This window comes from Litoribacillus peritrichatus (assembly GCF_039537985.1).
In the GTDB taxonomy this organism is placed as follows: domain Bacteria; phylum Pseudomonadota; class Gammaproteobacteria; order Pseudomonadales; family Litoribrevibacteraceae; genus Litoribacillus; species Litoribacillus peritrichatus.
In genome coordinates this window covers 57,672-173,014 of the sequence record NZ_BAABBN010000012.1, presented here as the reverse complement: position 1 = coordinate 173,014, position 115,343 = coordinate 57,672, and the positions used below count along the sequence as shown (strand labels likewise).

The following is a 115,343-nucleotide window of genomic DNA, read 5'->3' as shown; positions in this document are numbered from 1 at the left end:
TTCTGAAGAAGCGTCTTATGTAACGGGTCAGGTGATGCAGGTGAATGGCGGAATGTATATGAGTTGATTGCTCATTGACATATCCAAAGATTAAACCTATAAAAATATCCTGGAATTTATACTTGCGGTTGCTGGATTGCTTTCGTTAAACTAGCAGCCACTAAACAAATGACATTAGGAGAAAGTTCGCTCATGAGTACGATTGAAGAGCGCGTCAAAAAGATTGTCTGTGAACAATTAGGTGTGAAAGAAGAAGATGTTAACCCTTCTTCATCTTTTGTAGATGATCTTGGTGCTGACTCACTGGATACTGTAGAGTTGGTAATGGCTTTGGAAGAGGAATTCGAAACAGAAATTCCTGATGAAGAAGCAGAGAAGTTGACTGCTGTACAAGACGCGATTGATTACATCGTAGCGAACCTCTGATTTTTTGATCGGGTTTGACAAGGGCCGCCTATTAGGCGGCTTTTGTGTATTTGGAATTTATAAGTTGTTTTTATTATTGGAATAAATGTATGCAAGGCCGTCGTGTTGTTATCACGGGTATGGGGTGTGTTTCACCGCTTGGGAATTCTGTTGAGTCTACATGGAAGGCAGCACTGCAAGGGCGCAGTGGGATATCTTCTATTTCACAGTTTGATGCCTCTCAATATCCGGTGACATTTGGCGGTACGATTAAGGAATTTGATTCTGAGGCTTTGTTTGGGAAAAAAGAAAGCCGAAAGATGGATGTTTTCATTCAGTATGGTCTTGCTTCAGCGATAGAGGCGTTTACTGACGCAGGCCTTGATGGTGTAGAGTTTGATGTGTTTCGTGCCGGAGTTGCATTTGGCTCAGGCATAGGGGGCATTGAAACCATCGAAAAAAACCATGATGTGTTGAGAAAGTCAGGTCATCGCCGTGTTTCTCCGTTTTTTATTCCGTCCGTTATTGTAAATATGCTGGCTGGGCATGTATCAATGCATTTGGCTTTGAAGGGGCCAAATATTGCCATTTCTACGGCGTGTGCCACAGGTATTCATAACTTAGGTTTCGCAGCCAGGAGTATTGCCTATGGTGATGCAGATGTCATGCTGGCCGGAGCTGGTGAAATGTGTACTACTGAGTTAGGGTTGGCAGGTTTCACTTCTGCCAGGGCGTTATCAACGCGTAATGAATCTCCGGAGCAGGCTTCCAGACCCTGGGATGCTGACAGAGATGGTTTTGTATTGGGCGATGGCGCGGCCACTTTGGTTCTTGAGGACTATGAGCATGCTAAAGCCCGGGGTGCAAAAATATATGCGGAGGTTCTTGGTTTTGGTATGAGCGGTGATGCGCATCATATTACCGCGCCGAGTGAGGATGGTGAAGGTGCTCAGCGAGCTATGCTTGCGGCACTCGGTGATGCTCAGCTTGTTCCGGGCGACATCAGCTACATTAATGCTCATGCGACTTCTACGGTTTTGGGTGATCAAGCTGAACTTAATGCAATAACAGCCGTGTTTTCAGGACCAGGTTCGTTAAGGGGTGGTTCGCTCAAGATGAGTTCAACGAAGAGCATGACCGGACATTTGTTAGGTGCAGCAGGTGCCCTAGAAGCAATTTTTTGTGTTAAGGCATTGGAGGAGCAGATAGCTCCGCCTACGATCAATTTGCATCGCTTTGATGATGTGGGCATTGACCTGGTTCCTAATCGTGCTAAAGCATTTCAAGGTCGTTATGTAATGAATAACTCTTTTGGTTTTGGCGGTACTAACGCTTCTATGGTGTTTGGGGCTTGCAGTTAATTCAATGATCATTCATACCTCTTCTGATTCGATAGATTTTTCAAACAGGGCTTTTTCATACGGTGATGGTTTGTTTGAAACTATGTTGGTTGTGAGCTCAAAAATTACTTTGCTCAAATATCACTTGGCTCGACTTTGTAATGGTGCAGCTCGTCTTGGAATTCACTTCGATAAAGATGATGCAGCAGAACTGGCAAAGCGTATTCAGGCTTTGGTTGCAAATGAGGATGTTGCTGTCGTTAAGGTGGTTTTAACGCGTGTAGCCGGTGGAAGAGGTTATCGCTCATTGGAAGAGGCTGATTCAGAGGTTTTTTTGCAAGTTTTCTCAGGCTTTGAGCGGCTGGAAGAGGCATTTGTGAAGCAGGGGGTTGCGGTTCGCGAGTGTAAAACACGGCTTGCTTGCCAACCGCTTCTGGCGGGTTTAAAGCACTTAAATCGGCTGGAAAATGTACTTGCACGAAACGAGTGGTATGACGAGCAGTTTTATGAAGGATTAATGCTCGATACAAACGGTCTGTTGATTGAGGCCACTCAATCAAATGTGTTTTTTTTAATTGGTGAGCGTTGGTTAACACCAGAGTTGAATTATAGTGGCGTAAATGGTGTTTTTAGGACTTGGTTACTGGAAAAATCTGCTGACTTGGGTATAAATACGGCGGTTTCTACATTGAGTCTCGATGACTTGAGTAAGGCTGAGGGCTGTTTTGTATGCAACTCAGTGAACGGTATTCTACCTGTGCGCTCGGTTACGACGCTAAAAGGGCAAACTTATCAATTTTCTGTAGAAGCGGCATTTTCATTTTCTCATTTGGCTCGAAGTGTACTTAATTAATGTCTTTATCTCTTTTTAAACGTTTAATTGTAATTTCCATTCTGATTGGCGTCGTCGTAGTTGCTGGTTACTCCTGGTACTTAAATAAAAGCTTTAATTCTCCTTATGGTGAGCATGCCGGAAAGGTTCAATTCATTGATGTTCATTCTGGGGAGGGGCTGTATAAAGTCTGTCGAAGAATGAAGTCTTTGGAATTGGTTGAGCATGTTCGGCCGTTTTGTAGGGTTGTGCTTTGGGCGGGTTATGATCATCTCATAAAAGGCCGCTATGCCGTTGAACCCGTTGATACGCCGTTGACTCTGTTGAAAAAAATGGTTCGGGGTGATGTTACTACATTTAATATTTCGTTTATTGAGGGTCAGAACTTCAAACAAATGATGGCCAGAGTTCAACAGAATGCCAATGTGACTCATAAATTGGCGGGACTGTCGGAAGATCAAATCATGGAGAAGGTCGCTGGCAAGAAGATACACCCTGAAGGCCAGTTTTATCCTGACACATATACATTCTCTTATGGTGTCAGTGATTTAGAAATACTGGTCCGTGCTCATAAGAAGCTCCAGGCGGTGCTTGCGAAAGAGTGGGAAAATAAGGCGAAAGACTTGCCTTATGCGTCGCCTTATGAAGCATTGATCATGGCTTCTATAGTGGAGAAAGAAACGGCTGTAGCAGAGGAAAGACCACAGATCGCACAAGTCTTTGTCAATAGGCTGAACCTGGGTATGAGGTTGCAGACAGATCCTACGGTTATTTATGGCATGGGTGATGACTACAAAGGAAACATTACTCGACGGGATTTAAGAACTAAAACAGCATATAATACTTATCAAATCAAAGGGTTGCCTCCCACGCCTATTGCTATGGTTGGCTCTGAGGCGATTAAGGCAGCGCTTAACCCTAAAGGGGATGATTCCATTTTCTTTGTGGCTCGGGGCGATGGTTCGCACCATTTCTCTAAAACTTTGCGAGGACACAATAAGGCTGTTAGAAAATACCAGTTAAGAAGAAGTCAGAACTATCGTTCTACTCCAGATAAGCCTTGATGCGAGGACTTAAAGCAGTGCCTAAAGCGTTATTTATCACTTTTGAAGGTGGCGAAGGGGTCGGGAAGACCACGAATATCGAGTATTTTAAGCGCCTGATGGCAGATGCATGCTTGGATTATGTGGCCACGCGGGAGCCGGGTGGTACGCCTTTGGCGGAAGAGATCAGAAATCTTTTGTTGGCTCCCAGGGATGAGAAAGTGTGTTCGAATGCTGAATTACTTTTAATGTTCGCAGCAAGAGCACAGCATTTATCTCAGTTTATTGAGCCGTCGCTGCAACGTGGTGAACATGTCGTGTGTGATCGGTTCACAGATGCAACCTACGCTTATCAAGGCTATGGTCGTGAACTGGGCGTTGAGGCAATTTCTGTACTGGAAAACCTGGTTCATGGTAATCGACAGCCTGACCTGACCGTTATTCTGGATGCACCTGTTGAGGTGGGAATGGCACGAGCAAGAGCTCGGGGGGATCTAGATCGTTTTGAACAAGAGAACTTATCTTTCTTTGAGCGAGTCCGAGAGGGTTACTTGCTTCGAGCTAGCCAGAACCCGGACCGTTACGCTGTCGTTGATGCCAGTTTATCGCTGGATAAAGTGCAGAATCAGGTTAAGCAGGTATTCGAAGACAGGGTTTTGCGCGTTATTTCTCAAGCTGGGGAAGCGTCTTGATTGAGCATGAATCCCAAGAGCTGAATAGACCGCTTGCGTGGCATACTTCCGCTTGGCAGTCGTTACTGGGTGCGTTGAATAAAAATCATCTGGCTCATGGCTTATTAATCTATGGCCATAACGGTGTTGGGAAGCTCCACTTTGCGAAAGCGTTAGCCCAGTTTCTGTTGTGTCAGTCGCCTTTGGATGGGGATGTTTGTGGTCGTTGCTCTTCCTGTTTATTAAATAAGGCGGGGACGCACCCTGATTTGTTCTATGCTCAGCCAGAACAAGCAGGTAAAGCCATTAAGGTCGATTTGATTCGAGAATTGAACACTTTTGTTTCTCAGACGTCTCAAATGTCCGGAAAGAAAGTGGTCATTATCGAGCCGGCAGATGCAATGAATATTAATAGTTCGAATGCGCTGTTGAAGACACTGGAAGAGCCGGCCGGAGACACACATTTGATTTTAGTTGTGGACTCGCTAAGTTCATTGATGCCCACAATACGAAGTCGTTGTCAGTATTATGAAATTCCGACGCCCTCGCTGGAAGAAACGAATGAATTCTTGAAGAATTTGTATCCGGAAAGGTCGGATCATCATTTGTTGTCTAGTATTTCTGAAGGCGGTCCGTTTTATGCGGTCGAGCTGGTAGAACAGGGTAAACTTGAGTGGCGCAGTTTGCTAAGCCAGGGGCTGGTCGAAGCGGTAAAAGGAAAATCTACCGTTGAGGTTGCTGAGTCCTGGCGAGCGATCGAGTTGTTAGAAGCTGTTCATTGGCTGGATCACTGGTTGAAGGATATGGTTGTCCTGGTGATGACTAAAGATGAAGCCAGAATTAAAAATAAGGATTTGTCTGAGTTAATGGGATTGGTGTTGGCTAAACCCGTCGATCCTCGTTTTTTGCATCGGTATCGTGAAATATTAAAAGATATAGAGCGTGCCGCGATTGAAAGTCACCCAAATAAGCAGTTGGTCTTTGATCGGTTGTTGATTGACTGGCAGAAAATGTTATCCGCTTAAATCTTATTTGATTGCTTGAAATAATACTATTGACGTAATCCAGACTATCAATCATATTTTGTAAGTCGTAGAATTAAAAAGAAAAACATATATTGGTTTTTTAAGGAGTTAGGCAACCTATGTTGCAGCTTACTATTAAAGATAAAAGTGTTCTCTATGCTGCGTATATGCCTTTTGTAGATAAGGGTGGTTTGTTTATTCCGACGCCTAAAAAATACAAACTGGGCGATGAGGTTTTTATTCTCCTGAATTTAATGGACGAGCCTGAACGAATTCCAATCTCCGGTAAGGTGGTATGGATTACACCTCAGGGGTCGCAAGGCAATAGGGCAGCGGGTATTGGAATTCAGTTTACAATGAAAGATGAATCCGCAAAGCACATGATTGAGAAAATCTTAACTGGGTCTCTGGATTCTGATCGGCCAAATCATACTATGTGATATTATCTCTCTCTTATTTTTTAATCTTTCAGAAAGCCTGGTTAAGAACTTAGGCTTTTTTGCTTTCTGGTTTGTATAAATTATGTATTTGGTTGATTCGCACTGTCATTTAGATCGTTTAAAGCTTGATGTTTATGATGGTAACTTAGAGAAAGCCCTGGATGCAGCTCGCCAGCGTGGTGTTGGTCGATTTTTGTGTGTCGGGATTGATATGCAAAATGCCGATGCGGTGATTGCTTTGTCGGAAAAGTATGACGATGTCTATGCTTCTGTTGGGGTTCATCCGCTGTCGTTGGAGCACCCGGCGCCTAAGCCGCAGGAATTATTGGCGCTTGCCCAGCACCCAAAAGTGATTGCTGTTGGTGAGATGGGGTTGGATTTCTTTTATGACAAAGACAATCATGAAGAACAAGAGCGTCGCTTTATTTCTCAGCTGGAAGTGGCGGCAGAATGTAGAAAGCCGGTTATTATTCATACCCGGGATGCCCGTCAGAAAACTTTAGAGTTGTTGGAGGCTCATTGTAATCTGGAGGTTGGCGGTATTTTGCATTGCTTTACTGAGAGCCTGGAAATGGCTCAGGCCGCTCTGGAAATGAATTTCTATGTCTCGATATCAGGCATTGTTACCTTCAGGAATGCCAGTGAATTGCGTGATACCGTTAAAGCGTTGCCTTTGGATCGCTTGCTGGTTGAGACGGATGCGCCGTATCTGGCGCCAGTACCTCATCGGGGAAAGCCAAACGAGCCTGCGTTTGTGCGTGACGTTGCAGAATTTGTTGCTGAACTAAAGGGCGTTAGCTACGAAGAACTAATGGTTGCGACTACTGAAAACTTTAATCGATTGATGCATCTGCCGGAATAGCCGGCAGATGTGAATTTGTGGCTTATAAAAGCGTTTTGTTTCTCTGAGCCCATAAGTCCTTAGCCCACTCCAGGCACTCCTCCTGGTTCTTTTGATGGTGGTGAATCAGTCTCAGAGCAAAAGCGGCGGTGCCTATGACTGCCATTTCAGCGTACTCATCCTGATGTTTACCTCGCCATAGCGAAGGCAGAAGATCTATGTCCAGTTCGTCGGGTCGGACGTGACGCTGGCTAAATAGGGGAGGCCATACCTCTTCGATTAATTCGTTGTCTATTGATGATCGAACTTCTACTTTAGAGTCCGGGTTTCGCTCAATTTCTCCGCCTTCGCCTTTGATGACTGCCAGTCTTTGGTAGCCAAGCAGCTGACCGGCGATTTGGTGTACCGGGTTATAGCTTGGGTGGAAAATGCCTTGCACCACACAAGGGGCATTGAGAGGGTTGATCAATCTGGACAGGCTATGGACCGGAGACCTCAAACCCAAAGTATTTCTCAGTTCTATAATTCGGTGCAGCGTTGGCGAAAATTTGGAAAGTGGCATGTAGCAGAAACTGTTTTTTGCGAGAGCTGTTTCTGCAGCTTTGAATGAGTCGACGATTGGTAAATTCAGATAGCTGAGAACATTCTCTGTATAGATGCGACCGATGGTATGGCCGGAAGCTCCGTGCATGAATATTTTGAAGTTATTGTCAGAGAGGAGCAGGGCGCTCAATACAAACCATGGCAAGTGGCGTCGTTTGCCTGCGTATGACGACCAATCAAGATCAGGAATGATCGTCGATTCTACAGTCAGATGTTGTTTTACTGCCTGTACAAACCCTGCGATTTCTTCAGGACTTTCTTCTTTAACGCGAAGCAGCATCAGAAAGGCGCCCAGTTGAACTTCCTCAACTTCGCCTTTTAAAATCATGCTCATGGCGTCACGGGCTTCGTCCTGAGTGAATGAGCGGCTACCGCGCTTTCCTTTGCCCAGGATTCGTACGTATTGCGCGAAAGGGTGTTCGTCTCGTTCTATGGGGAAGGGTTTTTTGCTCATGGGTTATTCCATTGGTTTGAAGTTTGATTCTTTAGAAACAATTTGCTGGCCGGGGCAGACCTGCGATTTTGGCGGCTTGCTTGGCCGGACTTTCTGGAAACAGGCTCATGAGGTAGATGCTGCTGCTCTTTTCAGGGCCTAAAGCGGCTTTGACGGCCTTTGCCAGTGGTCGGGCAGAAGGCGATGTTTCATAAGTCTCATAGAAGTTTTTTAAAACCTCGATGATTTCCCAGTGTGCAGTCGTCAGCTCGATGCCTTCGTTGCTGGCGATGGCGAGTGCAACGTCGGATGACCAATCGTTTAGGTTGGTCAGGTATCCTTCTGTGTCGGTGTCTATTTCAATGTTGTTGACTAAAAGCATTTTAACGCCAGCTTACTGTTTTTGAATACTTTAATGTGAGTGCTACGAAATCATCGTAGTTGATTGTTTGAAACGAAGCGTTTGCTTCAAGGCCTCTTGCGATACAATCTTCGTGCAGCATATAAAGCTCATTTTGGCTGGTCAGATCTTGGCTGTGTTGGTTTGCATAAACTCCATCTTCAAGAAACAATATTCCATCGGTAGGGGCGACGCAGGCCAGGCACTCTTTAAGTGCGTTGCTGTTGAATGGTGAGCTAAAAACAAGATGAAGTGTCATGTCGGGTGCTTAGCCTAAAAAGTTAAAACGGTATCTGCTTGATGAATCAGCGATTGGATTTCAGTGCTTTTTTCTATCAAGACTGGCTGGATTATCAGTTGTTCTTCGCTGAGGCTTCTTTCTGTGAGGCTTTGGCGTTCACAGTAAATATTGTCGATGTCGTACATTTCAAAAGCAGAAATCAGTGAAGATGTGTTTTTGGCTGGTATTTGGCTTGGGTCTTGGTTGTTGAGCAGCAGGAAAACGCCGTCGCTTTGAAAGACTACGTGGATGTCCTGATCGTATGCTGCGGCAGTTAAAATGAAATCAATGGCGTCACGCGCTTTTGATGAACCGTAGGGCGCAGAACGAAGGATAAGTAAGATGTTTTTTTTCATTGTCAGCCCCTAAAAAGAAATCACACGATCAGAGTGAATGATGGCATCGACCAGTTGACCTAAGCCGGATAAACTGAATTCTTCACTTAGGTTGTGCGTTTCTGCAGCATATCGATTTTGCTCGGTTTCATCCAAAATACCGCGTTTGATCGCTGCTGAGATACAGGTGACTAAATCAATCTTGTGTTCTTTAGCCAAGCGGACCCATTCCAGAGGAATGTTCAGTTCATCCTGCGGTGCCACTGTGGAGTTGTTCGCGCATAGGGTTGCGTCACTGTAGAAAAATACTCGATAAATTGAGTGGTTTGCTTTGAGCGCGCTTTGAGCAAAATTTAACGCCGAACTGTGAGCTTGGGAAGACCAAGCGGAAGGGCTGATAAATAAACTGAAGGTTTTTTGTTGGTTCATAAGTCTGCCGTAATGAAAAAGCCCCGGTATTGTATAATATCGGGGCCTTTTGAAACAGCGTGTTAATCTTGGGTTTTGATCAGTCGTCGCTGCTCATCACACCTAAGATCTGAAGTAAGCTCAGGAATAGATTGTAGATAGACACATACAGGGTAACGGTGGCAGAGATATAGTTTGTTTCGCCGCCGTTAACAATCTCACCGGTTTGCCATAAAATCAGTGCGCAAGACAGAAGAACGATGCCCACAGATAAAGCAAGAGCAAGAGACGGTAGCTCAAAAATCCACGCAGCCAAAACGCCTACAAGTATTACGACAGTGCCAACCATGATGAAACTGCTTAGGAAGCTGAAATCTTTCTTGGTTGTTACTGCAAATGCAGACAGGCTAAGAAACGCGATGGCTGTCATGCTAAATGCTGATGTAATCAACTCGCTTCCGTTGGGAATAGAGAGGTACATGTTCAGGATAGGGCCAAGGTTGAAGCCCATGTAACCTGTGAAAAGAAATGTGAGAGCAACGCCGGCGCCACTGTTCTTTGTTTTTTCAATGCCGAAAAGTAAAGCAAAAAATACTACAATGTGGAGCAGAAACGGCACGCGAGGTGCATTTACCTGCATAGCAACAAAAGCAGCAAGTGCACTGAAAGCGAGGGTGATAGCCAAAAAGGTATAAGTGTTCTTAAGAACCTTATTTTTGACTTCCGTGGACGGATAGGCGCGGTCTATCGTCTGATAGTCGTTATTCATTAACAAAATCTCCGTAGTATTAAGAATCACAGCTATTATTAAAGCAGTTCGACCCTATAGTATGACAAGAGTTCCCAAAATCAAGTAAAACTCTTTGTTCTTGAGTATTATTTAGAGGTAATATCGACGTAGGTTTGGATGTATCGTAGTGCTTTTGGCTAATAATTATAAAGGCGCTGAATTAATCAATGGAAGATTTGTCCTGATGCATTTAATTTCTTATGCAAAAAGGATGATTAGGAGGGGAAAGTGATTGATGTACTTGTAGTGGACGATCATGATCTGGTTAGAGCCGGTATCAGTCGCATGTTGGAAGATGTGAATGGTATAAAAGTCATAGGTGAAGCGTCTTCGGGCGAAGATGCAATTTTAAAGTGTCGTGAGCTTCATCCTAATGTTGTATTGATGGACATTAAGATGCCTGGCATTGGTGGTCTGGAAGCAACTCGAAAGTTGTATCGTATGGACCCTGATATACGCGTTATTGCTGTTACTGTGTGTGGTGATGATCCGTTTCCGTCTCGCTTGTTACAGGCTGGTGCTGCTGGTTATGTAACTAAAGGCGCGGATTTAGATGAAATGGTTCAGGCGATTCGTGTGGTTAAAGCCGGTCAAAGATATATTAGTCCTGAAATCGCTCAGAAATTGGCATTAAAGCCGTTCAGTAGTGAGCCGGATGAGTCCCCGTTTGACTTGTTGTCGGAGCGAGAGATTCAAATCGCTATGATGATTGTGAACTGCTACAAGGTGCAGGAAATTTCCGATAAGTTGTGTTTGAGTCCTAAGACGGTGAACAGTTATCGGTACCGAATCTTTGATAAGTTACAAATCAGTAGTGATGTTGAGTTGACGCTTTTGGCGGTCAGGCATGGAATGATTGACGCTGAACAGCCGAGCAAACAAGGCGTTTCTGCTTAATTTGAATTAAATTATTTAAATTGCGTTCGAAACACATAAAAAACCAGCTGCTTGCTGGTTTTTTATGTTTCAGTGGTGCGACAGGAAAAAAGAATTAAACTATTTCAGCTTGTCTTTCGGTCTGCGTATTGGTGCTTTCTGGGGCGTCAGGAACGCGGATGTTAATGGCGTGAAGGCCTTTATCACCCGGTGTGGTGTCGAACTCGACATCTTGTCCTGCTTTTAGCGTTTTGTACCCCTCCATCTGGATGGAAGAATAGTGTGCAAATAAATCTTCGTCGTGTGAATCTGAAACAATAAAGCCGTAGCCTTTTGCATTATTGAACCATTTTACCTTACCCGTCGCCATAGGAGACCCTCTCATTCCCTGTGATCATACTTCCAAGGCATGGTAACTGACTCTTGTTACAGCATTGTTTTAGATCACCGAGATGACCCATCAAAAAGAGCGCTTCCATGTTCTTGCTGTTTGTTTACAATTCTTAACATATATCACCATCTGTCAAGTTGTCATTTGTTAAAAAATAATAAAATGTGCGGAATCCCCGTTTTTTCTGTGTTTTACTGCGTAAGAAAATGTGTATAGGCTTGTTTTTTGACGGTCTGGCCCAATAAAGATTAGTCTCAATGAATAAAAGACGATGAAATCTCCGTACTATCCCGATTTTTCATCTAAGCTAAATATTATGGAGGGAGTAAGACATGTCTAGTGGGTTTGGTGATGATCAAGAGTTCGGCTTCGGTACCGGGCTGGCGACAGCGCCTTCGGAGACTGAGTTAAAACCACCTCCAATGTATAGAGTCGTTTTGATGAATGATGACTATACTCCAATGGACTTCGTAGTTGAGATTCTCATGGTCTTTTTTAATATGAATGACCAGCAAGCCACGGAAGTAATGTTAACTGTTCATACCAAAGGGAAGGGGGTTTGTGGCGTATTCAGTAAGGATGTTGCAGAAACTAAAGCTCTAATGGTGAATGACTACTCAAGACAGTGCCAACATCCTCTTCTTTGTGAAGTTGAAGTTGCAGAATAATTAAGCTTTTTCAATACCAGATGTTATTTGAGGTGATTGTGTATGCTCAGTAAAGATTTAGAGCTGACTCTGAATGTTGCGTTTAAAGAAGCCCGTAGTAAGCGTCATGAATTTATGACGGTGGAACATTTACTATTGGCGCTCCTCGATAATGAAGCTGCGTCCGGTGTGTTGAAGGCATGTGGTACAGACATTTCAAAGTTACGGTCTGATTTGCTGGAGTTTGTAGACTCCACGACACCGCTGATCCCTGAGGCGGATGAAGAAAGAGAGACGCAACCTACGTTAGGTTTTCAACGAGTTTTACAACGAGCGGTATTTCATGTCCAATCTTCTGGTAAGTCAGAAGTTACGGGCGCAAATGTATTGGTAGCTATCTTTAGTGAGCAGGAAAGTCAGGCTGTTTATTATCTTAAACAGCAAAATGTTGCTCGGATTGATGTGGTTAATTACATATCTCACGGCATTTCCAAGGTGTCTGATGGGGATCATCAGGAAGATATTGGTGCAGGTGAGGGACAGGAAGAAGGCGCAGGTGCGGATGCGTCTGAGAGTCCGCTGGAGGCGTATGCGACTAACTTGAATCAGCAGGCGAAAGAAGGGCGGATTGATCCTTTGATTGGCCGTGACAAAGAAGTAGAACGTGTTATTCAGGTTCTGTCTCGTCGTCGAAAAAATAACCCGCTGCTGGTTGGTGAAAGTGGTGTAGGTAAAACAGCTATTGCGGAAGGCTTGGCCGGATTGATTGTAGAAGGAAATGTTCCTGATGTGATCAAGGATGGTGTTGTGTTTTCGCTGGATTTAGGTGCTTTACTTGCCGGAACTAAATATCGTGGGGATTTTGAAAAACGTTTCAAAGCGTTGTTAGCTGAACTAAAGAAGAAGTCTCACGCAATTTTGTTTATTGATGAAATTCATACCATCATTGGTGCCGGAGCGGCGTCAGGTGGGGTAATGGATGCGTCGAATTTACTCAAGCCGTTGTTGAGTGGCGGCGAAATTCGTTGTGTGGGCTCAACTACCTTTACTGAATTTCGTGGGATTTTTGAGAAGGACAGTGCTTTGGCTCGTCGCTTCCAGAAAATTGATGTGGCTCAGCCTTCAGTGGAGGATACCTTCGAAATACTGAAGGGGCTGAAGGATCGCTTCGAAGAGTACCATCACGTCAAGTACGATGAAGAAGCGCTTCATGCAGCAGCAGAACTCTCAGAGCGCTACATTAATGATCGTCATTTGCCTGATAAAGCCATTGATGTGATTGATGAGGTCGGTGCATATCAGAAATTATTACCGGCAGAGCTAAGAAAGAATCGCATTGAGGTGGCTGATATAGAGTCTATTGTTGCCAATATTGCTCGTATACCACCAAAGAGCGTTTCTTCGTCTGACAAGGATCAGTTGAGGACTTTGGATACGGATCTTAAGGCTCAGGTGTATGGTCAGGATGAAGCGATCGATACTTTGGCTTCTGCGATTAAGTTATCTCGCGCAGGCTTGAAAGAGCCTGAAAAACCGATGGGATCGTTCATTTTTGCTGGCCCAACGGGTGTGGGTAAAACTGAGGTGACACGTAAACTGGCAGAGACTCTGGGTATTGAGCTGATCCGTTTTGATATGTCTGAATACATGGAGAGCCATACGGTTTCCCGCTTGATTGGTGCACCCCCAGGGTACGTTGGTTACGATCAGGGTGGTTTATTGACAGAAGCGGTGAATAAAACTCCACACTGTGTGTTGTTGTTGGATGAGATTGAGAAAGCGCATCCTGAAGTCTTTAATTTGCTATTGCAGGTGATGGATCATGGTACGTTAACCGACAATAACGGCCGTAAGGCGGACTTCCGTAATGTTGTGCTGATTATGACGACAAATGCGGGGGCTGAGGTGATCAGCCGGCGCTCGATTGGCTTTGCAAATCAGGATCACTCGACTGATGGCATGGAAGAGCTGAAGAAAACGTTTACACCGGAATTCAGAAACCGGTTGGATGCGATCATTCAGTTTGGTGCGCTCAGTGTTGATGTGATTCGCAATGTCGTTGATAAGTTTGTGGAAGAGCTTCAGCATCAGTTGGATGATAAGGACGTTGTTCTTCACTTGGATGACTCCGCTAAGAACTGGTTGGCTGAGAATGGCTATGACGAGAAAATGGGTGCAAGACCGATGGCTCGTTTAATTCAGGATCAACTGAAAAAACCATTGGCTGAAAGTATTCTGTTTGGTGATTTATCTGAGTCAGGTGGTGATGTGTTTATTACTGCGGATGAGGATGGGATCAAACTGGAGATGGAAGCTCACGAAGCGGTATAACCGCTCCGTGTGTCCTGTTCTTCTTTTAATAGGTTTTTGAGCAAGAATTTGCTGTATAAAGCACTGTTAAAAGAGGAGCGGGATGTACTTAGCGAGCGCGGTACACGATACGGCCTTTGCTAAGGTCGTAAGGCGTTAACTCTACTTTTACTTTGTCGCCAGTAAGAATACGGATGTAGTTCTTACGCATTTTTCCAGAGATATGCGCAATAACTACGTGACCGTTTTCTAGCTCAACACGGAACATAGTATTAGGCAAGGTATCAACGATCGTACCTTCCATCTCAAAATGGTCTTCTTTTGCCATTCAAGCTCTACCTTAAAAATGATTGCCAAATTAATGGGTGCGAATTGTGCACTAATTTCCTGCAATGTGCAAAACCTGATCGATCTAAATCCAATAAAAACTAAAATTAATTGCCTGTGTACTGTTGCCAGTCGTTGCGATCGAAAATTTCTATCGGTTGGTATTTGGTTTTATAGCTCATTTTTTTACAGTCTTTGATCCAGTAACCTAAATACACGTAGGGCAGGTTGGCTTGCTTGGCAAGATCAATGAGTTTGAGGACACTAAACACGCCGGGGCTTAGAAAATCGAATTCAGGATCAAAAAAAGTATAGACAGCGGATAGCCCATCGTCCAATAAATCAAAGACAGAAACTGAAATGATTTTCTCATCTATTTTGGTCAGTAAGAAGTAGTTGAAGCCATAGTTTTTGCATAAAAAACTCTGATATTGGTCTTTGGAAGGCGGGAACATTTCACCGTCAGAGTGCCTGAGAGAAATGTACTTCTCAAACAATGCGTATTCTTCGATTGAGAATGCCGCTTCACGAACCACTGAGTTAGCTATCTTGCATTTATTTCGTATGCGCTTTTGACTTGAGCTGGCTTTGAATTCATTGACTCTGACTCTGCAGGACTTGCATGCGTTGCAATGTTGGCAGGTGGGTTTATAGACCATATCACCACTTCGTCTGAATCCATTGCAGCTGAACCAGGAGACCAGCTCTTGGTTTAATGGGATTTCAGGGTCTACGACAAGCGACGAACTTATGCGGTCTTCCAGGTATCCGCAGGATGTGTCTGTTGTCTGAAAAAGCTTTATTTCCATAGCGTACCGACAAAATATGGTTGTATTGCTAGTGAGAATATTTACTCAGACAGTGTGAGTCTGGGCGGTAACTCTAATGGAGTTAGGCCCGTACTATTTAGATTAGCGCATAAAATGGATTCAAACGCCTCTCTTGAAATTTCTTTCGCACCTAAGCTTAGCAAATGTTCGCTGGTTACCTGGCAGTCAATGAGCTTATATTTGTTGGTGACGAAATGATTGGATAAGTGGTAGAGCGCAAGCTTTGAGGCGTTTGCCTCTAAAGAGAACATGGACTCGCCATAGAAGACTTTTCCAATACCTATTCCGTAGAGTCCTCCGACCAGGTTGTCTTCCCGGTAAACTTCAACAGAATGAGCAAAACCTAAGTGATGAAGGTTGTGATAGGCTTCTTTCATGTCTTCGGTGATCCATGTGCCATCCTGGGTTGCTCGCTCCTTGCTGCAATGTTCAATAACTTCCGGGAAGTTGACATTGCACCGAACCTGATAGGTATTTTTTCTACTAAGTTTCCTGAGGCTTTTTGATGCATGGAACTCGTTAGGGTTCAGAATGCACCTTGGGTCAGGAGTCCACCACAACACAGGTTCGTCCTCTGAGAACCAAGGGAAAATTCCTTGAGCGTAGGCCCGGATAAGTCTTTCAGGGGATAGATCACCGCCAGCGGCTAACAAACCGTTGGGGGTTGTTAGCGCTTCTTCGGTAGGAGGAAACAGGTAATCGTCTTCTTCGAGCCAGGGTAAATGCATATGAAATTTTTATTCCGATACCGCAAAGTTGTTAAATATTATTTTAAAATGAGCGAAATATATAAAATAGTCAGCGTAAATCTTTGATTACTGAGTGCAATTGTACTTAGAATGGGCGCTTAATTTTTCAGGTAAATATTACTTTATGCAGGCGATGATTAAAATCATAAGTCTTTTGATGACGGTTCTTTTATTTTCCGGGTGTGCCTCAGAAAGCACTTTGACGCCTTTGTTGGGCTATAACGCGGAGGTGTTGGACTCCTCTTCAAGTCGGTTGGTTATTTATCGCGAACCAGTGCAAGAAGTGGAGGATAAGTCTCCTTATCTCTATATTAATAATAGTGACTATGGCGCACTTAAGAACAATCAGTACGTTATTGTTCCTATGGAGCCGGGTCGCCACCGCTTGTTGGTAAAAGAGATTGATTCATATACTAATCTTTATGGCGAAGATGACTGGCCTGTACGACCGAAAACCACATTTGTAAACCTGGAGCCAGGCCAGGAAAAGTTTATCCGCTACACCGTTCGTATTAATACGTCTGTTTTTGATTGGTATGACGCGTACTTTGAAGAAGTTCCAAGAAATAAAGCCTTAATTGATTTGGATTTTATGAGAAAGCAACCTGCTGAGTAATACACAGGCAGAACATATCCAGATGTATTTGGATTCATGAAAAAATAAAGAGTAAATAATCAGTATGACCACAGGCAGTTCTTTTAAATTACTTTCATCGCGTGAAATCGATAGCTTGCATGTCACGCTTGAAACTTATGAGCACACCAAAACGGGTGCTCGCCATTATCACTTGGCGACTGAAAACAAAGAAAATGTCTTTTTGGTTGCACTGAAAACGGTACCAACGGATTCCACTGGGGTGGCTCATATCCTTGAGCATACATCCTTGTGTGGCAGTGAACGTTTCCCGGTTCGCGACCCGTTTTTTATGATGATCCGGCGCTCGCTGAACAGTTTCATGAATGCCTTTACCAGCAGTGACTGGACTGCGTACCCATTTGCTTCTCAGAACCGTAAAGATTTTGATAACTTATTGGAAGTGTATCTGGACGCCGTTTTCTTCGCGAATTTACATCCGCTTGATTTTGCTCAAGAAGGGTGTCGTGTTGAAGTCAAAGACCCTAAAAACCCCAAAGACAGTGAGCTGGAGTTTAAAGGGGTTGTATTTAATGAAATGAAAGGTGCGATGAGTTCTTCGGTCAGTCGCTTATGGCATACCATGAGTTCACACCTTTACCAAACAACGACGTATCACCACAACAGCGGTGGTGAACCTGAAAATATCCCAGACTTAACTTACGATGAGCTGAAGCTGTTCTACAAGAAACATTATCATCCGAGTAACGCTGTGTTTATGACGTTTGGCGATATTCCAGCGACAGAGCATCAGCAGAAGTTTGAAACCTTGGTGCTCTCCCGGTTTGATCGTAGCGAAGAAAGTATTCATGTGGGTTCAGAAACCCGCTTTACTCAGCCTGTGCATGTAGAGGGGACTTATGGTTCGGCTGATCCAAATGATCAGACATCCGTGGTCATCGGTTGGCTACTTGGTGCCTCAACAGACCTTGAAGAACTGCTTTCTGCGCAGTTTGTATCTAATTTGTTGTTGGATAACAGTTCGTCCCCATTAAGAAAATACCTTGAAACATCTAAGATTGCAGAAACGCCTTCGCCATTGTGTGGCCTGGAAGACAGCAATCAGGAAATGGCATTCTTATGCGGCATGGAAGGGATTGACCCCTCCAATGCTCAGCAGTTTGAATCAGAGGTGATGGCGCTGTTCGAGCGTTTGGCCGATCAGGGCGTGCCGCTTGAACAACAGGAAGCCGTGCTTCATCAGCTGGAAGTATCTCAGCGTGAAGTGGGTGGCGATGGTTATCCCTACGGTTTGCAATTGATTCTGTCCAGTTTGGCTGCCTCCATGCACGGGGTAAATCCGGCCGATATTTTGGATATTGATCCCGTGTTAACCGAGTTAAGAGAAAAGATTCAAGACCCGGATTACATTAAGGGATTGATTCGCCACTTCTTCCTGGACAATAAACATCGCGTTACCTTAACCATGAAGCCGAGCGAAGATGATTTATTGAGAGCCAAGCAGCTAGAAAAAGCCCGTCTGGCCGAGCTTAAATCCACCTTGAGTGACGATCAGCTGCAAGCGTTAATTGATACGGCCCAGCAGTTAAAGGAAAGGCAGGAACAGGAAGATGATATTTCGATTCTTCCGAAGGTGGAACTGTCGGACATTCATTCAGATATTCCGCGTCACGACCCAGAGGTCGATCCGGACATCGCTCTGAGTAGTTATGTCTGTGGTACGAACGGCATTGCTTATCATCAAGTGGTCTTCGATTTACCTGAGTTGAATGAAGAGGAGCAGAGTTGGTTATCACTTTATACCTCCATGATCACTGAGGTTGGATATGGTGAGTACGCCTACGATGAGGCGCAGCTTAGACAGTCTCAGACAGTAGGGAGCTTGTCTGCGTATTCATCGCTTATGGCTAACACTGGCTCCGAGTTCAGTGTTCAGGGGTATATTCACTTCTCGGGTAAAGCACTTAATACCAAAGTGGATGACTTTGTTAAACTGTTGAATCAAGTCGTTCATAATGCCCGTTTCGACGAAGCTGAGCGTGTTTGGGAACTGCTGCTTCAGATGAAGCACCGCAAACATCAATCGGTGACTGGCTCAGGTCATTCGTATGCGATGTTGGCGGCTTCAGCTGCCTGGAGTCCTCTGTCTGCTATTAATCATCGTCTAGGTGGTCTTACTGGCGTTCATCAGTTGATGGAAGATGTAAAAGACATATCTTGTCTTGAACGGGTATTGCCAATCCTTCAATCCATACACCAAAAAGTAATTGCCAGTCCGATGAGAATTGCGGCCATGTCTGACGGTCAAGGCTTGCCGTTATTACAGGAAGCGATTAAGTCTGAGTGGCAAGCAGGTTCCAACTTTAATCAAGGTGTGACAGACATTACGCTGAATGTTCAGCCTGCGTCGCGTAAGCAATTATGGGCGACCAATACGCAAGTGAACTTTGTTTCGCGGGCTTATAAGTCAGCAATGCATACAGATGATGATGCAGCGGCGCTGACGGTCTTATCCAGTGTGTTAAGAAACGGTTATCTGCATCGGGCCATCAGAGAGCAGGGTGGTGCTTATGGTGGTGGTGCCAGTCAAGACAGTGCCTCTGGCGTTTTCCGGTTCTATTCTTATCGTGATCCTCGTTTGGCAGAAACACTGGATGACTTCACAAAAGCTGTTGAATGGTTCTTATCGAAAGAGCACGGCTTCGAACCGATCGAAGAAGCGATTCTTGGGGTGATTGGTTCCATCGATAAGCCTGGTTCACCAGCAGGTGAAGCGCGCCAGGATTTCCATAATCGTTTAATGGGACGCTCTTACAAAGACAGACATGAATTTCGGGATCGTGTTTTGGCCATTGATGAAGCTGAGCTGAAGCGCGTGGCGAAAAAGTACTTGTTGGGTGCTGAGTATTCCGAAGCGGTGATTACCAGTGAAGAAAACGCCAAAGCACTGAATCAGGCTGAATGGGATGTGTTTACGGTCTGATTACGTTCATTAGCGTAAGTGACTTACTCTGCCTGATGAGCCGGGCAGAGTAAGTGACAGGTGTAAATCACTTTACGTCATTTTAATCCAAGTCGAACGAAGCCCACACTGGCGCATGATCTGAAGGCTTTTCCATGGCTCTGATGTCGTAATCCACATCGGCAGCGGTAAGTTTTGAACAAAGATTTTCTGTGGCCAGCAGAGTATCAATGCGCAAGCCTCGTTTGGGTTCGTCAGCAAAGCCTTTGCTGCGGTAATCAAACCAGCTGTATCTGTCGGTTGTGTCCGGGTGCAGAATTCGAAAAGTATCTTTGAATCCCCAGTCTTTTAAACGGTTGAACCACTCGCGCTCTTCCGGTTGAAATGAGCATTTTCCCGTTCTGAGCCAACGTTTACGGTTTGGTTCACCAATACCAATGTCTTTGTCTTCCGGTGAAATATTGAAGTCACCCATAACAATGATGTTTTGGTTTGTATTGAACTCGTTGTTAAGCTGATTCATCAAGTCCTTATAAAACTTACGTTTAGCGGGGAACTTAATGGGGTGATCAATGGCTTCTCCCTGCGGAAAGTAGCCGTTGCATACAAATACGCTTTCGCCGTTTTTGGCTTTGAATTCACCAATGATCCAGCGTTTTTGATCTTCCTCGGAATCACCAGGAAATCCTTTTTGGATGGAGATAGGGTCTTCTTTGTAAATCAGTGCGACGCCGTAGTGTGATTTTTGCCCGAAGTAGCTGACTTTGTATCCAAGTTCTTCAATCATAGAAACCGGAAATTGTGGATCGTCTACCTTAGTTTCCTGAAGGCCAATGACATCGGGCTGATGCGTGTCGATGAGCTCTTTGATTTGATGAGGACGGGCTCTTACGCCATTGATGTTGAATGAAATAACTTTCATGAATTAATAACTCAAAGGTGGTTGAACTGAATAGAGGCTACGAATGATGCAGGAATAATGACTGTGTGTTCAAGTGAAAGCGGTCAAAACATTTGAGTAATTCATGTTTCTGACTAAACGGTGCTGGCAACCCTGAGCTAGATTTTTTATGATGACGGACGATTGAAAAGACCACAGGAAGACGGTTTGAAACCACAAAATGCTGAAGCAGTGCGAACAGCGATTCCAAAAGAGCTCTCTCAACGCTTAATTAAAGAGGGGATTTTAATTCTCTTAATTGCGGTGTGCGCTTTTTTATTCATATCTCTGATTACTTACAATGTAACGGACCCGGGCTGGAGTACCTCTGCCACGCATGAAATCGTGACGAACTCCGGGGGGAAAGTTGGTGCACTGTTTGCCGATGTGTTGCTTTCTTTCTTCGGTTATATGGCGTATCTGTTGCCGTTAATCATCAGTTGGCGCGCGGTTAAAATAATCAAAGACAAACAATATGCTTTGATAAACCCTTTCATGTTTGTTTTGCGTTTCAGTGGTTTGGTGATTTTTCTTTTGTCGGGAGCCAGTCTTACAGCATTGCATTTCTATGTTTCTGAAAGCGTTTTGTTGCATGGTGCGGGGGGGATTGTCGGGCGCGCATTGTCTGATGCGTTGTTTGAACGATTTAATTTGCTGGGCTCAACGCTCATTCTGCTCTCACTGTTTTGTATCAGCACCACAATGTTTACAGGCGTTTCCTGGATTAAGTTTTTTGAAAACGTGGGTCGTTTCAGCCTGATGTTGGTCGGACTGTTTGTTCGGCAATCCAAGAGTGCGGCAAGTTATGGTAATTCTCGGTTGCAGGCGCGTGCAGCTAAGAAGTCTGATCATCAAAAAATACTTTCTGATCAGAAGCGTGAGCCGGTGATGATTTCTACTGTCCATGAAGAGGTAAGGGCGGAGCCTGCTATCGGCGATATAGAACGTATTGCTGATGTGGTTGAGCGTTCCAGTGCTAAGAAAGCTGCAGACTCTGCTCTGCGTAAAGAAGTAGCCCTTGAGTTACCTTATGATGAAGAACAGAACTCCCGACCTAAGAAAAACAAGGTCAGCCTGAAAGATAAATTACTGAATCGTAAAAACTCGAAAAAGAAAACAGACGATCTGGAAGACCTGCCAGTGCTGGAGGACTTTGTTAGCCCTGTACCGGCGCAAAGTGGCGGGGTTAAGGGGCAGGTTAAAGGTGCAGTAAAAACCGCGCCCGGTATTGGTGAGGATGAATCCAAAGCCCCTAAGATTACGCCACTGAAAACTGAGCAAAAACAAAGTGATCGAACCGAAAAAGAGAAACAGGGGAATTTGTTTCCGGCGGATACCGTCAGTTTGCCACCAATATCCTTATTAACACCGGCGGATAAAAACCAGGAAACCGGTTATTCACCAGAATCGCTCGAAGCCTTATCTCGTTTGATTGAACATAAACTCAAAGATTTTGGTGTCATTGCTGAAGTGGTGGAAGTGTGCCCTGGGCCAGTAATTACGCGATTTGAAATTCAGCCTGCGCCGGGTGTCAAGGCGTCTAAAATCTCGAACTTAGCACGTGACCTTGCTCGTTCAATGGCGGTGGTCAGCGTTCGTGTGGTCGAGGTGATCTCAGGAAAAACCGTTGTCGGCATTGAGATTCCTAATGAAAACCGTCAGATGGTGCGTTTAAGCGAAGTGTTAAGCTCGCAGCGCTTTGATGATTCCGCTTCTCCGCTGACACTAGGGCTGGGCAATGACATTGCAGGCGAGCCGGTGGTTGCTGATTTGGCGAAGATGCCTCACTTGCTGGTGGCTGGTACGACCGGTTCTGGTAAGTCAGTCGGTGTGAACTCCATGCTGGCCAGTATTTTGTTTAAGTCGACCCCAGATGAAGTTCGTTTGATTTTGATTGACCCGAAAATGTTGGAACTTTCCATTTATGATGGCATCCCGCATTTGCTTACGCCGGTCATTACCGACATGAAAGACGCTGCTAATGGTCTGCGTTGGTGTGTGGCTGAAATGGAACGTCGTTACAAGCTGATGTCCAAAATGGGGGTGCGAAATGTTGCGGGTTATAACAAGAAAGTAGCGGAAGCGATCGCGGCAGGCGAACCGATTCTTGACCCGATCTGGACGCCAGATGAACTTTCCTTAACGCCTGTAGACGAACAAGAGCAGCCGTATTTGGAAAAATTGCCGTTCATTGTGGTTGTGATTGACGAATTTGCTGACATGATGATGATTGTTGGTAAAAAAGTGGAAGAGTTGATCGCTCGAATTGCTCAAAAGGCGCGTGCAGCGGGTATTCACCTGATTCTGGCAACCCAGCGACCTTCTGTGGATGTGATAACCGGCCTGATTAAGGCCAATGTGCCAACCCGAATGGCGTTTCAGGTTTCCTCAAAAATTGATTCTCGTACGATTCTGGATCAGGGTGGGGCAGAACAGCTTTTAGGACACGGTGATATGTTGTACATGCCGCCGGGTTTAAATACATTAATGCGTGTTCATGGTGCCTTTATTGACGATGACGAAGTTCATGCCTTGGTTGAAGAATGGAAGCTGCGTGGTGAACCGGTTTATATCGATTCTGTGACCGTGGGTGTGGAAGAAGGCATGCTTCCGGGTGAAAAACCTGCAAATAACGGTGATGATGAATCAGACCCGCTATTTGATGAGGCGGTCGCTTTTGTCACAGAAACACGTAAAGCTTCTATTTCTTCCGTTCAACGAAAGTTGAAAGTCGGTTATAACCGCGCAGCCCGAATGATTGAAACGATGGAGGCTGCGGGTATTGTCTCTTCTATGGGCAGTAACGGCGGTCGTGAAGTATTAGCCCCGCCACCTCCGCCAAGATAGTTGTACGGAATGATTTTCAGATTGGATTGTCGAATGGCAATTAATTATTAATAAAACAGGATGTATTTGTGTATAGAGCGTTAGTGTCTTTTGTGGGTTTATTAGTTTTATTTACTTCTTTAAATGCGGCTGCAGATGGCGGTGATCGTTTGAAGTTTTTGCTGGATAAGATGAGTGCTTATTCGGCCGTGTTTGATCAAACCACGATGGATGGTAAAGGTTTTCAGTCTCAAAAAGGCAAGGGTGAGTTTGTGCTCAAGCAGCCGGGTCAATTCCGCTGGATGGTGAAAGAACCCTTCCCGCAAACGATTGTGTCGGATGGCAAATCGGTTTGGGTTTATGACCCAGACCTGGAGCAGGTTTCTATTGATTATCTGGATGAGCGTGCATCTAAAACTCCGGCGGTATTGTTGACTGGTTCCACCGAAGAAATTCGGAAGCATTATCGAATTTCTGCGAGTCGGGACAGTTTGAAAGAAACATTTGTATTAACACCCAAAGATGAAGGCAGTTTATTTACCTTGTTGTCGATGAACTTCGTTGATGAACAGTTGGTTGAGATGCAGATTGAAGACAGTTTGGGCCAATACACGAAAATAGTGTTCACTCATGTTCAAATTAATCCTGAACTGGCCAGCGATGCTTTCAGTGTTACTTATCCTGATTACGTGGATGTTCTGGATAATAGGGCGCAAGCCCAGTAACCCGGGCTGTTCTCTATGAGTGATTTATTTTCTGAGTCTGAACAGGCGTTAAGAGCCAGTTTTCAACCACTGGCCTCCCGTTGTCGTCCTTCCTCTTTAGATGGGTATATTGGCCAACAGCACTTGCTCGGTGAAGGCAAACCGCTTCGTAAAGCCATTTCCTCGAACCAACTGCACTCCATGTTGCTTTGGGGGCCTCCGGGTGTGGGTAAAACCACCCTGGCGCGAATCATTGCCAATAGCTGCAATGCCGAGTTCATCGAAATTTCAGCGGTGATGTCTGGCGTTAAGGAAATACGTGCTGCGGTAGACCAGGCGAAAATGCATTTATCTCAAGGCAAACGCACCTTGGTGTTTGTGGATGAGGTTCATCGGTTTAATAAAACCCAGCAAGATGCGTTTTTACCCTATGTCGAGGATGGCACCATTGTTTTTATTGGTGCGACCACTGAAAACCCGTCTTTTGAAGTGAATAACGCGCTTTTATCTCGGGCAAGAGTTTATCGTTTACAATCGCTGAACGATGCTGAGATAGAGCAGTTGATTACGCTTGCGGTCACGACCGACAAAGAGCTATCAGGCTTGAATGTAAATGTCTCTGATGAGGCGGTTGCTCTGCTGGCCGCGACTGCTATGGGCGATGCCAGAAGAGCTTATAACTTATTGGAAGTTTCTGTTCAGATTGCCCAGGCCAGTGATTCAGAGTTTGAAAATTCCAGGTTAATGATTTCGAAAGACATTGCTGAACTAGCATTAGCCAATGAAGTAAAACGGTTCGATAAGCAAGGCGATGCTTTTTACGATCAGATTTCAGCACTTCATAAGTCGGTACGCGGTTCTTCGGTGGATGGTGCCCTCTATTGGTTTTGCCGCATGCTGGATGGTGGTTGTGACCCTCTCTACATTGCTCGCAGAGTTGTGAGAATGGCCAGTGAAGAAATCGGCAATGCGGACCCAAGAGCTCTGGAGGTTTCGTTGAATGCCTGGCAGGTACAAGAGCGGTTGGGCAGCCCGGAAGGCGAGTTGGCCGTTGCTCAAGCCATAACTTACATCGCATCAGCACCTAAGAGCAATGCGGTTTATTCGGCTTACAATAAAATGAGGGCCATTGTTGCAGAGACTAAAGATTATGAAGTGCCTATGCACATTCGCAACGCACCCACCAAATTAATGAAAGATTCGGGCTTTGGCGATGGCTATCGCTATGCACACGATGAACCCAATGCCTATGCCGCAGGTGAAAATTATTTACCCGAAGCCTTGAAAGACTTAACCGTTTATCAACCTGTGGATCGTGGTCTTGAAAAAAAGATCAGTGAAAAACTTCAGTGGCTGAAGTCTCAGGATGAAGTGAGCAGTAAAAAACGATATGAATAAATGTTAATGAGAAACGCAATGGCCAGGAGGGCGTAGGTTCATGTTTAGCAATATGCTTTGGGTGTCTTTGGGGGCAATCATTGGCGCTAACGCCCGATACCTGGTATCCGTGCTGATGGTACAGTATTTGGGTAAGCCTGGTTATTTCGCCACCTTATCTGTGAACATAGTGGGATCGTTTTTGTTGGGCTTGGTGGCTGGCTTTATCCTTGGCAAACTGGATAATACTCACCACTATTGGTTTTTGATTGCGGTGGGTGGACTGGGTTCGTTCACCACTTTCTCGACTTTTTCACTGGATATGCTGTTTTTAATTCAACAACAGCAAGTTCTCTATTCAATTCTGTACGCTGCCGTGAGTATAATTGCAGGATTATTTTTTGTGTATTTAGGCTGGATGGTTTCCCGCCTGATTTAAGTAAGGACGTCTAAGTAGGCTGATCATGTTAGATCCAAAAGAACTTCGTAAGGACCCGGCACTCGTTGCTACCAAATTGGCAAAAAAATACTTTGAACTCGATCTTTCTAAATATGAAGAGCTAGAGTCTAAGCGCAAGTCTTTGCAGACTGAAACCGAATCCCTTCAGGCTGAGCGTAAGACACGTTCAAAAGAAATTGGTTTGGCCGCTCGGGAAGGCAAAGATATTGCTCCCTTGAAAGAAGCGGTTTCCGAACTGGGTGCAAAGCTGGACAGCAATAAAGAAGAGCTTCGTGTGGTTCAAGAAGAGTTTAATCACTTCCTGATGAGTATTCCAAACATCCCGAATGAATTGGTGCCAGAAGGCAAAGACGAAGACGAGAATGAGGAAATCCTTAAATGGGGCACACCTCGTGAGTTCGACTTTGAACCAAAAGACCACGTAGATGTAGGTGTAGGTACCGGTGGTTTGGATTTTGAATCTGGCACTAAAATCACGGGCTCTCGTTTCGCGGTAATGCGAGGCAAAATTGCCGGTTTACACCGTGCTTTAACTCAGTTCATGTTGAATACCCACCTGAACGAGCATGGCTACGAAGAAATCTACATTCCTTACATCGTTAATAGCGATAGCTTAAAAGGAACGGGTCAGCTGCCAAAGTTTGAAGAAGACTTATTTAAGTTGCGTGCGGATAACGAGTTTTATCTGACGCCAACAGCAGAAGTACCTGTAACCAACATGGCGCGCGATGAAATTCTTGAAGCCAAAGACCTGCCTCGCAAGTTTGCTTGCCACTCGCCTTGTTTCCGCAGTGAAGCCGGCAGCTATGGTCGTGACACGCGTGGCATGATCCGTCAGCACCAGTTTGAAAAGGTTGAACTGGTTCAGATGGTGAAGCCTGAAGATTCAGCGCAAGCGCTTGAAGAGTTAACTGGCCATGCAGAAAAGATTCTACAGCTGTTGAATCTGCCGTATCGTAAAGTTCGTCTGTGCGGTGGTGATTTAGGTTTCTCTGCTGCAATGACATATGACTTGGAAGTTTGGTTACCAGGTCAGCAGAAGTACCGTGAAATTTCATCTTGCAGTAATTGTGAAGATTTCCAGGGTCGTCGTATGCAGGCGCGTTACCGTAACCCTGAAACAAACAAACCTGAATTGCTTCACACTTTGAATGGTTCCGGTTTGGCCGTTGGTCGTACTTTGGTTGCTGTATTGGAAAACTATCAGAATGAAGATGGTTCTGTGACGGTACCAGACGTACTTCGTCCATACATGGGCGGCCTTGAAACAATCTCTGCGTGCTAATTTTTTAGAGACGAATGTTTTTAGAAACTGACGTTTTGTAGAGACGAATAGCAGCGAACCACTCGGAGCGCTGCTATTTTTATTAAGAACCTGTTTATTATACGGAGTCTTCACTCTGAGGTTCTGAATCTTGCCTATTTTGTTCGACTAAAGTAGTTCGACTGACGAATTGCCGTTTCGACTTTGTTGATCGAGGAAACTTCATGGAATTCCTGCCTTTATTTCACAAACTGTCTGATCATCCTTGTTTGGTTGTTGGTGGTGGTGTCATTGCCTCCCGTCGCGCTCATATTCTGCTCCAGGCGGGTGCCGATGTGACCGTGATTTCGCCTGAAATTGACAGCACACTTCAGGCGTCCGTTGATGACGATAAAATTAAATGGATTCGTTCGTTGTTTGATGTGGATGCGCTTGCGCCGATGCAGCCTAAGCTCAGGCTTATTGTTGCGGCGACAGATAATGACACTGTGAATCAAGTCGTCGCTGATTACGCAGCCGATCACAACATCCCGGTGAATGTCGCCAGTGATGCAAGCAAAGGGGACGTGATTTTTCCGTCCATTATTGATCGCTCACCGGTGATTGCAGCCGTGGCCAGTGGTTCGAAATCTCCGGTGATCAGCCGTTTGTTGCGCGGCACCATTGAAGCCGCTTTGCCAGCTCATATCGGTAAGTTGACCGATTTGGCAGGAGAGTACCGCGCTAAAGTGAAATCCGTTATTGGTGATATGAACCGTCGTCGGGCTTTTTGGGAGCGTTTTTTCCAAGGCCCAGCGGGTGCTGCTGCGTTAGCGAATGACAGTGATACAGCGCGTTCAATGCTTGAGGAATCACTGGAAAACTTTGATGCCGACAAACATCCCGGTGAAGTGTATTTGATTGGAGCAGGCCCGGGAGACCCGGATTTGCTGACGCTAAAAGCGCTTCGCCTGATTCAGCAAGCGGACGTGGTTTTTTATGATCGGCTGGTTTCTAAGCCTATTTTGGATCTTTGTCGCCGGGACGCCAAGTTGGTGGACGTGGGCAAAGCCCGCAGTAACCACACCGTGCCTCAGGATCAAATTAACCTTAAATTGGTTGAGTTTGCTCAAAAAGGGCATCGCGTGTTACGTTTGAAAGGCGGCGACCCGTTCATTTTTGGTCGTGGTGGTGAAGAACTGGAAGAACTGGCCAAAAGCGATGTGCCTTTCCAGATCGTACCGGGAATTACGGCGGCATCGGGTTGTGCTGCTTATTCCGGGATTCCATTAACGCACAGGGATTATTCGCAGTCCGTTCGCTTTATTACCGGCCACTTGAAAAACAACACCTGTGATTTGCCTTGGCATGAATATGCGCATGAAAACCAGACACTGGTTTTCTATATGGGGCTGGTCGGACTTCCTCTCATCTGTAACAGCTTGATTGAGCATGGGATGAAGGCTGAGATGCCGATAGCATTGGTACAGAAGGGCACCACGCCTGAACAGCGTGTGCTAGTGGGAACACTGGAAACTATGCCTGAGCTTGTGAAGCAAAATGAAATTAAAGCCCCAACACTGATCATTATTGGTGAAGTGGTCAATCTTCACGATAAATTGGCTTGGTATCGTTCTGCTGAATAACAAGTCTACATAAACCCCATAAAAGACGAGGCACGTTAACGCCTCGTTTTTTGTCCCCCTCCGATTTAGACCGACTTGATTTAAATCGACTCAATCGCGGCTTTTAATTGCACTAATGAATGCGCTGAGTTTTGTTCAATTTTCTTTTTAGCGTAGAGCGCATTGGCGGCCACCAGAGCAAAGTTAGGCAACGTATATTTAAGGGTTCGCTCAAACTCGGTTTGGCGTTCTGAGGTAGCACTGACTCGGTAAATCAATGAGATAACGCTGCCATTGGTGAGGTTTTCTGCCTTCGCAGACCATTCCTGGCCGGGTTGATAGTCGGTTATGTTCCACTTTAAATCGTTCGGACCAATCGGCGTTTCGATCTTCTCCGTAAACGTATCACCTGCATGCAAAGCGCTTAATTGAATTGTGTTTGAACTAGAGGCGCTATTATTAGTGGCTCCTGTCTGAGAGGTTACCACGTGCTTGGATGAAGGGTGCCATTTCGGCCAATGGTTCACGTCACCTGCGTAATTCAACGCCTCATAGCCGGGTTTGTTAATGACGATTTTATTTACGACGGTTGTGGTTACGGGGAACGACCATAGTGCATAGATAAAACCCAGCATTAAGGGCAGTCTAATGGCTTCGAACGGGATCAACTTGGTTTTATTTTCGAGTAAATGGGTGGCAACGATGACGCCCGATACTAAGATCAATGCGCCTGCGATTTTATAGAGCGCATCCAGTTGTGGAGATAAGAAAATGAACATGGTGCCTGCAAGAAAGGTCAGAAGGGTGGAAAAGCCCGCGTAAACTTTCTTCGGCAAGGTTGAATAAGGGTCGTACTTGGGGCGATTCGCTGTGCCTTCTTTTTGTAGGTGATGATTTACATCGACGCAATCCGCCGGACGCCAGCCCGTCGGTTTAAACCAGACTGCGATTTTATCGGACATTTTTTTCGTTGCGATGGTGTCGTGAAATAGGTTGTGCCAGTGGCGAAAGTTCAGTTTAAGCGGGCTCAGGGTATTAGGGACGTTGGTGGTGCCGTAATGGCACGCTTCTTCTCGTAACTCGGGCTGCCAGGAACCAAAGAAGCGATCCCATATCACCAGTGTGCCGCCGTAGTTACGATCTATGTACATCGGATTTTTAGCGTGATGAACGCGATGGCTTGACGGAGTAGATAAGATACCCTCAATGAATGGCACGCGATCTATGCCTTGGGTATGAATCCAGAACTGGTAAGCCTTCAGAATTAAGAATTGGCCGAGATACACTTCCGGCGGGCAACCGAGCACGGCTAACGGTAGGTAGAAGACCCAAGAGAAAGCGTACTGGAACGCGCTTTGACGAACCGCCGTTGTGTAGTTGAATTCCTCGCCTTGGTGATGGCCTTCGTGGGCACCCCATAAGATATTGCGTTCATGGGCGATTCGGTGGAACCAGTAATAACAAAAATCCACACCAAAGAAGAAGACCACCCAAGTCACAAGGCTAGCCGAACTGAATTCGAGTACTCGGTAATTTTCCCAAACCCAGATAAATACACCAAAGGTGAAGACTTTCAGGAGGGCTTCAGAAATAAGCAGACAAGCGCCCATCGAACCACTCGTCACTGAATCACTGTAAGTGTGCAGGTTTCTACCTTTCAACTTTAACGCAATGTACTCAAACAACATGAAGATAAGAAACAGAGGGATACCTACGGCCCCAAAATTGTATTCAAATTCCACGATATACCACCTCTTATTATTTATGCGAATGCTCAGGTTTATTAGTTCTCAGATTAATTAGTTATAAGTGGCCAGTGTGGAACGATGGCGAATCAATGTCTTTGACGTTTTACGATTAAAACTGGATCTATGCGATTGTTTTTTGTGGGTCATGTAGGCGTAAATTAATAATTGATGTTTAATGAATGATCGCTCGGTTACTTATATCTTTAGTGCAGTTGTGGAATGTCAGTAATAGAGAGCTGAACCAGTAATTTTTCCGTAGAAAGGTCGCTTGATGAAACATTTATGGATCGCCAGCACTTGGATTAACACATTATTAAGAGAATTTGATGCAGCGAGTTTAAACCGCAGAGAGTTAACCCGCGATTTACCCGGGTTTGTGGACGGAGGCTTTACAGAGGGTGATCGCCTGGATTTGTTATCCGCCCGGCTGCTTTGGCATCGCGCGGATAAATTATCCGGTGATCCCTTGCTCGGTTGTAAGATTGGTCTCAGCGCTGATTACCGGAGCATTGGGGTGTTAGCGCCCATTATTTGGCATTCACAAAGCATTGCGTTAGCGCTGCAAAACATCGCCCGCTTTCAGAACTTGATCAGTGAGAATGGCGCCTTTCGCTATGAAACTGATGAAAATAAGCAGCTAATTTACTGTTATTACGAAGAAACACCGGCGGCGGTCAGATCCTCATCGCAGCAAATATTGTCTGTTACGGTAGGCGTATTAAACGCTATCAAAACGTTATCGTCAGGCCGGATGAGCGCTCAAAGCTTAATAATACCGGAACGATGCTCTGTGGAGAGTATCAGTAACTTTCTTCAAATGGAGGTAATAAATCAGGGGGAACTGTTTGGGTTCACCATTGCGAAGGCAGGCCTACAAACGCCCATCTCCGGCTGTGATATCACCCTTTACAACACATGCCTGGAATACGCCAATTCGCTGTTGAATGAGAAAAAACAAGGAATAGAGCTTATTCAGCGGGTTCGGCGTTATATCGCCCATAACGGTATGCTGGTGGCAGGCATCACTGATTGTGCAGATCAACTGAACAGTTATCCGCGCAGCCTGCAGCGGCAACTGGCGGATTACGGCACGAGCTTTAGAAAAATTAAAGAAGAAGTGTTGAAGGAGCGAGCACTGCAAGAACTCAATATCGGGACGGAGGTTAAAGACATAGCACTGGTTCTTGGCTATTCGGAACTCAGTGGTTTTTATCGTTCGTTTAAAATCTGGTTTGGGATCACACCGAAAAAGGCGTTGAAGGAAGGGGTGTTCTAATATTAGATGCACCTCAATGCTGTTTAAGCGTCATCATTAACGTTTGTTACCGAATAAATAATGGGCCATTCAGAGCTCGGAAAAATAGAATAAGTACAAGGGGGAATCATGGGTGTAAGGATGTTTACTGATAAAACGATTGTCATTACAGGCGCTTCCAGCGGCATTGGTAAAGCGGCGGCGATTCAGTTAGCGAAGAAAGGCGCTACCGTCATTCTTGTGGCAAGAAGAGAAGCGCTGTTAAAAGACGTTGCGGATGAAATCAACGCAGCGGGCGGAATAGCCCACTGGTATGCGGGGGATTTATCCAAGGTCGAAGCGATCGACCAGCTGACGGAGTCCATCCTTGCTGATCATTCCGTCATCGATGTCCTGGTTAATAATGCAGGGCGATCCATTCGACGCCCGATGGAGGAATCCCTGGATCGTTACCATGATTTTCAACGGTGCATGGACATTAACTATTTTGCGCCCGTGCGTTTAATTCGTAACTTTCTCCCAGCGTTAACTCGGTCAGGCTCCGGACATATCATTAACTCCACCACCTGGGGCACGCTTTTACCCGTAGCGGGTTTTGGGCCGTACAACGCCAGTAAAATTGCTTTAGACAGCATGGCCAACACCTTAAGAATGGAGATGGAAGATCAGGGGCATTCAGTCACTCAGGTTCATTTTCCCTTGGTGCATACCGCCATGAGTGACGCCACCACAAGCTTTAAAAAGCTACCGGGCATGACACCGGAAGAAGCGGGCGGGTGGATTGTAAAAGCAGTTCAGCAGAAACCTCGCGCCATCATGGATATGAAAACCCGCGTCGCCAGTGGTCTTTATTTTTGTTTTCCTGGTGTTGTGGAGAAGATATCTAAGTTTTCGCCGTTTTCGGTTAAGAAAAGGCAAAGAGCGGTTGAGTGATTAACAGGCTTTATCTCATTATTTGATTTATGTTGATATTTGATTGCTCAAGTTACTTGCATCTCTTAACATTAATATTCAAATTAATTTACTGAAATATAGCCAGTCAGGCTGGCCCTATCGTCCATTGTTGAAGAATATCGTTTACTTCACAACTGCTTTTAGTGATTAATAAATTATGGGCGCACCAATTTTTTACGAAGATAATATGGATCTATGGGTAAGCAATGGAGCGAAAGATTGGTTCTGTGAAATCGTTGTTTCTGGCGCAAAATTGAGAAATAGAGATATTTCTAGCGTTTTTGATAGTGAACCTTTGATAGCAGGCTGTTATGGCATATCTGGCTTAGGCATAAATATGTCGGCATTTTTTCCTTACTTTGGTGGAAAAGAAGATTTTATTGAACATTTAGAATTCTGCATTTCCAACTCGGAGGGACTCTGTGAGTCAGGGCAGTCAGAAACTTCTTTGGTGCACATACTTAGCTGGGCGAAATATATTTTGCCGGGTGGTCGTATAAGAGACGACATCAATGTGTATAGCACATTACCTGCGTTTAAATTGTAATAATCGAGATTCTTGTTAAGTATGATTTTTACGAATAATCCAATTAAAAAAGACATAGAGCTTTACCAGGAGATTCTTAATCTCCCGAGTAAATATAGATGCATTCAATCTAGGGCGGGAGAGTGGAACCTCCCGAAGAATGAAATATTATTGGGGGTAAAGGAAAGTCAATTCTTTGGTTGGTCTGAGTTCTCAAAAATAGAAAAATGCCCATCTGGTGTTCAATTCTATATAGGTTCTGCTCACTTAAATATTTTTAAATCTTATGTAAATTCAAGCTTTCCTTCAAAGGTCTACGATTTATTTGTTGGTAGTTCCACTGAATCCTACCAGCCGGAAGACTCTACAGTATTTGCTAATCTCGATTACTCAATAGTCACTGAAATACTTTCTAGGGCATCTTATCCAAAACTTAAAGTTTTTAGGTATGGAGTTACTGAGTTATTTTGTAATGCTGAAGGGGTAAATGGCGCTGTTGGAGATATCACAGAGCTTTTAGAAAAAATGCCTAACTTGGAGTGTCTTGAAGTTGGCGGCAGTTTCACTCTTAGTAAACCTTTGAACCTTCCGAAACTAAAGGAGCTAGCTATTTGCATAGTCGATGGTTGGGACACATCTTTTAGTAAAGAGCCAACCGAAGAAACATTCACAAATCTTTTTAAATCAAATTTGCCGTCTCTGAATGATCTAACTATCAATTTTAACTGTTATGGTGACTTTGAACGTAATACAAATTACACGTTTCCTGATGATTTTTTAACCTCCAAATCCATGCCGAATCTCAGTTATATCGAGATTTCAGGTTTGTTTAAGCAAGGCGAAATTAAACGTTTAAAAGAAAGTTCTATATGGGATAAATGCCCCCGTAAATATAGCAGTATTTGTGAAGCATATTATCTGGCAATAGATGTGCATTATGAGAAAAATACTGCTTTTGTGGCTGGTGTCTCTTTTACGGATTCCTCTCAAACAAAGCCTGACCAAGTGTATTACTCAGAGCTAGAAGTTCCCGGAGAATATGAACCTGGAGAGTTTTATAAACGTGAACTGCCTTGTATAACAAAATTATTAGATGAACATTGTCTGAATCCCAGCGTGATTATTATTGATGGTTATGTATATTTAGATGAAGCTAATAAATGGGGACTTGGTGCGCGTTTGGCGCACCATTTTTCGCAACAAGGTCGAGAAATTTCGGTTGTTGGTGTAGCTAAAAACCCAAGAAAAGACACTCCAAAAGACTGGGAAGTTCTTCGAGGAGGGAGTTTAAAGCCTCTATATGTGAAGGGTGTCGGTCTTGATGATGAATTTTCACGAAATGTTATTGTGAGTATGTCGGGTGACTATAGACAACCAACCCTGCTGAAGTTAGCAGATACCCTGTGTAGAGAAAGAGCGAAATCTTCTAAATAATAAATGTATTTTACCAATGACGGCCTGATCTCCATTGTTCCATTGAGCCGAATGCGGTCTACGATTATCATCCCCATCTACTGTACATATCTTTATAAAAAATGAGGCTTTAGATGATGTTGTTCTTGCCTAGCCAAGACGAACTGGATTGCATTAATGATGATGGCCGGATTCTCGGAAAAATTAGGTTTGATGGCTCTAAAGGTGAGCACATTTTTAACTCGGCTGATGATGCAATCAGCTTATCAAGTACAGAAAAAGCCAGTATCGCTCAGAGATTAGCAGGTCTGGATTCAGGCAGGTTTTCAATGCCTACACAAGACGATGATTGATGGAGTTGACCTAGGTCTAGATAGTTCTGTCATCCAGTTAAGGCTAATGTCCCTTAACTGGATTGAATAAGCTTATTGCACCTCTTTAGTCACCGCCATTTTCATATTCACTTATCGCACGGATATAATCAGGTGTTTGTTTGATTGAATCCTGAGTAATTTGTTCACGTAAGCTATATTCAAACTCGATACCGTCCAGTAATCCTCTGTTTCCACATGATATTAATCTGCATGCACCATTATTATCACTGAAGGTAAATCTGTCTTTTCCAAGAGTAATGTCAAAAGTACATGTTTTATCCATTATTGATGGCGTACTGTAGGTCAGTACTTGTTGAGGTTGTACATCGATGATGCCTGATAAATCACAGCTGTGTCCGTTTGCCCATTCTAAATGTGTTTCAAAATAGGCTGCTATTGGCGATATAGGCATAAGCAAAAAACGATTTTCAGCGGTGTATTTGGTGTTGTCCATAAGAGCATTCGGGAATGTATACTTATAGACACCCTGTAATCCATCAAGAGTTGAGCTGCCATCTGCCTGACAGGTGGCTGTCACGCTGATAATAACTGCTGCAACTGTTTCTTTTATATATTTTAGGTTCGTAACCATAATTTCGAGCCTTTCATCAATTTATCTTGATCGTTGGGGTGGGCGATAATTTATGATGTAACGGCTTTTGTGCCTTCCATTAACCACTGTGCAACGTGACGATTTCGATCAGCACTGACTTGTCCGCGTCTGCAATTTTGTGAGGCAATTTTCCAACGTTCGCTCATAGGCATTTTTGAATAGACTCCTGTTCCCTTAATAGCCGGTACAAATGTTCCTCTGAAGCTAGAGAAATTACCGACATTGAACGCAATGTCAATTAGCGCAGCCTGACAGGTGATCGGATATTTATCAAAAGGCGCGCCAAATTCTCGTTTTGCCATTGCAAGCGCAATACTAAGGTCTTTTTTAAATAGGCTATCTATTGCCGCTACAGGTAACTCAAGCGTTGTATATTTACTAAGATTTTCTGGGTTGTACTTTCCTAGTCCTTTATGTTGCTTAATGAAATTATAATCGTTTTTTATTTCATCTTGTGTGGCAGCTCTGCCTAGGATCTTATTGGTATTAATTGCAATACCTGTATCTCCTCCTTTTACAGGATATCGGGAGAACCTTTTCACCATAAACGGTAAAGTTAGCATGTCCTTATGTGCATCTAAGTTGTGGCCTACACCTACAGTAACTTTCCCTACTGTGTCTACATACATGTAGGGGATATTATTTTCAGATGTAGGTTTTTTTAATGTTTCTAGTAGTTGGAATAACTTAGGAGAAATTATAGACATAATTAATAATCCTTTATAATCAATATCTTGAGTGGGTTTTGATGAAGAAGGGGTCACAGGTAGGGATAGCAGGAGAGTATTTCTGACATCAAGTTAATGCTGGATGTACCCATGATTGAGAGGAGGAAGTAAATACGATTATAGAATGTTAAACAAGGTAACCGAGCTTAAAAATAAACAGTCTAAGTTCTTATTATTTTATAATGAGACGCCTTTCTCAGTTTGTAAGGTGATAACTGGTTAATTTCTAATGCTTGAATTGAGATTTACAGGTATTTCCGACTCCTTACCTGTATCGACTTAAACACTGCTTACCTTGTGGTGTATGGTGAAGCATCTGAAAATTTCAATTTCGATCGCACACTACATGGATATATACTCATTAACTTTTCCTGAGAGATTAGCAGGCCTGGATTCAGGCAGGTTTTCAATGCCTACACAAGACGATGATTGATGTGCTTAACGTTCATTATTGACGACCTATTTTTCATACCGTGGTATGATTATCCGCTCGACAGTCCCTAATTATTGAAAGAAAGAAGATACAACAGCAAGCCTATGAACGCATTTCCGATCGATTATATTGAACCTGTATTTCGTCCACCCAGTGAAGCGAGATCGCTCATTCTTCAGGTAACGAATGGCTGTTCCTGGAATAAATGTACCTTTTGCGAGATGTATACGGCACCCCAGAAGAAATTCAGGGTAAAGCCGATTGATGAGGTGGATGCTGAGCTGAGTCGTATTTCCAAAGAAATGCCGGGTTTAACGCGTATTTTCCTGGCGGACGGTGATGCGATGAGCTTGTCTTATCGCCGAATGAAAGAGGTGTTGGAGTGTATTAATAAGCATTATCCGAACATCGAACGCGTGACGGCGTATTGTTTGCCTAGAAATCTAAAGAATAAAACCGTGGAGCAGCTTGCTGAGTTTCGCGAGCTTGGTTTGTCCATGGTGTATGTGGGTTGTGAATCCGGTGATGACGTGGTGCTTGAGAAAATAAATAAGGGCGAGACATATGAAACGTCCAAAGATGCGTTAACCAAGTTGAAGCAAGCCGGCATTAAGTCTTCGGTCATGATTTTAAATGGCTTGGGTGGTCGTAAGTATTCTGAGCAACATGCGGTGAATACCGCCAAGCTGATGAATGAAACTCAGCCTGAGTTTGTTTCTACTTTGGTTGTTTCTTTTCCAATGGGTGAAGAACGTTTCAGAGAGGGGTTTGGCGGCGAGTATGAGCCTTTGCAGCAGATGGAGTTGTTTCAGGAGATACGCACGTTAATTGCCAACTTTGAATTAGAGAACACTGTATTTCGTTCCGATCACGCATCCAATTACTTGGTTCTTAAAGGGGATCTGGGTGCGGATAAACAAAAAATGTTGGATAAGATTGATTTAGCCATCAACAAACCGGGTGTTATTCCGCTTCGTCAAGAATGGCAACGAGGCTTATAAAATGACGGATTTTGAAGGTAAGATTTCTGAGCTGATAAAAGCGGATGAGGGTGGGGATTCTTCCGGTAAAACCAAAGGCTCTCAGCCAGCGCCGGTTCATCTTTGGAATCCTGATTTGTCTGGTGATATTGATATCGTCATCAAACGTGATGGTCGTTGGATTCATGAAGGCACCGAGATTAAGCGTGAGCAAATCGTTAAGATTTTCTGCAATATTCTGTTGTTGGAGAGCGACGAATACTTCCTGATCACACCCGTTGAGAAGTGGCGCATCCAAGTTGAGGATGCTCCTTTTGTGGTGGTTTCGTTGGAGCAGGTTGACTCTGAAAAGGGGCCTGCGTTACAGATGACCACGAAAACAGGCGAAACCTTTACTGTAGGGGCTGATCATCCGTTGGAAGTGGAATACAAAGCGGGTTTTGATGGTGAACCAAGTCCTTATGCTTTGGTTCGCACCAACTTGAAAGCTTTGATTGCCAGAAATGTATTTTATGAACTGGCTGAGCTTGCAAGCATTGAAGACGAAGGCGATAAAATCTATATGGTTGTATACAGCCAGGGTGAGCGGTTCGTGCTAGGGCAGTGCTAGTTGAATCTCAGTGAATTTGTATAACTTCGGAAATGTATGTCTTCGGAAATAATCGCATCAGACAAACAGGAAACGCCACCAGAGCAGAGTTCTGAGACGCCCCAGTTTGATTCAAAAGGTTTTCTTAAAAGTGTTACCGAATTGCCGGGCGTTTATCGAATGTTCGATGAAAACGCTGAACTGCTGTACGTCGGTAAGGCTAAAAGTTTAAAGAAGCGATTATCCAGCTATTTTCGAAAAAATGGCTTACACATCAAAACACGGGTTTTGGTCGGGAAAATTGCCGACATTCAGGTCACAGTCACCAGCAGTGAAACGGAAGCCCTGTTGCTCGAACAGAACCTGATTAAGAAACATCGCCCACCTTACAACGTGTTGCTCAGAGACGACAAGTCTTACCCTTATGTGCACCTGTCCGACCATAAAGATTACCCTTATTTCTCATTTAAACGGGGTAAAAAGCGTGGTAAAGGGCAGTTCTTCGGCCCGTACCCAAGTTCAGGTGCAGTGAAGGAGAGTCTCGCGATCTTACAAAAATTATTCAAAGTACGTCAGTGTGATGACAGCTTTTACAAGAATCGTTCCCGACCTTGTTTGCAGCATCAAATTAAGCGCTGTTCTGCGCCGTGCGTGGGCTTGATCACCCCGGAGCGTTACATGGAAGACGTTCGTCGTACGTCCATGTTTCTGCTTGGTAAAAATAACGAGATTATCCATGAGTTGGTTGAGGAGATGGAAAAGGCTTCCATGTCTCTGGATTTTGAGCGTGCCGCTGAGTTGCGAGATCAGGTAACGGCCCTGAGAACCGTTCAGGAGCAGCAATATGTAATGGGTGAGGGCAGCCGTGTCAATGCGGATGTCATAGCGATTGATGCTAAACCCGGTGGGGTGTGCATTTCTGTGCTGTATGTTCGATCCGGCCAGGTGTTGGGCAATAAGGTGTATTACCCTAAAGTCAGCCTGGATGAAACTGAAAGTGAGCTACTGGCGACCTTTATTACTCAGTTGTACATTACAGATGATGCAACGCGCGAACTGCCGGAAGAGATCATTTGTTCGCATCCACCGAACGACATTGAGTTGTTAAACGCGGCATTCAGCCAACTTTTTGAACACCAAAAAGTTGAGATCAAGAGCAAGGTTCGAACCCAAAAAGCCAAGTGGTTAGAGCTTTCTGTGAAAAACGCAGAGCAAAGCCTTCAGTCTTTATTGAACAATAAACAAAATATGATGCAGCGGTTTAGATCATTGCAGGATGCTCTTGAGTTGGATGAAGTGCCGCTAAGGTTGGAGTGTTTTGATATCAGCCACAGTTCAGGTGAAGCAACAGTGGCCAGTTGTGTGGTCTTTGATCAGAATGGTCCGGCCAAAAACGAGTATCGTTCCTACAACATTGAAGGGATTACTGGTGGCGATGATTACGCCGCCATGAATCAGGCGTTAACTCGTCGGTTTACCAAAATTAAAAAAGGTGAAGGTAAAATTCCGGATATTTTGGTGATCGATGGGGGTAAAGGACAGATCAATCAGGCGCTCGACGTATTAACAGAGCTGCAGGTCACGGGGATTGATGTGGTCGGTTTGGCCAAAGGCCCGGAGCGAAAATCGGGCTTTGAGACGATCTTTTTGAACGGAGTGGATCAGGAACTGGATCTGGATGCGAATCATCCAGGGTTTTTATTGCTCCAGCATATTCGTGATGAAGCCCACCGTTTTGCGGTCAGTAAGCACCGCTGGCGACGTGGTAAGGCTCGCAAAAAGTCGACGCTGGAAGACATCGAAGGCGTTGGCCCGAAACGAAGAAAAGCCATGATTCAGTTCTTTGGTGGTTTGCAGGAAATAAATAATGCGAGCATTGATGAACTGGCGAAAGTGCCTGGCATCAGCAGGGCGTTGGCCGAAGAAATTTACGCCAACTTGCACAACGTTTAAGGTGGATTAGTTCTCGATCATGTCTTTGCCTCTGGTTTATCACCCCAATTATTCATGCCCGTTTCCCGAAGATCACCGGTTTGTGATGTCTAAATTCGTGCGTCTTCACGATGTGGTGAAAGGCAAAGGTTTGATTACCAATAACTTATTTACTTCGGTTCCCGCCAGCCTTAAGGCGTTGAACAGAGTGCACTGCCTGGATTATCTTAACTCGCTGTGTGGCAATGAAGTGGATGCCAAAGCCTGGCGGCGTGTGGGTTTACCCTGGAGCCAGGGTTTGGTGGATCGCACACTGACGTCCCCTAATGGTACTTTGCAAGCAGCTCGGTTGGCCCTGAAGTATGGCATGGCCAGTCATTTGGCGGGTGGCACTCATCATGCCCATCACGATTTTGGCTCGGGCTTTTGTATTTTGAACGATTTGGCGTACACCGCTAAAACGCTCTTGGCGCAGGGAGAGGTGGAGCGCGTACTGATTTTTGACCTGGACGTTCACCAGGGCGACGGCACTGCATCCATTTTAGAAAACGAACCGAATGCTTTTACCTGCTCTATTCATTGTGAAAAGAACTTTCCGTTTCGAAAAAGCCAGAGTGATCTGGATATCGGTTTAGACATCGGGATGAAAGATCAGGCGTATCTGGATGTAGTGGAATCCACACTCACTCAGCTGCTTAATAAATTTGAGCCGGATTTAGTCCTTTATGATGCCGGAGTGGATGTTTGGCAAAATGACGCGCTTGGTAAGCTGGACATCAGCTGGCAGGGGATTCGGTCCAGAGATGAATTGGTGCTTGAAACCTGCCTGCAAAGGCATGTACCAGTGGCGACCGTGATTGGCGGAGGGTACGATAAAGATCATCAGCGGCTGGCTGAAAGACATGCCATCGTGATCGAAAGTGCGTATGACTTATTCGACAAATTTTTGGATTGAATTACTGTTGGTTAATAAGCAATCAGTTGCGATTCTTCTCTCAAACAATTCTTAAAGGGGCTTGTTTTCGCGTAAAGTATCTATGCTATACTGCCGAAACTTTTCATTTAATAAGCTATTGATCGGATGAATATCCCTAATATTCTTACCTCGTTACGTCTCGTTTTAATTCCTGTTTTTGTGTTGATTTACCTTTTTCCGGTCGATTGGCGTTTTATTGTCTCTGCGTTGATTTTCATGTTGGCCGGTTTTACCGATTGGCTGGATGGCTACCTTGCCCGTAAATGGAATCAAAGCACACCTTTTGGTGCCTTCATGGACCCGGTGGCCGATAAACTGATGGTGGTGGTGGCTCTGGTCTTGCTGGTTCACAGCTATGGATCACTTTTCATAACTTTGACGTCAGCCATTATTATTTCCCGTGAGATTGTGATTTCCGCTCTGCGAGAATGGATGGCTGAGCTTGGTAAGCGTACCAGTGTTGCGGTGAGCTTCATTGGTAAATTTAAAACCATGGCTCAAATGGGTTCAATTACACTGCTGTTGGCCGATGATCCGTCGCAACAAGGCTTGTTCAGCTTGTTCGGTCACATCAGTATGTTTATTGCGGCGGCGCTGACAATCTGGTCTATGTTTGTGTATCTAAGGGCGGCCTGGCCAGAACTGAAGACGACGAAATAGTCTTCATGATTTACTTTAAATGCCTGCGACTTTGCAGGCATTTTTATTTCCGGCGTACCTCAGGTTTACGGTGGTGCATTTTAAGTCTTAATGACTCATCAAGCTGATTGTTGTTGGGGTTCATTCGACAAGAAATTTCTCACCTTTCCAAAAAACGGCTAACTTTAATATAAGGTTTTAATTTGCTGGTTTTGTTAGGAAGGCTTGTTCATGACAGAGACTCTCTGGATTCATGATTCCGAAGATTACCAATGTATCTTAGAAAAGTGGCAGAACACTGTGGATGTAATGGCAGAGGCCTGTATGTCGCCTGCCGGTTTCATCGTTCAGCATACTAAATATGGGTTCATGACTGCGGTTGCTTCCAGCAATGCGGAAAACCCCTATGGTACTGGTACTGTGGTTGACCCTGATACCAACCTCTATTGTAAACGGGTGGTCGAAACAAAGAAGGTGTTGTGCGTTAACGACGCCACCAAAGATCGTTACTGGGATGATAACCCTGAAATCAAAGACGGCTTGATTGCCTATCTAGGGCTGCCCATCTTTTGGCCTAACGGCGAGATGTTTGGCACCATCTGTATCCTTAATTTCAAGTCAACTCATTACCCAATGATATTTCAGAAATTAATGTTTCAGTTTCGAGACATCATTGAGGCTGATCTGCAGTTGCTGGAGAATAATAAACTGCTCAGGGAAATGGCCATACGCGACGAGTTAACAGGGTTATATAATCGTCGGGGCTTTAAAGACCTTGCCCAACAGCAACACAAGCTGGCTTGTCGGCTGCGGCAATCGGTGGGTTTACTGTATTTGGACATAGATGATCTGAAAGAAATTAATGACCAAGTTGGGCACGCAGCCGGTGATGAAGCTATAAAAGCAACGGCTAAGGTTTTGCAGGAGGCGTTAAGAAGTAACGATATCTCGGCGAGAATAGGCGGTGATGAATTCGTGGCTATGGTATTTCTTGAGGCGCTGGATACGATGGAAATCGTTATTGAAAGGCTGGAGCGGCGTCTTATCAATGAGAAAATGACGTTTGAACGACCATTGAGCGTGAGTATTGGGGGGATTCTAGTGCCGGAGCAGGACGTTAATTTTGAAAAGTTGGTGGTTTCTGCTGATAAAAAGATGTATCAAAACAAGAAAAGTAAGAAAAAAAATTAAAATTCAGACGTTTTACCCAAGAATTTTTCCTAAGAAGTTTGTGCGTACTTTCTATTCTGGTGTTTAGTTGGTGGTTTATTGATCGGTTAGTTTTTATTTTGATCAGCACGGACTTCCTTGAATCATCAAGGTGCAGTACGTTCTTTAAACAATATTTGCATTGTTGAGCAAATTTCAATCGGTGATGTTTATAAAACAAACAATTCTGAAATTATTTCTTAATAATTTCAGAAAGATAACAAAAAATGGTTGACCGAAAAAAATAAATCACTAGAATGTGCCACCAAGTTCAGCGGGAATAGCTCAGTTGGTAGAGCACAACCTTGCCAAGGTTGGGGTCGCGAGTTCGAGTCTCGTTTCCCGCTCCAATAACTTACTTTAAGTTATTGCAGAAAGATCTTAATCATCCTTGTAAGAGGATGTTGCCCCAGCTAACATTAGCTGAGGTTAAACTCAGAATCAGGAATTTGCACAAGGGCGACTGTTTAAGAGCAGTAAGTCAGTTCTGATGAAGAGTAGGAAGGCGCGATAGCAAAATGGTTATGCTGCGGATTGCAAATCCGCCGATGCCGGTTCGATTCCGGCTCGCGCCTCCAAGCTACTACTTCTTAGTAGCATTCCACATATGACCGTAAGGTCACATCCGATGCCCGGGTGGTGGAATTGGTAGACACAGGAGACTTAAAATCTCCCGATCGCAAGGTCGTGCCGGTTCAAGTCCGGCCCCGGGCACCATTTATCGTTATTTCTATTCGTATCCGAGAATTAAGAGATAAAATATCTAAATACCTCTTTCTTGATTTCTCAGTCTGTTAGCTTGCTATTTTCCTTGTGTGTGATTTTATTTTGGCCTGCTTTAAACCTGCCTTTACTTTGTTTCTTTGGATCGGGCAAAAAATCTTCAGCCCGTTCCATTAATAAAAATCATTGTTTTTCGTTGTTTGTGATTGGGGATATTGAGTCTTTTATAAATAGACTTAATTGATTTCTAACAAGTTTTTCTGCTTGTAATATTCTGAAATATATCTGTACAAAAAATGAACTCTTTGTTTCGTTTTGATCAAAGAAAAACGTCAGCATGTGTACTTTTCTTACCTTGTCCAGTGAGTCTCTATGGGAAGGTAAGTAAGCATGAAACTAAGTCAGTTAACCTCAATATTGTCGTTGCTTGTGTTCTTAAGTAGTGCTTCGATGGCGTTCGCCAAGCCAGAAACAGAGTCTGTTAATGAAGTGAAGCAGATGCGCTTGTCATCGAATTCAATATGTAAGATTTCTCGTCATTCGTTGGCGCTTCGGCAGGTAATGAGCGAAGTTGCTATTGAGACAAGGCAGCGAATCATCAGTCAGCCGGCAATAGATGACATAAAAAATATCAAGCATTATCAGGGGCAACCCAATATTCCTCCGATGATTACTGAGTTTGATTTAGAGAACCTTGATAAGGCGTGCAGTGAGGAGCGGAACCGTGACTATCGGGCCGACAAGTTCTCGGGTTGGTATGGCTAACAAGGGGGAGCCTTCTTCGGCAGGTCTATTGCTTAAACTCCTAATTAAAGACGAAAAGCCAGTAAAGAGTGCTATCCTTAAGCAATAGCTTTGTGTGAAGGCGCTGTTTATAGACATCGTTCAGGGGGAGTTTGATGAGCGAAGACGAACTGTTGTTCATGGATGAAACGGAAGAAGAGGCTGAGGTCGAGCAGAAAGGGGTACCGTGGAAAATTCTCATCGTTGATGATGAGGCTGAAGTTCATGATGTGACTCGTTTTGCGTTATCTGGCTTTGAGTTTGATGATAAACCTCTGTTGTTTTTGGATGCTTATTCGGGGCAGGAAGCTCGAACCATTCTGGCGGATAACCCCGACATTGCGGTCATACTTCTGGATGTCGTTATGGAATCGGAAGATTCCGGCCTCAAAGCTGTGAAGTACATTCGGGAGGAGTTGGGCTACAACAATGTCAGAATTATCCTTCGTACCGGGCAGCCAGGGCATGCGCCTGAAAAGTCTGTTGTACGCGATTATGATATCAATGATTATAAAGCCAAAACCGAGTTAACCGCCCAGAAACTTTACACCTTAATGCTTTCCAGTCTCAGATCTTATCGGGATATTGTGTCGTTAGAAAAAAATAAACGTGGCCTGGAAAAAGTGATCCAGTGTTCTCGTGGCATTTTTGAAAAACACGCGATGGATCAGTTTGTTGAGGGGGCTATAGAACAGTTAGTGTCTTTGTTGTTCTTAGAGCATCAGCCAGAACTTTATAGTTATGATGGTTTGGCAGTGGAGGTTAAGGATACTTCTCAGTTGAAGCCTTTATATGGTTATGGCAAATACAGCCATCAGTCCGAATTTTGTTTAAGTGAACTCTGTACAGATGTGAAGGCGATATTCAAAGAGGCTATTCACGATAAGAAAAATATTTTTCGCGAAAATGACTTAGTCATTTATTGTGAGGGTAAAAAACGTGCCATTTTAATGTATGTTGATGGGCATCATGCTTTGTCGGCTCTCGATAAAGAGTTGCTGGATGTGTTCACAAAAAATGTTATTTCGGCGTATGAAAATATAGAGTTGCACGAGAAAAATAAGCAACAGACGGATGATTTGGTTGCGTATTTGGCTGAATTAACGGAATGTCGGGATCAGTTTGTCGGTCGTCATACAAAACGAGTGGCTGAATTGAGCGTTAAGCTGGGAGAGTTGTTGAATTTGCCGGCGTCAGAGCTAGCGGCTTTAAGAACCGCAGCGCCACTTCATGATTTTGGTAATATCATGGTGCCCGAAGAAATTCTTCATAAAGAGGGTAAGCTTACGCCGGATGAAATGGCGACGGTTAAAACTCATTCTTTAAGGGGCGCAGAGTTGTTAGGCCAGGCTGATCAGAATGTACTGAAATTGGCTGGCACGATTGCGGCTGACCATCATGAAAAGTGGGATGGTTCCGGTTATCCGAAAGGTAAGCAAGGGGAAGAAATTCACATCATGGGCCGAATTGTGGCCATTGCTGATGTATTTGATTTGTTGGCCTGTAAACGCAGTTACCGTGAACCTTGGCCTATGGAAGATATTGTTGCGTATTTTATTGAGCAGAAGGGCAAGCACTTTGACCCGAATCTGGTTGATCTCCTCTTAGAACACTTGGACACCTTTAATCGAATCCGAGAAGGGATGCCTGATCCGGAGTAAGGTAAGGCTCGTGTCCCTTAAATTCGAGAAGCCAGATAGCAAGGCTTCTCGCAATTCTGTATCATTGCTTTTCTATTTTATTTCTCTAATTTTTCACTCTTTTTTGGAATCCGAGCCCAATGACAGTTCGTACGCGCATTGCACCGTCTCCAACCGGCGATCCTCACGTAGGCACAGCCTACATTGCTTTATTTAATTTATGTTTTGCTCGCCAGCACGGCGGCCAGTTTATTCTACGTATCGAAGATACGGATCAGACTCGCAGCACTCAAGAATCTGAAGATCAGATTCTTGAAGCTATGCGTTGGATGGGGTTGGATTGGGACGAAGGGCCGGACGTGGGTGGTCCGCATGGTCCTTATCGTCAGAGTGAACGTAAAGACGGTTATCGCCAGTACGCAGAAGACTTGATAGCAAAAGGGCACGCTTTTTATTGTTTCCGCACCCCGGAAGAGCTGGATGTCATCCGTGAAGAACGTAAGGCAGCAGGCTTAAATCCTGGCATTAAAGGTGATTTGGAGCTTTCTGAAGAAGAAGTTCAAACGCGTTTAGCAGCGGGTGAGTCTTATGTGATTCGTATGAAGGTGCCGGACGAAGGAACCTGTGTGATCGAGGATCGTCTTCGTGGCACGATTGAAATTGATTGGTCTCAGGTGGATTGTCAGATTTTGCTGAAGTCGGATGGTATGCCGACGTATCACTTAGCAAACGTGGTGGACGACCATGAGATGAAAATTACTCACGTTATTCGAGGGGAGGAGTGGATTAACTCAGCACCCAAGCATAAGTTGTTGTATCAGTATTTTGGCTGGGAAATGCCAGAACTGATTCACATGCCGTTATTGCGTAACCCGGATAAGAGTAAGTTAAGTAAGCGTAAGAACCCAACGTCCATTACCTTCTATGAGCGTATGGGTTTTATGCCGGAAGCGCTGACCAATTATCTGGGGCGTATGGGCTGGTCAATGCCGGATGAACGTGAGAAGTTCTCTTTGGCAGAAATGATCGAGAATTTCGATATCAGCCGGGTTTCCTTGGGTGGGCCAATCTTCGACGTAGAAAAACTGAAGTGGTTGAACAGCTTGTGGGTTCGTGAAGATCTGACCGAGCAAGAATTTGCTCAGCGTGTTCAGGACTGGGCGTTTAATGAAAAGAACATCGCGCCGATGCTGTCTTTTATTCAGGGTCGTGTTCAAACCTTTAGTGACATTGCGCCGTTAGCAAATTTCATGTTCTCAGGCATGTTGCCATTAACCGCTGAAGACTTTGCTCATAAGAAATTAGACGAAGAGCAAGTGAAGCGGGTACTTCAGTTCATTTTGTGGAAACTGGAAGCACAACGTCACTGGACCAAAGATAATATCTTTGCGGACATCAAAGCCATCAGCTTAGCAATGGAGTTGAAAATGGGCGACTTCATGCAGCCGATTTTTGTTTCTATCGCGGGCACGCCAAACTCCTGGTCGGTGATGGACTCCATGGCGATGCTTGGGCCAGACATGACGCGTGCACGTTTGCGTTATGCTTTGAATGAAGTGTTGGGTGGATTTTCGAAGAAAGCGACTAAGAAAGTAGAAAAAGAATATCAAGCGATTCTTACTCAGTTGGTTGAAGAGTGATCAATCTGTTAAGTCATTAACTTTTTTGAACTTTTTACTTGACTGTGGGCGGGGTGATTATTAATATAAGCCCCGTTCCAAGATATGGGGCCTTAGCTCAGCTGGGAGAGCGCAACGCTGGCAGCGTTGAGGTCAACGGTTCGATCCCGTTAGGCTCCACCAAATTCTAAAAGCCTGATTTTTTAATCAGGCTTTTTTTATGCCTGGAATATGCGTGAATTTGGGTTGGTTTAAGTTAGTTACCATCAATTTGAAAAAATTGAAGTTTTTATTACAAAAACGGTTGCACTTTCTGAATCAGCTGTTATTATACGCGCCATCGAAACAGAGGCCGTTTCGATAGAAATTAAATTTAGTAAGTTGTTGATTTACAAAGTTTAATTTCACGGTTTTAACTATGTCTTGTTGTTGAAATCAAAATGCGTCCCATTCGTCTAGAGGCCTAGGACACCGCCCTTTCACGGCGGTAACAGGGGTTCGAACCCCCTATGGGACGCCACTTCTTCTACACCTTCTTATATTTTTAATATTCTTTCTGATTTTAATATCTTAATACTCTTCTGAACTTTTTATCTTTCTTTCTTATACATAAATAATTCTGTGTTCGTCATAGTTCAAAAGTTGTGATTGGTTTAACACTTCGTTCTTCTTGCACAATGCTTGCTTGTTTTGTCCTCTAATCGTGCGTTTTTGAGCACTATCTTTGTTTTTTAAGACGTTAGAACAAGGGCAGTATCATGCACACCTTTATAAGTAAGTTATATGAGTTAACTACATCCAAAATTCATTTTCGGTTTTGTTTGCTTTTACTTGCTTGTGTATCTCCCGTGTCTGCCATGTTTTTACAGGATCAAGCTTATGTTATGGCGTCCGTCACGACAGCAGTTGCTGGCTATGCTGTGATGGTGATCTTTTTTCATGGTGATTATCTTGAGCGACAGTGCTCGCTTCTTGAAAATGAAGTCATTAAAGACCCGCTGACAGGGGCATTTAATCGCCGATATTTGATGGATAAACTCAATGATTGTTTATCTGTGGCAAAAAGAACACAAGATACCGCATCATTGGTTGCTATCGATATAGACTTCTTTAAGCGTGTTAATGATCAACATGGCCTCGATGTAGGGGATACCGTACTGAAACAAGTGGTAAGAACGGTTCAAGCTCGGATTCGGCATTCAGATCGTCTGTGTCGAATCGGTGGGGAAGAATTTATTTTGGTGTTACCGTCAACGGACGTTATTCAGGCTAAGGTTTTGGCCGATGCGCTCAGGCTTCAGGTGAGTGAAGCTGTTTTTACTCATAGGGAAGAGGTGACGGTGAGTTTGGGGGTCTCGCAATTGGCCAAGGCAGATAGTATTGATCAATGGATGAAACGTTCAGATCAGGCGCTGTACCAAGCAAAAGCGCAAGGCAGGAATCGTGTGGCAGTTGTTTAACGAAACACAACCAAGTTGCCTTGGTTGTGTCTGTGATCGTTTGTTGGTAATCGTTGTGCTTGTGATAGGAGAGCCAGTAATGCCCGGGTTGATTAATTGAGGCTTACGCAACCGCCAGCTCAACAAGATTAAAATACTGGTTCACCGAAGCGACTATGGCATTCATGGAGGAGGTCAGAGTGTCTTCATGAATGGCGGCACTCTCCAGCTTCTTACCGTTGATATTTACCTGTACATATGAAATGGCTTGCGCGTCACTGCCATGGCTCAAGGCATGTTCATGGTATTCTTGCACGTCTATCTTTGTGTCTGTCCACTCGGACAGCGCTTGGGTAAATGCGTTCAAGGCGCCATGGTCTTTGCCTGTAATTTCTACGCTGGTGGTCGGGCCTTGTAATTTGGCGATGATCTCATCGTAGGTGTTTCTTGAATGAGTATAAGCTCCCAATCTGTAGGGTTGTTCGTGGCTCATATAAGTTGCTTCAAACAATTTTTTCATGTCTTCACTGCTGACTACCGATGCTGTGTGTTCAGCAAAGCTTTGCACAATGCTGCTGAAAGAGACCTGCAGCCAGCGGGGAAGTTGAAAGCCGCAGTCTTGTTCCAAGGTATATGCAATTCCGCCTTTACCGGATTGACTGTTTACTCTGATGACTTCTTCATAGCTTCGGCCTAAATCCGTTGGATCTATGGGTAGGTAGGCGACTTCCCATTTGTCTTCGTTATTTCTAAGATCCAAGCACTTTTTAATGGCATCTTGGTGAGAGCCTGAAAAGGCCGTATAGACAAGTTCACCGGCATAAGGGTGTCGCGGATGGACGGGCAGTTGAGTGCACTTTTTCACTGTGCGCACGATCTCATCCATGTCTTCAAAATCCAACTTTGGATCAATGCCCTGGCTGTATAAATTCATTGCCATTGTTACCACATCCATATTACCTGTGCGTTCGCCATTGCCCAAAAGTGTGCCTTCAACACGCTGAGCGCCCGCCATAACGGCCAACTCTGCTGCTGCAACACCACAACCTCGGTCATTGTGGGTATGGACACTGACTTCAATAGCATCTCGGTAGTTAACCTGATTGCAGAACCATTCAATCTGATCGGCGTAAACGTTAGGTGTGGAGACCTCAACGGTTGCCGGTAAATTTACTATGGCTTTATGGCTAGGGGTGGGTTGCCATACGTCAAGTACCTGATTGACGACTTCAACGGCAAATTCCATTTCAGTGCCAGTGAAGCTTTCGGGGGAATACTCGAACGTCCACTGGGTTTCAGGTGCAAGTTCGGCACAGTATTTAACGTGCTTGGCACCGTTCACTGCAATGTCAATAATGCCTTGCTGATCCAGTTTGAATACCTGTTCTCTTTGTACTTTGGATGTGGAGTTATAAACGTGCACAATCGCGCGCTTGACCCCTTTTAACGACTCGAAAGTACGTTCAATTAAGGTGTCTCTCGCTTGAGTCAGCACCTGAATGGTTACGTCTTCAGGAATTTGATCTTCTTCAATCAACCAGCGGACAAAGTCAAAATCCGGTTGAGATGCCGCCGGAAATCCGACTTCAATTTCCTTGAAACCCACTTTAACTAATAGTTTAAACAGTTCTTGTTTTTGAGCGACCGTCATAGGTTCGATGAGTGCTTGGTTGCCATCCCGTAAATCCACAGAACACCAGTTCGGTGCATGAGTAATTACTTGATCAGGCCATGTGCGGTTGGCCATTTTGATCGGAGCAAAAGCGGAGTATTTCGTATGATCAAAACCAGACATGTCGAATTCCTATGGTTATTTTTTATCGTTAATGAATGTTTGTATTTCTCAGAGATTAAAAATTAGGCAGAGCTATCAATTTCTTGGTGTGAAATTGTTTCCGGTCTCATTGTGTGAGACTTTCGCTAAGCGCGTTTCCTTCGCTTGGTAAACCTTGTGAGTTTACTTTTCAGTACCTTCGGTTGTGCAGTTGGCATACCCACCAGAGCGTTCAACCTGTCTCCCGGATCTCGGTGATGACGAAGAGAATTATAGGGGCTTGTGTTGGGTTTTAGATTGCAAATATAGACTTAATTTGGGTTGTTGTAGCAATAAATCTCTAACCTAGTGTTATTTTATGGTTTATTATTGTTTAAAGGTTGGTTGTGTTGGAATTTAAGGCGGAATTTTATGGTTTCACTGGACAGAATGGATCGTCGAATACTCGAAGTGTTGCAACAAGAGGGGGGAATCAGCAACTTAGAGTTGGCAGAAAAGGTTGGGTTATCTCCGTCACCTTGTTCGCGCAGAGTGAAACAGTTAGAGGAGAGTGGCATTATTGCTCGGCAAGCTACGTTGCTGGACCCAGTTAAACTGGGGCTGAAATTGACGGCGATGATTCAAATTAGTATGGATCGCCATACCCCGGACAGGTTTGAAAACTTTGAAAAGACTCTGGAAGGTTATCTGGAAGTTATTTCATGTTGCTTGATTACCGGTCAGGCTGCAGATTATCTTTTAGAGGTTTTAGTGACGGATATGGAAAGTTATCAGGATTTTCTGTTGGGTAAGTTAACGACCATTCAGGGAGTAACGGGGGTGCATTCCAGTTTTGTGCTGAGAAAAATAATAGATAGAACCTCCATTCCGTTGACGCATTTATGACGTGGCCTGAGGGTAAAGGCCGATTTCATCTTTACCTTCCGTAGAGGGTTTATGAATCATGACGCAGTTCCGACCTGAATGTTTGGCGGCATATAAGGCTTTATCTGCTACCTGAACCATGTGTTCATGGTTGGAATCTTTGTTGGGCTTAGAGCTTGCGACGCCAATAGATACGGTAATGCTTATGGCTTCTTCCTGCCAGATGAATGGCGTCTCAGCTATTTTCTTTCGAATGTTCTCCGCCACTTCTGCTGCACCGTCTAAGTCGGTGGAGGGTAATAGCAGCGCGAACTCTTCGCCTCCGTAGCGCGCGACTGTATCTCCGGCGCGTTTGATGACATTGCTGCATGTCTCTGCAATGTACTTCAGGCAAGCATCCCCGCATGGGTGACCCCAGGTGTCATTGACTTTTTTGAAGAAGTCCACGTCCAGCATAAGTAAACTGATGTTGGTGACCTCCCGGTTACTGCGTTGCCATTCAGAAAATAACTGTTGGTCAAAGCTCTGTCGGTTTTTAATTTTTGTCAGGCCGTCAATTTGGCTTAAATGTTTCAGTTCTTGGTTGGCTTGCTCCAGCTCTTCCGTTCGTTGTTTAACTCTTAATTCCAGCTCGGTGTTGGCCTTGAGCTGAGATTGGAGTGCTGCTTCCTGCGCTGCTATGCGTCGGCGTTTCTCGAAATTAATCCGATAGGCCAGCGCCAGCGACAGCAACAACACCTGGAATGAGGCCCCGAGCATCATTGCGTATTCGAAAAGGGGGCGATAGGGTAATACACCTAATTTTGTTAAAGCATAAACGGCCGTTCCGAGTAAAAATAAGCACCACGCAAGTACATAATACCGGGCGAGCGCTTCGCCTTTTTTCCATAAGTAACAGCCAATTAATAGCACAATGATGGAGGAAACAAAGCCAACCACAATCAGAGGTTTAATACTGACTGAGTAAGGTACAAAAAATGCGAAGAACATTAATGCAAGGCCGAGCCAGCCAAAGAAACGGACGATTTTTGAGGTTACAACACTGGTTTTGCGAATGCTCAAGAACTGGTCTGAAAAGAAAGCAATGGAAATAATATTGAAAGATATCGCAGTGGTAAGGCTGATTTCATTGATCTCTGGGTGCGTAGGCCAAAAATACTGGAATAACACCCCCCGGATGGCCAGCTGTGCCCAGGCCACACTGACAACGGTTAACACATACCAGAGATAGTTGGTGTGACGAACACCGATAAATAGTAATAGATTATAAATCGCCATTGCCATCATAATTCCTGAAAACAGGGCGATCATGCCAAACGCGTATTGATCCTGTTCCAGAAAACTGCTGGGTTCCCATAGGGTTGCCGGTAACTGCAATGCACCTCCGGTTTGGATTCTGATCAATAATATCAAAGGCTTCTTGGCTTGAAGCTTAAAAGGAATAATGAAGTTTCGGTGGTGAACCGGTCGATTGTAGAAGTGTCGACCGCTGCCTGTATTTATCTCCTGGATCTTATGATTACCCTGATAAAAATAGACATCGACCTCCTTTAAGGCAGGATATGAAATTTCTAAGATTTGAGTGACGTCTTTATTGCTGGATAAGTGTACGGCAAACCATGTGGGCGAGGGCAAAAGGCCTAGGTTGGGTGTGGTTTCCTGGCTTCGTTGCCAATTTATATCGTTCAGGTTGTTAATGATGTTTTGTTCATTGAAGACTTCGTCGCTGTCAATGAAGTAACTCAACGAGCTTCCAAGAGGGGTCGAAATTTCGTCAGTCACATTCAGGTGTTCAATTTCGCTGGCTTTTATTGTGGTTAAGGGCCAGCTTAATAGCAGTATAAGTAAATATGTAAGACTCAGGCTCTTCAATCCCAGAGTTCTAAGAACAAACATTGTCGGTATTCCTCTACCTAAATCCTGAGTCTTATTTAACGCGTGAACTTACGGGTGAGCGTCAATATCTTGAGCCTAGTAGTTAAGGTAGCAAAACTGTAGCGAATTCATGAAAAATAGAAGAAATCTCTTTTCTTTGACGGGCCGAATGGGTGTGAAATACATATCATTCTGAATATGTCATTCATCAACGAGTTAATTGATTTGATGAGATGCATGGCAGCAAGCGAAGATTTTAGTTTCTGTTGTGATATGTCTAATAGTTTGTTTCCAAACTGTAAACGAACAGTTTTCATTGTTGATATTTATGGTTCAAATAAAAGCCCTTAACATTGATATCACCACTGGCGGGCTGAGAGTTAGATTTCTTGAAGTTGGCCAGATGAGACCATTAATTCAATGAAGAGGGTTTATCGATGTACACACTCCATTACATGCCTGGGGCATGCTCGCTCGCAACTCAGGTGATCTTACGAGAGCTTGATCAGCCGTTTCGTTTGGTGAACAAAAATACGAATTCAGAATTTTTGTCTTTGAACCCGGTAGGTACTGTACCAGTGCTCCAGGTCGGGGATCAGACACTGAAAGAAGGTGCTGCGATCATTTTACATTTATTACAGGCCCATCCGAATGATCTATTTCCAGATAATGTGGATGCTAAACGACAGGCGGTTGAGCATATCTTGTTTGCCAATGCGACCATGCACCCTGCCTATGGCCGTTTATTCTTTATAGCAGAGCACATTAAGGATGAGAGTCAAAAAGCGTTGGCGTTTAACGCTGCGGCTGAGGCGATCAACCAGCTTTGGAAGGTCGTTGAATGGAAACTTCAAGATCAACCTTATTTGGGTGGGGATCAGGTTTCAGCTGCGGATATTATGTTGGCGGTATATGCTCGCTGGGGCGCTTATTTTCCTGTTGAAATTATCAAGGGCGAGAAGACTGTGCGTATGTTGGAGAGGGTTTCAGACAGACGAAGTTTTCAGCTTGCTCTGGAGGCCGAGGCTGCAGACTCAGAAGTGGCTTAACTTGGACAGAGCTAACAAATTCTGTTTTTTGTGTCTGTTTTTATTTACGAGAAGCTTTGTTTTATCAATATAAGCTGGACGCCCTGATCTTGAAGTGACTATATTAAGACTTGTCGGTTTGATTAAGTTTTTCAGGGACAGGGAGTCGTACTTATGAAGCAAACCTTGGGTTATATATTATTGGTGTTGTCGTTTTTGCTGTGGTTTGCGATTCCTGTTGTGCCCTTCATGGATTTACCTACGGTACAGATTGTCGGGGTGACTACGGGGTTGCTGATTTCCAGTGAAATAATCTTTTATTTGGCGTTGTTTCTTTTAGGCAAAGAAGTGTGGTTCAAAGTGAAGGCTCTGTTTACTCGTAGTCATTAACGATTGGACGTATGGGTTCTAAAAATAATCCACTGTTATCGAACCAAAGCCACGGATTTGATTTGAGCCCAGATAGTATTACCCTCTGAGATTTTCAGTTGATGAAGGGATCTCTGAGTGATTCGGGCGATGAAATAAATGCTATTTGATTTTAGGCGAACTAATGCCATGCAAGGGTCTTGATCCTGATGGATTTCTGCAACGGTGACTTCCAGCCGGTTTAAGATGCTGGAGTCATGATGGCAGCTTTTGGCTAAACTGATGTCTCTGGCCAGAACCCGGACGCGAACTTTTTGATTTAAAGCATCTCCTCCGTCCTTAACCCAGAGACAGCCACCGTCAAAGGCGATTTTACTTAAATGCCAGCGAGTATCGCGCTCTGTAACCTGGCCGGAAATGACGACTCCGGTGTCTTCTCCAAAGTGAATGGGCGAATCTACCTGAGAGAACACATCTTGCAGTGTTCCTTGAGCAATGACTTTCCCTTCATCCAACGCAATCGCGTGATCGGCTAACCGAGCAATTTCATCCATAGCATGGCTGACGTAAATGATGGGCAAATCGAAGCCCTCACGAAGGCGTTCGAGGTACGGTAAAATCTCTTGTTTACGGGCCATGTCGAGTGACGCAAGAGGCTCATCCATTAATAATATTTCGGGTTGAATCAGAAGCGCTCTGGCAATGGCGACGCGTTGCCTTTCCCCCCCGGATAATTGATGGGGATACTGGTTTAATATGGGGGTGATGCCCATAATGGTTGTCACTCGCTCAAATAAAGCGCGTGTGCTTTGTTTAGAAGTGCTTTGTTTAGAGGCGCTTTTTTTGTTTGCTCGCTTTACGGCGTAATCGAGGTTGCCTTGGGCCGTTAGGTGAGGGAATAAGCTGGACTCTTGAAAAACATAACCAATAGGACGCTTATGAGTGGGGAGAAAACAGCGGTTGTTTTGCCAGGTTTCGCCTTTCACTGTCAGGAACCCTTGGTCTGCTTTTTCTAAGCCGGCAATGCATCGGAGCAGGGTGGTTTTACCTGAGCCTGAATGTCCGAATATGGCACTAATGCCATTACCGGGCAGGTTAATGTCGACATCCAAGGCAAATGGTTGGTTGGTTGTTCTGTGTTGTTGCAACCGAAATTGGGCTCGTATGCTGTTGGGCTGGTCGTCCATGTTATACCTTGGATGTTATTAACGGTTGCTTACGCTGAAACCAATATAGGCCCAGCAGCGTAACGAATGAGAAAGCAATCATCAAACCCGCCAACGCATGAGCTTGAACGTACTCAAGAGATTCAACGTGATCGTATATCTGAACGGAAACAACGCGAGTTTCACCAGGAATATTACCGCCGATCATCAGAACCACTCCAAACTCCCCCACAGTATGCGCGAAGCCTAAAATGGTTGCAGTGATAAATCCCGGTTTAGCCAAAGGCAGAATGACAGTGAAGAAACGATCCACCGGACCAGCCCTCAGGGTAGCGGCAACTTCCAGTGGACGGTCACCTAAGGCTTCAATGGCGTTTTGAATAGGCTGGATGACAAAGGGCATGGAATAAAGCATGGAGCCAATCACTAAACCCCAAAAGGTAAAGGGCAGTGTGCCGAGTCCAAGGCTTTCCGTGAATTGGCCAATCGGGCCATTAGGTCCCATCGCGATTAAAAGATAAAAACCTAAAACAGTCGGAGGTAATACCAGTGGCAGTGCGACTATGGCAGAAACCGGTCCTTTCAGCCAAGACTGGGTTCTGGCTAACCACCACGCGACGGGTGTGCCAATAAGTAGTAGGAGCAAGGTAACGGTGGTGGCCAGTTGAAGCGTTAACCCTAATGCGGACAGGTCTGCGTCTGAAAAATAACTCATGGTATGTCGTAGCCAAATGACTTAATGATTTCTTGAGATGTTTTGGAGTGGATAAACATCAAAAAATCTTTTGTGGCTTGGCTGGTTTGTCCTCGCTTCAGTAACACCGCATCTTGTTTGATGGGGGAGTATAAATGTTTTGGTATTTCCCAGGTAACGCCTTTGGGCTGAGAAACCTGTTGTTTTAACTGCGATAGCGCAATAAACCCTAAATCGGCGTTTCCGGTGCTGATGAACTGATAGGTTTGCGCAATATTTTCACCTTGCAGCCATTTGTATCGTTCAGGTGTTGGTAGCTTCAAGTTTCGGAATACATCCAACGCTGCTGCACCATAAGGGGCTAATTTGGGGTTGGCAAATGCAATGTTGCGGTAACTTTCGTTCTTGAGCTGGGCGATAAGGTTATCTTGGTCCGTTTGCTTGGTAGACCAAAGCACCAGGGCGCCAATAGCATAAGTAAACCGGGTTTCAGGAAGGGCGAGTTTTTGGTGTTCCAATGCTTTGGGTTTTGCTTGGTCTGCTGAAAAGAATGCCTGAAAGGGCGCCCCGTGTGCTATTTGAGCGACGAATTTGCCGGAAGACCCATAAGATGCTTTAACTTTGATTCCCGTGCTTTTTTCGAACTCGAAAGCCAGTTCTTTCATGACAGGTGTGAAGTTTGAAGCCACTGCAATGTGTATGCTTTCCTCTGACTGTCCGAATGCAGTTTGTATGCAGCTGATAAAGAAAAATAAGCCGCTCAATAGCGCATAACGCTTCATGAATTATAACTCCGAGATACTGCCGACTACCTTATACGATCGAACGAAAATTCCAACTGTATTCTCAATTAAACCCTGTATTGAAACAGTTTGGTGGTGAATTTTTTGGTTTTAATAAGAAGGCTTAATTGGGTTTGTATTTTATTGTGAATGCGATCTAGGTTAAGTACTGAAAGTATATAACGCCAGAAACATTAATAAAACGAATAAGATAGCAAGAAACAGGCGTGTCATTTCAGGCCGATTCATGTACATATATGTCTTTGATTCGTTAAATAAGGAATAAGATCTTGAGTTCGATTTTTAACGGTGAGGATGGTAAACCTCGATGTGGTTGGTGTGCTGGTGCCCCCGATTTTCCTGAGTATCATGATAAAGAATGGGGCTTCCCTGTAAAAGATGACCGGCGATTGTTTGAAAAAATATGTCTCGAAAGTTTTCAGTCAGGCTTGAGCTGGCGAACGATCTTGACTAAACGTGAAAGTTTTCGGTTGGCATTTGATTCGTTCGATTTTAATAAAGTAGCTGAATATGGTGAAGCCGACGTTGAGCGTTTATTACAGAATGCGTTGATTGTTCGTCATCGCGGTAAAATTGAGTCGGTCATTAATAATGCTAAACGAGCAGTTGAAATGGTGGAAACAGAAGGTTCCTTAGCAGCTTTTTTTTGGCGTCATGAGCCTGATGAATCGACGTTGGGTGAGCCGCAAAGTGTTACCTATTCTCAGGAATCAATTGCACTATCTAAAGAGCTCAAAAAACGCGGTTGGAAGTTTGTCGGGCCCACGACGGTTTTTTCTTTCATGCAGGCGATGGGGCTTATTAATGATCATGTTAATGGTTGTGCGTCCAGAGAGATCGTTGCGAAGGCAAGAGAGAAATTTGTTCGCCCTGGCGGCGATGTAGGCTAAGTCACACTGCTTTCCTGAGGTGATGCCCTATCACCTCTCTGAAATTTCAATGTATTACACGAGATAACGTTAATGGCTGTAATGGCGTGTAATAACTTTTCTGATGTTTTCTTCTAATCTTTATTCAATCAATTTGTTTTTTCGTTTTTGATGGAAAACCTCCGTTGGCGTGAAAGACGCTCGGTAGTAACTGAGTAAAGTATTGATAAAGTTACAAAAATTAACATTCTGTGAGCTTTTGAGAAGGTTAAAAATTGAGTTTTACTAAGTCTTTAGTATTGGTTATTTCTAGGCACTATTTCAATTTATTGTGCAAGTGGACAAATTGCTGGGATATTCGATCAGGACTGTGTGAGAGTTGTTCTATAAGAAGAAAAAATCCTTTTATATGCTTCTGGCTTGATTAGGAAAATAAAGATGCTTTCTCATAACTCAGTCAAAATGAAAGTTAGCCAACGTTTTCACTCTGAAAACTATCGGTTGCTGGATAAAATCGGTCAGGGCGGTTTTGGTCAGGTTTATCGGGCGACTCAGGTCAATACTGGTCAAATAGTGGCGATTAAGTTTTTGACGCTAAATTCCGATTTTGATGACAACAAAAGACGGCGCTACATAGAGCGGTTTCATCGTGAGACTTCTCTTTGCTGCCGCCTCCAGCACCCTAATATTGTTCGCTTGCTGGACAAAGGCGTGTGTGATGATGATCTTCTTTTCGCAGTATTCGAATTTGTAGAGGGCCGATCGCTAAAAGATACGTTGCAGGAGGATGGGGCGTTATTGCCGGCGGATGCCGCGAACTTGATGGCTCAAGTGCTGGATTCACTCGCCCACGCTCATGAGCAGGGGGTAATTCACCGGGATTTAAAACCTGCCAATATTATGTTGACCAAGTCGGGGGCAAGACTTCACGTAAAGATACTCGACTTTGGCATTGGCACCTTGACCAATGACGCGCGAAAGCATGATTTCAAAACGATCACTATGACTCATGAAACGCTTGGTACGCCGTCTTACAGTGCTCCAGAGCAGCTTAGAGGTGAGCCTCCAACGATCAAGAGCGATTTGTATGTTTGGGGGTTGGTATTCATAGAGAGTCTGACCGGACAGCCTGCTGTGACAGGCTCAAGCTTAGCGTCCATATTTCATAAGCAGCTAAGTCAGTCAAATGTTCCCATTCCGGCTTCAATTGCCGGGCACCCCATTGCCGCGTTACTCAGGCGTGTGCTGAATAAAAAAAGTCAGGAGCGGGCATCAAGTGCAACGGATATTTATCAAGAACTAAACCAGATCAATTTTAATTCTTTGGTGGGGAATCACAACCTGAAACCCGTTACTTCAGGGCCTCAGAATACAGAGGCTTTTGCTGTAATGGATTTTCAGGAAACGCAAATTAATGATGATGCTGCGTTGTTTACCGGGCTGACAGAGCGTAAGCAAATTTCTGCGCTGTGCGTGACATTAAATGTTCTGGCAGCCGCTGAAAGCGCAGTGGATTTAGAGGTGATTGATGCCCTGCATCGGGATCAGAAATCTCAATGCGTAGATATAGCGATAAGGTACGGAGCCTTTCATGCGGGCACATTAGGCGACACACTTTTATTTTACTTTGGTTATCCTTCCGTCAGTGATAATGACAGCAGGCTTTGTGCGCGCACTGCTTTGGATATTTCAAGCAGTCTGAATCAAAGAAATGCGTTACTCAAATCCACTCAGGGCATTGAAGTTGAGGTTCGGATGGGGATGCATACCGGACTGATTACCAACTACACCGATGCAGTTCCTGAAGGGAATACCCCCAATGTGGCAATGGAGCTGGCGAGGAAGGCTGCACCAAGACAAGTATTATGTTCCGATTTTACTAAAAAATTGCTGGATACTTACATCGAGTTTAAACCCTTCAGAGCCCATGCTTTAGGGGTGAGCCAAAAAATGACGGCGTTGCATCAACTTTTGGGTGAGCGTTCCGTTGAGGCGTTTGGCTTCTTGAGGGCAAACCGGAAGGGCTATGATTTTGTAGGTCGCGAAGATGAATTGACCGAGCTTTTGATGCTTTTAGACCCTCAAAGTAACCAAACGGTAGCCCACGTCCACGGTGAAGCCGGAATTGGGAAATCACGGCTGATTTTTGAGCTGAGAAACAGGGCCGATACCTTTCATCATTACATTGCTCAATGTTTGCCGGAGCACAAGTACAGTGCTTTGTACCCGGTTCTTAATGTATTGAAGTACAAATACTCGCTGGACTCGTTGACGCCTGAAACGTCTGTAAATGTGCTGCGGCAGGCTTTGATTGGCAAGTTAGACTCTGAGTTCAGAACCGCAGTAAATTTGTTGTGCACCTGGTTGCATCTTCCTATGGATGAGGTGGAAAGCGCTGTCACGTTAACGCCTGAAGACCAGAAAGAGATTCTATTTAATGCCATTGCGGTGTTGTTACTTGAAGACATTGAAACTCCGAATGGTGCGACCGGGATAGTTATTTTTGAAGACATGCACTGGGCTGATCCAACGAGCATTGAGTTCATTGGTTATTTGTTAAAACACAGCCAATTCTCATCTTCCAAAACGGTGTTGATCAGTACCTCACGGCAGGCATTGCCCGAAGCTCTGGCGCCTGACTACGATATCAACCTAACAGTAACAGGGTTGAATTCGGATCAAACCAACCGGTTCATAAAGACATTATTTAATCATCAAAATGTTGCTCAGAATGTTATGGATGTCGTGACGGCCAGAACGGATGGTATTCCTCTGTTTATTGAGGAATTAGTCAACATGCTGCAGGCCAGAAAACTGGTTCAGCACTTGAACGGCGTGGTGGACTTTGTGTCGCCGGAACGCATTGAAGATGTACCTGAAACGCTTTTGGAATCCCTTCAGCAAAAACTGGACAGCTTAATATCCTCCAAAGATACGGCGCAACTGGCAGCCACCGTTGGCAGGGAGTTTGATTATGCCTTGTTGGTTGCTGCTTCGCCGAAGCCTGAAGAGGTTATTCAGACTGACCTGAATGAATTGATAGCCCATGAATTAGTGATACGTCAGCGTCAGGTCAGTGGTGATAGCTATATTTTTAAGCATGCCTTGGTGAGGGATGCGGCTTATGAAAGCATGAGCACCGCAGTTTTGGAGTTTAATCATAAGAAAGTTGCGGACACGATAGAGCTTTATTTTAGTGCTTTACGAGAAAAGCAGCCTTGGATTGTCGCTAACCACTTTTATCATGCGAGATTATTTAATAAGGCAATTGAATATGGAATCAGTGCCTCGAATTTAGCGATAGAGCACTCTGCATGTGACGAAGCAATCTCGCAGTCTAAGAATTTATTGGAATGGATAAAAGAGCTGCCTGAAGAAGAAAGGGTCCAACCCACACTGGCGGTTAATAGTGTTTTAACTACTTCACACATGCAAGTTAATGGTTGGGCTTCGGATGAGGTTAACTTTTATACCTCAGCGTCAATTGAGTTATTGAGGGGGTATAAAGATACATATCAGAAGGAACTGATCCCATTACTTTGGTGGAAAATGTTTAATGGAATTGTTTCGGGAAATCGAAGCGAGCTTCCAGAAATAGAGGAGCAATTAACTCAATTGGTTTCGACAGCAGAGCCAATTGATAAGGCGAATTTATATGGTTGTTTGGCTTATTTCCGGTACACCGGAAGCCATGTTGGTAAATATGTATCTCCAGATGGTCTCTTAAGCAAAGAAGCAAGGCCATCACTTGAAGTTGCTAGGTACTATGCCGAGCTTTCGGCATCTGTTGATATAGAATACGATGATCGAAAGCACTTGCAAGTTTATGGTTGGGACTATCAGGCTTTTGCCTGGGCTTTACTAGGGCGAATTTGTTGGGACTGCGCTGATTATGATGATGCGTTAAAGTATGCTCGGTTGGGCGTTGAAAAAGCAGAACGGATTCAACATCCGCCATCTATGTGTATTTGCTTAATGTACGCAAGTATTGTGCATCAATACAATAACGATAAAGCCAATTGCCTCAATACGACCAACAAGCTGTTGAAAGTCGCAGATGAACATGGCCTTCCTGTTTACGCTTCGTATGGAGGTCCTATTAATTGTTGGGCGAAAGGTTTATTACCTACAGAAGCTGATCACATTGATCAGCTATACCAGTGTGGCTCTCTTCATGCCGTTGCTTACTTTTCTTCGCTTCTTAGTGATATATACCTGGACATTGGAGACATTGAAACAGGGCTTTCTAAGCTAACCAAGTCCATTCAATTATGTGAGCAAGTAGGTGAACACTATTACGAAGCTCAATTATACCTCAGAAGAGCATTGTGTTATTTGAATTACATCCCCGATAAAAAAGAACAGGCTAAAAAGGATCTTGTTCAAGCGAGCAGCCTTGCTAGTTTGTCGGGTGTAGTTGACGTTATGAATCAAGTTAATCGAGTAATCGACTCACACTTTCCTCTGGATCTTCAAGAAGTAATTGGAGTCTCAACAAATTCTCAAAGTCTATGGGAATAACCTTCCTGTTTAGTGCCTAAAACGGAAAACAGGTAAATAATAAATACATAGGAATGGAAATCATGAATGATAAAACTGAACTAATAGTTGAAACATCTGAGAACGCCACAGACAGTATTCTTTACCCTGAAATAGGAAAAACTCCTCGTAAAGATCCGTTTCATACTTTGAATAAAATTACGACTCTTCGGCAATTACACATTCAGTCAATTGCTCAAATTTGGTCTGAAAGTGATGAAATAACTAAATTTATTGAAGAGGCAGGCGAAGACTATAAGAGCATTAACCCTACAGAGTGGGTGTGTCCTGAGTCAGGCGAAAAGCCTTATCAGGAATCTTTTTGGGCTCGGTTAACTGTGAAGCTGGGGCCGGTTAAAGTGTTTGACAAGTTGAGTAACGAAAACCCTTACCGTTTCTGGTATAAAGGTGTGGCTCCGATTTTTAATTCGAGCAACGGCGGGTATATGGTTCAACCGTTTGTAAATAATAGAATTATTATTAAACTACCAAAGAAACCGGAAAATCTTTCACCTACAGAGCTCACAAAGGCAATCGCGGCATATTTTGTATCGTCTCCGGGATTATTCGGTGACAGTCACATTTCTCAACACGACTTAAATTTTAAGAACTCTGGTGCATCTGTTTTAGGTGACTTAAATATTCTTCAAGAGCAGTTTCAACTGAACTCTGGATTGTTTATTAAGATGGTTACTCGTTTTACGAGCGAGTATAACTTTGATCCAGTTGAGCAAACAATCGATTCGGTTATTGTTCCACAAGTGGATGTGCACTCGACTTATGATTTATCGGATAGCCCATCTGTTTATAATTCTTTTGGTGCCGCGATGCAGAACTTGTTGGCTCTGATGTGGAGCAGCGAAGAGATTCGGAAAGCGGTTATTACAAAGCCTGAAGACATTGAAAAACACCCTCCAGGGCAAACAGTTCGGATTATCAAAGAGTTAATTGGTTATGAATACCCATTCCTCTTAGACTTAATAATTGAAGAGGATAATGATACTGCGTTCTTTGATAAAGTGAATTTGGTTGACCGAGATTCAGGAGTCGTTTCTGTGAAAGAAGCTCAAGGCGGCTTAGAGCTGAGAAATCGTTGGGTGTGGCGTTATGATCAAGAGACGATCGACCAGCTAGATTCAAAAGGTAATCTTTCACCTTCTGATTACTATATTTTTCCTAAAATTCCACTTCAAACGTTAGAAATGGTTGTACCGATCCAACCTCAACTTAAAGATAACTCTCCTGTGGCTTTAAGCCGATATAATGTGGATTCTGCTGGTTTCCCGTTCTCCTGCTAAATTTGTTTATCTAGAGCATCTCTGAGAGAAGAGATGCTCTATGTTAGCCATTTTTAGGCTTAATCAGAAAATTAAAGGATGTTGAGTTCGAAGGACATTATTAATTGGTACCTTCGAACTTTATGAAAATTTTAATGAATTTATTTGCTGACTATTTTGAATGGAATCCCAAGTTTTTTGTTGAAAGATTTAGTGATGAATATCTATGTCTTTTATCAGAGCAAGAAAGTCACATTGTTGCATTAGACTCTGAAAGTACTCTTTCAGCGCTGGTTGAGGGAAACGTATGCCTCTCCGAGTTAAGTAACGTTTTGGCCTCTCACCAATTACTTAATCATCATCAAGAGCTTGCTCGTTTATTTGAGTCAGGACTTATTAAGAAGAAGGGTAAAGACTCTGATACGTTTAGGTATTTGCATCCGGATTTTTCAAATCAACCTGTCATTTCATCGCTCAATTCAGGTGGAGTGCGAGTGCGTTTATGGTGTCTTACCAAGGTGGAGGGAGTTGACAGCTTAGCCGAAAGCATTTTTTCAGGCGTAACTTTTGACATTCAAAACATAGTGATAGTGGATGATTACCTTGACCCTAGAATTGGTTCGATCCATAAGGAAATGTTAGGACTAAAAGAGAGTTGGGTGGTAATTAAGTTAACCGGGGAGCAAGCGTTTTTGGGCCCTGTTTTTAATGCTTCTGATGGAGGATGTTGGCAGTGCCTATATCATCGTTTGTTTTTAAATAATGGTTTACGTTGGAATCGTTTTAGTGCAAACGATACCTCAGCAAGCTCAGCTTTTGATCATATTAGGTTAGGCTTTATTCCTGTAAAAGACCACTTTGATTTGGACGCGAGCCAGAAGTTTGCTCTTAGGACTGTTTTACAAAGTTTGCTGGAGAACAAGAAAAAGCAGTTAATAGTTGAAATAAATTATGAAACTTTAAATCAGACAATGCACCCCATCATTAAAAGGCCCCAATGCCCGAGTTGTGGTGATAAGCACTTGTTCAAAAAGCAAAGTTTAGAGCCTATTAAGCTAACGTCTACACTCAAACGATTTACCAAAGATGGCGGTGTTAGAACGATTGATCCTGAGGTGACATGTCAGCGGCTTTTAGAAGTAATTAGCCCGTTTAGTGGTTTGCTTAGCCACTGCAGTTCTGTTTCCAAAGAGGGTGAGTACGTAAACCAAATATATAGAAGTGGATTTTTCCAGAATCCGACCCTGAATCATTATATCGGGCCGATTTCTAATGCAACGTTTCTTTATACGACAATGGGGAAGGGCATTAGTAAACAGCAGTCAATGGCAAGTGCTTTGAGTGAGGGCATTGAACGATTGGCTTCTCAGTACCAAGGCGATGAGTATGTCTTCAGTGCTGTTCCACCTCCGAATTCTTCTGATTATGTTTTACCACAACATTTGACTCCCTTTACGGACCAGCAATATGACTCGTTTGATATCCAGGCAAACCCCGAGCACCAGCTCTATGCTAGTGAAAAGTACCTCAGTGACCGACCAATTCATTGGACACAAGTTTGGTCTTTAACTCACTATCAACCGAAGTTTGTTCCTTTAAGTTACTGCTATGCAAATACGCCATTTGACGATCAGAAATTCAGTCGTTTTTATCACAATGGAGGTGCTGCGGGGAACACTTTGGAGGAGGCTATTCTCCAAGGTTTTTTTGAGATTATTGAGCGTGATGCCATTGCTATTTGGTGGTACAACCAAACGCCTAGACGGATGATTGATTTTGAGGGCGTCAGTGATGAGTTACTCAAACAGCTGGAGCATACCATTGAGGCGGAGTGGGATTACTGGACTATTGATATAACAACAGATTTTAACATTCCTGTGATCGCAGCCATCAGTAGAAATAAGACGACTGGCCAGTTTTGTTTTGGTTTCGGGTGTCATATTGATGCATATATTGCTTGCCAACGAGCACTTACTGAATTATGTCAAATAACAGAAATTCGAGATCGTAATACAGCACCTTTTGATTTTGATGCAATTGTTGATGGCGCCTATTTGTTTCCTGACTCGCAACCCCCTTGCAAACTGAAAGACTTTGAAACGGTAAAGAATGCGGATATTAAAGATGACATCAATCATTGTTTAGAGCGCGCACGTTTACTCGGTCTTGAAGTGTTGGTATTGAATTACAGCCGGCCGGATATGATCCTAAATACGGCGAAAGTTATTATTCCTGGAACCTGTCATATTTTTCCATATTTCGCAGTAGATCGTTTGTATCAAGTTCCTGTGGCTCTAGGCTTACTGGACAATGCAAGGCATGAAAATAACTTAAACCAACAAGCTCTATTGATATAGTGTGCAAGGACAAATGAATCGTGTGTGGTCTTTTGTTTTATTACTCTCGGTATGATTCCGTGGATGTCGCTAGATTTAAGGATGCGCTGGGTTATTTAAACCATCGTGGCCCGGATGAAAGAGGGCTTTGGATGTCAGCAGGTCTCAAAGTTGCTCTTGGTCATTGTCGTTTATCTATCAATGGTGGTCAGTCGGGAAGACAGCCTATGGTGACCGCAGACAACCAGTGGGTTTCAGTTATAAATGGCGAGCTGTATAACGATAGATCCTCTCTTTTAAAAGAAGGCGCTCAATTTCAGACAAAGTCGGACAGTGAATATTTAGTTCAAAGTCTTATGCACTGTGGTGAAAGGGCGTTTCAATTACTTGATGGAGAATTTGCCTTTGCTGTATGGCATTCGGCTTCTGAAACGGCTTACTTGGGACGTGATCGTCATGGTATTAAGCCGCTGTATTTTGCCCGTATAAATGGAAAAATAATTGCTGCTTCCGAGGTCAAGGCACTGCTGGCCTGTGGCGTTCCTTCCCGATGGAATTTGGAATATTTGCAGTCGGTAGAGTCTTTTGTTGCAGATACAACACAAACGCTGGTTAAAGGGGTGTTTTCTGTTCCGCCCGGTGTTGTTTTAAAAGTGGTCAATGACGAAGTTAAACAAATCACTTATGTCGATACGTCGCCATTGATTCCTGCAAGTTATCGGCTGAGTGATCTATCTTTTGATGATGCGGCAGATCAATTTGAGAGTTTATTCATAAGGGCTATAAAAAAGCGTCTCCTCACTGGCGGGGTGAATGCTTGTTATCTCAGTAGCGGCATTGACTCTTCGATGATTGCGGCTGTTACCAAGCAATATAGCCAGAAGCTTAAAACTTATAGCATAGGTTTTGAAGATCCAATGTTTGATGAAAGTTCGCAGGCAAGTGAATTTGCGAGTTGTCTTGATATTGAACATGAGATTGTATCTGTTTCTGAAAAGACTTTAGCCGATTGCTTTGAGGCGTCTGTTTATCATTGTGAGATGCCTGTACCGAACTTTAATGTATCTGCAAAATTTTTTCTCAGTAAAGTGCTGTCGGCAAGAGGGCATAAAGTGGCTTTAACCGGAGAAGGAGCAGATGAGTCTCTTTTAGGGTATGGCTTTTTTATGCAGGACATTACCTCACCTTATTTAGGTGAGGCAGAGGACGGTCACGGGTTTGGCCGTTTGAGCTATCTTCATAAGCGCTTGGGTTATGTCCCTGCTCAAATGGCTCATGCATTACCACAGGCTGAGGCGCTTTATAATTTACGGAATCGAAAATACTCTCTGATTAATGAATACTCGGCTATTAACCGAGAGAAAGATTCCCCGTTAATTTGTACTTCGCAAGAACTTCACTATAAAACTGTTTTTCAGACTTACAATTTATCTGCCTTGGCTGACAGGACGGAAATGGCGAACGCCATTGAGGGGCGGCCTTCGTTTTTGGACAACGAACTGGTGGATTTTATACATAGTTTGCCATTGGAATATAAATTTCATTTAAGGAAAAACAAACGGATTTTAAGGCACGTGGCTAAAAAATATATGCCAGAAAGTTACACATACGTTAAGAAAAAGCCATTCATCACTGCTCCAGTCAGTTTCAAAAAAACAGGCCCACTTGCCGATTTATTTGAATCGTATATTTTAGGTGGAAACGACTTACCGTCTTTGTATTCTAGCTCGAAAGTCAGGAAATTGTTTTTACAATTAAAAGGGCAAAATGAAAGCGTCAGGTCCCGATTTGATCCTGTATTTGTACACTTAGTGAGTCTTATGATTTTGCAAAAAAAATTTAATTTATCGCTTTAAAGAAATAGATTCATCAATCATATGTGTTCTTGATTTTTAGGAATTATAAAAATAAATAGGGATGTCTTTTAATGAAATTGGAAGTACAAAGAAAATCGGGAAAAGATGGCGTTGTTTTGTGGCACCCGTCGTTTGGTGTTTATATTTTTGATAATAAAGATGTTTTATTAATATCTGAACAGCAACAGCTGTGGTTACCTCAGTCGCAGTTTCCGTATCTTGATCAACTGAACGGAGAGCTCACCTGTTCCCAGATTATTGCAGAACAACGTGAAGAGGATTCTCAAAAGCAAGCGATGTTTTACTTTCAAGTGAAACAGCTCCTAGAATCTAACATTCTTCTTAACTCAGAAATAATTGAGGAGTATTTAGCACCTGATTTTGACAATAATCGAGACCTGGAACCACAAGACTTCTCTCACAATACGAGCCTACTTGATGTTATTAATTTATCGTTGATTGAGATTGAGAGTATTTATGGCTTAACTGACCTCCTTGTTCAATCGGTGGAAGATGCTTTTGTGAATACTCAGACAAAGGCAAAAATTACATACATTTTAGTTGATGATTTTCTGAACCCGCGAATCACCCAGGTTGAGCTGAATGAGCCGGGGTCAGTGTTGGTTGTGAAATTAACGGGGGAGAGTTGCTGGATCAGTCCTCTTTATTCACATCAGGATTTTACTGACTTCCTTAACCTGCAAAAACGCATTTTAGATAATCAACCTGTTCGCAAGGCCGCTATGATTAAGTGGCCGGCTAGCTCACTAGGGCTGCCTGTAAGGAATAGCGTTCAGTTTACGGAAGCGCAGTTACAGGATTTAAAAAAGCTGATCATTTTGCAAATGACCTCGTCTGCTCCCACTGTGCTTGCGGTGTATAGGAAAAGTGATTGTCAAACAGAGCGGCACCCGATCAATATTGATTTGGGTAATACGGACGATATGAGTCGTCAGATACATAGTCCGGTTCATTTGAATGCCTGTCTGAATCGCTTCAATAAGGATGGTGGGTCAAGGTCTGTATCGGCCCAAGAAACGGTTGATAGATTGTGTACTTTAGTGAGCCCGGTGACTGGCGTAATTAACCACCTTAAAGAAGTAGAATTTGGAACGAATTCCCCTGTAAAAGTTTATCGAAGTGGATTTTTCAAAACGCCGTCGGATCTAAAACCGGAGGTCATGGAGCAAGGGTTTGTACAGATTTGTATGGGCAAAGGAGTTAGCCCGATACAGTCTCAGGCGAGTGCATTGTGTGAGGCGGTAGAGCGTTATAATGCGCTCTATCAGCCGGATATCCCTTTGATCAAAAGCAGGCATTCAGAGTTAATCGTTCAAGGGCAACGGGTTTTGATTTTTCAGGATTTAACCCCTTACAGTGAGGCTCAATATCAAAAATTTAATGACCCAGTTCATCCAGACTCTCAACTTAAACAAGCGGCTCAACCCTATCTGGATCAGCCAATACATTGGCTGCCGGTATGGTCTTTAACCCATGAAGCGGCTGTGCATGTGCCTTTGAGTCAGTGTTTCAGTGAAATTCCATTTGAAGATGTTTGCTTTGGTCGCTGGCATTCGAATGGATGCGCAGCGGGTAACTCCCTTGAGGAGGCCATTCTACAAGGTGTCTTTGAGCTGATTGAACGGGATGCTGTGGCAATTTGGTGGTATAACCGGTTAAAGCGTCCGGAGTTTGATTTGTCTCGTTTGGATCAAGAGAATTTATCAAAATTGAAGCAGACATTATCCCCGGATGATGAGGCTGGCCATGAATTCTGGGTGTTGGATTTAACTCTGGATGTAGGGGTTCCAGTCATGGCTGCCATCGGTAAAAGTAAAGCAGATGGTGGTTTTGTTATGGGGTTTGGTTGTCATCTGACGCCCGAAATTGCAGCGCAGAGGGCGCTAACTGAATTATGTCAGCTGATTCCTATTCGAAATCAAAATGGTGCGCCTTTTGATTTTGACGCTATGGCGGATAGCCCGTATTTATATCCCGATAACTTCGCAAGTGCCTTTCCTCGGATCAGCTCAGCTGGTGATGATTTGAAGGATGATGTTCTGGGGATTGTAGAACGTTTAAAGACGCTCAAAATGGAAGTGCTGGTCTTGAATTATTCGCGAGCTCAAATCCCTTTGAACACAGTTAAAGTATTTGTTCCGGGCTTGTGCCACATCTGGCCCCAATTTGCTAATGAACGTTTATATAAAGTGCCTGTGGATTTAGCAATGAAAGACGTGGCCTTGAATGAGTCAAATATTAATCCTCATGCTTTATATATTTAACCAAGGCAGGGTTGAATGTAATTGTATGTAATAGCGAAATGTATGTGCTGTTGTAATGTATAAATAAAGGTTTATTCACTGGGTGATTTCATGGCGATATTAATTGGCGAACGAACGGGCGTAAATGTCGATATTCAACCTCAACATGTTTTTGGGCGGCATCCTACGGCAGCAACGTTTCTTTCTAATTCTGAAGCTTCTCGGACACATGCGGTTGTTATTTGGGATGGGGAAGCGTGGGTTCTGAAGGATACAAGTTCAAACGGTACATACATCAACGGACAATATCTTGCTCGTGGTGCCCAGCAAGTTCTGAACGCTAAAGATCAAATTCAATTTGGCAGTGTATTGGCAGAGATTTGGTTTGTTAAAGATGTGTCCCCTCCAGACAGCTTATTAATCCCGATTACATTGGGCTTACCCACAATAAAGTTGGCTCAGATTACAGTTCTGCCTTCCGAGGATGATCCTCAGATATCCATTTATCGTTCTTACAAAGGACAGTGGATGTGTGAAACCGCGTCTTCTGTTTATGAACTTAAAATGGGGGACCGGGTCGGCACAACGGACAAGCAATGGCGGTTTGTGGATGCTCAGGCAAGTACTGAAACGGAGGTCATTAAAAACAAAATCAGTCAGCCCCCAAAGCAGTTAGTGTTTAAATTTGACGTGAGTCAAAATGAAGAGCACGTTTCATTATCTGTGGATACAGGCAATGAAATTCTTGATTTGGAGGTCAGAAACCATCACTACCTTCTTTTATTATTGGCCAGAAAATACCTGAATGATCATAACTCGGGGATTTCAGAGTCAGAAAGTGGTTGGGTGGATAAAGATCTTTTGTGCAAAATGATGGGGCAAAATGCTAACCATATCAACATTCAGATATATCGCTTCAGGAAACAGTTTTTAGATATTTATCCATACCAAGATCAAATGCCACAAATTATAGAAAGAAGAACCGGCGAAATAAGGTTTGGCCCTAATGTGGTTGAAATATTGGGCGGTGTGGGCGTTGAAAGCCAAAATGAGTTTAAACAAAGTGGCTTACGCTTAAACTAAACCCTGAGTTCAGATAATAAGTCCTATTTAATCCTGTGAGGTTCAGAGGCTGCGCTTTCCGAAGTGTGGCCGTTTTTTTATGTAATCGAGTGTAATACCATTTTTTAGATCTTCTGTTTAACTCATAAGTGGGGAAGTGATTAGTCCTTTTACTTCTACGTGATCGTTTGAGTACTGTGTGAGAAATTTACGGAGATTAAAATGAGTTATGGGTTATCAATGAAGAGTGAGTGGTCCGACTTTACTCAGCCAGATCAATGCAGCCTTTCATTGTTTAACGAGGTCATGCGACGGGAGCCAGGCCGCTTTTTTCATCCGGTGGCTGTTCAGTTTAAATCCCGCAATAAGCGTTTTTTAAGATTTCTATGCCATAAAGTGCTTTTAAATAGCGCAGATCACTTTCAACTTCAATGGGTTTCAATTCAGCTTACGGCTTCAGGCACTCCAACGCTGGTGGATGTTAACGATGTAATTACTGAAGTCTCTGCGTGTGATGTTTTTGTGCCGGCAACCTTAGTTAGCGCGCATATTACACTTGCAAATGAGGGCGTTGTCTTGAGTGGAGTGATCGATGCTTATGATTATTTCTCGTATGATCATAAAATTATCCCAAAAAATAATACGACAGGACAGATCGCAGCAGACGTTGACTATTGGCCGTATCATGCCGTCCTTGAAGAAACTGGCATAGGTTATAATCCAGGAAAAGGCCCAGTGGCAAAACCGACGTCTTTTTCTTTGCTGTTAAATCCAACTCAAATCGGTAAAAAAGGAATTAAGTTAATCGCTAAAGGCCAGGAAGTGCTTTTGGACCTTGCTGACTTAAAGAATCCAGCTCTGGGGGCTTGCGATGCTTCTAGTCACTTATTGCTTCAAAAAGCTTTTATTACCAATGGTCGGGCATCATCGTCGGATGATGTTTCTGGCTTCGATCAGGTTACTTTATACGACGATAAGTGCTATCAGTTTTATGAGGACAAGGAGGGGCAGGGGGCATCACAAGCCATATTGACATATCGACCACCTGGTTTAAAGGCCATTAAGCAATGTCGGTTGAATTATAAACAAGCTATTGAGGCGTTCTCAGTAGCGACTAAAGGGGCTATGTTTATAAGCTTGACTTTATATCAGCCAGATACTGCAGACATGAATGAGCCTATTTGGGAATTCGAAACTATTTGTAATGAAAAGTTATTGATAGGTGCCAATTCGGGTCGTGTTCGGTATGCGACTTCGTCCTCGCCTTTGGCGAAAAGAATGAAAGCTTCTTAAGCTATCCAACAAAGCCTTTCATAATATTAATTCTATATCAGTCAGGTATTACCTTACTCATCGCTAGGTATCAAATTATAATACTCGGTTGTTTGTATTCTGATGATATTTCTTAATGTTTTAAAGTCCCTTCGTAATAGGCTTCAAAATCATTGTCAGTGATGATTTGGGTGTTTTTGTTGGAGAGGAATAAAGGGACGATTATGAACATAAAATGGGGACGGCTGGCAAGCATGGTCATCATACTGGTTACAGTGTATTTGACTGGTTGTTCAGCTCAGCAAACCAGAAATAGCAGTAGCGTTGTAGATTACTTGTATCCTAAAGGTTTAAACGAGGCAATTCAGCCAAGCGTACCCATTTTGACCTTGCCCCTTAAAGTTGGTATTGCGTTTGTGCCAGAGAAAATATCTGTCAGAACAGGGCAGAATTTTTGGTCCGGAATGAGTTTTGGGGGGCATCGAAATAGATCGGAACATTTTCTGGCTCGGGGAGGGCTGAGTGAAGCCAGAAAGGCAGATATTCTTGAAAATGTTGCAGATCACTTTAGGTCGCTAGAGTTTGTTAGAGAAATTGAAGTAATCCCTTCTGCTTATTTGTCTAAAGAGGGAGGTTTTACCAACTTAGATCAAATTAGCACCATGTATGGTGTAGATGTAATGGCTTTGGTTTCCTATGATCAGATCCAATTTACTGATAATGGTTTACTCTCATTAAGTTATTGGACACTTGTAGGAGCCTATGTGGTTTCTGGTGAGAAAAATGATACCAGCACTATGCTTGATACTTCTGTGTTTGATATCAAGAGCCGAAAAATGCTATTCAGGGCACCAGGGACCAGTACAATTAAAGGGAATTCTACCCCGGTCAATCTCACAGAGGAATTACGCCTGGATAGTGCTAAAGGCTATCATGAAGCCTCTGATGAAATGGTTGTTAATTTGGGGCACCAACTTAGCCGGTTCCAGGAGAAGGTCAAAGATAATCCCAAATTGGCCGAAGTTCGGTATCACCCAGGGTATAAGGGTGGGGCATTTGGTGTTGTTGAGGTTTTGATATTTATGTTGTTAAGCGGAGTATTATTCTTTCGTAGAGGTTGGGTGATGTAGTTTTTGTTGCTGTTGTAACTCAGATAGAAATTTGAAAGGAACTGCACAGGTCAGTTCCTTTGTTTTATTTGCAGTCTTATTGATGTTTTTATCCATAAAATCAATGTCATACATAGTTCTTATATTGATGTCGTGACGTGGAATCGGTGACGATTTAAAACTAAAGTTTATGTAATAACGTGTAATGTAAAAGAGTGATCAGTTTTGCCATATTATGCGTATGTGCAGCCTTTGACCATAATTGTTCTGAGTGAGGATTTAGGCAATGGCTCGCAGGCTGAGTGGAAATTTTATAATAAACATAAAATGAATCGTCGGCTGTATATCACGAATCGTCGTACCCCTGATTGATTTTAAAGAGCGTTATCTGAGTTTTGTCTTCTCTGTGCTTTTTCCATTAATCCCTGTTGTGTTGTGCGTCTGTGCATATCGATAAAAACAACAAAACCCTCTTAAAGGGCTTGCTAGGGATAGAAATGATGAAAAAAGAATACGATGTCGTTGTTATTGGTTCCGGGTTTGGTGGTGCCATTACCGCTTGCCGATTGGCACAAGCGGGGAATTCTGTGTGCATTTTAGAAAAGGGCAAGCGCTGGATTAAAACGGAGTTTCCCAGGTCAACCGGTGAAGTGGCTAATCACGCGTTTTGGGATGAGAAGGATAAAGAAGAAGGGCGAGGGTTCATCGAATATTTGCCTTTTAAAAATATGGATGTGATTCAGGGGGTAGGGGTAGGTGGTGGTTCACTCCATTACTTTAATGTTCATATCCAGCCTCCTGAGTTAATCTTCGATCAGGCTCGCTGGCCTAAAGCCATATCCAAAGAAAGTTTGAAACCCTATTATGAAGTCGCAAAGGATATGCTCGCAGCAAATAAATTGACACCGCCCAAAGGTCGGGAAATTCCAAAGCGAACCAGCGCCTTTATTGAGGCCGTTGCGGCAACGTCTGAACAAGCTGAAGAAATCGATATCTGCGTTCATTTTGATGAAGAAGCCAAATCCCCGGGTGGTCAGGAACAAGGCCCATGTGACTATTGTGGTAACTGTTTATTGGGTTGCCATGTCAACGCAAAAAATACACTGGATTTAAATTACATCCCACTGGCTGAAAAACACGGTGCTGAAGTGTACCCGTTGCATCAGGTTGTCAATATCTTACCTCATGACGGTGGCTATAACGTTGAGTTCATGGAGCTGCCAGAGGACCCTCTTTCAGGCACATCTGTCCCCGGTGTCGTTAAAGGTAAAAAAGTGGTTGTTTCAGGTGGAACGTTAGGCTCCAACCAATTATTGCTTGAGTGTCGTGATCGCACCAAAAGCTTGCCTGATATCTCTGACCGTTTAGGAAAACACTTTTCTGGTAACGGTGATTTTCTGTTTGCAGGCACGCATTACAAAGATAAAGAAATTGATGCGGGCAGGGGACCAAGCATTACGGCTGGTGTTGGTTACACTAAAGGGGACAGTCAGCATATTTACATCGAAGACTTAGGCTTTCCCGATCCGTTTATGTGGTATTTGAATGGTATATTGCCGACGACAGGGCGTCTCTGGAATGCGGTCGATCAGGCTAAGAATTATGTATTGCGCAGTTTGGGTCTGACGTCAAATTTTGAAGCAGAACGTCTCTTTAATGGCGGCTACATGACGAAGTTTTTACCTTACCTGGGCATGGGTACTGACGCCGCTGATGGAAAAATCTATTTGGATTGGCGGGGGCGGTTGAAGCTGGACTGGAAGCACAAAAAAAGCCGTTCTATGTTTAATGACATGATTGGCCATCTTAAAGACATCAGTAAGAAGTCTGGAGGGCACTTTATCAATAGCCCGCTTTGGGATTGGCCATCGCGTAAATTGCTTACTGCTCACCCATTGGGTGGTTGTGTTATGTCGGATAAAAAAGAAGATGGTGTGGTGAATGAATGGGGTGAAGTTTGGGGTTATCCTGGTCTTTACGTGGCAGATGGCTCGATTGTGCCCAGTGCGATCTCGGTAAACCCCACAGCGACCATCAGTGCCCTATCTGAACGGGTTGCCTTTCATATGATTCACGGGCGTGAAATGCAAGAAAACGATCCAAATACGCCAAAGAATCGCTAAGAGGACAAACCAGGCCTTCGAACAACGGGTCTGGTTTTATTTGGTTTTTGAACCTAGTTGCCCATTTGTATTTTGATGACGCCTTACCTCGTCATCAAAATTAACGGATGAATAGTATGCTTTTAATGTTGAGAGCCATTGTTCAGCGTATTTTTCATAATTTCCTGTGTTTTTACCAAAGACAATATAAACAGGAGTTGCTCTTGGTATTTCATAGATAACTCTGAATTGGTGACTGGAAAGTGTAGGAAAGGCCTGTTGGTATTTTTTGATGGTTGTTGCTAGTGTTCCGGCGGGCAATAAAAAGTAATCATAACGTTTGATGCTAACAAGTTTTAATATTTGACCTTGAGAACTGACTTCACCGACCTGGTCATTTTCTAATGTTTTTATAAACGTATCCAGTGTATCGCCATAAGAATTACCTCTTACCATGGCAAGCCGATAACGCTTTAAATCATTCAGGGAGTGAATTTTCTGGATTTTATCGTTGTTTAATGCCGAGTACGCAAGCATGCTTGAATGATTTAAAAACGAAGGCTCCGGTAGGTAGTCGAACTTCTTTTCACGCTCCGGTGTTTTATTCGCACCGAGAATGAAGGATATTTTGCCACTGGCGACTTCTGCCTGACATCGCTTCCAATTGTCTATGAATTTGAGCGTAACTGTAATAGAAGGGTTAATTTGTTGAAATAGAGATAATTGGTCAATCAGGATGCCAGCATGTTCTCCCTGACTGGTGAGATAAATCCAGGGTTTCCAATTAAAGTAGGCACACCATGTCATGTTTTCAGCCTGTAACTGACCAGGCAGAATTAAAGAAAATAACAAACAAATTATGTGCCTTTGCATGAAAGTTAATCTCTTAATGACATAACACCTTATATTTACAGCATAAATACTAGTGGAAATCAGTAATAACACCAGATAAGTCAACACTTAGATTGCTATGTAAGTTGTTCTCTGATGTGTGATCAGGGCGTATGTCCTGGGGCAACAATATATTGCTGATAAAGTGCATCAATTCTTCCGGAAGCAACCATTGTTCTCATTTCTGACGCAAGGCGATAAGCCAATGAGCTACTGCTTAGTTTATATGGAACGTTGTTGGCCGAGAGAGGTTTGCCCGGGTTAAATAATGCGTTTGCTTCTTCCTGGTAAATGTTCGATTTTCTGGATATGCCTGTGTAGAGTTCTTGGGACTTTGCTTTGCAACAAGACTTGTGTGTTGAAATTTTTAAACTCGTTAAGTCTTCTAGATTATGGGCGGCTAAATATTTGAAGTAATCCTCTTTGATGATGCGGTAAAAGATGAGCCGTCCATTCTTTAACATGGTTATTGCGCGACTGTCGGTTAATTTCGTAATAGGTTTGTTTGGAACTTTAAAGGCTTTTGCAATTTTACTGGTTGTGCTTCCAGCTTCGAAAACCCAAGTGAGCCCGTATTGGTTAATTTCTGAGATGCTTTTTAGGTTGTTTATGAAGTCTGGTGCTAGGCCGAAATATGCTTCGTACCGAAATAATCCATTTGGTATATAAAACAAATATTGCGCGCGGTCATTATCAAAACCGGTGCTTGGATATAAGTCAGCTTCTCCCGATTTTAGTAATCTGTGAGTGCGCTTTTTGGGATATCTTTGAATGGATAGTTTACACCCTAGGTTGTGCGCGACTTCTTGGTAGAGTGCTTTATAGAGACCTTCATTGTTCGGTGCCGGAGCCATATAACCAGGCTTTCCCTTGTCTTTGTAAACAAGGGACAGAGTGCACTCTCCCGCCGCGTAAGATCTATGAGCGATAAGGCATAAAATAATTATGAAGATTTTTCTGGTCAGTAAACTGGTCTTCACGAGAATTTCTGACTCCGGTTCAGTAATTGATTAAAGTATAGTGTATGCGGGAGTGCGACAACTGATCTTCTAAGGGCGTTAAATTGACAGTAAGTGCAGGCAAAGACACTGTGTCCTGAAATGGGATTTTTAGTACTGAATTCGAGGTGCGGTAAGCCTGATATTGGAATCATCTTTTCGTGATTTACAGATATTTTTCCAGAATTTTTTGATATCGACCATCTTGCTCAAGTACTTTTAGTTGTTGATTGAATTTCATTAATAGTTGCCTCTTTGTGTCTTTTTTAGCGCCTAGATAATGTGGTCCTGTATCAATGGGAATTGGAATGATTTCAACCAGATCGGCTACACCATTATTTTTTGTGGAATGGATGCCTGTTAATTTATTGTCTATGAATGAGTCGGTACGACCCAGAAGCAGTTGCCGAATCAGATCGTCAGATTCGCCTTCTATTACTGTAAACAATTTATTGCTTCTGGCTTGATCAAAGCGTTTTCCATAACTCCAACCCAGTTTTGCTCCTATTACTTTTCCCTCTAAGTCTGAAATTTTGCTGAACGGAAAGCTATGGTCTTTTCGTGTGAATAGAACCACCTTTGTGCTGTAAAAATTATCCGAAAAATCCAGAAATTTGGCTCGGTCATCCGTTTTGAAAATGCCAGCTACGATTCCTTTGCCTTCTTTTGCTCTTATTAATGCGCGTTTAAATGGCAAGCTGACGATATCGTGCTGGATATTTAAGTCATCAAAGACGGCTGTGACAATGTCGTAATAGACGCCGTTGGGCTGCTGATGTGCTTTGTGCGAGAGGGGAGGATCACCCTCGTAGAATATAAGTGTTTCAGCGTTTGATACTTGAGAAAGAGCCAATATGGTTACATAGCTTATGAACTTTAAGGTTTTGTTCATTTTGAATGTCTTTGATCTCAATCATATGCACAGATATTTTTATTATAGGAGGATCTTTGGTTAAAGAAGTCAGAGTTGAATGTGCGCTATAAAACCATTTTATATATTGATAGAACTTTGAGTATCTGTCACAGTGATGAATTGGTTTAAGTTGTTGATATGTAAATATATTTTATTAAAAGAACTGTGTTTAATAATGATGGATTCTGATAATCAAGGATGAATTAATAATGATGAAACCAAGCATGTTTGCCTGCTGTGCAATTTTGTTAGCTGCCTGCAGTGGCGGAGGCTCGAATGATTCACCAGCAGTAACGCCTGGAGAAGACCGCTCCAATGTATTGGTGATACCCATGGTTGTGCATGTGTTATATGACGATGAATACCCTGAGTCCAATCTTAGTAATGAAAAAATACTCTCTCAGCTTGCTGTTTTAAATCAAGACTTCAGAGCTTTGAATGAAGACCTAAACACAGTGCCTGATGAGTTTGTGGATTTAATTGCCGATGTGGAGATTGAGTTCAAAATGGCGGAAATTGATCCAAATGGTATGCCTACTAGTGGCATAACCCGAACCTTACAGGGTAACACTGAGCTTGATGATATTTATTTCACTAACTCAGGCGGCAAAGACGCCTGGCCTACTGATCAATATTTGAATATCTGGTTGTATGATTCTGCAGACCGAAATGGTCGGGTTGGCTTTGCCGGGTCTGGCCAGTTTCCTGGTGGAGACCCCTTAACCGATGGCGTCGTGATGGATTATCGAATGATGGGGACGGTGGAACCCCTCTATGGCACTAATACAAAAGGCCGGACGGCTACGCACGAAATTGGCCATTGGCTGAATTTAATACATATTTTTGGTGAGAAAGAATCGTGCGATATCACAGATTTGGTTAACGATACTCCCACTTCCTTTACTGAATACAATGGCAAGCCAAATCACCCGGCCAGTTCTTGTGGAAGTAATGACATGTTCATGAACTTCATGGATTACTCTGACGATGATGTGCTGGTTATGTTCACTAAAGGCCAAAAAGCGAGGATGCGAGCCGTCTTTGAACCGGGTGGCGGGCGTTATGATTTGTACCAGAATATTATTGCGAGCGGCACTTAATTCAATGGATGTTGATAGTTAAAATCAATTAAATGTATTCTTATAATTAATTTTTTTATTGTTGTCATGGCGTCTATTCTTTTCTCAGCAACGTGCATTAAATAATTTTCGTTATCAATTTAATTGATCAAGAATAATGCTAAAAATGGAGAACAGTTATGGCCAAGACAACGCTAACCACATCCAGTGGTGCACCAGTTTCAGAAGACAATAACAGCATAAGTGTGGGCCAGAGAGGCCCCTTAACTTATGATAATCATTATTTATTTGAAAAGTTAGCCCATTTTAACCGTGAACGAATTCCCGAGCGGGTGGTTCATGCAAGAGGCACTGGAGCTTATGGCTCATTTACGTTAAGCAAGTCTTTGAGTGATTTCTCCATCGCTTCATTTTTACAAACGCCAGGTGATAAAACTGAGGTTTTCCTGAGATTTTCAACGGTGGGAGGCGGCCAGGATTCCAGCGACTATGCCCGAGACCCAAGAGGTTTTGCAGTGAAGTTCTATACCGACCAAGGAAACTTTGATTTAGTCGGGAATAACACACCAGTCTTTTTCTTGAATGACCCCATTAAATTTCCTGACTTTGTGCACTCTCAAAAGAAAGACCCGAGAACTAATTTGCCCAACCCTGCAAAAATGTTTGAATTTTGGGCGAATCACCCACAATCACTGCATCAGATGACCATTTTAATGTCTGATCGGGGTATCCCGTATTCCTTGCGACACATGCACGGTTTTGGCTCTCATACTTTGAGTTTCTGGAATAAAGCAGGGGAGCGCTTTTGGGTGAAATGGCATTTTAAAACGGATCAGGGCATTAAAACTCTGACTGAGGAAGAAGCCGTTAAGATGAGCCCGTTTGGCGCTCAGCAAGATTTGGTTGAGTCGATTGATAAAGGTGACTTTCCGAGTTGGACGGTTAAGGTTCAGATTATGCCAGAAGCCGAAGCCCGAAGTTATTCGGTGAATCCATTTGATCTAACCAAAGTATGGTCTCACAAGGATTATCCTCTGATAGAAATTGGCAAGCTGGAGTTGAATCGTAACGTAGATAATTATTTTGCGGAAACTGAACAAGCGGCCTTTGCACCAAGTAATTTGGTGCCTGGTATCGGTGCTTCACCAGATAAAATGCTTCAGGCCAGATTGTTGGCATATCAGGATGCACATAGATACCGAGTTGGTGCCAATGTGAATCAAATACCGGTGAATGCGCCACGTTGTCCGGTGCAGCACTATCAAAGGGATGGGGCTTTTGCAGGAATGTGCCCGGCGCACGGTGGTGAATTGGCGACTAATAATCAGGGGGCTGGAATTAACTTTTATCCGAATGATCAAATACATCAGGGTGAACCTGCACCGGATGCACAATTTACCGCACCACCGATGCCTGTTTTAGAGGATGCCTGGATCGGACATCATGATCAATCGGACGAAGATTACTTCAGTCAGGCAGGGGATTTATACCGCTTGATGTCTGACCATCAGAAACAACAGCTGGTCAGCAATATTGTGGGAGGGCTAAGCATGGCCACCGAGTCTGTTCAGGCCAGAATGGTTGAACAGTTTACTAAAGCAGATGCTGATTACGGGAGCAGAGTGAGTTCAGCACTGAAAGCTTAACATGTGACCTTTCTCTTCGAAGGCCAAGGAAGGCCCTTCACAAATACGGGTTCAGAATTGTCATTATATTTTGTCCGATTTTCTCAGTTCTGGCGTCTAAATATAGGCGCTGGATAAATCATTGATTTCTTATTTTTTATGATAACTATCTCATCAAAAACGTATGTAAATCATGCGGTTGTTGGAATTGCATAGCGAGTTTTGAACTTTTTGAGGAATCCAGTTTAATCTTTTGATGACTCTTGCAGTTTTTGCATAATCTTTTTTATTGACCCATAGGATTGAGCTTTTCTAATCTGTTTTTCTTATGGGAGCTTCATTCGTTTTGAGCGCTTCCTAAACCAACGGTGTATGTGCTGTATCGTTGTTTCATCGTTCGTAAAAAATAATAACAATGATAAAGAGATTCGAATGGATATAAAACACGTCACCGCAGGCATGTTAGCCTGCACATCGCTGTGTTCAGCGTACGTTCAGGCCGGAGAAAATGAAAATGCCGTTTATGAGTTAGCTCAGGGTTGTTATGCAATCCAGTCGCCTGAGAACGGTAACTTTATTAAAAAGTATCATCAGGGAGGGGTGGTTGATAATGGTCTCAGCTATCGCTTCGAGAATGTTTCTGTTGAGGAAGCTGCACACTTTTATTTTAAGCCAACGTCATTCTCCAATTATATGCTGACTGACAAAGATGGACGCTATTTTGCGAGTCACTTACCCGCAGAAGTCAGTGCAGGGCGGTATGCCGGGGTATTTGCGGAATGGCGAGTGTCAGCCGAGGGAAATACAGCGAATGGTTTTCAGTATAAGTTTCATGGTAATGGTTTGAATATGGGTCTTCGTCATCATTATGAACGTGGAACCATGTATTTCTTTGACCTTTTAAATCCAGGTAACAACTCAAGTGAAACCAAGTTTAATTTGGTAGCTCAAAATGACTGTAAACCGTTTCCTGAAGTCACGGTTAACGTTACAGGCAACCGGGACGTGTTAAAAGGCAACGTTGATGAGCCAATTCGAGGCTACGTTGATCCACACACGCACATCACGTCTTATGAGTTCATGGGCGGTAAAATGATGCATGGCAAACCGTTCCATCGGTGGGGCGTGGAAGAGGCTTTGAAGGACAGCAAAGCTGTGCATGGGCCGAATGGGTCGTTGGACATCATTGGCAATCTGTACACCTTCGGCGATGTTAATAATCGTTACGATACACGCGGCTGGCCGGACTTTCCCTGGTGGCCAAATCATCAGCAAATGAGCCATTCCGGTTATTATTATAAATGGATTGAACGCGCTTATTTATCTGGCCTGCGGTTGATGGTCACGGATCTCGTGGAAAATGAAGTGCTCTGTAAAGTTCAGTCCACGGTGAACCCGGCCAGTTGGATTAATCCAAACAGCTGTAACACCATGGACAGTATCCGCCTTCAGGTTCAACGCCTGAATGAAATGCAAGATTATATTGATGCTCAGGCTGGCGGGCCGGGTAAAGGATTCTTCCAGTTGGTTGAATCTCCTGAAGAAGCCCGAGCGGTCATTGCGAATGGTCAAATGGCGGTGTTGATGGGGGTTGAGGCGTCTGAGACGTTCAATTGTGGCTTAAAAGACGGATGTAATCGCAACACCGTCGAAGCGGCGTTAAACGAATTGTATGATTTAGGCATTCGAACGATTTATCCGGCTCATAAGTTTGACAATCATTTAAGTGGCTCGCGGGTTGAAGATGGCTTTATTAATGTCGGGCAACTCTTGGCCAGCGATCGTTTCTTCGAAACCAAAGAGTGTGATGATGAAACCCGAGGAAAGCCGTTTAAGTCGGGTTTCCCTTTGATTGGCGACGTGCCTTTCATTAAGGAAATTCTCGATGCTGCGGGTGCCAACCCGGAATACGATGAAACCATTGATCATTGCAATAAGCACGGTTTAAGCGAGCTGGGTGTGTATCTTGTGAATCGCATGATTGATAAGAAAATGCTGATTGAACTGGATCATGCCAGCGCGGACTCTGCCACTGCGATCATGAATATTGTTGAAGCCAGGAATTACAGCGGCATCATTTCTTCTCACAGCTGGATGAACTCTGCTAAAAACGGTGGCCTGCACAATAATATGAAACGACTGATTCATTCGGGCGGTTTCGTGGCACCATACAACTCAAACGCCAGTTCTGTCGGTGGCAGTATTTCAGCTTATTTGGATGAAGTTGAAAAAACGCCATATCTGCACGCCGTAGCTTTCGGAACGGACATGAGTGGTTTAGGAGGTCAGGCCGGGCCAAGAGGGGATGTAGCGACTAATCCTTTGAGCTATCCATTCACCAATGAATTTGGATTGGTATTTGATAAGCAGGTTTCGGGTAATCGAGTCTTCGATCTCAATCAAGACGGTATTGCACAATATGGGTTGGTTGCTGATCACGTTCAGGACATTCGAGAGCAGACGTCGGAGCGGATTTATGAATCCGTTATGAACTCTGCGGAAGCTTACATCCAAATGTGGGAGCGGGCGGAAGGCAACACCAATACGGATTACGTTGATCCGTTGGAGCAGTTTGTCAAAATCTATAATCGCAAAGCCGGTCGCTGTATGGACATTCCTGGTCACGATGACAATTTGAATAACGGTACTAATGTGCAGCTCTGGAACTGCGATGATGAGTCCTTTGATCAACACTGGATTTACAACAAAGAAAAGCAAATGTTTGAAAATCGTGCTGACCGTACCAAGTGTTTAGACAACCGAGGCCAGGCATACAATAACGGAGAGATTGTGATTTGGGACTGTGTTGACAGTGATAATCTGCGCTGGACATACACAGATAACCGATTAGCCAGCAAACATAACGAAAACATCGTGGCTGATGCCTACGGTTATGGAAACGGTGATAACGTCGGTCAATGGGAATACCATGGCGCGGACTGGCAAGAATGGGAATTACGCCCTATGACGGCAATTCATACCTGGGTTGATTTCCGGGATAAGCGTGAAGGTAAATGCTTGGACGTCACGGGAAGTAATTCCGCAAATGGTACGAAGGTTCAGTTGCATGCTTGTAATGGTACACCAGCACAGCAGTGGTATTTTGATCCGATCAAAGGCACTTTAAAAAGCCAGCTAGAAGGCAATAAGTGTCTGGACATTCCAGGAGGCAATACCAGTAATGGCAGTCAGCTGCAGATTTGGGATTGCCAGGAAAGTAACATGAACCAGCAGTTCAACAAGCATGGTAATGTTTTCAGTGCCAGACTGGACTCTAATCAGGTCATTGATGCCAGCGGAACGAGCAATGGAGATGCCATTGTGATGTGGCGATCTCATGGTGGCAATAACCAAAAATGGCGAGCGGGGCTTAACTGATCGCGGCTGATTAAAGCGGCTTAATGGCCGCTTTATTCTTAGGTTTGTTTCTTGTCAGGCCTGAGCTTACCGTTCAGGTCTACCAAGTACAGGTCTAACAAATACAGGTCTGCTAAGGGCCGGTCAACTAAGTGCCGGTCAACTATGAGCAAGTGTTACAAGAATGGGTTAAGCATGCGTCCAAAAAAGCCTGTCATTTTTAATGGCGCATCCAGGACGGCAAAACAAATGCAATCTTGTTTCATAGTCGCTTTTGGTTGGTGTATGGTTTCAGTGTCCGACAGAATGAAGTCCCCTGGGTGATAATATCCTGCTTTGTCTGAAAAACTACCTTCCATCACCAATGTGAACTCATTGCCTTTGTGGGTGTGCTCAGGAAGTTCTGTTCCTGCCGCAATTTTGTAGAGTTTCGCCGTTAGTTTCTCATCTGAAATGGGCAGTAGATATTCTTGAATACTGCGTGTGAATCCTTTCCAGGGCAAGTTTTCAAAATCTTCAGGTACAAATCGACTGAGTGGTCTGGGCATGTTTTTAACTCGTTCATTCGAAGGTGCCGAACTCTTTTCTGCTGGTGGCTCTTCAATGCGAGTTAAAATCGTCCTTAAGGCATTTTCCGAAACTTTGACTGGTGGCGATAAGTTTAAAAGCTCGCCACCAACTGAGTCATATAAGCGGGTCTTTTTGTTGCATTCGATACAACTTTCAAGGTGACAGGCAATCATTATTCCTAGGGCATTAGGTAATTGGCCAGCGGAAAACTGCATCAAAAGTTCGTCATTAGGATGATAATTAGCCATGAGATATTTTCTTTTGCCATTGTATCCAGCTTTTTCATCGCGAGCCTCAAACGGGACTTGATGGTGCCAAGCGGGAGATTAAGTTCTTCCGAAATTTCAGAGTGAGATTTACCTTCGAAATAGACTTTGTAAATAATTTGTCGTTGTTCCTGAGGCAATGTCTCTATAAGAGTACGCACGACTTTTCCATTCAGATCACTCTCAACGTCAATTTCCAGATCTTCGGTCGTTTGCTCTGGCCATAGGTCGTCGGAGGTGACTAAATCCGGGCGGTCTTTTCTTAACAGATCAATGTGTTTGTTTCTTACGATGGTAAACAGCCAGGTGGATGCAGATGCCGTTTTAGGGTTGAACGTATGGGCTTTTCGCCAGACAGCCAGGTAACACTCCTGAACCAGTTCTTCTGCCTCAGATGGTTTTGCTCCACATCGAATTGCATAGGCTTTGAGTTTTGATGATGTGAGGTTGAACAACTGAACAAATGCGTGTTTGTTCTGTGTTTGGCCAATGATCACAACCAGTTCGTTTAATGATTTGTTTTCAAGGTGATTGTGTTGAAGCAAATCCTGATTCCTTTTAGAGCCTCCGATCCTGAAATAGATTTTTCAGCACTGTTGTTCAGTTTATGTTTTTAAATGCTAAAAGCAAATTTCCATAAATTGATAGTGATCCAAACAGGAGACATCTGCGTATTAGGTAAATTATTTAACTTCGTGAGGCTGATAATGATGAATTGTGATGTGGCGGTTATCGGGGCTGGATTAAGTGGTTTGGTCGCAGCAAAGCGCCTGCAAGATGAAGGCTTGCGTGTTGCCTGTTTTGAAAAAGCCCGTGGCAGCGGCGGACGTTTGTCTTCAAAACGGTTAGTAACCGAGCAGGGGCTAAACATCAGTTTTGACTTGGGGTGCTCGGCTGTTACTGCAACAACGGACGTGTTCAAAAAGCAACTTGAGACTTGGGCTGAAGATCACGTTGTAAGCCCTTGGCTCTCTGTGGGGGAGGCTTTACCGCAATACGTTGGGGTTCCGAGAAACTCGAGCATCACCCGAAACCTGGTTGATCAGCTTAATGTTTCATTTGGTGTTAAGGTCACTCGTGTTAGTCGAGAGGGGGATCGTTGGGTTTGTTATCAAAATATGGGTGATGAGCTTGTGCCCGTCAGTTCATCTAAGTATTTAATTATTTCAGCACCGCCAGAACAAACATTCGACTTATTGCCAATAGATAACTCTCTGCGCTCGCTGGTCAGTAAATCACGGTCATTACCTCAGTGGGTTTTGATGATAGCAACGGATACCTCCAGAGGCGATAAATTCAGATCATTATCTCCAATGTCTTTTCCTTCTTCCGTTTCAGGAATGTCTTTGGAAAGCAGTAAGCCGAACCGCGAAACACCGGAGCATATCAATGTCTGGCAGGTGCAAGCGTCTACAGATTGGTCTCGACAACGAACAGACTGGCTTCCGGATGCAGTTGCAAAATCTTTGATTGCTGATTTGGAAACTACCATAGGGGAGTCGGTTCATGTGATTGCAACTTATGTTCACCGCTGGCTTTACTCTGTCCATCGAGAGGTAAATCAAGCGTCAGAGCAAGGTTATCTTTGGGGGGATGATGGCATAGGACTGTGTGGCGATTATCTGGCGATGGGCCTGAGCGAGTTCGGTCTTGAGGCGGCCTATTTAAGTGGATCTAAACTTGGGGAGAAACTTTGTTCATTGTGATCCGTTGTTTATTTTTATTCGTATAAATTGATACGTTGCGGATATTGAAAAATTAGAAAGTCACAAAATAAGTGAGCACAACGAATAATAGGGCAGATAGCAGCATGACAGTAATGGTATGGTTTAAACGTGATTTAAGGGTCTATGATAATCCGGCTCTGACGGAAGCCATGAAAGAAGGGCCTGTGATTGCTGTATATGTGCTGTCACATGAACAGTGGGACAAACACGATGTTTCTCCGGCGCAGCGGGCATTGATTGTAGGTCAGCTACATTCATTGGAAAAGAAGCTGGCTGAGCTTAATGTTCCGTTACTTGTGAAGGTGGGGGATTGTTTTGATTCTGTTCCGGGCACACTTGCCCGTTTAATCAAAGAATACAGTGTTACTTCGCTGTACTTTAATCGCGAATATGAAGTGAATGAACGGCGTTGTGAGAGTGCGGTTGAGCAATCAGTAAAACTGCTGGGAGCAGAGGTGTTCGCCTTTCATGATGCATGCATGGTTGTGCCAGGCAGTGTGCTTTCTCTGAAAGGTGAACCTTACAAGGTGTTTTCTGCATTTAAGAAAGCATTTATTGCCGGGTACGGTTTCAAGGCCAGGCCGGTTGCTTACTTTCCAGGCTCTCAGCCTGTTATTGATGTTTCCTCTGATTTAACCGAATTACAATGCATTGGTTATGACTCTGAATGGTTGCAACAATGGCCGGCAGGGGAAGCAGAAGCGCATGATCGGCTTGAACGTTTCATGGACGTTGCGAGCAGAGATTATAAAGCCACGAGGGATATTCCCGGAGTACCGGGAACCAGCCAGTTATCACCTTACCTGGCCGTTGGAGCTTTATCCACGACTCAGTGTATGACAACGGCATTGATGGCCAATGAAGGTTTACTGGATGGGGGAAATGAAGGCATTGCATGCTGGATTAATGAATTAATCTGGAGAGAGTTTTATCGCCATGTGTTATTTCATAACCCTGAAGTATCCATGAATCAACCTCTTAAAAAAGAAACAGATTTATTGCCTTGGCGTAATGATCAGGCAGACTTTCAGCGCTGGTGCGATGGAAATACCGGCTTCCCTATCATCGACGCCGCTATGAAACAGCTGGTCACCACAGGCTGGATGCATAACCGGTTGAGAATGATTACCGCGATGTTTCTGACCAAAAACTTGTTCATTGATTGGCGCTTGGGCGAGCAATTTTTTATGCGCCACCTAGTGGATGGCGATTTGGCTTCAAATAATGGCGGTTGGCAGTGGTGTGCGTCCACGGGCGTTGATGCGGCGCCGTATTTCAGAATCTTTAATCCTGTCAGCCAATCAAAACGGTTTGATCCCGATGGAACTTTCATTCGAAAATTTCTTCCGCAGTTGGCCTCATTGAATGCTAAGGATATTCATCAACCTAGTCTTGCTCAGGCAAAAAAGCTGAATTATCCGGAACCCATGGTAAATTTATCTGAGTCTGCTGGTCGCACCAAGCTGTTGTTTAAAAATTTAACGCAGCCAACTGTGCCTGATGAGGTGAGAGTGGGGTGACCAATTTTGATGATGAAGTTCAGAGACAGATGGGCAATTTGGAGTGAATTAATCAAGGCCAATCAACCGGGTGTCTACCGTTTGGCAAAAAAAACCTCTCCTAAGTCACACTCTGATCGAAACGTTTCGAATTTACTACCTTTGTTCGATTCAAACTTTCTTAATCAAATGAGAGTCTGCGTCCCTCATAAAATTTGACGTGAAAATGTTACTGAAGGAGTTTGTTTTGAAGGCGTTATGGTTGAACCTTTATAAGGGGCCATGTTGTTTAGCTCTCTTTGGATTACTGTTTATCTTTGTCTCGGGTTCTGTGGTTCCAGTGGTTCTCGAGGATGTTTTTTCACTGTTTGTTTTGGTGGAGGCATCGAAAGAGTTTGGTCCGTTGATTGGGGCTTTGTTGTATTTTTTAGCTGTGGCCTGGGGCGGCTATAACTATTTTCGGTATTGGAAATGGCGACAAGGCAAGGGGGATACATGCAGGACTTGCGGAATGCTAGCAGAGCAAAAGCGTAATAAAAGAGGTGTGTACTATCAGTGCCTTTCTTGCGGTAATCATCAGTTTTTTTGAAAAGGCCAGCGTGTGGCTGGCCTCTTATTCACTGAGCTTAGGTGTAGTAGCTCAGGCTTGTATCAGGCTAATACAATCTTAATTGCTTCACCGTCAAATTCGATGGTGTCGCCTGAAACAATTTTCTTGCGTTTGCGGGTTTCAATCTCCCCATTCACCTGGACTAGCCCTTGATCGATGACCAGCTTAGCTTCACCACCACTGTCGACCATATCTTCAAATTTTAAAACTTTATAAAGCTCCACCGGCTCTTTAGTGATAATGACTTCTCGCATAATAAGGCTCACTTAGATGATTTTGCGACATTTCATAGTAACGGGCGCTAATAAGCAAGCTAATTCGTCGGGATGTTTTCTTTATGACTTAAAAGTGCATCCACTTGATTAGGTTGGTTTTGAATTTGTTTCAGGGCCTGTTTGTATTTACTTTTGAGATGAGGTTTAAGGTACGCTGTGGCCTCAGCGATGGGGATGTTCTTGAGATGGCAGAACAAAGCTAATGCAAACAGAACTTCGTATTCAGATAAAGTTGCCTGACGATTTGCTTGTGGGTTATAGCAACTGCCACAGCCGCCGCGAAATGTATAAGCCGAATTGGCGAACATGACACCGAACCCCATAAAAATGGCCAACAGTTCAGTACCTTCAGCAAAATAATCCTGGCCGCCAGGGGGTAAAACTCGGGATTGCACAACAAGGTGCTGGGCCATCAAATGAGCAAAGCTGGATGACAAGTCTTCAGGCTTCAAGGTTTGTTGCGGATTATAGCTCAACTTAATGGTTTGGTCAGTAATGAGTGCTGGAAGGGTCGACTTTCCTGAGTGTCTTTCCAACTTCTCAAGGGTCATAGGGTGCACTGGCTGGTTTATAAACTGCTCTGGCGGTTCAAGGTGAAGAGGCCAATGTGCCAGACCCGCATGGCGTTGAGTGTGTTTAAAAATATTCTCTGCTTTTGAATGGACGCTGTTCACGCCGCCAGGAAAAAACTGATTGGTCGGCTGGACCAGTTTGGCTCGCTCGAAGAACTCAATAGAATCAAATTGCGTCAAAGCCCAGTCGAATGCCTGGTAAATCCAGTCGGCGCTGTCAGGGCTTATGAGTGGTTGTGGTTTGATGGCATGAATGATTTTTTTAAACATACGAAATATCAGACGTTTTGCGGTGAAAATAGCCTTAAGATTAAGTCATTTGAGTGATTTTGAATATCAATAATTTTTAATGAGGCATTTTGTTTTATAATTTGGAAAAATGATCAAAGACTAGGAAAACTATGAGTATTCAAGAAATTTCGGTTTCAAACAATCAAAAGAAAGCGTTGCTAAAAGCCATTAAAAACGAAGAGGTTCTATTTCAGGACGACAATGGGGATGTGGTGGTCAGCGTTCAGGCCTACGCTGACTTTAAACAGGATAAAGACCCAGCGCCGATCGAAGAAATCATTGAGAATGTGGCTTTAGATTTTTCGGCTGAATACTTTATTTTTAGCTAGGTATAACTTTCCGTTAGCAAAAATATTCAGTTAGAAAAACCGTAAAACTGAATTTGAAGCAAGAACATGCAATTTTTCATTTTAGGTGAACGCAGTGCATGTTCTTGTTAAATCTAAGAACAGATCAGTCGTAATAGGCGTCCGTCAGTGCTTCAATGTTGACGTCGGTTACATTAGCCTGAGCGGCTAACCAATCTGTCAGAGCACTTTTATCTTCTTCCGTGGCCGAACCATAACGCTTCGCGGAACTTACATAGCCTTCAAAAGTCCCTTCGTTGCCACCGCCTCCAATTTGAAGGTTACGTGACTCCACTAAATCCAGCAGGCCATCAAAAAACTGATCCAGCTCTTGTTCGTTATTTGTGTTTACGGAACAGCTGAAGCCAAACCCTTTGACGGCAAATTCATCGACAAACAGTTTCTTTCGTAAACGTCTGCTTCGCTTTGGTGTTTGTGTCATGTGTTTCTCTTTAATTGTTTGTTGGTCTGATGTTAATGAGAAGGCATCAGAGGGTTGCAGTTTTTAATCGTTACCTTACCTTGGAGCAGGTTACCTTTCGAATATTCTCTGAAGTGGCAGGTATTCGTTTTAGGGTCATAGTTTTCAATCCATAGATTATCGTCTTTCCAGGTGGCTCCTAAATGACGTTGACCTTCCGGTACAGACAGTGTCATTACGCCGCCCCAGCGTTTAACGAATAACTGTTGGAAATGGAAAAAGTAGGCTGCCCAGCCAACAAATATCACCACTAAAGCAGCAATAATAGCGGCCTTCCATTGGTGGCCCTTATTGCCCAAAAAGAACAGTGCGGCCAAAGCAACCGCAATAACAACGGACCAATAAAAGTAGGTAATCATGGTGTCTCCTTTTTATGTCAGCGTGTTCAGTAATTTTTTAATGTCTTGCTGAAGACCTGCATCGCCTATCTTTTTTGCACTCTCGTCTGCATATTTTGCGGATCGCAATGCTTTTACCGTTCTGCCTTCCTGCTGGTGAATAATAGCAATGGCGTAGCTGATGGACGCAATGAAATCATTGGATTTGATTTCTTCTGCATAACCGAGCGCTTTCTCATAAATAGGAAGTGCTTCTTCTGTGTCATCGCAAAAGTCTGCCAGTGTTTCCCACTGAACAGGGTGATTCTTCACAGAATCATGCTCGTTTTCATCACATAGGGTTTTAAGTTCTGTGTAATATTCATCGAACTTTGCTTGATTGCCTTTTTCAGCGGCTTTCATCAGCTCAGTGGCCAGTGTGTGTACTTTTTTATAAAGCTTGGTATTCATAGAACCCTTATTTTTTAGAAAACTGCAAAAAGTAAGTAATTACAGGATTATAGCCGCTCATGTGCGCATTTATATAGGGATTAGTTTTTGAACATGATTTAGAATTCGCGAGCTTGATGATGAATAATAAATTTTTACACGCCCAGGAAGAATAATGGGCAAAACCCTGAATTCAGAAAATAAGGAGATTGTGTCGTATGAAGAAATTAAAGTTAGCGCTGATATCATCCATGTTTATGGGACTGGTCGGTTGCTCTGGCGGTGTTGATATCACAGCCAGCAGCACGGCAGAAGAAATATATAATGCGTCGTGTGCGAGCTGTCATGGAGGCGGCCTAAAGGGCTGGATGACTGGCGCTCCTGAAGTCGGAGACGTAGAGACCTGGAAGCCATTACAAGCAAAAGGCGTGGAGGCCATGACCTTGTTCAGCATCAAAGGTGTGAACAAAATGCCAGCGCGCGGTGGCTGTAAAACGTGTACAGATGAACAGATCAAAGCAACTGTTGAGTACATGGCTGAGAACAGTAAATAACAAGGCTTTGATTTTACGAGTTTATTAATTTCGCTCAAAGTATTGCCCAGGCGTCTTTCCTAATGCTCTTTTAAACATGCTAATGAAGGCGCTTTGGCTGTCATACCCCAGATCCTGGGCAATATTGGTGATGGAATCGTTTTGTGCGATTCGAGTGATGGCCGCCAGTAATCTTGCTTGTTGTCGCCATTGACCGAATGTCAGGTTCGTTTCTTGTTTGAATTTTCTTGCCAGTGTTCTAGGACTTAACCCTAAGGCGCTTCCCCAGTCTTCCATTGTTCGTTTGTCCGCTGGGCAGAGTTGTAACGCTTCGGTGATGAGCAGTAATTTCTGATCGTTGGGTTGCGGAAGGTACAAAGGAACTTCGGGCGTTGTTTGTAGTTCATCAAGAAATACGTCAACCAATCTACCTTCTGGCCCGCTCTCATCATAATAGGTCTTGAAGGTTGCCATCTTTATAATCAGCTCCCGGAGCAATGGCGTAATCGTCACGACTTGGCAGTTGGTCGGCAGGGCTTTGCAAATGTCCGCCGATAAATAAACATTGTGAAGCTGTACGGGGTTGATGGTCAGGGCATCATGCTCAATAAACGGAGGAATCCAAACGGCTCTTTGCGGTGGAACAATCCAGTGGCCGTTGTCCTTTGCTGAGACTTGAATTAACCCTTTTGTAATAAACAGCAGTTGCCCCCGGTCATGGCTATGAAAGGGGGCATACATTCCTGTTTGGTGTTGATCTGAATGAATCACAAAACGACGGGGCAGGTCATCCGGTGCGTTAATTGTTTCGCCATTCAGCGTCAGCCAGTGTTTCGGAATCCTATTGCGGACTTTTACCTGCTTGCCATGCAGTGTCCGTTTCTCGATATTTATTGTCATATAACTCTGTATACGTCATTTCTCATAATATTTAAAGTCTCAGTCTGATCGTTCGATCATAGATAAACGCATAGGGAAGGTATTATGAGAAGGTTTCAACGACCTGAGATTCTATTATTTGTGATGGCCGCTGCCATGCCGATTTCATTTGGTGTGTGGCAAGCTTTGCTGAATAACTTTGCCATTGAAAGAGCTGCATTTACGGGGGTCGAAATAGGCATATTACAATCTTTGCGTGAAATTCCCGGTTTTCTGGCGTTTGGGGCTGTGTTGTTATTGATATTCCTCAAAGAACAAACCGTTGCATTGTGCTCTTTGTTGATTACGGGCATCGGCACGGCAGTTACTGGTTTTTTTCCTACCGAAGTTGGCCTTTATTGCACCACAGTGCTGATGTCCATCGGGTTTCATTATTATGAGACGATCAATCAATCTTTATCGCTTCAATGGTTTAAAAAAGAAGAAGCAGCGCATCAAATGGGGCGGCTGATGGCCGTTGGTTCATTCTCTGGGTTAATTGCGTTTGGTTTAGTCTGGCTGACGCTGGATATTCTGAATGTTGAGATGGAAGCGGTTTACCTGATCGGCGGGGGCGTGACAGTGGTTTTAGCCATTTTCTGCTGGGTCTTCTTTCCTCATTTCCCGCAAAAAGTGGAACAACACAAGAAATTGATCGTTCGTAAGCGGTATTGGTTGTACTACGCCCTGACCTTTATGGGGGGAGCAAGACGGCAGATTTTCGTGGTGTTTGCGGGTTTTCTGATGGTAGAAAAGTTTGGATTTTCTGCGGCAGAAGTGTCCATTATGTTTTTGGCCAACGGGCTTCTGAATATGCTTTTTGCGCCTAAAATTGGCAAGTTAATCGGAGTATGGGGGGAGCGTAGAGCATTGACGGTTGAATACGTTGGTTTGATTGCAGTGTTTGTTGCCTATGCGTTTGTAACCTCGCCTTGGGTGGCTGTGGCTTTATACATTATTGATCATTTGTTGTTTTCAATGGCGATCGCTCAGAAAACGTATTTTCAAAAAATAGCCAATCCCAAAGACATTGCGCCCACTGCCGGCGTCGCCTTTTCTATTAATCACATCGCAGCGGTTGTTTTACCTGCGGCTTATGGGTTGCTCTGGTTGGTTTCGCCCGCAGCGGTGTTTTTAACCGGGGCAGTGATGGCGGGTGTATCGTTGTTGTTGGCTCGATTGGTGCCGGTACAACCCGAAAAAGGCAATGAAGTGGTGTGGTTTGCTAACCGGGCGACGGCAACTTAGTGGGTGCTGAGTTATTCATTACTTTTCTTGTTCGATGGGCAATAAAACCTCAACTTTGTCACCAACCTGAAATCGCCCGGACTTGATGATCCGGGCGCATAAACCTCCGTGGCCTAGCATGGCTGCAACCCCGCCTTTTCCTAATGCTTGTTCCATTCTGGAGCAAGGGTGGCAAAGGGCGGTTGCTTCAAATATTGCTTCACCAATCTGAAAGGTTTGATGTCGAATGGCTGTCAGGTTTAATCCTTTGACTACCAGGTTCCTACGAAGTACTTCCGGGCTAATTTGTTCTCTGTGTGTGAAGTGCTCGATTTGCTGAATGTATTCTTCTGAAATGATTGTAACTTGCCTGGCAGAACCAGGGGTCTTTTCACAGCGGTGATCGCCTTCCAGTCCCAGCCCCTCAATAGCATTGGCAGCTTTTACAGGAATCATGTCGTGTTTTCTTTTTGGACGAAGACCGATCCAGGTTAGTGTGCCAGGAGCAATGTCTTTGATGAAACGACCAAACAAATTTTTCTGTGATTTCATGTGTAATCTCTACCGGTTAGTCAAGATATTTGTCCGTACTTTCTTACACCGTTGTAAGTGAATCGACATTAAAACTGGAAAAAGTCGAAGGTATAATGCTCACGACTTAGAAGTGTTCTGTTGAAAGCATAGTTGATGGGCAGCCAGTCATTGAGTAGGTAGGCAGTAGCTGACTGCATAGTGATTGAATACGCAGCTGTTGAATATACAGCCATTGAATACATTGAAAAGGCTCATGCAATCAAGCCATAAAAAGATTTTATGGCTCATTGAGTACCAATATCCAAGGATAAGGAGTAACTATCATGATTGAGAAAGATCTTGTTGGTTCAAATTTTTTAATTCCCCGTGAAAATCTAAAAATTGACGTGGGTTACATTAGCCGGGATGAGTATTGTAATGCCCTCAAACGTGGTGCTGTGATCGGGGTGTATAACGCCCAAGGCAAGTTCATCGAAGACAAGCAGTTGACTGTTAAATACGCCGAAATCATCCCTGAAATCGCAGAAGCACTGACAAAAGACCCAAGAAGCACGGATTACCGACGTTTTAAATTAGCGGCGCTTGAGAAAGGCAACTTGTTGCTCAGGTTGGAGTGGGAAATTGCCAAGGCAATGGAAACCAATAATATTTCTCTGGAACTTGGGCGCTTGATGAGGAACTACATGGGCTTTACGACATTGTTAGTGGATATGGGCGGCCCGAGTTATGAAGTGGTAACGGCCGATTCTGTGGATACAACAATAGAAATGATCAAGTTGGATGAATATGAGACGGCCGTATAATTAAAAGTTATAGTCTTATATCTTTTTGTTGACTTGGCCGCCAAATGGATTAAGATACGCGCCATTCTTCACAGGCCATTGCCGCATTACCCAATTAAGGAGGTACATCATGTTGTATATAAATTTTGTTTCATCTCCTTGCAGATTGGGTTAATTCTATTTTGATTGATCGTTATTAACATCATTTTTGTTAATACGATCTGTCTCTTGTATTTCGATTCATTACTCCCAGTCTGCCTTTATAAATAATTATCTGGTAGATATTTTTATGGGCAATTCCATACAGTTCTTGAGTGAACATACACGCCTTATTGCGTCCGATGAAAACTGGATCGAAGGCGAAGCAATACAACAATTAACTCATGTAGCAACCTTAAAGGGCATGGCTCAAGTGGTCGGTTTACCCGATTTACATCCCGGCAGGGGTTATCCCATCGGGGCTGCGTGTTTTAGTAACAACATGATTTATCCTGCGTTAGTGGGTAATGACATCGGCTGCGGTATGTCGTTGGTACGAACGGATCTTTTAACGCGTAAAGTAAAGCTTGATAAGCTGGAGAATAAACTAAGAACCAGTGCTTTTTCGGATCAACTATTTTGGTCAGACCATGGCTTGAGCCTGTTGCAACAAGCATTAGCAACGGATGGTTTATCTACGAATCCAGATCATTCGGATCAGACAGAACGTGATTTTATTAAGAGCATTGGCACGATCGGTGGCGGAAACCATTTTGCTGAGTTTCAGAAAATCTCAAAAGTCGTGGATCAGAGTCGGTTTGATGCCTTAGGGCTCGATTCTGCTCAACTCTATTTATTGGTACACAGTGGCTCACGCGGTTTGGGTGAGTCCATCCTTCGTCAGCATGTCGATCAATTTGGTCATCAGGGTCTTGCTGCTGATTCCGAAGAAGCTCAGGCGTATATGAGAAAGCATGACTTTGCATTACGCTGGGCTGAAGTGAACCGCTCGATCATTGCGGCTCGAATGCTGAGTGCGCTGAATCGTAAGCTTGTTGACCTGGACAATCGGTCATCCGATGTGGTGTTGGATGTTAATCATAATCTGGTATCTCAAGGCTCGTTTGCGGGTGATCGTGGCTGGATTCATCGCAAAGGTGCGACGCCCGCTGACCAAGGGGTTGTAATGATTCCGGGCTCTCGTGGTTCAATCAGTTATTTAGTTCAGCCAAAAGCGTGTGAAGTAAGTTTGTATTCTCTTGCCCACGGCGCCGGAAGGAAATGGGTTCGTACTGAATGTGAAGCCAGGCTTAAATCAAGGTTTACACGCAAGGCGCTTGAACGCACCAAGTTGGGAAGTCGCGTAATATGCGATGATAAAGCATTGTTGTATGAAGAGGCGCCGGAGGCTTATAAGGCCGTGGATGTGGTGGTCAGTGATTTGGTGGAAGCTAACTTAGTGGACGTCATTGCTGAATTTTCACCGGTACTGACATTTAAAACTTTATCCAGCAAAGCGACGGGTTCTAAAAGTGAAGCTAGGACAAAGTCTCCTGGATATGCTCGACGACCAGGAGGTGGCAAATGTTGCTGATTCAATTGTCATCCGGTCAGGGGCCGGAGGAATGCTGTCTCGCTGTCGCGAATGCTTTAAAACTGCTTTTGAAAGAAATGGCTGACGTCGGGCTGGATGCAAATATTCTTGAGTATGAACCTGGCCGTTCTTCCGTAACCTATAAGTCGGTTTTGGTTGCCATTAAACCGCTGGGCACAATGGACGATGCATCTGTTACTGATGACATCAAGTCACGGGTGTATCAACACTGGAATGGTACTTTAAAGTGGGTTTGCAAAAGTCCATATCGTCCGAAACATGGTCGAAAAAATTGGTTTTTGAATGCTTCCGTTTGGGAACCTAAAGCATCTGCCCATCTGGCTTCATCCGATTTTAGGATAAAAACGTGCAGGGCTGGAGGTTCCGGCGGTCAGCATGTAAACACCACTGACAGTGCCGTTCAAATTACACATAAAGCGTCAGGGCTGTCGGTAAAAGTTCAAACGGAGCGGAGTCAGCACCAAAATAAAAAGATAGCTTGGCAACTTATCCGTTATAAATTGGAACAGGAAGCGTTGGCTAAACAACAGCTGGCCAGAGGGGAACTGCGGATGCAGCATCACCAGTTAATCAGAGGGCATGCAGTTCGCACATTTAAAGGAAATAACTTTATCGAAGTATAGGAGGTTTGTTGGGTCAGACAGATAACCGCATCTTTTTATGAAGCGTCTTCATGGCCAGAACCACCCACCAGCTTGCTATTGAAACCAGCAACAGCGCAAGTAAGTTGGTGAGTTGTTCTTTTTTTTGTAGGCCAATCAAATCTTCTTCGAACTGGCCACTGCTGTGGCTTATGAAGAACAAGACCCCAAAATACAGGTAAACAGCGATAATAAATACTAATGGCCCATGAAACATAATATTTATTTCTTGAAAGCGTTTCTTTCAGGATGGCTGAATAAAGCGTAAAAGCAATTAAAAATAGGGCAGATATTTCTCAACTTTAAGAAATGAGAAAAGAATGTAGGTTTTATGCTTTTTTTATCGGAGAAATGTCTTAATTTTCTGTAGAGGTAGGAGGGAAGGCGGCTTTAGTGCAGACGAGATCTACAAACCAATCACCGAGGATTTAATCCGGTGATTTTGCGTGGGCGTGGATAGATTTTTGAGCAGGTTTGAAGAGAGGCTTCAGAGCAAACACAATCCACCAGCAAGCCAAACAGACCATAAACAGAGCTAACAGGTTTAATGCCGCTTCTGACTTGCTCAGGTTTTGCAGTTCGGCGTTGAATTTTCCTGTCGCGGTAGCGAGAAAATAAAGCATTCCAACACTTAAATAAAGAAAGCCACTAAAAACATAAAAATCGGTAGACATAATGCTCATTCTTTTTGACAGGAATATCAGGGTCATTCCTTGACTCATCAACTCAGACTAATATCTTCCTGAGTCACATAGACACTCACTTTGCTGGTAAGTTTAACCGTAAAATCGAACAGAGTACGCTTATTTTATTAATAAATATATCAGTAAGTGTTTCAGATCAATAAAATTAAGAGACTGTAGAGTTACAGGGTAGGTTATGGAGTGCCAGATTAGCAACTTATCCAGTTGCTAATCTGGCGATGAATTGTGTTATTCAAGCACGATCTTGGACGAGGCCGGATAGCTGGTACAGGGGTAGATGCTGTTACCTAATTGTTGGCCGGAGACTTTGCCTGAGATTAAGCGTGTACGGCAAGTCCCACACATCCCGGTTCGGCAGCCATGTTCAAGTTGTATGCCTTGAGATTCTGCGGCTTCAAGAATTGTTTGGTTGGTTTGGGCATCAATTTCAAACTGTATGTTTCTTTCTTTCAGCAGGACGGATGCACGGCCTTCCAGTCGGCTGGATTCATCGACAGAGACCTCAGGAGGGCGGAAGTTCTCCACCTGGAGATTATCCAAATCATAACCCGTGGACTTCAAATGGGCGACGACCTCATTTTTGAATGATTCTGGCCCACATAAATAAATATGTCTTTCGTTAATGTCTGGATACATTTCTGCCAGTTGATGGGGCAAGTGCGCTTGAGAGGAAGTATCCTTTGGTTGCGAATAGCTAAAGTTGACAGTGACGGATTGACCGGTCTGTTCCAGTTGTTTCTGAAAAATGGTTTGTTCGGGGTTTCTGGTGCGGTAATAAAAGGCAATGTCGACGGGCTTTTTAGTGCTTTCAAGTGCCTTGAGCATGGCGAAACAAGGAGTCACTCCTGAACCGGCTGAAACAAACAAGAGCTTTTCCTGAGAACGATAAATGAACTGTCCTCTGGGCGAAGATATATTAAGGATCATGCCAGCTCTGCCGTATTGATGGAGCCAGGATGACACTTTTCCATCCGGGTTATTTTTCACGGTGATGGAAACCGTGTCTTGCTGGATTTCAGATAATGTATAACAACGAGCGGTGGGTGAGCCAGAGTTGTCAGTGTCTACGGTGATCTCGATGTGTTGTCCGGGCAGAGGTTGTTTGAAATGCTGATTTGGCAATAACACAAAGGTTTTGGTGTCCGCTGTTTCCTGACGAACTTCGATGATCTTTGCTTGGCATTGATAGCTCCATATGAAGGAATCAAACGCCTGGGTCGCTATATTCATCGTATTGCTGGCGAAGTACTCTAGGCGATCTCTTCCTAAGTGCTTGATCAATAAAGGGTGTAGTTTTTGTTTCATCTTACCCAACATTGGAAGTTTCCTTTTCTAAAAAAGAAGGCGCTACTTGTTGATCTTTTTTATCAAAAGAATATTGCCACAGAAGTCCTATGTAGTTGCGAATGGCTTGCCACCAACTTTCGTTCGTTTTGTACGGTAAGTTGTATTTTTTACATACGGCCTGTACTTCAAGTGCGATGTCAGGGTATCTGTGTGAAGGGATATCCGGGTACAAATGATGTTCGACTTGATAGTTTAAATGGCCCCAAAGAATGCTCTGCAATCGTGACCCTTTAAAATTGACCGAAGAATCCAATTGCGAGACATACCACTTGCCTTGGTGTTTAATCGCATCTTCCGGTTGCAGGGGTTCCGTTAAATGAGTGGCCTGGATGGTCAGGGCAATCCAGTAGTTGTTCAATGCATCCGCAAGCAGGTTAGCGAGGAAAACTTTAAAAAATCCCGAACCAGTGAACAATGCAAGCAGAGGAAAAACCCCGTATTCCTTCACCCAAACGCGCCAAATGGAACGACGGTGGCGTTTTTTGATTTCGTCATCTGTCAGAGCTTCACTGTTTTCGAACGTTGCATAGCCCTGGTTGCCTAAAGGAAATCTTTGTTCACGAAACTTGTCGTTTTTTCCCAGGTTTTGAGAATTAAAGTTATACAGCATGGCTGGATATACGAAGAATAAATAGATAGGTACCTGAAAATAGTGCCAGACGTTATGAGGGATTTGAGCATTGGTTCGTAAGAATCCGTGATTCAGATCCGGGTCTTTTTCATGCACATTAGTATGTACATGATGGATGCCATTATGCTCCTGACGCCAGGCGGCTTCATCCACAGGGGCTTTCCAGCGGAATTTACGTGAGTGAAACTGGGGGATTTCATCAAATGAGTCGTATTGGCCATGCAAGACGTTATGGCCTATTTCGATGGATTCCAGATTTCGGTGAAGAAACAGAAAGGGGACGCCCAGCAAAGCGAAGGGGCCGGGAAGAATCCAGATTAAACCACGGCCAATTATTTCAAACAGGCGTGAAAATCGTCTGATCTTTTTGATGTAGTGTACATCTGTATCGCCAAGATCTCGTCTGTGTTTTTCTTTAATGTGCTCGAAAGCAGCGTGGATTTCTTCGTAATTATTGCCTGTAGGCTTATTATTTTCGCTCATTGTCTTTATTCAGGTAAAAGAAAGTGAGCGGAAGAGTAGAATCTCTTTCAAGGTTTGTCTACAGGCAATAAAGTTACAACTGTTTCTTTTTTAGTTTAGAACCCGTTTTCAACCAACACTTCGCTCAGTGGCAGCTGGCCGCCACGAGGGTAAGGTTGAGTGTCACTTTTACCAACCGCAATCATCATCACGACCAAATGATTTTCCGGAAGGTTAATTAATTCGGCTACTTTATCGACATCAAAACCAATCATCGGGCTGGTTTCATAACCCATTGATTTAGCTGCGAGCATCAGAGTTTGTGATGCAATGCCGCATGAGCGCATGGCTTCGTCACGCTGCTTTTGCGGATAGTCATGATAGAAATCCTTGATCATTGGCACCAGAATGTTGCGCGTGGTTTCATCCGCATTCGCCCAATAGCGCTCTGGCTGCTCTTTCCATGCATCAACGTTAGCACACAGAATAATCAGTTCAGAGGCTGTGCTGATTTGTTCTTGGCCCCAGCCAGCTTCTTTAAGTTCCGCACGAAGTGCCTGATCTGTGACACGAACAAAACGCCAGTTCTGAATGTTGTAGGAAGTTGGGGAAAGAATAACGGCTTCCATCAGCTGTTGAAATTCTTCGTCTGACATTGGCGCGTTATTGGCGTAGTGTTTGATTGCTCTGCGTTGTTGAATTGCTTCGAACGTTTTCATTGTAAGTTTATTCCCTTAATTTAATCGATTTTGAGAGCCAAAAAGAAAGTCCATTTTTATGGCGCAAGTTGAGTGTCAGCACCTTAAACGTAATGAGACTTAATCTTGACTACGAAAGATCATAATAGTTTGTGGTTTAAATAAATATAACTTTTTGGTCAGTAATTTGGTTTTATGGTTATAAAGGATTGTTTAGCTATTAATTCTGGTTCAATAACCCTCTCATGCCATTCATCTGCTGAAACAGGTTCCATGACGACAGAAACAACGGAAGGTTTACAGTGGCTCACCGATACAATAACTTCCTGAATTCTATTGGATATTTCAGATTTTTGTTCGTCTGTTAATCCCGGGTAGTGTTTAATATTGATGTGGGGCATAACGGCTCTCCTGGTGTTTCTTTTAATTGTTCGTCTTGTTGATAGTTGATAAGTACATACTAGATTGTTTCTTGTTTGGTGATAATATCTGCTTGTGGAAAATAACTGTTGAGCAAATGTTTACAAAATAGGTAAGTTACATTGGCTCTCTAAATGAGTTTTCTCAATTGATTCGGTTAACTAATAGTTGGAAGTATGGACAGTTTTGGCGTTCTTGAAGTATTTGTAGCGGTGATCGAAAACGGCAGTTTTTCAGGAGCTGCTAAGAAATTGGAGGTTTCGAAATCTGCTGTTAGCAAGCGAGTGTCGCAACTGGAAGTCAAATTAGGGGTCAGGTTGCTTCACAGAACGACCCGAAAATTGAGTTTGACCGAAGCCGGTCAGCGATACTTTGAACACGCGTTGAAAGCTTTGTCGGCAGCAAAAGAGGCGGAAGATGCGGTGAGTCAGATGCAGGATCTACCGAAAGGTTTGTTACGAATTAATGCGCCAATGTCATTTGGTCGCTTGTATCTCTCTAAAATTGTTCCGGAATTCTTAAAGACATTTCCGGATGTTGAGATAAGTTTGCAACTGGACGATAAAAAGGTGGACTTAGTCGCTGGCGGTTACGACATCGCCATTCGGGTGGGTGAGTTGGCGGACTCTACTTTGGTGGCGCGAAAACTGGCTCCTTGTATCAGCCGTTTGTGTGCCTCGCCGGATTACATTACGGAGTATGGGATGCCTGTCGCTCCGGAAGATCTCACTCGTCATAACTGTGTGCTCTTTTCTTACTCAAGCGACGTGAATGTGTGGTCACTTTCGAACGGCGAGAACCATCATCAGGTTCAGGTTTCCGGGAATTATCGCGTTAATAATAGTGAAGCCCTTAAAGAAGCCATCAGCCAGGGAGTTGGTATCGGCCGTTTACCTTTGTACGTGTCGCAGGCTGCGGTAGCTTCCGGGGAATTAATACCGGTATTGCCTGACTATCAGTTACCGGAGCAGTCGTTTTATGCGGTGTTCCCGGAGCGTCAGTTCTTACCCGCCAAAGTGCGAGTGTTTATTGATTTTCTGATTCAGAAATTTTCCGAGCAAGGTTTCTAAGTATAGAGTTGTCAGCGAAAACAGAAGCGTCAGTAAATTGCAGAAGCGCCTGAGATTTGCGCGATACGCGCATGGCGTAAATTATCTGAAAGGGCGGGTTCGACCTTTTATTTTAATGGGTAAACCGGCCGGTTAGATAGATTCTTCTGTTTGATGCCTTGTCTGGTTTGATAAACTGCCTGGCAGTTTTCCCGTTTTTCAAGGAAGTATAATAATGGTTTCTCAAGTCGAAGATGTATTGGCTTTTGCCCCAAAAGTAAATCGTGTGACAGATGCGTTATTTCGGCCTGTCGAGCGATACTTTGCTCCAAGGTCGTTTGGTTTAGATAATATTCCAAATGATCGCCCCGTTTTATTCGTAGGTAACCACACCATTTATGGTGTGCTTGACCCTATCTTAATATTGCGCTCGATACATAAAAGCACTGGGCGTTTGCCCAGAGCTTTGGCAGATCATATGCATTTTAATGTGCCAGGCTGGACGCCATATATTGAAAGCATGGGGATCGTTGAAGGCACCAGAGAAATTTGCAGCGCTCTGATGGCAGATAGACAATCGGTGCTGGTTTTTCCGGGTGGCGCAAGAGAAGTTTTCAAGCGCAAAGGGGAGTCCTATAAGTTGGTGTGGAAGGAACGCCTGGGCTTTATTCAAATGGCGCTGGAGCATGGTTATGACATTGTTCCGTTCGCCAGTGTTGGGCCTGATAATGCGTATTCTGTGTGGTGGGATGCGGAAGACATTGATGGTTTATTAAGTCAACGCATCAAACAATCCGGCTTTTATCAGAAAGTTCTGAGAAATGGCGACCTAATTCCCCCGGTGGCGCGAGGCTTAGGGTTGTCCGTCATTCCACGGCCTGAGAAGTTTTACTTTTCTTTTGGTGAGCCTATATCTTTGGCTTCGGCCAACAGTTCATCCGATAAAGAAGTTTTAATGGCGTTGAGAAATCAGGTCGCTGAAGCCATCGAAAATCAAATTGGGGAACTGTTGTTGATTCGTGAACAAGATACAGATAAGAGTTTACTGCGAAAAATACTGACCGCACTTTGATGGTAAATTTCTAATGGTGTTTGTCTTAAGAGATTATCAGCAGGAAGCGGTGAACGCGACGATTCAGCATTTTCGTAAAACCAATGAGTCGGCGGTCATCGTTCTGCCGACGGGCGCTGGTAAAAGTTTGGTGATTGCTGAACTGGCCCGATTAGCGAAACGTAAGATTCTGGTGCTGGCACACGTAAAGGAGCTGGTTGAGCAAAATCACGCTAAATATGAGAGTTACGGTCTTCAGGCCAGTATTTATTCGGCAGCCCTTAATCAAAAAAGTACTCGTCATCAGGTAACGTTTGCCAGTATTCAGTCGGTAGCCCGTAATCTGGATGATTTCTCTGAAGAATATTCTTTGGTGATTATTGATGAATGCCATCGGGTCAGTGGTGATGTTGACGCCGTCAATATTGACTCCGAAGAAACAAAAAACAACGAGAGCCAATACTTACAATTAATTCAAAAGCTTCGATCTCATAATTCCAATTTAAAGGTACTTGGTTTAACTGCAACGCCTTATCGGATGGGAATCGGCTGGATTTATCAATACCATCATCACGGCTTTTCACGGTCAACAGACATTAGACCATTCGTTAAATGTATTTATGAGCTGCCATTAAATTATATGATCAAAAAAGGGTATTTGACGCCGCCCAAATTGATTGATGCGGCCATTGCCCACTACGATTTCTCTGGCTTAAAAGCGCGAGCGAACGGTCAGTACCCGGAACAGGAAGTGAATAACCTGCTGGCTCAGTACCCGAGGGTAACTGAGGGAATTATTGATCAGGTTAAATCATTGGTGACGTCAACAGAAGGCCAAACCCGGCAAGGCGTAATGATTTTTGCTGCAACGGTTAAACATGCGCAGGAAATCGTTACTTATCTTGATCAAGGTGAAACGGCATTAATCACCGGGGATACTCCCAATAAACTTCGAGCCGAGTTGATTGGTCGTTTTAAACGTCGAGAATTAAAATACTTGGTTAATGTGTCAGTGCTCACCACGGGTTTTGATGCACCCCATGTTGATCTGATTGCCATTTTAAGACCAACAGAATCCGCCAGTTTATATCAACAAATAGTCGGCCGTGGATTACGGTTATCCGAAGGTAAAAAGGATTGTTTGGTGATTGATTACGCTGGCAACGGGTTTAACTTATTTCATCCGGAAGTGGGTGGTCAAAAGCCCAACTCAGAAAGTGTGCCTGTTATGGTGCATTGCCCTCAGTGTGATTTCGCTAACACTTTCTGGGGCAAAGTCGATGAGGCTGGCAATCTTATCGAACACTATGGCCGTAAGTGTTGGGGTTATGAAGAGACAGATGACGGCGACCGAATTGAATGCGATTATCGTTTTCGTTTTAAAGAATGCCCTCATTGTGGCTCAGAAAATGACATAGCAGCACGAGAGTGTACTTCCTGTCATGAACCCATCATTGATCCTGACGACCAATTAAAAGCTGCGTTGCAACTGAAGAATGCAATGGTCATCCGTTGTGCGGGTTTGTCATTTGAAGCGAATAACGGCAAGCTGAAAGTCATTTATCATGATGAGCAAGGTGAAGAATTAAGTGAGTTGTTTGACCTTTCCAATAAGGGACAGCGGCATTACTTTAATCTTTATTTTGGACGTCGTTTCAAGCAGGGTTCAGAACCCACAGAATTTGGGGATTTGGAGCAAGTAATTGCCTGTCAGCGGGATTTTACAGCACCGGATTTTGTTGTTGCACGCAAAGCGGGAAAGTTTTGGCGTGTGAAAGAACGTATTTTTGATTACGATGGCGCGTATCGTAAAGCCAATGAATTGTAGAGAATCCACCAATAATGGCCAGATATACTAAGAACAAATCGAAAGATAATGCTGTATCAGAAGAAACCAAGCAAGAAGCCATGGCGATTGCCAAAGGTACTCAAAAGCCAGGGCAAACTAAGGAACAAACCAAACTGATTGCTCAAGGCATTCAAAAAGGCATTGATCAATATAAGAAGCAGCAAAAAGCCAAAGCCCGTGAGTTTGATAAACAAAAGAAGAAAGCATTGGCGGCGAACCAAGCAGAAACTGCTTCGGAAGTTGAATCTGAGGAGGTTGCAAATTATCGGCTACCGTGGTTTTTACTAGCCGCATCTTGGGTGTTATTTGGGTTAAGTTGGTTTGTTTTCTTTAATGCGTAAGAAACAGGATCAAACAGGAATGAAATCATCGACTAAAGGGCTTTTGCTCTCATTATTAGTTTGTCCGGGAGCCGGGCACTTGGCCCTTAAAAAATTTATACCCGGTGTTGCCTTTATGAGCGTTGCGGCCTTGTGCATTTATTACCTAATGACGACAGCCTACACTTATGCGATGACCGTGATTAAAAAAATTGAGGCAGAAGGTGTAATACTTTCTCCGGAAAAGATCATTGAACTTGCGCGCTTTCAACCAACCGGGTCGCAAATGGATTGGATTAATCTGGCGACTTACACCCTGATTTTATTATGGGTTGTTTCTGGTTGGGATGCCTATCGACTCGGAAATAAATTGGATCAGCACAACAAGAATGATACTCGAGCTTAAGAACCTGAAAATACCTTGTGTAGCTGCCTTAGCTGACCTGATTGGCAATTTGGTGGCTTCAAGTGATGGGTTTAAATTTAACGTATACCGAATATGCCAGTGTAAAGACTAAGCACAGGAAATATCATTACATCAAAGGAAGGATGAATGGCAGATCAAAACTTTAGCAACCAGTTGAAGCAATTGGCTCTTGAATTTGAGTCAATGACCGATAACTACCCACATTTACTGGAGCAGGCGATCAGTGATCCGGAGAGTGGAAAATGGTCTCCTGATTATTTTACCTCCCTGGAGCCTTATGGAAGTGAAATTCAGCATAAAACACCACCCTCCAGACTGTTGGTCAACTCACCAGAAGTGCTGAGCAGTGACACTCTCTCACTGGTACTTTTAGGTTCCCATGGGGCCGAGCTGGTTAGAACCTTCTATGGAGATAAGATCTATTATGATGACATCTATATTTATGACGATAACGCCATTAAGAGATACCAGATTTATCACAGTGACGGGGACACAAAACCGGTTCTCATTGAGCTTTTAGTGTTGACTGAGGAAGGTTCACCTTCACAGTTTTTAACGTATTATGACGGTGCATCGCTGATCATAAACTATACCTCGAATAACCAAGGTATCCTCTCAAAATCCTACATCCCTTCCGATGGTGCTCTTAAAGAATACAAGACAATGAGGATTGATTTCGAAGATGGCCAAGTAAAAGAGATTGTAGACCTTGCAAACAGCTCGCTGATTTACAGCCTTGAGGAAGCAGCCAAGCCTCTGTCAACCTTGTTGGCGGAGTATCAGGACCGAGTAATGGCGATGATCATCGCGGGCCTTAAAGAGCGTCCACCGGAAGCGGAGGATGTAAGCGGGATGGTTTTGGAATATTTTTCTGAAAGTCCTTTTCCTCCTAGCATAGGCCTGCCAACCGCTTCGGAGCGCGCGAAATGGAAGGGCGACTCTGTTATTTGGTGGTTCAACGCTGCTGATATGGAATATTTCTATGAATGTGAGTTTTTCTATCAAGACAACTCCGATGAGCTGCTGAACGCCAAGCTTGAGGAATTGGACTTTGATTATGTTGTCGATATTGTGGATGCTTTTTATCTGGAGCTGGCCGGTAGGATAGTGAATTCTCCGGAAATCCGAGCGCTACTTTCGGCAGACGATAATTTCTTTTGCACCGCTCATGACTATACCTGCGGAACAGACTTGGGGTTACTGAAGAAATTTTTACCGAACTCACTTTATCAGGAAATTGAAAGCGAAGTCGGGGCCCCTGAAGAATTGGGTGAGGATCAAGTCTTAAGTGCATTTGGTAAGTTGAATTAGTTCTGAACAAACTGTTTTATTCAGTATTCAGGGATGAAAATGAAAGGAAGTTGTTTGTGCGACAGCGTTGAGAAGTTCGGGAATGTATTGGATGCCTTTCGATTTGCTTCCTGTTGATGTAGAGGCCAAGGTGGTAGCCCCTTTGTGTGTTAACACAGCCTCTGGCTGGCATGTGTTAGACACCGATGTTGAGTCGTTTGAAACGCTGTCCGAACTCCAGAAATTAAAGGGAATGTTAGCTGGTGGAGATTAATACTTGTTTCGCCAAATCAGCTCAAAGTTAAAGTATGGGCAATTTACAAAAGCAATTATGAAACTAATCCCTTATACAAAGCTCAGTATTGATGTTGATGCAGACATAGAGACTGTGCGGTCGAAGCTTGAGCCACATGTTGAAAAGTTTTGGACCAACGGGAAAGTGTGGGGCAAAAGAACAACCTTTGAAGGACAAGCGAGTAATACAGGTTTTAAGTTGTATAGAAATTTAAAGTATCAAAATAGTTTTTTTCCTGTGTTTGATGGTGAATATATAGCCTGTGAACAGGGGACAAGAATTAACATCAAAGCTAGGATGCTCTTATTTACAAATGTATTCATGATTATCTTTTTGGGAGGAATACTCTGGAGTATTATTTTCTCAATTTTCGAAGGTAAAGAATTCACCTTTATGCCCTCGGTTATATTTGTACTAAGCTGGGTTTTTATGTGTGCAGGATTTTGGCTTGAAATTCCAAAAACACTAAAGGCGCTACAGCGAGTTTTTGAATAGAGACTGTAGATAGATTGGAGTCAATGGGGTGGGAGTCAATTTGGCTTCTTACTCTGTCCCCAATTGATTCTTGATTACTGACCCCATTGATTCCATTTTATACTGCTCAGAAAGCCTTGACCCCGTGTTGGTATTAGTTCATCACTAACCCTGCCATACGATCAGCATCCGGGTGGCCTTGATTGGTCATTACATGGCTCAGCGCTTCAATGAATTCTCGTTTTAAAACAATGGCGGTTTCTTCGTTGGGTTTTGTTAGGTTTAATAGGGTGTAGGGTTCCGGTGCAAAGTGAATGTCTTTCCACATGCTTCGGCAAAGCTCTGAATACAGCAGTTGTGATAGCTTGTTTGATTGACATAAGGCATTCATGATCGAAGTGTTTTGTATTGACCATAAATTACGATAGGTCATTTCTAAAAACAACAAGGTGTTGTGACTTTTGTTGCTAACCAGCTCTTCCAGGAAGTCGTACAGCAAGGTTAAACAATAAGGTTGCCACAAAGCATCCGGTAAATGGGTTTCGAGGTTGATTATTTGGCTCATAATCCAGCTAAGGCCAATATAACAACCGGATTTACCCGTCAAACGTTCCACTTCATTTAACCAAGCTTGAATGTCTGTCGCATTATGTTCCCCGTAGCCTTCAACGGCTAATCTTCCTTTTAATAACCCAAGGTAGACAGTGCAGTGGTCACATTCATACCGAAATAATTGGTAAGCGGATCTAATGATCCTGTCTTGCGCAATGGAACGGTCTGCCGATGGTAAATGATAGAGCAATCGCGCCAAACTGTTATAGGCTAAAGCAATGTATTGCGGAAATACCTTTGACATGGCATCCAGTAATGGAGTGAATATCGCTAAGGTCATCTTTTCCGGATGACGGCGTAAATATTGCAGAATGAATAAAATGGGGGCCTGAGCATAATCCTCCGACCCTGAACGTCTTTTTCCTGTGTGGACTGAGGGCAGCAGCGCAATCGCTTGTTCTACTTCGTCAGCAACCACAAGCACTTTAATTAAATCACAACGATCAAGAATGGATTTCTGATACTTTTTAAGCTTGGAGGCGTTTAGCACGTCTGCGATAAAGGCTTGATCCTGCCAATGGTCTTTGGCGGTTTGTAATAATAACGCCGTGGTTTTACAGGTTTTTAGCAGCGCTTTGCTGTCTTCTACTTTCCCTGAGTAAGGTAAGGGGGGGGCGGCTATTTCTGCATCCGCCGTCGTTAAATAGGGAGTTTTTCCTCTATCCCCTCTGCGATAGTTGGGTACCCATTCGTTAGTAGACGTTGCCTTACCCAGGTTGGCAATAATTCGGGCTGCCCGTGGCAAGTCCTCTTGCAAAATCCAATGGGTCGCAAACAAAGAGAGAGGTTCCGTTCTTTCATTATTGATAAAGAACTGTTCGGCTTTGAGGAGTAACGCTTCATCGAGAAAGGGCAATAATCGTTTAGTGTAAATACCAAACTGATCGCCTTCGGGGTAACCCATTTTTAAATACTTCAATACTCTATCCGGTTGTCCCTTAAAGCCCTGAGCTGCCCCCTTAACTAATGCCTCTTTTTGTGAATGGGTAGGGATTGTGTTGTAAATCTGCTTCAATGCTTCATCCGATAAACACAGCTTACACCCGAGTACAAAGCGATTCCCTTCCCTAGTGTAATAACGATTGGTTTCATCTTCTTTTATCATCCGAAGTTCGACTTGTTCATCAACCCCGTCCTGACCTGATTTTACTGCATCGGCTAATACATCATCTGCACTGGGTGCTTTAGAGGCTTTACTTAAAATAAAGTCATTGATTTTTGAGATCGGGTCATCCACCTGAGACCAATCAAGCCTAATAGATTCAATAATCTCTTTCAGCTCGGAAACTGACTCACCTTGTCGATAATAATTGGCTAGTGACAGGGCTGTGTTGGCTTTAGCTTGAAGCTCCTGATCCCAGATATTGTCTTTTAAGGCTGTAGCTATTTCCCACCAGCCTTCATGGTTTAATTGAGCAGAAGCATTCGCCGCTGCAACCGCCGCATCAAAGGTACCGGCTGCTCGGACATCTTTTGGCGCACGGTGACGAGCTAATTTCATGAGGCCTTTAACGCTTTTTTGAACTGCAGGGTGGCCGCTGTCCAATTTCAGGGTACTGAATGCCTGAATGGCAATACCATAGGCGGATACTTCCTCGCCTCCATTCTGAATCATTGGTCGTAGCGCACCTATGCCTGCTAAGGTCATCAGTGCCTGATCTTTTTGAGACCCCTCATCAAGACCTAAAACAACGTGTGACCAGGTGTTAGCTAAGGTTTCACGGTAGTAGCTATTAACATGCGGCATTAATTGCAATGCTGTCTGGTGTAAGTTTTGTTGAGACAGATGTTTTATGACTGAACTCAGGATGGCATCCCCCGATGAAAATTCATTACGGAACAGGATGTCATCTTGGGTTAATAAAATCCCAACCTTTTCTGTCCAGACACGGGTTAATTTGTAATAAATATCTGAACTCTTAACCGAACCAATGGCGACATTTTCTCGCAAAGCTTCGGTAAACAGTGTTAGTTTTGTTTTATCTCTGGCTGAGTCAACCCATTGAATTTCTAAGATAATGATGCACAAATAATATTGTAATTCGTTCAGGTCTTTCAGCGCAGAAATAGCCTCTTCAGCCTGACCTTGTTTTACTTGTTCTAAGGCAGTAAGAAAGGGCTGACAGGTTTCTAGTGCGTTAGAGGATAATAATTTTTCAGCGGTTTCGAACCAGCCATGGTCAGTTGAACTCATAGATTCACTTCCTTGTACGAAATAAAACGAAACAGTAAACGCAGTTGGCTATAGTAAGCAGATTAATTGTCGAATGCGGTTAAGCGGGTCACACGGTGAAGAGGCGCTGTTTTGGGTTTTGATCCATTGATATGGTTGGTGTTGGCTTTCCATTTCCCCCTCAAGCCCGAATGAATCAATGGGTCACCCATAAGCCAGCCGGAGTCAACAGTCCTCACGATTTTGGATTTGAAATGTTTCTGCTTGTTGGCTTCTTACTCTGTATATGGTCTCCTCCCTACTTGCAAGGACTTTCCGCATAGATAACAGTGACAGGTTGCTGCCGTATATCCGGCCTGTTACGAGGTTTAAATCCTCTGGCCTTGATGAGCCTCCGCGCGCAAAGTCCTTATCGACCCCTCGATATCCAAGTACCTTCAGAGTAACCAGGTTTTCAGTGCGCCAGTGTGACCTGTTGTATCATCTAATGCCGATTGCCTTCGCAACCTTTGGGTATTTCTTTCTCTATATCTTTCTTAATACATTCTATCTTCAAGTCGTTCTATAACTTTCATTTTTCGCGACAATTACCCATGCAATTCGTACCAGTTTATTGGCAAGAGCAACTATCGCTTTATTAAAACCTCGTTTTTCTATTAAGTTTTTAATCCATAAGCTCAGTTTGTCTTCTTTTGGCTTTGCATGTATCGCCACCGCTCTTGCTCCATGGATTACTAAACTTCGTAGATAAGCATCACCTCGGAGTTATAACTAAATCTGGTGTTTGGACGGTTGAAAAAAGGCAGCGTATTTGATTGATTTGATGTTGCGAAGCATTAAACCAATACGAGGAATACGCCACCATGAGTAAGAGTAACGTTGTTGATATCGCGAGTCCAGATACGACCCTTGATCCACTGACAGAACTGTTGAAATCAGGGGCTCGACAGTTAATCCAGCAAGCCGTTGAAGCCGAGTTGCAGGAGCTGTTATCCAGTGTAAATGAACGGAGATTACCTGATGGTCGAGCTGAGGTTGTCCGTAATGGATATTTGCCTGAGCGAGATATCCAGACCGGTATCGGCCCGGTGACCGTAAAAGTCCCGAAGGTTCGTGCTAAATCCGGTGAGCCTGTTACATTCCGATCCGCCTTGATTCCTCCTTATGTGCGCAAAACCCGTTCTGTCGAGGCTGCCTTGCCCTGGCTATATCTGAAAGGAATCTCCTCTGGAGAGATGGATGCGGCATTGGAAGTCTTAGTCGGGCCGGATGCCAAAGGACTTTCTGCCAGTACGGTCTCACGCTTAAAGCGTACCTGGGCCGAAGACTACAAGCAGTGGCGACAACGCTCATTGAATCGCGACCGGTGGGTTTATATATGGGCTGACGGGATTTACAGTGGCTTGAGGGCTGAAAGTGCCAAACTGTGCTCTCTGGTAATCGTTGGCGTCAATGAGAAAGGCGAGAAGCACTTTCTGGCGATTGAAGACGGCGTACGGGAATCGACGCAAAGCTGGCGAGAAGTCCTTCTTCAACTCAAAGCTCAGGGCATGAATACGCCTGAATTGGCCGTCGGAGATGGGGCTATGGGGTTTTGGGCTGCATTGGAAGAAGTCTTTATGGAGACTCAACAACAGCGTTGCTGGGTACACAAAACCGCCAATGTGCTAAATAAACTGCCGAAATCATCGCAACCAAAAGCAAAACAAGCATTGCATGATATCTGGCAGGCTGAGACACGAGAAAAGGCAGAGAAAGCGTTTGACGACTTTATTCTGATGTATGAAGCGAAGTATCCGAAAGTCGTGGAATGCCTGCTGAAAGACCATAACGAATTGCTGGCCTTTTACGGGTTTCCGGCCCAGCATTGGCAAAGTTTACGCACGAGTAACCCAATCGAGTCGGCGTTCGGCACAATACGCCATCGAACGAAGCGTTCAAAAGGCTGCCTGACGCGAGATGGTATGCTGCACATGATGTATAAGTTAGGCATGTGTGCAGAGAAGAAATGGAGAAAGCTCCGAGGCTTTAATTACTTAGCGAAAGTAATAACGGGAGTAAAGTTCAGGGACGGGATTGAAGTAGCAGAAAACGATCAAGAAGCTGCTTAATTGAAACTGCCCGAACACCAGATTTGACAATAACTCGGTTTTGGTTCTTATGACTATCTGTTTTGGGATGGGAAAAATTGGTTAAACAGATCTTCTTCTAAAATTGTCGGTTGGTCTTTAGCTACAGAGGTTTTGAACCAAATTGATGCTGGTTGGCCTGAAAGTGACAAGCAAGTTGATATTGAATTTGAAAATTATCGAAAAACGCATGGTGATACTTCTGAAGACGATGATTTTGTTGAGATTGATTAGTACCTGCGTATAACCTTTTTTTGGTTATGATTTAAGAGTGAATTGAAATTGGTGTTGGTGTTGGTGTTGGTGTTGGTTCTGTTTGTTGGCTTCTTACTCTGCCTCTACTGATTCCTAATGCACTTCTAATGCACATAGCCG

Annotated in this window: 106 protein-coding genes, 5 tRNA genes and 1 pseudogene (1 of these 112 only partly in view); 73 read left to right on the top strand and 39 right to left on the bottom strand. The window is 43.8% G+C overall.

The features are described 5' to 3' along the window. The 9 genes from fabG to ABD744_RS17210 form a co-directional block, all read left to right on the top strand. Positions 1-67, top strand: partial view of a 3-oxoacyl-ACP reductase FabG gene (fabG, locus tag ABD744_RS17250; protein ID WP_344799798.1) — the end only. Its footprint begins 662 nt before the window's first position; the window shows 67 of its 729 coding nt (coding positions 663-729); its start codon lies beyond the left edge, outside the window; it ends in the stop codon at positions 65-67. Positions 68-192: 125 nt separating this feature from the next. After that, a complete protein-coding gene (acpP, locus tag ABD744_RS17245; RefSeq protein ID WP_344799797.1) occupies positions 193-426 on the top strand; it encodes an acyl carrier protein in 234 nt (77 codons plus the stop codon). A gap of 89 nt (positions 427-515) precedes the next feature. Further along, on the top strand, positions 516-1,766 hold the full coding sequence (gene fabF / locus ABD744_RS17240) for a beta-ketoacyl-ACP synthase II (RefSeq protein WP_344799796.1): 1,251 nt from the start codon (positions 516-518) through the stop codon (positions 1,764-1,766). 4 nt (positions 1,767-1,770) lie between these two features. Next, positions 1,771-2,598 carry an aminodeoxychorismate lyase gene (gene pabC, locus ABD744_RS17235; RefSeq protein WP_344799795.1) on the top strand — a complete coding sequence of 276 codons (828 nt, stop codon included), beginning with the start codon at positions 1,771-1,773 and terminating at the stop codon, positions 2,596-2,598. Further along, the gene (mltG, locus tag ABD744_RS17230) at positions 2,598-3,641 is read left to right on the top strand and encodes an endolytic transglycosylase MltG (protein ID WP_344799794.1); all 1,044 of its coding nucleotides are present in this window, start codon (positions 2,598-2,600) and stop codon (positions 3,639-3,641) included. The genes pabC and mltG overlap by 1 nt, the downstream gene beginning before the upstream one ends. A gap of 17 nt (positions 3,642-3,658) precedes the next feature. Then, positions 3,659-4,312: a dTMP kinase gene (gene tmk / locus ABD744_RS17225; RefSeq protein WP_344799793.1), complete on the top strand. Its 654-nt coding sequence runs from the start codon at positions 3,659-3,661 to the stop codon at positions 4,310-4,312. Continuing rightward, positions 4,309-5,316, top strand: a complete 1,008-nt coding sequence (locus tag ABD744_RS17220) for a DNA polymerase III subunit delta' (protein WP_344799792.1) — start codon at positions 4,309-4,311, stop codon at positions 5,314-5,316. The genes tmk and ABD744_RS17220 overlap by 4 nt, the downstream gene beginning before the upstream one ends. Before the next feature lie 119 nt (positions 5,317-5,435). Beyond that, a complete protein-coding gene (locus ABD744_RS17215; protein WP_344799791.1) occupies positions 5,436-5,756 on the top strand; it encodes a PilZ domain-containing protein in 321 nt (106 codons plus the stop codon). Between the two features lie 82 nt (positions 5,757-5,838). After that, the gene (locus tag ABD744_RS17210; protein ID WP_344799790.1) at positions 5,839-6,618 is read left to right on the top strand and encodes a TatD family hydrolase; all 780 of its coding nucleotides are present in this window, start codon (positions 5,839-5,841) and stop codon (positions 6,616-6,618) included. 22 nt (positions 6,619-6,640) lie between these two features. Here ABD744_RS17210 and ABD744_RS17205 read toward each other — a convergent pair whose 3' ends face one another. The 6 genes from ABD744_RS17205 to ABD744_RS17180 form a co-directional block, all read right to left on the bottom strand. Further along, positions 6,641-7,654: a glycosyl transferase family protein gene (locus tag ABD744_RS17205; RefSeq protein WP_344799789.1), complete on the bottom strand. Its 1,014-nt coding sequence runs from the start codon at positions 7,652-7,654 to the stop codon at positions 6,641-6,643. Positions 7,655-7,685: 31 nt separating this feature from the next. After that, a complete protein-coding gene (locus ABD744_RS17200) occupies positions 7,686-8,015 on the bottom strand; it encodes a TusE/DsrC/DsvC family sulfur relay protein (RefSeq protein ID WP_344799788.1) in 330 nt (109 codons plus the stop codon). Position 8,016: 1 nt separating this feature from the next. Beyond that, positions 8,017-8,292 (bottom strand): sulfurtransferase complex subunit TusB, encoded by a 276-nt coding sequence (gene tusB / locus ABD744_RS17195; RefSeq protein WP_344799787.1) that lies wholly within the window; start codon positions 8,290-8,292, stop codon positions 8,017-8,019. 14 nt (positions 8,293-8,306) lie between these two features. Further along, positions 8,307-8,669, bottom strand: a complete 363-nt coding sequence (tusC, locus tag ABD744_RS17190) for a sulfurtransferase complex subunit TusC (RefSeq protein ID WP_344799786.1) — start codon at positions 8,667-8,669, stop codon at positions 8,307-8,309. A 9-nt stretch (positions 8,670-8,678) separates the two neighbouring features. Further along, positions 8,679-9,077: a sulfurtransferase complex subunit TusD gene (gene tusD / locus ABD744_RS17185; protein WP_344799785.1), complete on the bottom strand. Its 399-nt coding sequence runs from the start codon at positions 9,075-9,077 to the stop codon at positions 8,679-8,681. A 79-nt stretch (positions 9,078-9,156) separates the two neighbouring features. Continuing rightward, positions 9,157-9,825, bottom strand: a complete 669-nt coding sequence (locus ABD744_RS17180; RefSeq protein WP_344799784.1) for a Bax inhibitor-1/YccA family protein — start codon at positions 9,823-9,825, stop codon at positions 9,157-9,159. A gap of 249 nt (positions 9,826-10,074) precedes the next feature. On the opposite strand from ABD744_RS17180, the gene uvrY reads away from it, so the two are divergent. Next, positions 10,075-10,743 (top strand): UvrY/SirA/GacA family response regulator transcription factor, encoded by a 669-nt coding sequence (gene uvrY / locus ABD744_RS17175; RefSeq protein WP_344799783.1) that lies wholly within the window; start codon positions 10,075-10,077, stop codon positions 10,741-10,743. A gap of 94 nt (positions 10,744-10,837) precedes the next feature. On the opposite strand, the gene cspD is transcribed toward uvrY, so the two are convergent. Next, entirely contained in the window at positions 10,838-11,092 is a 255-nt protein-coding gene (cspD, locus tag ABD744_RS17170; protein ID WP_344799782.1) for a cold shock domain-containing protein CspD, read from the bottom strand. Between the two features lie 353 nt (positions 11,093-11,445). Between cspD and clpS the strand changes: the two genes are divergently transcribed. Both clpS and clpA read left to right on the top strand, forming a co-directional pair. Next, a complete protein-coding gene (gene clpS, locus ABD744_RS17165; RefSeq protein ID WP_344799781.1) occupies positions 11,446-11,781 on the top strand; it encodes an ATP-dependent Clp protease adapter ClpS in 336 nt (111 codons plus the stop codon). A gap of 42 nt (positions 11,782-11,823) precedes the next feature. Beyond that, positions 11,824-14,091, top strand: a complete 2,268-nt coding sequence (gene clpA / locus ABD744_RS17160; RefSeq protein WP_344799780.1) for an ATP-dependent Clp protease ATP-binding subunit ClpA — start codon at positions 11,824-11,826, stop codon at positions 14,089-14,091. Positions 14,092-14,179: 88 nt separating this feature from the next. Here the strand turns inward: clpA and infA are convergent, their stop codons facing one another. The 3 genes from infA to aat form a co-directional block, all read right to left on the bottom strand. After that, positions 14,180-14,398, bottom strand: coding sequence for a translation initiation factor IF-1 (infA, locus tag ABD744_RS17155; RefSeq protein WP_344799779.1), 219 nt, complete (start codon positions 14,396-14,398; stop codon positions 14,180-14,182). Positions 14,399-14,504: 106 nt separating this feature from the next. After that, entirely contained in the window at positions 14,505-15,206 is a 702-nt protein-coding gene (locus tag ABD744_RS17150; RefSeq protein ID WP_344799778.1) for an arginyltransferase, read from the bottom strand. Positions 15,207-15,247: 41 nt separating this feature from the next. Next, a complete protein-coding gene (gene aat / locus ABD744_RS17145; RefSeq protein ID WP_344799777.1) occupies positions 15,248-15,955 on the bottom strand; it encodes a leucyl/phenylalanyl-tRNA--protein transferase in 708 nt (235 codons plus the stop codon). 145 nt (positions 15,956-16,100) lie between these two features. Between aat and ABD744_RS17140 the strand changes: the two genes are divergently transcribed. Further along, entirely contained in the window at positions 16,101-16,592 is a 492-nt protein-coding gene (locus tag ABD744_RS17140) for a DUF2846 domain-containing protein (protein ID WP_344799776.1), read from the top strand. Between the two features lie 64 nt (positions 16,593-16,656). Next, complete coding sequence (locus ABD744_RS17135; RefSeq protein WP_344799774.1) at positions 16,657-19,554, top strand: insulinase family protein; 2,898 nt, start codon at positions 16,657-16,659, stop codon at positions 19,552-19,554. 82 nt (positions 19,555-19,636) lie between these two features. On the opposite strand, the gene xthA is transcribed toward ABD744_RS17135, so the two are convergent. Continuing rightward, positions 19,637-20,455 (bottom strand): exodeoxyribonuclease III, encoded by an 819-nt coding sequence (gene xthA, locus ABD744_RS17130; protein ID WP_344799773.1) that lies wholly within the window; start codon positions 20,453-20,455, stop codon positions 19,637-19,639. 186 nt (positions 20,456-20,641) lie between these two features. Between xthA and ABD744_RS17125 the strand changes: the two genes are divergently transcribed. The 6 genes from ABD744_RS17125 (at position 20,642) to cysG (ending at position 28,729) form a co-directional block, all read left to right on the top strand. Continuing rightward, entirely contained in the window at positions 20,642-23,320 is a 2,679-nt protein-coding gene (locus ABD744_RS17125) for a DNA translocase FtsK 4TM domain-containing protein (RefSeq protein WP_344799772.1), read from the top strand. A gap of 68 nt (positions 23,321-23,388) precedes the next feature. Then, positions 23,389-24,024 (top strand): outer membrane lipoprotein periplasmic chaperone LolA, encoded by a 636-nt coding sequence (gene lolA / locus ABD744_RS17120; RefSeq protein WP_344799771.1) that lies wholly within the window; start codon positions 23,389-23,391, stop codon positions 24,022-24,024. A gap of 15 nt (positions 24,025-24,039) precedes the next feature. Further along, positions 24,040-25,401: a replication-associated recombination protein A gene (locus ABD744_RS17115; RefSeq protein WP_344799770.1), complete on the top strand. Its 1,362-nt coding sequence runs from the start codon at positions 24,040-24,042 to the stop codon at positions 25,399-25,401. 40 nt (positions 25,402-25,441) lie between these two features. Further along, on the top strand, positions 25,442-25,819 hold the full coding sequence (gene crcB / locus ABD744_RS17110) for a fluoride efflux transporter CrcB (RefSeq protein ID WP_344799769.1): 378 nt from the start codon (positions 25,442-25,444) through the stop codon (positions 25,817-25,819). 25 nt (positions 25,820-25,844) lie between these two features. Continuing rightward, the gene (gene serS / locus ABD744_RS17105; RefSeq protein WP_344799768.1) at positions 25,845-27,125 is read left to right on the top strand and encodes a serine--tRNA ligase; all 1,281 of its coding nucleotides are present in this window, start codon (positions 25,845-25,847) and stop codon (positions 27,123-27,125) included. A gap of 203 nt (positions 27,126-27,328) precedes the next feature. Continuing rightward, entirely contained in the window at positions 27,329-28,729 is a 1,401-nt protein-coding gene (cysG, locus tag ABD744_RS17100) for a siroheme synthase CysG (RefSeq protein WP_344799767.1), read from the top strand. A gap of 80 nt (positions 28,730-28,809) precedes the next feature. On the opposite strand, the gene ABD744_RS17095 is transcribed toward cysG, so the two are convergent. Next, on the bottom strand, positions 28,810-30,450 hold the full coding sequence (locus tag ABD744_RS17095; protein ID WP_344799766.1) for a sterol desaturase family protein: 1,641 nt from the start codon (positions 30,448-30,450) through the stop codon (positions 28,810-28,812). Between the two features lie 277 nt (positions 30,451-30,727). Here ABD744_RS17095 and ABD744_RS17090 point away from each other — a divergent pair, with 277 nt between their 5' ends. From ABD744_RS17090 to ABD744_RS17070, 5 genes are all read left to right on the top strand, one after another. Beyond that, entirely contained in the window at positions 30,728-31,732 is a 1,005-nt protein-coding gene (locus ABD744_RS17090; RefSeq protein WP_344799765.1) for a helix-turn-helix domain-containing protein, read from the top strand. Between the two features lie 120 nt (positions 31,733-31,852). Then, positions 31,853-32,644 (top strand): SDR family NAD(P)-dependent oxidoreductase, encoded by a 792-nt coding sequence (locus tag ABD744_RS17085; RefSeq protein ID WP_344799764.1) that lies wholly within the window; start codon positions 31,853-31,855, stop codon positions 32,642-32,644. A 178-nt stretch (positions 32,645-32,822) separates the two neighbouring features. Then, on the top strand, positions 32,823-33,212 hold the full coding sequence (locus ABD744_RS17080) for a hypothetical protein (protein ID WP_344799763.1): 390 nt from the start codon (positions 32,823-32,825) through the stop codon (positions 33,210-33,212). 150 nt (positions 33,213-33,362) lie between these two features. Further along, positions 33,363-34,625 (top strand): endonuclease V, encoded by a 1,263-nt coding sequence (locus ABD744_RS17075; protein WP_344799762.1) that lies wholly within the window; start codon positions 33,363-33,365, stop codon positions 34,623-34,625. 113 nt (positions 34,626-34,738) lie between these two features. Further along, positions 34,739-34,957, top strand: coding sequence for a hypothetical protein (locus ABD744_RS17070; RefSeq protein WP_344799761.1), 219 nt, complete (start codon positions 34,739-34,741; stop codon positions 34,955-34,957). A gap of 85 nt (positions 34,958-35,042) precedes the next feature. On the opposite strand, the gene ABD744_RS17065 is transcribed toward ABD744_RS17070, so the two are convergent. Together ABD744_RS17065 and ABD744_RS17060 are read right to left on the bottom strand one after the other, a co-directional pair. Then, positions 35,043-35,570: a hypothetical protein gene (locus ABD744_RS17065; RefSeq protein ID WP_344799760.1), complete on the bottom strand. Its 528-nt coding sequence runs from the start codon at positions 35,568-35,570 to the stop codon at positions 35,043-35,045. A gap of 50 nt (positions 35,571-35,620) precedes the next feature. Further along, on the bottom strand, positions 35,621-36,298 hold the full coding sequence (locus ABD744_RS17060; protein ID WP_344799759.1) for a hypothetical protein: 678 nt from the start codon (positions 36,296-36,298) through the stop codon (positions 35,621-35,623). Positions 36,299-36,856: 558 nt separating this feature from the next. Between ABD744_RS17060 and ABD744_RS17055 the strand changes: the two genes are divergently transcribed. The 15 genes from ABD744_RS17055 (at position 36,857) to ABD744_RS16985 (ending at position 49,302) form a co-directional block, all read left to right on the top strand. Beyond that, on the top strand, positions 36,857-37,753 hold the full coding sequence (locus ABD744_RS17055) for a radical SAM protein (RefSeq protein ID WP_344799758.1): 897 nt from the start codon (positions 36,857-36,859) through the stop codon (positions 37,751-37,753). 1 nt (position 37,754) lies between these two features. Then, positions 37,755-38,342, top strand: a complete 588-nt coding sequence (locus ABD744_RS17050) for a DUF1285 domain-containing protein (RefSeq protein WP_344799757.1) — start codon at positions 37,755-37,757, stop codon at positions 38,340-38,342. Positions 38,343-38,378: 36 nt separating this feature from the next. Next, positions 38,379-40,274 carry an excinuclease ABC subunit UvrC gene (uvrC, locus tag ABD744_RS17045; RefSeq protein ID WP_344799756.1) on the top strand — a complete coding sequence of 632 codons (1,896 nt, stop codon included), beginning with the start codon at positions 38,379-38,381 and terminating at the stop codon, positions 40,272-40,274. A 19-nt stretch (positions 40,275-40,293) separates the two neighbouring features. Next, positions 40,294-41,208 carry a histone deacetylase family protein gene (locus ABD744_RS17040; protein WP_344799755.1) on the top strand — a complete coding sequence of 305 codons (915 nt, stop codon included), beginning with the start codon at positions 40,294-40,296 and terminating at the stop codon, positions 41,206-41,208. Positions 41,209-41,334: 126 nt separating this feature from the next. Further along, complete coding sequence (gene pgsA / locus ABD744_RS17035) at positions 41,335-41,889, top strand: CDP-diacylglycerol--glycerol-3-phosphate 3-phosphatidyltransferase (protein WP_344799754.1); 555 nt, start codon at positions 41,335-41,337, stop codon at positions 41,887-41,889. A gap of 210 nt (positions 41,890-42,099) precedes the next feature. Then, positions 42,100-43,059 carry a sensor domain-containing diguanylate cyclase gene (locus tag ABD744_RS17030; protein WP_344799753.1) on the top strand — a complete coding sequence of 320 codons (960 nt, stop codon included), beginning with the start codon at positions 42,100-42,102 and terminating at the stop codon, positions 43,057-43,059. 292 nt (positions 43,060-43,351) lie between these two features. Next, positions 43,352-43,427: transfer RNA gene (locus tag ABD744_RS17025), tRNA-Gly, on the top strand. A 154-nt stretch (positions 43,428-43,581) separates the two neighbouring features. Further along, positions 43,582-43,655 (top strand) — tRNA-Cys (locus ABD744_RS17020). 52 nt (positions 43,656-43,707) lie between these two features. After that, positions 43,708-43,794 (top strand) — tRNA-Leu (locus tag ABD744_RS17015). A gap of 396 nt (positions 43,795-44,190) precedes the next feature. Continuing rightward, a complete protein-coding gene (locus tag ABD744_RS17010; RefSeq protein ID WP_344799752.1) occupies positions 44,191-44,565 on the top strand; it encodes a hypothetical protein in 375 nt (124 codons plus the stop codon). A gap of 134 nt (positions 44,566-44,699) precedes the next feature. Beyond that, positions 44,700-46,244, top strand: a complete 1,545-nt coding sequence (locus ABD744_RS17005) for a DUF3369 domain-containing protein (protein ID WP_344799751.1) — start codon at positions 44,700-44,702, stop codon at positions 46,242-46,244. Between the two features lie 119 nt (positions 46,245-46,363). Next, positions 46,364-47,863 (top strand): glutamate--tRNA ligase, encoded by a 1,500-nt coding sequence (gene gltX / locus ABD744_RS17000; protein ID WP_344799750.1) that lies wholly within the window; start codon positions 46,364-46,366, stop codon positions 47,861-47,863. An 86-nt stretch (positions 47,864-47,949) separates the two neighbouring features. After that, positions 47,950-48,025, top strand: a tRNA-Ala gene (locus ABD744_RS16995). Between the two features lie 261 nt (positions 48,026-48,286). Next, positions 48,287-48,362, top strand: a tRNA-Glu gene (locus ABD744_RS16990). A 238-nt stretch (positions 48,363-48,600) separates the two neighbouring features. Then, positions 48,601-49,302, top strand: coding sequence for a GGDEF domain-containing protein (locus ABD744_RS16985; RefSeq protein ID WP_344799749.1), 702 nt, complete (start codon positions 48,601-48,603; stop codon positions 49,300-49,302). A 103-nt stretch (positions 49,303-49,405) separates the two neighbouring features. Here the strand turns inward: ABD744_RS16985 and leuA are convergent, their stop codons facing one another. Continuing rightward, positions 49,406-51,076 (bottom strand): 2-isopropylmalate synthase, encoded by a 1,671-nt coding sequence (leuA, locus tag ABD744_RS16980; protein WP_344799748.1) that lies wholly within the window; start codon positions 51,074-51,076, stop codon positions 49,406-49,408. A 390-nt stretch (positions 51,077-51,466) separates the two neighbouring features. On the opposite strand from leuA, the gene ABD744_RS16975 reads away from it, so the two are divergent. After that, positions 51,467-51,940 carry an Lrp/AsnC family transcriptional regulator gene (locus ABD744_RS16975; protein WP_344799747.1) on the top strand — a complete coding sequence of 158 codons (474 nt, stop codon included), beginning with the start codon at positions 51,467-51,469 and terminating at the stop codon, positions 51,938-51,940. On the opposite strand, the gene ABD744_RS16970 is transcribed toward ABD744_RS16975, so the two are convergent. Further along, a complete protein-coding gene (locus ABD744_RS16970; RefSeq protein ID WP_344799746.1) occupies positions 51,935-53,815 on the bottom strand; it encodes a sensor domain-containing diguanylate cyclase in 1,881 nt (626 codons plus the stop codon). The two genes, ABD744_RS16975 and ABD744_RS16970, sit on opposite strands and share 6 nt — an antisense overlap. 416 nt (positions 53,816-54,231) lie before the next feature. On the opposite strand from ABD744_RS16970, the gene ABD744_RS16965 reads away from it, so the two are divergent. Continuing rightward, on the top strand, positions 54,232-54,843 hold the full coding sequence (locus ABD744_RS16965; RefSeq protein ID WP_344799744.1) for a glutathione S-transferase family protein: 612 nt from the start codon (positions 54,232-54,234) through the stop codon (positions 54,841-54,843). A gap of 153 nt (positions 54,844-54,996) precedes the next feature. After that, a complete protein-coding gene (locus ABD744_RS16960; protein ID WP_344799742.1) occupies positions 54,997-55,212 on the top strand; it encodes a transporter suffix domain-containing protein in 216 nt (71 codons plus the stop codon). Positions 55,213-55,247: 35 nt separating this feature from the next. On the opposite strand, the gene modC is transcribed toward ABD744_RS16960, so the two are convergent. The 3 genes from modC to modA are packed head-to-tail and all read right to left on the bottom strand — an operon-like array spanning position 55,248 to position 57,833. Next, positions 55,248-56,378, bottom strand: coding sequence for a molybdenum ABC transporter ATP-binding protein (modC, locus tag ABD744_RS16955; protein WP_344799741.1), 1,131 nt, complete (start codon positions 56,376-56,378; stop codon positions 55,248-55,250). A 1-nt stretch (position 56,379) separates the two neighbouring features. Continuing rightward, positions 56,380-57,072, bottom strand: coding sequence for a molybdate ABC transporter permease subunit (gene modB / locus ABD744_RS16950; protein WP_344799740.1), 693 nt, complete (start codon positions 57,070-57,072; stop codon positions 56,380-56,382). Further along, the gene (modA, locus tag ABD744_RS16945) at positions 57,069-57,833 is read right to left on the bottom strand and encodes a molybdate ABC transporter substrate-binding protein (protein WP_344799739.1); all 765 of its coding nucleotides are present in this window, start codon (positions 57,831-57,833) and stop codon (positions 57,069-57,071) included. The genes modB and modA overlap by 4 nt, the downstream gene beginning before the upstream one ends. Positions 57,834-58,123: 290 nt before the next feature. On the opposite strand from modA, the gene ABD744_RS16940 reads away from it, so the two are divergent. The 10 genes from ABD744_RS16940 (at position 58,124) to ABD744_RS16895 (ending at position 76,561) form a co-directional block, all read left to right on the top strand. Then, positions 58,124-58,744, top strand: coding sequence for a DNA-3-methyladenine glycosylase I (locus ABD744_RS16940; protein WP_344799738.1), 621 nt, complete (start codon positions 58,124-58,126; stop codon positions 58,742-58,744). Positions 58,745-59,161: 417 nt separating this feature from the next. Further along, positions 59,162-63,244 carry a TOMM system kinase/cyclase fusion protein gene (locus tag ABD744_RS16935; RefSeq protein WP_344799737.1) on the top strand — a complete coding sequence of 1,361 codons (4,083 nt, stop codon included), beginning with the start codon at positions 59,162-59,164 and terminating at the stop codon, positions 63,242-63,244. Positions 63,245-63,306: 62 nt separating this feature from the next. Then, positions 63,307-64,560, top strand: a complete 1,254-nt coding sequence (locus ABD744_RS16930; RefSeq protein WP_344799736.1) for a hypothetical protein — start codon at positions 63,307-63,309, stop codon at positions 64,558-64,560. A 122-nt stretch (positions 64,561-64,682) separates the two neighbouring features. Continuing rightward, entirely contained in the window at positions 64,683-66,896 is a 2,214-nt protein-coding gene (locus ABD744_RS16925; protein ID WP_344799735.1) for a TOMM precursor leader peptide-binding protein, read from the top strand. A 20-nt stretch (positions 66,897-66,916) separates the two neighbouring features. Then, a complete protein-coding gene (gene asnB / locus ABD744_RS16920; RefSeq protein WP_344799734.1) occupies positions 66,917-68,731 on the top strand; it encodes an asparagine synthase (glutamine-hydrolyzing) in 1,815 nt (604 codons plus the stop codon). Between the two features lie 71 nt (positions 68,732-68,802). Further along, the gene (locus ABD744_RS16915) at positions 68,803-71,016 is read left to right on the top strand and encodes a YcaO-like family protein (RefSeq protein ID WP_344799733.1); all 2,214 of its coding nucleotides are present in this window, start codon (positions 68,803-68,805) and stop codon (positions 71,014-71,016) included. 90 nt (positions 71,017-71,106) lie between these two features. Beyond that, positions 71,107-72,078, top strand: a complete 972-nt coding sequence (locus ABD744_RS16910; RefSeq protein ID WP_344799732.1) for an FHA domain-containing protein — start codon at positions 71,107-71,109, stop codon at positions 72,076-72,078. Positions 72,079-72,279: 201 nt separating this feature from the next. After that, positions 72,280-73,350, top strand: a complete 1,071-nt coding sequence (locus tag ABD744_RS16905; RefSeq protein ID WP_344799731.1) for a hypothetical protein — start codon at positions 72,280-72,282, stop codon at positions 73,348-73,350. Between the two features lie 203 nt (positions 73,351-73,553). After that, a complete protein-coding gene (gene rhlP, locus ABD744_RS16900) occupies positions 73,554-74,459 on the top strand; it encodes a rhombotarget lipoprotein (RefSeq protein ID WP_344799729.1) in 906 nt (301 codons plus the stop codon). Positions 74,460-74,935: 476 nt separating this feature from the next. After that, the gene (locus tag ABD744_RS16895; protein ID WP_344799728.1) at positions 74,936-76,561 is read left to right on the top strand and encodes an FAD-dependent oxidoreductase; all 1,626 of its coding nucleotides are present in this window, start codon (positions 74,936-74,938) and stop codon (positions 76,559-76,561) included. 36 nt (positions 76,562-76,597) lie between these two features. Here the strand turns inward: ABD744_RS16895 and ABD744_RS16890 are convergent, their stop codons facing one another. The 3 genes from ABD744_RS16890 to ABD744_RS16880 form a co-directional block, all read right to left on the bottom strand. After that, complete coding sequence (locus ABD744_RS16890) at positions 76,598-77,392, bottom strand: substrate-binding periplasmic protein (protein ID WP_344799727.1); 795 nt, start codon at positions 77,390-77,392, stop codon at positions 76,598-76,600. 143 nt (positions 77,393-77,535) lie between these two features. Continuing rightward, a complete protein-coding gene (locus ABD744_RS16885; RefSeq protein WP_344799726.1) occupies positions 77,536-78,285 on the bottom strand; it encodes a hypothetical protein in 750 nt (249 codons plus the stop codon). Positions 78,286-78,595: 310 nt separating this feature from the next. Next, the gene (locus ABD744_RS16880; RefSeq protein ID WP_344799725.1) at positions 78,596-79,321 is read right to left on the bottom strand and encodes a substrate-binding periplasmic protein; all 726 of its coding nucleotides are present in this window, start codon (positions 79,319-79,321) and stop codon (positions 78,596-78,598) included. Between the two features lie 230 nt (positions 79,322-79,551). Here ABD744_RS16880 and ABD744_RS16875 point away from each other — a divergent pair, with 230 nt between their 5' ends. The 3 genes from ABD744_RS16875 to ABD744_RS16865 all read left to right on the top strand — a co-directional run bounded on the left by ABD744_RS16875 (position 79,552) and on the right by ABD744_RS16865 (position 85,424). Continuing rightward, entirely contained in the window at positions 79,552-80,442 is an 891-nt protein-coding gene (locus tag ABD744_RS16875; protein WP_344799724.1) for a M43 family zinc metalloprotease, read from the top strand. Between the two features lie 158 nt (positions 80,443-80,600). Then, positions 80,601-82,067, top strand: coding sequence for a catalase (locus ABD744_RS16870; protein ID WP_344799723.1), 1,467 nt, complete (start codon positions 80,601-80,603; stop codon positions 82,065-82,067). Between the two features lie 411 nt (positions 82,068-82,478). Further along, positions 82,479-85,424, top strand: a complete 2,946-nt coding sequence (locus ABD744_RS16865; protein ID WP_344799722.1) for a ricin-type beta-trefoil lectin domain protein — start codon at positions 82,479-82,481, stop codon at positions 85,422-85,424. Positions 85,425-85,579: 155 nt separating this feature from the next. On the opposite strand, the gene ABD744_RS16860 is transcribed toward ABD744_RS16865, so the two are convergent. Further along, positions 85,580-86,221 carry a ChrR family anti-sigma-E factor gene (locus tag ABD744_RS16860; RefSeq protein ID WP_344799721.1) on the bottom strand — a complete coding sequence of 214 codons (642 nt, stop codon included), beginning with the start codon at positions 86,219-86,221 and terminating at the stop codon, positions 85,580-85,582. Further along, on the bottom strand, positions 86,188-86,784 hold the full coding sequence (locus ABD744_RS16855; RefSeq protein ID WP_344799720.1) for a sigma-70 family RNA polymerase sigma factor: 597 nt from the start codon (positions 86,782-86,784) through the stop codon (positions 86,188-86,190). Before ABD744_RS16855 ends, ABD744_RS16860 begins: the two co-directional genes overlap by 34 nt. A gap of 162 nt (positions 86,785-86,946) precedes the next feature. Here ABD744_RS16855 and ABD744_RS16850 point away from each other — a divergent pair, with 162 nt between their 5' ends. Together ABD744_RS16850 and ABD744_RS16845 are read left to right on the top strand one after the other, a co-directional pair. Continuing rightward, on the top strand, positions 86,947-87,945 hold the full coding sequence (locus tag ABD744_RS16850; protein ID WP_344799719.1) for an NAD(P)/FAD-dependent oxidoreductase: 999 nt from the start codon (positions 86,947-86,949) through the stop codon (positions 87,943-87,945). 104 nt (positions 87,946-88,049) lie between these two features. After that, positions 88,050-89,486: a cryptochrome/photolyase family protein gene (locus ABD744_RS16845; protein ID WP_344799718.1), complete on the top strand. Its 1,437-nt coding sequence runs from the start codon at positions 88,050-88,052 to the stop codon at positions 89,484-89,486. A gap of 630 nt (positions 89,487-90,116) precedes the next feature. On the opposite strand, the gene ABD744_RS16840 is transcribed toward ABD744_RS16845, so the two are convergent. Together ABD744_RS16840 and ABD744_RS16835 are read right to left on the bottom strand one after the other, a co-directional pair. Beyond that, on the bottom strand, positions 90,117-90,329 hold the full coding sequence (locus tag ABD744_RS16840) for an RNA-binding S4 domain-containing protein (RefSeq protein WP_344799717.1): 213 nt from the start codon (positions 90,327-90,329) through the stop codon (positions 90,117-90,119). 59 nt (positions 90,330-90,388) lie between these two features. Then, positions 90,389-91,192, bottom strand: coding sequence for a hypothetical protein (locus tag ABD744_RS16835; protein WP_344799716.1), 804 nt, complete (start codon positions 91,190-91,192; stop codon positions 90,389-90,391). A gap of 131 nt (positions 91,193-91,323) precedes the next feature. Here ABD744_RS16835 and ABD744_RS16830 point away from each other — a divergent pair, with 131 nt between their 5' ends. Beyond that, the gene (locus ABD744_RS16830; protein WP_344799715.1) at positions 91,324-91,542 is read left to right on the top strand and encodes a hypothetical protein; all 219 of its coding nucleotides are present in this window, start codon (positions 91,324-91,326) and stop codon (positions 91,540-91,542) included. A 124-nt stretch (positions 91,543-91,666) separates the two neighbouring features. On the opposite strand, the gene ABD744_RS16825 is transcribed toward ABD744_RS16830, so the two are convergent. Genes ABD744_RS16825 through ABD744_RS16815 form a run of 3 tightly spaced genes read right to left on the bottom strand, consistent with a single transcriptional unit; the run spans position 91,667 to position 92,829 of the window. Then, complete coding sequence (locus ABD744_RS16825) at positions 91,667-92,002, bottom strand: YggL 50S ribosome-binding family protein (protein ID WP_344799714.1); 336 nt, start codon at positions 92,000-92,002, stop codon at positions 91,667-91,669. Positions 92,003-92,034: 32 nt separating this feature from the next. After that, positions 92,035-92,400, bottom strand: coding sequence for a hypothetical protein (locus ABD744_RS16820; protein ID WP_344799713.1), 366 nt, complete (start codon positions 92,398-92,400; stop codon positions 92,035-92,037). Between the two features lie 12 nt (positions 92,401-92,412). Beyond that, on the bottom strand, positions 92,413-92,829 hold the full coding sequence (locus ABD744_RS16815) for a tetratricopeptide repeat protein (RefSeq protein WP_344799712.1): 417 nt from the start codon (positions 92,827-92,829) through the stop codon (positions 92,413-92,415). Positions 92,830-93,026: 197 nt separating this feature from the next. On the opposite strand from ABD744_RS16815, the gene ABD744_RS16810 reads away from it, so the two are divergent. After that, on the top strand, positions 93,027-93,362 hold the full coding sequence (locus ABD744_RS16810; RefSeq protein WP_344799711.1) for a c-type cytochrome: 336 nt from the start codon (positions 93,027-93,029) through the stop codon (positions 93,360-93,362). A 24-nt stretch (positions 93,363-93,386) separates the two neighbouring features. On the opposite strand, the gene ABD744_RS16805 is transcribed toward ABD744_RS16810, so the two are convergent. Continuing rightward, positions 93,387-94,241 (bottom strand): AraC family transcriptional regulator, encoded by an 855-nt coding sequence (locus ABD744_RS16805; RefSeq protein WP_344799710.1) that lies wholly within the window; start codon positions 94,239-94,241, stop codon positions 93,387-93,389. A gap of 84 nt (positions 94,242-94,325) precedes the next feature. Between ABD744_RS16805 and ABD744_RS16800 the strand changes: the two genes are divergently transcribed. Next, entirely contained in the window at positions 94,326-95,507 is a 1,182-nt protein-coding gene (locus ABD744_RS16800; protein ID WP_344799709.1) for an MFS transporter, read from the top strand. Positions 95,508-95,525: 18 nt separating this feature from the next. Here the strand turns inward: ABD744_RS16800 and ABD744_RS16795 are convergent, their stop codons facing one another. Beyond that, on the bottom strand, positions 95,526-96,038 hold the full coding sequence (locus ABD744_RS16795) for an MOSC domain-containing protein (RefSeq protein WP_344799708.1): 513 nt from the start codon (positions 96,036-96,038) through the stop codon (positions 95,526-95,528). 305 nt (positions 96,039-96,343) lie between these two features. Between ABD744_RS16795 and ABD744_RS16790 the strand changes: the two genes are divergently transcribed. The 3 genes from ABD744_RS16790 to prfH all read left to right on the top strand — a co-directional run bounded on the left by ABD744_RS16790 (position 96,344) and on the right by prfH (position 99,019). Then, the gene (locus ABD744_RS16790; RefSeq protein ID WP_344799707.1) at positions 96,344-96,823 is read left to right on the top strand and encodes a hypothetical protein; all 480 of its coding nucleotides are present in this window, start codon (positions 96,344-96,346) and stop codon (positions 96,821-96,823) included. A gap of 268 nt (positions 96,824-97,091) precedes the next feature. Next, the gene (locus ABD744_RS16785; RefSeq protein WP_344799706.1) at positions 97,092-98,375 is read left to right on the top strand and encodes an RNA ligase RtcB family protein; all 1,284 of its coding nucleotides are present in this window, start codon (positions 97,092-97,094) and stop codon (positions 98,373-98,375) included. Beyond that, positions 98,366-99,019 carry a peptide chain release factor H gene (gene prfH, locus ABD744_RS16780; RefSeq protein ID WP_344799705.1) on the top strand — a complete coding sequence of 218 codons (654 nt, stop codon included), beginning with the start codon at positions 98,366-98,368 and terminating at the stop codon, positions 99,017-99,019. Before ABD744_RS16785 ends, prfH begins: the two co-directional genes overlap by 10 nt. A gap of 13 nt (positions 99,020-99,032) precedes the next feature. Here prfH and ABD744_RS16775 read toward each other — a convergent pair whose 3' ends face one another. The 6 genes from ABD744_RS16775 to ABD744_RS16750 all read right to left on the bottom strand — a co-directional run bounded on the left by ABD744_RS16775 (position 99,033) and on the right by ABD744_RS16750 (position 103,280). After that, the gene (locus ABD744_RS16775) at positions 99,033-99,254 is read right to left on the bottom strand and encodes a hypothetical protein (protein ID WP_344799704.1); all 222 of its coding nucleotides are present in this window, start codon (positions 99,252-99,254) and stop codon (positions 99,033-99,035) included. A gap of 211 nt (positions 99,255-99,465) precedes the next feature. Next, a complete protein-coding gene (locus ABD744_RS16770; protein WP_344799703.1) occupies positions 99,466-99,711 on the bottom strand; it encodes a hypothetical protein in 246 nt (81 codons plus the stop codon). 258 nt (positions 99,712-99,969) lie between these two features. Then, a complete protein-coding gene (locus tag ABD744_RS16765) occupies positions 99,970-101,058 on the bottom strand; it encodes a flavin reductase family protein (RefSeq protein WP_344799702.1) in 1,089 nt (362 codons plus the stop codon). Beyond that, positions 101,048-102,202, bottom strand: a complete 1,155-nt coding sequence (locus ABD744_RS16760) for a fatty acid desaturase family protein (RefSeq protein ID WP_344799701.1) — start codon at positions 102,200-102,202, stop codon at positions 101,048-101,050. Before ABD744_RS16760 ends, ABD744_RS16765 begins: the two co-directional genes overlap by 11 nt. Before the next feature lie 95 nt (positions 102,203-102,297). Further along, a complete protein-coding gene (locus tag ABD744_RS16755) occupies positions 102,298-102,900 on the bottom strand; it encodes a nitroreductase family protein (RefSeq protein WP_344799700.1) in 603 nt (200 codons plus the stop codon). Between the two features lie 158 nt (positions 102,901-103,058). Beyond that, the gene (locus ABD744_RS16750) at positions 103,059-103,280 is read right to left on the bottom strand and encodes a tautomerase family protein (protein WP_344799699.1); all 222 of its coding nucleotides are present in this window, start codon (positions 103,278-103,280) and stop codon (positions 103,059-103,061) included. Positions 103,281-103,475: 195 nt separating this feature from the next. Here ABD744_RS16750 and ABD744_RS16745 point away from each other — a divergent pair, with 195 nt between their 5' ends. From ABD744_RS16745 to ABD744_RS16710, 8 genes are all read left to right on the top strand, one after another. Further along, positions 103,476-104,369, top strand: a complete 894-nt coding sequence (locus tag ABD744_RS16745) for a LysR family transcriptional regulator (protein WP_344799698.1) — start codon at positions 103,476-103,478, stop codon at positions 104,367-104,369. A 214-nt stretch (positions 104,370-104,583) separates the two neighbouring features. After that, positions 104,584-105,420, top strand: a complete 837-nt coding sequence (locus ABD744_RS16740; RefSeq protein ID WP_344799697.1) for a lysophospholipid acyltransferase family protein — start codon at positions 104,584-104,586, stop codon at positions 105,418-105,420. Positions 105,421-105,433: 13 nt separating this feature from the next. Beyond that, on the top strand, positions 105,434-107,227 hold the full coding sequence (radD, locus tag ABD744_RS16735) for a DNA repair helicase RadD (RefSeq protein ID WP_344799696.1): 1,794 nt from the start codon (positions 105,434-105,436) through the stop codon (positions 107,225-107,227). A 14-nt stretch (positions 107,228-107,241) separates the two neighbouring features. Further along, positions 107,242-107,589, top strand: a complete 348-nt coding sequence (locus ABD744_RS16730; RefSeq protein WP_344799695.1) for a DUF2956 domain-containing protein — start codon at positions 107,242-107,244, stop codon at positions 107,587-107,589. 19 nt (positions 107,590-107,608) lie between these two features. Beyond that, on the top strand, positions 107,609-107,974 hold the full coding sequence (locus ABD744_RS16725; protein ID WP_344799694.1) for a hypothetical protein: 366 nt from the start codon (positions 107,609-107,611) through the stop codon (positions 107,972-107,974). 147 nt (positions 107,975-108,121) lie between these two features. Continuing rightward, positions 108,122-109,306 carry a hypothetical protein gene (locus ABD744_RS16720; protein ID WP_344799693.1) on the top strand — a complete coding sequence of 395 codons (1,185 nt, stop codon included), beginning with the start codon at positions 108,122-108,124 and terminating at the stop codon, positions 109,304-109,306. Positions 109,307-109,397: 91 nt separating this feature from the next. Continuing rightward, positions 109,398-109,559: a hypothetical protein gene (locus ABD744_RS16715; protein ID WP_344799692.1), complete on the top strand. Its 162-nt coding sequence runs from the start codon at positions 109,398-109,400 to the stop codon at positions 109,557-109,559. A gap of 3 nt (positions 109,560-109,562) precedes the next feature. After that, entirely contained in the window at positions 109,563-110,075 is a 513-nt protein-coding gene (locus tag ABD744_RS16710; RefSeq protein ID WP_344799691.1) for a hypothetical protein, read from the top strand. Between the two features lie 133 nt (positions 110,076-110,208). Here ABD744_RS16710 and ABD744_RS16705 read toward each other — a convergent pair whose 3' ends face one another. Together ABD744_RS16705 and ABD744_RS16700 are read right to left on the bottom strand one after the other, a co-directional pair. Then, on the bottom strand, positions 110,209-112,860 hold the full coding sequence (locus ABD744_RS16705; protein WP_344799690.1) for a hypothetical protein: 2,652 nt from the start codon (positions 112,858-112,860) through the stop codon (positions 110,209-110,211). 531 nt (positions 112,861-113,391) lie between these two features. After that, a pseudogene (locus tag ABD744_RS16700) lies at positions 113,392-113,601 on the bottom strand (IS110 family transposase); the annotation flags it as partial. Between the two features lie 101 nt (positions 113,602-113,702). Here ABD744_RS16700 and ABD744_RS16695 point away from each other — a divergent pair. Beyond that, the gene (locus ABD744_RS16695) at positions 113,703-114,950 is read left to right on the top strand and encodes an IS256 family transposase (protein ID WP_344799689.1); all 1,248 of its coding nucleotides are present in this window, start codon (positions 113,703-113,705) and stop codon (positions 114,948-114,950) included. Positions 114,951-115,343: the final 393 nt, after the last annotated feature.

Excerpts from the sequence above, each read along its gene's own strand:
- ABD744_RS16695 (WP_344799689.1), top strand. The coding sequence starts at position 113,703 with ATGAGTAAGAGTAACGTTGTTGATATCGCGAGTCCAGATACGACCCTT.
- ABD744_RS16760 (WP_344799701.1), bottom strand. The coding sequence starts at position 102,202 with ATGAGCGAAAATAATAAGCCTACAGGCAATAATTACGAAGAAATCCAC.
- ABD744_RS17070 (WP_344799761.1), top strand. The coding sequence starts at position 34,739 with ATGATGTTGTTCTTGCCTAGCCAAGACGAACTGGATTGCATTAATGAT.
- ABD744_RS16800 (WP_344799709.1), top strand. The coding sequence starts at position 94,326 with ATGAGAAGGTTTCAACGACCTGAGATTCTATTATTTGTGATGGCCGCT.
- infA (WP_344799779.1), bottom strand. The coding sequence starts at position 14,398 with ATGGCAAAAGAAGACCATTTTGAGATGGAAGGTACGATCGTTGATACC.
- ABD744_RS16730 (WP_344799695.1), top strand. The coding sequence starts at position 107,242 with ATGGCCAGATATACTAAGAACAAATCGAAAGATAATGCTGTATCAGAA.
- ABD744_RS17005 (WP_344799751.1), top strand. The coding sequence starts at position 44,700 with ATGAGCGAAGACGAACTGTTGTTCATGGATGAAACGGAAGAAGAGGCT.
- ABD744_RS16785 (WP_344799706.1), top strand. The coding sequence starts at position 97,092 with ATGGGCAATTCCATACAGTTCTTGAGTGAACATACACGCCTTATTGCG.
- ABD744_RS17080 (WP_344799763.1), top strand. The coding sequence starts at position 32,823 with ATGGGCGCACCAATTTTTTACGAAGATAATATGGATCTATGGGTAAGC.
- ABD744_RS16960 (WP_344799742.1), top strand. The coding sequence starts at position 54,997 with ATGAAGCAAACCTTGGGTTATATATTATTGGTGTTGTCGTTTTTGCTG.
- ABD744_RS17050 (WP_344799757.1), top strand. The coding sequence starts at position 37,755 with ATGACGGATTTTGAAGGTAAGATTTCTGAGCTGATAAAAGCGGATGAG.
- ABD744_RS17215 (WP_344799791.1), top strand. The coding sequence starts at position 5,436 with ATGTTGCAGCTTACTATTAAAGATAAAAGTGTTCTCTATGCTGCGTAT.
- ABD744_RS16805 (WP_344799710.1), bottom strand. The coding sequence starts at position 94,241 with ATGACAATAAATATCGAGAAACGGACACTGCATGGCAAGCAGGTAAAA.
- ABD744_RS16845 (WP_344799718.1), top strand. The coding sequence starts at position 88,050 with ATGACAGTAATGGTATGGTTTAAACGTGATTTAAGGGTCTATGATAAT.
- ABD744_RS17135 (WP_344799774.1), top strand. The coding sequence starts at position 16,657 with ATGACCACAGGCAGTTCTTTTAAATTACTTTCATCGCGTGAAATCGAT.
- ABD744_RS16745 (WP_344799698.1), top strand. The coding sequence starts at position 103,476 with ATGGACAGTTTTGGCGTTCTTGAAGTATTTGTAGCGGTGATCGAAAAC.
- ABD744_RS16830 (WP_344799715.1), top strand. The coding sequence starts at position 91,324 with ATGAGTATTCAAGAAATTTCGGTTTCAAACAATCAAAAGAAAGCGTTG.
- ABD744_RS17085 (WP_344799764.1), top strand. The coding sequence starts at position 31,853 with ATGTTTACTGATAAAACGATTGTCATTACAGGCGCTTCCAGCGGCATT.
- ABD744_RS17205 (WP_344799789.1), bottom strand. The coding sequence starts at position 7,654 with ATGAGCAAAAAACCCTTCCCCATAGAACGAGACGAACACCCTTTCGCG.
- ABD744_RS16825 (WP_344799714.1), bottom strand. The coding sequence starts at position 92,002 with ATGACACAAACACCAAAGCGAAGCAGACGTTTACGAAAGAAACTGTTT.
- ABD744_RS16925 (WP_344799735.1), top strand. The coding sequence starts at position 64,683 with ATGAAAATTTTAATGAATTTATTTGCTGACTATTTTGAATGGAATCCC.
- fabF (WP_344799796.1), top strand. The coding sequence starts at position 516 with ATGCAAGGCCGTCGTGTTGTTATCACGGGTATGGGGTGTGTTTCACCG.
- gltX (WP_344799750.1), top strand. The coding sequence starts at position 46,364 with ATGACAGTTCGTACGCGCATTGCACCGTCTCCAACCGGCGATCCTCAC.
- tusC (WP_344799786.1), bottom strand. The coding sequence starts at position 8,669 with ATGAAAAAAAACATCTTACTTATCCTTCGTTCTGCGCCCTACGGTTCA.
- ABD744_RS17060 (WP_344799759.1), bottom strand. The coding sequence starts at position 36,298 with ATGTCTATAATTTCTCCTAAGTTATTCCAACTACTAGAAACATTAAAA.
- ABD744_RS17200 (WP_344799788.1), bottom strand. The coding sequence starts at position 8,015 with ATGCTTTTAGTCAACAACATTGAAATAGACACCGACACAGAAGGATAC.
- prfH (WP_344799705.1), top strand. The coding sequence starts at position 98,366 with ATGTTGCTGATTCAATTGTCATCCGGTCAGGGGCCGGAGGAATGCTGT.
- pgsA (WP_344799754.1), top strand. The coding sequence starts at position 41,335 with ATGAATATCCCTAATATTCTTACCTCGTTACGTCTCGTTTTAATTCCT.
- ABD744_RS16770 (WP_344799703.1), bottom strand. The coding sequence starts at position 99,711 with ATGTCTACCGATTTTTATGTTTTTAGTGGCTTTCTTTATTTAAGTGTT.
- ABD744_RS16840 (WP_344799717.1), bottom strand. The coding sequence starts at position 90,329 with ATGCGAGAAGTCATTATCACTAAAGAGCCGGTGGAGCTTTATAAAGTT.
- ABD744_RS16765 (WP_344799702.1), bottom strand. The coding sequence starts at position 101,058 with ATGTTGGGTAAGATGAAACAAAAACTACACCCTTTATTGATCAAGCAC.
- crcB (WP_344799769.1), top strand. The coding sequence starts at position 25,442 with ATGTTTAGCAATATGCTTTGGGTGTCTTTGGGGGCAATCATTGGCGCT.
- ABD744_RS16915 (WP_344799733.1), top strand. The coding sequence starts at position 68,803 with ATGAAATTGGAAGTACAAAGAAAATCGGGAAAAGATGGCGTTGTTTTG.
- ABD744_RS16755 (WP_344799700.1), bottom strand. The coding sequence starts at position 102,900 with ATGAAAACGTTCGAAGCAATTCAACAACGCAGAGCAATCAAACACTAC.
- cspD (WP_344799782.1), bottom strand. The coding sequence starts at position 11,092 with ATGGCGACGGGTAAGGTAAAATGGTTCAATAATGCAAAAGGCTACGGC.
- ABD744_RS17030 (WP_344799753.1), top strand. The coding sequence starts at position 42,100 with ATGACAGAGACTCTCTGGATTCATGATTCCGAAGATTACCAATGTATC.
- ABD744_RS16935 (WP_344799737.1), top strand. The coding sequence starts at position 59,162 with ATGCTTTCTCATAACTCAGTCAAAATGAAAGTTAGCCAACGTTTTCAC.
- ABD744_RS16795 (WP_344799708.1), bottom strand. The coding sequence starts at position 96,038 with ATGAAATCACAGAAAAATTTGTTTGGTCGTTTCATCAAAGACATTGCT.
- modB (WP_344799740.1), bottom strand. The coding sequence starts at position 57,072 with ATGAGTTATTTTTCAGACGCAGACCTGTCCGCATTAGGGTTAACGCTT.
- ABD744_RS16885 (WP_344799726.1), bottom strand. The coding sequence starts at position 78,285 with ATGGCTCCGGCACCGAACAATGAAGGTCTCTATAAAGCACTCTACCAA.
- ABD744_RS16870 (WP_344799723.1), top strand. The coding sequence starts at position 80,601 with ATGGCCAAGACAACGCTAACCACATCCAGTGGTGCACCAGTTTCAGAA.
- cysG (WP_344799767.1), top strand. The coding sequence starts at position 27,329 with ATGGAATTCCTGCCTTTATTTCACAAACTGTCTGATCATCCTTGTTTG.
- ABD744_RS16810 (WP_344799711.1), top strand. The coding sequence starts at position 93,027 with ATGAAGAAATTAAAGTTAGCGCTGATATCATCCATGTTTATGGGACTG.
- rhlP (WP_344799729.1), top strand. The coding sequence starts at position 73,554 with ATGAACATAAAATGGGGACGGCTGGCAAGCATGGTCATCATACTGGTT.
- ABD744_RS17150 (WP_344799778.1), bottom strand. The coding sequence starts at position 15,206 with ATGGAAATAAAGCTTTTTCAGACAACAGACACATCCTGCGGATACCTG.
- tusD (WP_344799785.1), bottom strand. The coding sequence starts at position 9,077 with ATGAACCAACAAAAAACCTTCAGTTTATTTATCAGCCCTTCCGCTTGG.
- ABD744_RS17090 (WP_344799765.1), top strand. The coding sequence starts at position 30,728 with ATGAAACATTTATGGATCGCCAGCACTTGGATTAACACATTATTAAGA.
- ABD744_RS17115 (WP_344799770.1), top strand. The coding sequence starts at position 24,040 with ATGAGTGATTTATTTTCTGAGTCTGAACAGGCGTTAAGAGCCAGTTTT.
- ABD744_RS16750 (WP_344799699.1), bottom strand. The coding sequence starts at position 103,280 with ATGCCCCACATCAATATTAAACACTACCCGGGATTAACAGACGAACAA.
- ABD744_RS16910 (WP_344799732.1), top strand. The coding sequence starts at position 71,107 with ATGGCGATATTAATTGGCGAACGAACGGGCGTAAATGTCGATATTCAA.
- ABD744_RS16725 (WP_344799694.1), top strand. The coding sequence starts at position 107,609 with ATGAAATCATCGACTAAAGGGCTTTTGCTCTCATTATTAGTTTGTCCG.
- ABD744_RS16860 (WP_344799721.1), bottom strand. The coding sequence starts at position 86,221 with ATGGCTAATTATCATCCTAATGACGAACTTTTGATGCAGTTTTCCGCT.
- ABD744_RS16740 (WP_344799697.1), top strand. The coding sequence starts at position 104,584 with ATGGTTTCTCAAGTCGAAGATGTATTGGCTTTTGCCCCAAAAGTAAAT.
- modA (WP_344799739.1), bottom strand. The coding sequence starts at position 57,833 with ATGAAGCGTTATGCGCTATTGAGCGGCTTATTTTTCTTTATCAGCTGC.
- mltG (WP_344799794.1), top strand. The coding sequence starts at position 2,598 with ATGTCTTTATCTCTTTTTAAACGTTTAATTGTAATTTCCATTCTGATT.
- ABD744_RS16850 (WP_344799719.1), top strand. The coding sequence starts at position 86,947 with ATGATGAATTGTGATGTGGCGGTTATCGGGGCTGGATTAAGTGGTTTG.
- ABD744_RS16965 (WP_344799744.1), top strand. The coding sequence starts at position 54,232 with ATGTACACACTCCATTACATGCCTGGGGCATGCTCGCTCGCAACTCAG.
- ABD744_RS16895 (WP_344799728.1), top strand. The coding sequence starts at position 74,936 with ATGATGAAAAAAGAATACGATGTCGTTGTTATTGGTTCCGGGTTTGGT.
- ABD744_RS16790 (WP_344799707.1), top strand. The coding sequence starts at position 96,344 with ATGATTGAGAAAGATCTTGTTGGTTCAAATTTTTTAATTCCCCGTGAA.
- ABD744_RS16715 (WP_344799692.1), top strand. The coding sequence starts at position 109,398 with ATGCCTTTCGATTTGCTTCCTGTTGATGTAGAGGCCAAGGTGGTAGCC.
- ABD744_RS17040 (WP_344799755.1), top strand. The coding sequence starts at position 40,294 with ATGTCTTTGCCTCTGGTTTATCACCCCAATTATTCATGCCCGTTTCCC.
- xthA (WP_344799773.1), bottom strand. The coding sequence starts at position 20,455 with ATGAAAGTTATTTCATTCAACATCAATGGCGTAAGAGCCCGTCCTCAT.
- ABD744_RS16905 (WP_344799731.1), top strand. The coding sequence starts at position 72,280 with ATGAGTTATGGGTTATCAATGAAGAGTGAGTGGTCCGACTTTACTCAG.
- ABD744_RS16880 (WP_344799725.1), bottom strand. The coding sequence starts at position 79,321 with ATGAACAAAACCTTAAAGTTCATAAGCTATGTAACCATATTGGCTCTT.
- tusB (WP_344799787.1), bottom strand. The coding sequence starts at position 8,292 with ATGACACTTCATCTTGTTTTTAGCTCACCATTCAACAGCAACGCACTT.
- radD (WP_344799696.1), top strand. The coding sequence starts at position 105,434 with ATGGTGTTTGTCTTAAGAGATTATCAGCAGGAAGCGGTGAACGCGACG.
- ABD744_RS16815 (WP_344799712.1), bottom strand. The coding sequence starts at position 92,829 with ATGAATACCAAGCTTTATAAAAAAGTACACACACTGGCCACTGAGCTG.
- ABD744_RS16820 (WP_344799713.1), bottom strand. The coding sequence starts at position 92,400 with ATGATTACCTACTTTTATTGGTCCGTTGTTATTGCGGTTGCTTTGGCC.
- ABD744_RS16930 (WP_344799736.1), top strand. The coding sequence starts at position 63,307 with ATGAATGATAAAACTGAACTAATAGTTGAAACATCTGAGAACGCCACA.
- clpA (WP_344799780.1), top strand. The coding sequence starts at position 11,824 with ATGCTCAGTAAAGATTTAGAGCTGACTCTGAATGTTGCGTTTAAAGAA.
- ABD744_RS17055 (WP_344799758.1), top strand. The coding sequence starts at position 36,857 with ATGAACGCATTTCCGATCGATTATATTGAACCTGTATTTCGTCCACCC.
- ABD744_RS16835 (WP_344799716.1), bottom strand. The coding sequence starts at position 91,192 with ATGTTTAAAAAAATCATTCATGCCATCAAACCACAACCACTCATAAGC.
- ABD744_RS17180 (WP_344799784.1), bottom strand. The coding sequence starts at position 9,825 with ATGAATAACGACTATCAGACGATAGACCGCGCCTATCCGTCCACGGAA.
- ABD744_RS16775 (WP_344799704.1), bottom strand. The coding sequence starts at position 99,254 with ATGTTTCATGGGCCATTAGTATTTATTATCGCTGTTTACCTGTATTTT.
- leuA (WP_344799748.1), bottom strand. The coding sequence starts at position 51,076 with ATGTCTGGTTTTGATCATACGAAATACTCCGCTTTTGCTCCGATCAAA.
- ABD744_RS16720 (WP_344799693.1), top strand. The coding sequence starts at position 108,122 with ATGGCAGATCAAAACTTTAGCAACCAGTTGAAGCAATTGGCTCTTGAA.
- ABD744_RS16985 (WP_344799749.1), top strand. The coding sequence starts at position 48,601 with ATGCACACCTTTATAAGTAAGTTATATGAGTTAACTACATCCAAAATT.
- clpS (WP_344799781.1), top strand. The coding sequence starts at position 11,446 with ATGTCTAGTGGGTTTGGTGATGATCAAGAGTTCGGCTTCGGTACCGGG.
- pabC (WP_344799795.1), top strand. The coding sequence starts at position 1,771 with ATGATCATTCATACCTCTTCTGATTCGATAGATTTTTCAAACAGGGCT.
- ABD744_RS16875 (WP_344799724.1), top strand. The coding sequence starts at position 79,552 with ATGATGAAACCAAGCATGTTTGCCTGCTGTGCAATTTTGTTAGCTGCC.
- ABD744_RS16865 (WP_344799722.1), top strand. The coding sequence starts at position 82,479 with ATGGATATAAAACACGTCACCGCAGGCATGTTAGCCTGCACATCGCTG.
- ABD744_RS17010 (WP_344799752.1), top strand. The coding sequence starts at position 44,191 with ATGAAACTAAGTCAGTTAACCTCAATATTGTCGTTGCTTGTGTTCTTA.
- ABD744_RS17210 (WP_344799790.1), top strand. The coding sequence starts at position 5,839 with ATGTATTTGGTTGATTCGCACTGTCATTTAGATCGTTTAAAGCTTGAT.
- ABD744_RS16705 (WP_344799690.1), bottom strand. The coding sequence starts at position 112,860 with ATGAGTTCAACTGACCATGGCTGGTTCGAAACCGCTGAAAAATTATTA.
- acpP (WP_344799797.1), top strand. The coding sequence starts at position 193 with ATGAGTACGATTGAAGAGCGCGTCAAAAAGATTGTCTGTGAACAATTA.
- serS (WP_344799768.1), top strand. The coding sequence starts at position 25,845 with ATGTTAGATCCAAAAGAACTTCGTAAGGACCCGGCACTCGTTGCTACC.
- aat (WP_344799777.1), bottom strand. The coding sequence starts at position 15,955 with ATGCATTTACCCTGGCTCGAAGAAGACGATTACCTGTTTCCTCCTACC.
- ABD744_RS16975 (WP_344799747.1), top strand. The coding sequence starts at position 51,467 with ATGGTTTCACTGGACAGAATGGATCGTCGAATACTCGAAGTGTTGCAA.
- ABD744_RS17140 (WP_344799776.1), top strand. The coding sequence starts at position 16,101 with ATGCAGGCGATGATTAAAATCATAAGTCTTTTGATGACGGTTCTTTTA.
- ABD744_RS16970 (WP_344799746.1), bottom strand. The coding sequence starts at position 53,815 with ATGTTTGTTCTTAGAACTCTGGGATTGAAGAGCCTGAGTCTTACATAT.
- uvrC (WP_344799756.1), top strand. The coding sequence starts at position 38,379 with ATGTCTTCGGAAATAATCGCATCAGACAAACAGGAAACGCCACCAGAG.
- modC (WP_344799741.1), bottom strand. The coding sequence starts at position 56,378 with ATGGACGACCAGCCCAACAGCATACGAGCCCAATTTCGGTTGCAACAA.
- ABD744_RS17065 (WP_344799760.1), bottom strand. The coding sequence starts at position 35,570 with ATGGTTACGAACCTAAAATATATAAAAGAAACAGTTGCAGCAGTTATT.